72 protein-coding genes (2 of these 72 cut by a window edge) are annotated in these 115,343 nt (G+C 42.2%); 17 read left to right on the forward strand and 55 right to left on the reverse strand.

Annotated features, from left to right (window positions below):
- The 21 genes from AC1D0K_RS24550 to AC1D0K_RS24650 all read right to left on the reverse strand — a co-directional run.
- Positions 1–2,309: the 5' portion of an alpha-L-rhamnosidase-related protein gene (locus AC1D0K_RS24550; RefSeq protein WP_477391394.1), read on the reverse strand. Its footprint begins 49 nt before the window's first position; the window shows 2,309 of its 2,358 coding nt (coding positions 1–2,309); its start codon is at positions 2,307–2,309; its stop codon lies beyond the left edge, outside the window.
- A gap of 224 nt (positions 2,310–2,533) precedes the next feature.
- The gene (locus tag AC1D0K_RS24555; protein ID WP_477391395.1) at positions 2,534–3,559 is read right to left on the reverse strand and encodes a LacI family DNA-binding transcriptional regulator; all 1,026 of its coding nucleotides are present in this window, start codon (positions 3,557–3,559) and stop codon (positions 2,534–2,536) included.
- Positions 3,560–3,701: 142 nt separating this feature from the next.
- Positions 3,702–4,934: an L-fucose:H+ symporter permease gene (fucP, locus tag AC1D0K_RS24560; RefSeq protein ID WP_477391396.1), complete on the reverse strand. Its 1,233-nt coding sequence runs from the start codon at positions 4,932–4,934 to the stop codon at positions 3,702–3,704.
- 123 nt (positions 4,935–5,057) lie between these two features.
- On the reverse strand, positions 5,058–8,021 hold the full coding sequence (locus AC1D0K_RS24565) for a discoidin domain-containing protein (protein ID WP_477441478.1): 2,964 nt from the start codon (positions 8,019–8,021) through the stop codon (positions 5,058–5,060).
- 13 nt (positions 8,022–8,034) lie between these two features.
- Positions 8,035–10,317: a GH92 family glycosyl hydrolase gene (locus tag AC1D0K_RS24570; RefSeq protein WP_477391450.1), complete on the reverse strand. Its 2,283-nt coding sequence runs from the start codon at positions 10,315–10,317 to the stop codon at positions 8,035–8,037.
- Positions 10,318–10,415: 98 nt separating this feature from the next.
- Complete coding sequence (locus AC1D0K_RS24575; protein WP_477391449.1) at positions 10,416–11,078, reverse strand: SGNH/GDSL hydrolase family protein; 663 nt, start codon at positions 11,076–11,078, stop codon at positions 10,416–10,418.
- Positions 11,079–11,329: 251 nt separating this feature from the next.
- Positions 11,330–12,550 carry a DUF4185 domain-containing protein gene (locus tag AC1D0K_RS24580; protein ID WP_477391448.1) on the reverse strand — a complete coding sequence of 407 codons (1,221 nt, stop codon included), beginning with the start codon at positions 12,548–12,550 and terminating at the stop codon, positions 11,330–11,332.
- Between the two features lie 40 nt (positions 12,551–12,590).
- The gene (locus AC1D0K_RS24585) at positions 12,591–13,748 is read right to left on the reverse strand and encodes a prolipoprotein diacylglyceryl transferase (RefSeq protein ID WP_477391447.1); all 1,158 of its coding nucleotides are present in this window, start codon (positions 13,746–13,748) and stop codon (positions 12,591–12,593) included.
- A gap of 142 nt (positions 13,749–13,890) precedes the next feature.
- Complete coding sequence (locus AC1D0K_RS24590; protein ID WP_477441480.1) at positions 13,891–17,013, reverse strand: SusC/RagA family TonB-linked outer membrane protein; 3,123 nt, start codon at positions 17,011–17,013, stop codon at positions 13,891–13,893.
- 36 nt (positions 17,014–17,049) lie between these two features.
- Positions 17,050–18,759 (reverse strand): RagB/SusD family nutrient uptake outer membrane protein, encoded by a 1,710-nt coding sequence (locus AC1D0K_RS24595; protein ID WP_477391445.1) that lies wholly within the window; start codon positions 18,757–18,759, stop codon positions 17,050–17,052.
- A 27-nt stretch (positions 18,760–18,786) separates the two neighbouring features.
- Positions 18,787–21,885, reverse strand: a complete 3,099-nt coding sequence (locus AC1D0K_RS24600) for a SusC/RagA family TonB-linked outer membrane protein (RefSeq protein WP_477391444.1) — start codon at positions 21,883–21,885, stop codon at positions 18,787–18,789.
- Positions 21,886–21,987: 102 nt separating this feature from the next.
- On the reverse strand, positions 21,988–22,992 hold the full coding sequence (locus AC1D0K_RS24605; protein ID WP_477391443.1) for a DUF4961 domain-containing protein: 1,005 nt from the start codon (positions 22,990–22,992) through the stop codon (positions 21,988–21,990).
- A gap of 33 nt (positions 22,993–23,025) precedes the next feature.
- Complete coding sequence (locus tag AC1D0K_RS24610; RefSeq protein WP_477441483.1) at positions 23,026–23,472, reverse strand: DUF5004 domain-containing protein; 447 nt, start codon at positions 23,470–23,472, stop codon at positions 23,026–23,028.
- A gap of 20 nt (positions 23,473–23,492) precedes the next feature.
- Entirely contained in the window at positions 23,493–25,232 is a 1,740-nt protein-coding gene (locus tag AC1D0K_RS24615; RefSeq protein ID WP_477391441.1) for a RagB/SusD family nutrient uptake outer membrane protein, read from the reverse strand.
- A 311-nt stretch (positions 25,233–25,543) separates the two neighbouring features.
- Positions 25,544–26,371, reverse strand: a complete 828-nt coding sequence (locus AC1D0K_RS24620; protein ID WP_477391440.1) for an alpha/beta hydrolase — start codon at positions 26,369–26,371, stop codon at positions 25,544–25,546.
- 17 nt (positions 26,372–26,388) lie between these two features.
- Positions 26,389–27,774, reverse strand: coding sequence for an SGNH/GDSL hydrolase family protein (locus AC1D0K_RS24625; protein ID WP_477391439.1), 1,386 nt, complete (start codon positions 27,772–27,774; stop codon positions 26,389–26,391).
- A gap of 466 nt (positions 27,775–28,240) precedes the next feature.
- On the reverse strand, positions 28,241–30,592 hold the full coding sequence (locus AC1D0K_RS24630) for a GH92 family glycosyl hydrolase (protein WP_477441485.1): 2,352 nt from the start codon (positions 30,590–30,592) through the stop codon (positions 28,241–28,243).
- Between the two features lie 134 nt (positions 30,593–30,726).
- Complete coding sequence (locus AC1D0K_RS24635) at positions 30,727–33,291, reverse strand: glycoside hydrolase family 38 C-terminal domain-containing protein (protein WP_477391437.1); 2,565 nt, start codon at positions 33,289–33,291, stop codon at positions 30,727–30,729.
- Positions 33,292–33,296: 5 nt separating this feature from the next.
- A complete protein-coding gene (locus AC1D0K_RS24640; protein ID WP_477391436.1) occupies positions 33,297–34,688 on the reverse strand; it encodes an SGNH/GDSL hydrolase family protein in 1,392 nt (463 codons plus the stop codon).
- A 205-nt stretch (positions 34,689–34,893) separates the two neighbouring features.
- Positions 34,894–37,038 (reverse strand): glycoside hydrolase family 31 protein, encoded by a 2,145-nt coding sequence (locus AC1D0K_RS24645; RefSeq protein ID WP_477391435.1) that lies wholly within the window; start codon positions 37,036–37,038, stop codon positions 34,894–34,896.
- A gap of 236 nt (positions 37,039–37,274) precedes the next feature.
- Positions 37,275–37,652: a hypothetical protein gene (locus tag AC1D0K_RS24650; RefSeq protein ID WP_477391434.1), complete on the reverse strand. Its 378-nt coding sequence runs from the start codon at positions 37,650–37,652 to the stop codon at positions 37,275–37,277.
- Positions 37,653–37,772: 120 nt separating this feature from the next.
- On the opposite strand from AC1D0K_RS24650, the gene AC1D0K_RS24655 reads away from it, so the two are divergent.
- The 6 genes from AC1D0K_RS24655 (at position 37,773) to AC1D0K_RS24680 (ending at position 45,595) form a co-directional block, all read left to right on the forward strand.
- Complete coding sequence (locus AC1D0K_RS24655) at positions 37,773–38,435, forward strand: RNA polymerase sigma factor (protein WP_477391433.1); 663 nt, start codon at positions 37,773–37,775, stop codon at positions 38,433–38,435.
- A 274-nt stretch (positions 38,436–38,709) separates the two neighbouring features.
- Entirely contained in the window at positions 38,710–39,903 is a 1,194-nt protein-coding gene (locus tag AC1D0K_RS24660) for a winged helix-turn-helix domain-containing protein (RefSeq protein ID WP_477391432.1), read from the forward strand.
- 94 nt (positions 39,904–39,997) lie between these two features.
- Entirely contained in the window at positions 39,998–41,056 is a 1,059-nt protein-coding gene (locus AC1D0K_RS24665) for an acetylxylan esterase (RefSeq protein WP_477391431.1), read from the forward strand.
- An 88-nt stretch (positions 41,057–41,144) separates the two neighbouring features.
- Positions 41,145–41,531, forward strand: a complete 387-nt coding sequence (locus AC1D0K_RS24670) for a hypothetical protein (RefSeq protein ID WP_477391430.1) — start codon at positions 41,145–41,147, stop codon at positions 41,529–41,531.
- Positions 41,532–41,671: 140 nt separating this feature from the next.
- A complete protein-coding gene (locus AC1D0K_RS24675; RefSeq protein WP_477391429.1) occupies positions 41,672–43,993 on the forward strand; it encodes a TonB-dependent receptor in 2,322 nt (773 codons plus the stop codon).
- Positions 43,994–44,002: 9 nt separating this feature from the next.
- Positions 44,003–45,595 carry a PepSY domain-containing protein gene (locus AC1D0K_RS24680; protein WP_477441489.1) on the forward strand — a complete coding sequence of 531 codons (1,593 nt, stop codon included), beginning with the start codon at positions 44,003–44,005 and terminating at the stop codon, positions 45,593–45,595.
- A gap of 58 nt (positions 45,596–45,653) precedes the next feature.
- Here AC1D0K_RS24680 and AC1D0K_RS24685 read toward each other — a convergent pair whose 3' ends face one another.
- The gene (locus AC1D0K_RS24685; protein WP_477391427.1) at positions 45,654–45,851 is read right to left on the reverse strand and encodes a KOW motif-containing protein; all 198 of its coding nucleotides are present in this window, start codon (positions 45,849–45,851) and stop codon (positions 45,654–45,656) included.
- A 147-nt stretch (positions 45,852–45,998) separates the two neighbouring features.
- Positions 45,999–46,682, reverse strand: a complete 684-nt coding sequence (locus AC1D0K_RS24690; protein ID WP_477391426.1) for a DNA alkylation repair protein — start codon at positions 46,680–46,682, stop codon at positions 45,999–46,001.
- Positions 46,683–46,807: 125 nt separating this feature from the next.
- Between AC1D0K_RS24690 and AC1D0K_RS24695 the strand changes: the two genes are divergently transcribed.
- Positions 46,808–47,188, forward strand: coding sequence for a VOC family protein (locus tag AC1D0K_RS24695; protein ID WP_477391425.1), 381 nt, complete (start codon positions 46,808–46,810; stop codon positions 47,186–47,188).
- A gap of 220 nt (positions 47,189–47,408) precedes the next feature.
- Positions 47,409–47,864, forward strand: a complete 456-nt coding sequence (locus tag AC1D0K_RS24700) for a hypothetical protein (protein WP_477441491.1) — start codon at positions 47,409–47,411, stop codon at positions 47,862–47,864.
- A 114-nt stretch (positions 47,865–47,978) separates the two neighbouring features.
- On the opposite strand, the gene AC1D0K_RS24705 is transcribed toward AC1D0K_RS24700, so the two are convergent.
- Positions 47,979–48,560, reverse strand: coding sequence for a TetR/AcrR family transcriptional regulator (locus AC1D0K_RS24705; RefSeq protein WP_295721526.1), 582 nt, complete (start codon positions 48,558–48,560; stop codon positions 47,979–47,981).
- A 71-nt stretch (positions 48,561–48,631) separates the two neighbouring features.
- A complete protein-coding gene (locus AC1D0K_RS24710) occupies positions 48,632–49,381 on the reverse strand; it encodes an SDR family NAD(P)-dependent oxidoreductase (protein WP_477391423.1) in 750 nt (249 codons plus the stop codon).
- Between the two features lie 229 nt (positions 49,382–49,610).
- On the opposite strand from AC1D0K_RS24710, the gene AC1D0K_RS24715 reads away from it, so the two are divergent.
- The 6 genes from AC1D0K_RS24715 to AC1D0K_RS24740 all read left to right on the forward strand — a co-directional run bounded on the left by AC1D0K_RS24715 (position 49,611) and on the right by AC1D0K_RS24740 (position 61,052).
- Positions 49,611–50,210, forward strand: coding sequence for an RNA polymerase sigma factor (locus AC1D0K_RS24715; RefSeq protein ID WP_295721522.1), 600 nt, complete (start codon positions 49,611–49,613; stop codon positions 50,208–50,210).
- 76 nt (positions 50,211–50,286) lie between these two features.
- The gene (locus AC1D0K_RS24720) at positions 50,287–51,450 is read left to right on the forward strand and encodes a FecR family protein (protein WP_477442577.1); all 1,164 of its coding nucleotides are present in this window, start codon (positions 50,287–50,289) and stop codon (positions 51,448–51,450) included.
- A gap of 229 nt (positions 51,451–51,679) precedes the next feature.
- A complete protein-coding gene (locus AC1D0K_RS24725) occupies positions 51,680–54,964 on the forward strand; it encodes a SusC/RagA family TonB-linked outer membrane protein (protein WP_477391421.1) in 3,285 nt (1,094 codons plus the stop codon).
- A gap of 12 nt (positions 54,965–54,976) precedes the next feature.
- Positions 54,977–56,446 carry a RagB/SusD family nutrient uptake outer membrane protein gene (locus AC1D0K_RS24730; RefSeq protein ID WP_477391420.1) on the forward strand — a complete coding sequence of 490 codons (1,470 nt, stop codon included), beginning with the start codon at positions 54,977–54,979 and terminating at the stop codon, positions 56,444–56,446.
- Positions 56,447–56,559: 113 nt separating this feature from the next.
- Entirely contained in the window at positions 56,560–59,094 is a 2,535-nt protein-coding gene (locus tag AC1D0K_RS24735) for a zinc-dependent metalloprotease (protein ID WP_477391419.1), read from the forward strand.
- Positions 59,095–59,462: 368 nt separating this feature from the next.
- The gene (locus AC1D0K_RS24740) at positions 59,463–61,052 is read left to right on the forward strand and encodes a glycoside hydrolase family 172 protein (protein ID WP_477463114.1); all 1,590 of its coding nucleotides are present in this window, start codon (positions 59,463–59,465) and stop codon (positions 61,050–61,052) included.
- 95 nt (positions 61,053–61,147) lie between these two features.
- Here AC1D0K_RS24740 and AC1D0K_RS24745 read toward each other — a convergent pair whose 3' ends face one another.
- From AC1D0K_RS24745 to AC1D0K_RS24810, 14 genes are all read right to left on the reverse strand, one after another.
- Positions 61,148–61,957 carry a PKD domain-containing protein gene (locus tag AC1D0K_RS24745; RefSeq protein ID WP_477391417.1) on the reverse strand — a complete coding sequence of 270 codons (810 nt, stop codon included), beginning with the start codon at positions 61,955–61,957 and terminating at the stop codon, positions 61,148–61,150.
- A 32-nt stretch (positions 61,958–61,989) separates the two neighbouring features.
- The gene (locus AC1D0K_RS24750) at positions 61,990–63,414 is read right to left on the reverse strand and encodes a PA14 domain-containing protein (protein ID WP_477391416.1); all 1,425 of its coding nucleotides are present in this window, start codon (positions 63,412–63,414) and stop codon (positions 61,990–61,992) included.
- 27 nt (positions 63,415–63,441) lie between these two features.
- A complete protein-coding gene (locus tag AC1D0K_RS24755) occupies positions 63,442–65,145 on the reverse strand; it encodes an alkaline phosphatase family protein (protein ID WP_477391415.1) in 1,704 nt (567 codons plus the stop codon).
- A gap of 30 nt (positions 65,146–65,175) precedes the next feature.
- Positions 65,176–66,798 carry a DUF5008 domain-containing protein gene (locus AC1D0K_RS24760; protein ID WP_477391414.1) on the reverse strand — a complete coding sequence of 541 codons (1,623 nt, stop codon included), beginning with the start codon at positions 66,796–66,798 and terminating at the stop codon, positions 65,176–65,178.
- Between the two features lie 41 nt (positions 66,799–66,839).
- Complete coding sequence (locus tag AC1D0K_RS24765; protein ID WP_477391413.1) at positions 66,840–67,562, reverse strand: hypothetical protein; 723 nt, start codon at positions 67,560–67,562, stop codon at positions 66,840–66,842.
- A 29-nt stretch (positions 67,563–67,591) separates the two neighbouring features.
- Positions 67,592–69,115 carry a RagB/SusD family nutrient uptake outer membrane protein gene (locus tag AC1D0K_RS24770; protein ID WP_477391412.1) on the reverse strand — a complete coding sequence of 508 codons (1,524 nt, stop codon included), beginning with the start codon at positions 69,113–69,115 and terminating at the stop codon, positions 67,592–67,594.
- An 11-nt stretch (positions 69,116–69,126) separates the two neighbouring features.
- Positions 69,127–72,276, reverse strand: coding sequence for a SusC/RagA family TonB-linked outer membrane protein (locus AC1D0K_RS24775; RefSeq protein WP_477391411.1), 3,150 nt, complete (start codon positions 72,274–72,276; stop codon positions 69,127–69,129).
- A gap of 21 nt (positions 72,277–72,297) precedes the next feature.
- On the reverse strand, positions 72,298–73,425 hold the full coding sequence (locus tag AC1D0K_RS24780) for a DUF5007 domain-containing protein (RefSeq protein WP_477391410.1): 1,128 nt from the start codon (positions 73,423–73,425) through the stop codon (positions 72,298–72,300).
- 3 nt (positions 73,426–73,428) lie between these two features.
- Positions 73,429–74,541 (reverse strand): discoidin domain-containing protein, encoded by a 1,113-nt coding sequence (locus AC1D0K_RS24785; protein ID WP_477391409.1) that lies wholly within the window; start codon positions 74,539–74,541, stop codon positions 73,429–73,431.
- An 11-nt stretch (positions 74,542–74,552) separates the two neighbouring features.
- Entirely contained in the window at positions 74,553–76,055 is a 1,503-nt protein-coding gene (locus AC1D0K_RS24790; protein ID WP_477442590.1) for a RagB/SusD family nutrient uptake outer membrane protein, read from the reverse strand.
- Between the two features lie 36 nt (positions 76,056–76,091).
- Complete coding sequence (locus AC1D0K_RS24795; protein WP_477391407.1) at positions 76,092–79,085, reverse strand: SusC/RagA family TonB-linked outer membrane protein; 2,994 nt, start codon at positions 79,083–79,085, stop codon at positions 76,092–76,094.
- A gap of 755 nt (positions 79,086–79,840) precedes the next feature.
- Entirely contained in the window at positions 79,841–82,495 is a 2,655-nt protein-coding gene (locus tag AC1D0K_RS24800; RefSeq protein ID WP_477391406.1) for a family 78 glycoside hydrolase catalytic domain, read from the reverse strand.
- Positions 82,496–83,190: 695 nt separating this feature from the next.
- Positions 83,191–85,530 carry a beta-galactosidase gene (locus AC1D0K_RS24805; protein ID WP_477391405.1) on the reverse strand — a complete coding sequence of 780 codons (2,340 nt, stop codon included), beginning with the start codon at positions 85,528–85,530 and terminating at the stop codon, positions 83,191–83,193.
- 46 nt (positions 85,531–85,576) lie between these two features.
- Positions 85,577–86,959, reverse strand: a complete 1,383-nt coding sequence (locus AC1D0K_RS24810) for an alpha-L-fucosidase (protein WP_477391404.1) — start codon at positions 86,957–86,959, stop codon at positions 85,577–85,579.
- A 239-nt stretch (positions 86,960–87,198) separates the two neighbouring features.
- Here AC1D0K_RS24810 and AC1D0K_RS24815 point away from each other — a divergent pair, with 239 nt between their 5' ends.
- The 3 genes from AC1D0K_RS24815 to AC1D0K_RS24825 are packed head-to-tail and all read left to right on the forward strand — an operon-like array spanning position 87,199 to position 92,225.
- Positions 87,199–89,331 carry an alpha-N-acetylglucosaminidase gene (locus AC1D0K_RS24815; protein WP_477391403.1) on the forward strand — a complete coding sequence of 711 codons (2,133 nt, stop codon included), beginning with the start codon at positions 87,199–87,201 and terminating at the stop codon, positions 89,329–89,331.
- Positions 89,332–89,382: 51 nt separating this feature from the next.
- A complete protein-coding gene (locus AC1D0K_RS24820) occupies positions 89,383–90,753 on the forward strand; it encodes an alpha-L-fucosidase (RefSeq protein ID WP_477463115.1) in 1,371 nt (456 codons plus the stop codon).
- 47 nt (positions 90,754–90,800) lie between these two features.
- Positions 90,801–92,225 (forward strand): alpha-L-fucosidase, encoded by a 1,425-nt coding sequence (locus AC1D0K_RS24825; protein WP_477391401.1) that lies wholly within the window; start codon positions 90,801–90,803, stop codon positions 92,223–92,225.
- 7 nt (positions 92,226–92,232) lie between these two features.
- Here the strand turns inward: AC1D0K_RS24825 and AC1D0K_RS24830 are convergent, their stop codons facing one another.
- The 16 genes from AC1D0K_RS24830 to AC1D0K_RS24905 all read right to left on the reverse strand — a co-directional run.
- Positions 92,233–93,255, reverse strand: coding sequence for a LacI family DNA-binding transcriptional regulator (locus AC1D0K_RS24830; protein WP_477391400.1), 1,023 nt, complete (start codon positions 93,253–93,255; stop codon positions 92,233–92,235).
- Positions 93,256–93,406: 151 nt separating this feature from the next.
- Positions 93,407–94,921, reverse strand: coding sequence for a right-handed parallel beta-helix repeat-containing protein (locus AC1D0K_RS24835; RefSeq protein WP_477391399.1), 1,515 nt, complete (start codon positions 94,919–94,921; stop codon positions 93,407–93,409).
- A gap of 27 nt (positions 94,922–94,948) precedes the next feature.
- Positions 94,949–96,499 carry a DUF1565 domain-containing protein gene (locus tag AC1D0K_RS24840; protein ID WP_477391398.1) on the reverse strand — a complete coding sequence of 517 codons (1,551 nt, stop codon included), beginning with the start codon at positions 96,497–96,499 and terminating at the stop codon, positions 94,949–94,951.
- A 231-nt stretch (positions 96,500–96,730) separates the two neighbouring features.
- Entirely contained in the window at positions 96,731–98,044 is a 1,314-nt protein-coding gene (locus tag AC1D0K_RS24845; RefSeq protein ID WP_477443396.1) for an IPT/TIG domain-containing protein, read from the reverse strand.
- Positions 98,045–98,137: 93 nt separating this feature from the next.
- Positions 98,138–99,973, reverse strand: coding sequence for a RagB/SusD family nutrient uptake outer membrane protein (locus AC1D0K_RS24850; RefSeq protein WP_477443394.1), 1,836 nt, complete (start codon positions 99,971–99,973; stop codon positions 98,138–98,140).
- Between the two features lie 48 nt (positions 99,974–100,021).
- Positions 100,022–103,375, reverse strand: coding sequence for a TonB-dependent receptor (locus AC1D0K_RS24855; protein ID WP_477443392.1), 3,354 nt, complete (start codon positions 103,373–103,375; stop codon positions 100,022–100,024).
- A 193-nt stretch (positions 103,376–103,568) separates the two neighbouring features.
- Positions 103,569–104,750 (reverse strand): FecR family protein, encoded by a 1,182-nt coding sequence (locus AC1D0K_RS24860; RefSeq protein ID WP_477396475.1) that lies wholly within the window; start codon positions 104,748–104,750, stop codon positions 103,569–103,571.
- 150 nt (positions 104,751–104,900) lie between these two features.
- Positions 104,901–105,488: an RNA polymerase sigma-70 factor gene (locus AC1D0K_RS24865; RefSeq protein WP_477396477.1), complete on the reverse strand. Its 588-nt coding sequence runs from the start codon at positions 105,486–105,488 to the stop codon at positions 104,901–104,903.
- Between the two features lie 301 nt (positions 105,489–105,789).
- The gene (locus AC1D0K_RS24870) at positions 105,790–107,538 is read right to left on the reverse strand and encodes a DUF4091 domain-containing protein (RefSeq protein WP_477396479.1); all 1,749 of its coding nucleotides are present in this window, start codon (positions 107,536–107,538) and stop codon (positions 105,790–105,792) included.
- Positions 107,501–108,220: a carbohydrate-binding family 9-like protein gene (locus tag AC1D0K_RS24875; RefSeq protein WP_477443288.1), complete on the reverse strand. Its 720-nt coding sequence runs from the start codon at positions 108,218–108,220 to the stop codon at positions 107,501–107,503. Before AC1D0K_RS24875 ends, AC1D0K_RS24870 begins: the two co-directional genes overlap by 38 nt.
- Entirely contained in the window at positions 108,217–109,344 is a 1,128-nt protein-coding gene (locus AC1D0K_RS24880; RefSeq protein WP_477396483.1) for a phosphotransferase enzyme family protein, read from the reverse strand. The genes AC1D0K_RS24875 and AC1D0K_RS24880 overlap by 4 nt, the downstream gene beginning before the upstream one ends.
- Positions 109,345–109,705: 361 nt before the next feature.
- A complete protein-coding gene (locus AC1D0K_RS24885; RefSeq protein WP_477396485.1) occupies positions 109,706–110,326 on the reverse strand; it encodes a dihydrofolate reductase family protein in 621 nt (206 codons plus the stop codon).
- A gap of 196 nt (positions 110,327–110,522) precedes the next feature.
- On the reverse strand, positions 110,523–111,083 hold the full coding sequence (locus AC1D0K_RS24890; RefSeq protein WP_477396487.1) for a dihydrofolate reductase family protein: 561 nt from the start codon (positions 111,081–111,083) through the stop codon (positions 110,523–110,525).
- A 222-nt stretch (positions 111,084–111,305) separates the two neighbouring features.
- The gene (locus tag AC1D0K_RS24895) at positions 111,306–112,391 is read right to left on the reverse strand and encodes a substrate-binding domain-containing protein (RefSeq protein ID WP_477396489.1); all 1,086 of its coding nucleotides are present in this window, start codon (positions 112,389–112,391) and stop codon (positions 111,306–111,308) included.
- A 199-nt stretch (positions 112,392–112,590) separates the two neighbouring features.
- Entirely contained in the window at positions 112,591–114,360 is a 1,770-nt protein-coding gene (locus AC1D0K_RS24900) for an SGNH/GDSL hydrolase family protein (RefSeq protein WP_477396491.1), read from the reverse strand.
- Between the two features lie 119 nt (positions 114,361–114,479).
- Positions 114,480–115,343, reverse strand: partial view of an alpha-amylase family protein gene (locus AC1D0K_RS24905; RefSeq protein ID WP_477396493.1) — the 3' portion only. Its footprint extends 1,152 nt past the window's final position; only the last 864 of its 2,016 coding nucleotides appear in the window; its start codon lies off the right edge, out of view; the stop codon is at positions 114,480–114,482.

A 115,343-nucleotide genomic window follows, 5' to 3' on the forward strand; every position in this document is an offset into this window, starting at 1 on the left:
TTCCACACCAGTATACCGGTGGTTGCCTTAGGTAAATCGATATTTATTAGCCAACGGCCTTTTTCAAATTTATAACCAGCAGTCACCTTGCCATTTGGATGAGGTATTTCGCCGCTAATGGTAGTTAATGTTCCCAAATGGGGTTCTATTTTTATTTTACCAAAGCCAGGCGCATAGCTGTCAATACCTAAAACCGTTCTAAAAAACTCAATGTTAGGGCTGGCTCCCCAGGCATGGCTGTCAGAACGGGAAGTGTTAACGTCAGAATACTCGGCCCAGGTGGTTAAGCCCATTTGTATATTCTCCCGCCATATGCCCAGCCAGTTCATATAATCATTACCCAGACCTGCTTTTACCAGTGCCTGGTTCAGGTAATATTTAAAGTAAACTGAGCATTGGGTTAAACTTTTATCATTAAGCAACTCCCTAGCCACAGCAGGCATGTCAGTATTGCTCACCATACCGGTAAGTATCGCCAAAGAATTAACATGCTGTGAAAACCCATTTTTTTCCTTAGTATCGGCATACATTTTTTTAACCGGATCCCAATACTTGCGCTGAATAGTAGCTTTTAGCTGTGCGGCTTTTTTATTATATAGTGTAGCGTAATCCTTTAAACCTATTTTGGCTTCCATTTCTGCTGCCCATTGGTATGCCCATAGCAGCTGCAGATCATAAATAGCCGCGCTGCCGTCGCTGCCCTTAACCTCGCCCCACATGTTGCCTGCCCAGTCAACAAAGGCCCAGTATGGGGTGTCTTTTAAAGAGCCATCGGCCTGTTGATATTTGCTAAAAAAATCCAGCACGCCTCTTTCGCCAAGCAGTTTATTTTTAATAAAATCGTTATCGCCACGATACATCCAGTAATCATGCAACATACAGATATACCATAACGAGAATGTTGATATAACCTGTGTGCCTTTTGAGGGGTAGCAGCTACTGGTTACGCCTTCGGGTAAGCGCGAATGATCCATCTGGTTGAGCGCATTACGTGCCAACCGGTCATCACTGGTATTGTAGTATGATATCATAGCCTGTATGCGGGTATCGCCAATGTATTGCAACTGCTCATAATAGGGGCAGTCCGTATAAGTTTCCCATGCGTTAAGTCTTATTGTACGCCAGCCTATATCCAACATCTGTTTAATTTCGGTATTATCTGTATTAAATATCGCGGTACGTTTAAAAGGATAACCCGTAAAAGTGCCATAGAGGTCATCGATAACCAGCGGCTCATTTTTGGTTTTTACAATCAGCCTGATATAACGATAAGTGCGGAAGTTGAGCGTTGTAAATGACCGCCCCTGGCTCCCATCTGCTATCACGCTGTCTATCCTCCCTACAAACTCCTTTCCCTCTACCTCATTCCGGTTACCCTTAATAACACCCTTGCTGCCTTTTGCATAAAGCGATTCGGCGTAGCCAAGCGATATTCCCGCATCTTTGCCACCGCTAAAATTTAAAGTTACATAAGCGTTTGTTTCAAAGGTTTGATCAAGCAATAAAGACACTGTAGTATTTGCAGGGATAGTTACCTGGGTCTTCGTTTCAGGGAACGTTGAGGGAACGCTTATACCAACCGCACTTCGCAATTTTAAAAGGCGCTGATAGGACATTTCCCTTGGGGGCAGTGATGAAGGCACCAACGCCCAATCTATACCCCAGGCCGTGCCTTTAAGTTTCCCTTCAGACAATTTATCTGCCCCGAACCAGGCACTATCGTCATAGCCCACAGCTGTCCAATCGCCTTTAACTGCCTGGCGCATATCTACCATTTCGCCTTTGCTGGCAGCAAAAAAGTAGCCCGGTATAGGCTGATGCCCGTTATCGCGAATGCACTTCCAGGTAGTGTTGGTGTTCAATATTTCTTCTGTTGCCGAATTACCCTGTAAAATAAAACCTGTGCGTACACTGATTTGCGCTGCGGGACTGTATTGAGCCTCATTCCAAACAAGGGCAGCTACCGTATTTTTCCCTGCAGATAGATATGGAGCCAGGTCAACCGTTTCGTAATTCCAATAATAGGTATCGCCCCTCGCCGGGCCCAATGATACCAGCTTGCCGTTAACATATAATTTATAACGGTTATCTGCCGATACATGCACCATAAAAGTTGCAGGTTTAATGGCAAGATCAATATCTTTTCTAAAATAAAAAACGCCATAACTAATTCCATTATCGCCGGGTGCAGCTATCCAATGCGCATTCCATTGCCTCGGGGCAACATTAGGAACTGAAGATTGCGCACAGGCATATTTTGCCGGCGACAAAGTCATGACGATTAATAAAGTAAAATAGAAAAGTTTCATTGTGGTTATGTTATTGGTAAGGCAATAATATAACTTTATTAGCTTAAAACCAAAATAAATCGTTTTAGCATGTAATTATTCCTTTTGCAAAAAAAACAAATACCTGATAATGGTTTTAATCATCATCAGGTACAGAAAAAAATTATAAAAAGTTAATTTGGATACAGGATAAAACTTACAATTTTGGTATTATTTTAACCTGATTTGAAGATAATCGTGAAAATTTACGAGACGCCTTTTAATGACGAGTTCCTGATCTTCAAATCGGTTTTCAAAATAATTGATTGCGGCTTGGTGGATGATGAGCTATCGTTCAGTTTCTCTAACAAAACACTGATCACATTATCGGCTATTTCCTCAACCGGCTGCGATATAGCTGTTACCGGGGGCGAATGAAGCTCAAAAACATCGTAATCATCAAAGGAAATAACAGCGATATCAGTCGGTGCTTTTTTACCCAGCTCCTGCATTATCTTTAGCCCGCAGGTACCAATGTGGTTGGTGCCAAAAAGGATGGCATCAAGCTGAGGGTTTGCTTTCATAAAATCACGCAGCGGATTCATGATAAGTGCTTCGTCCTGGTTAAAAACAATCTCTTTAACAGTTGCTTCCAGGCCTCCGCCATTAATAGCATCCTGATAGCCTTTCACCCTATCCACCATTTGGGTTTGGTGCGAGGCAAAGGTTACAAACGCAATATTTTTAAAGCCCTGATCTATGAGGTGCCTGGTGGCATTATAAGTACTAAATAGATTATCTACCTCTATAAAATCGGTACTTACGTTGGGCAGGTGCCTGTCAAACAACACCACGGGCATGCCATCTTTAATCAGCGATTCGATATCTTCCTCAATACCTTCGGGAGGGGCTATAATGTAACCATCCACATGCCTGTCACGAAACATATTGATCAGGTCCTGGGTTTTCTGGGTATCGTTATCAGTACTGCAATAAATAATCTTGTAGCCATTTTTATAAGCACGATCTTCAATTAAGCGTGCTATGCTTGCAAAGAATGGGTTAGAGATATCCTCCACCATCAATCCAATGGTATTTGATTTACCCGTGCGTAAACTTTTGGCCAGCGAGTTTGCCTTATACCCTACTTCGGCCACGTATTTCATTACCTTTTCAACCAGTTCGGCACCGATGCGCTTTTCCTGGGCGCGGCCATTTAAAATAAACGATATCGTAGTCTTTGATACGTTTAACGCATTTGCGATATCAACAATAGATAATTTCTTCTTCACCCGTTTATATTAGTTATTTCAAATATAAGGGCAATATAGTTGATTGTATTTATAACATTAATAGTTAATCGATTTATTTTATTGGTAAATCGATTAACTAAACAATAATTTGATAAAATACTACCATAATAATATTTTGCTGTTATGCCGCCCGCTTGTTCAGCCGTGGGTAGCTAAACCCGAAGGCAAATATAACCAGGTAACAAATAATAGGCAAATAATAAGCTGTTGCCACGTTGTGGTTGGCAATAAGGCCCATCGCCAATGGAAACAAACCACCGCCAACAACACCCATTACAATAAAAGATGATCCCTGCTGTGTTTTAGCGCCCAGATCTTTAAGCCCCAAACTAAATATGGTTGGGAACATAATACTAAAGAAGAAGTTGATAAACAGCAACGCGATGAACGACGGCCAGCCAAAACCCTGCGCCACAATAATACACATGATAACATTGCACGCTGCAAATGTCGCTAATAGCTTGTAGGGCTTAATAAAGCGCATTAAAGCCGTGCCTGCAAAGCGACCAATCATCATCATTACCATACTCCCAGAGAAAAACAATGCCGACTTTGAATCGGAAAAATGCATTACAGCAGCACCATAGTTAATAAAAAAAGCCCAGGTTCCCCCCTGTGCGGCAACGTTGAAAAGTTGCGCTATCACAGCAAAAAGAAAATGCTTTTGCTTAAACAACTTAATATCTGCCTCTTCGGCCCCGGCAACAGCATAAGCATCATCCGCAATGACATGTGGATCTGTTATCGGCGGGACTTTGACAAAAGAAAAAAAGAGCGCTACCGCCCCAACAACACAACCGATAACGACATAAAGATGTTTTACAGACACCAGGTCATTGGAATGCTCCAAACCCTTTTGCAATATAACACTCCCCAAAAGCGGGCCAACTACCCCACCTACACCATTAAAAGCCTGGGCAAAATTAATGCGCTGATCGCTTGTTCGCTGGTCGCCAAGAGCGGCCACAAAAGGATGCGCCACGGTTTCTAAAGTAGCCATACCGCAAGCCAATATAAACAAAGCGACCCTGAAAAAGGTAAATGATTCAGCATCGGCCGCCGGGACAAACAAGAAAGCTCCCGCGGCATAAAGCACTAAACCCATTAAAACGCCATTTTTATAACCAAACTTTTTCATGAATAACCCGGCAGGTATCCCCATAAAAAAATACGCCCCGAATATGGATAATTGCACATATGCCGACCGTAATTTGGATACGTGCAATACATTTTGAAAATGTTTATTCAAGGTGTCGCCAAGCGTCATGGATACACCCCACATTAAAAATAGGGAGGTTACAAATATCAATACCACAAGGTACTTGCGTTCGGTGAATTTTGGCAGGGTGCTCATTATATAGGTTTAATCAGTTTTTCTATTGGTGGCGGTAAATTAATCGAAATCTTTGTAAATACACAGCAGTAAATCGATTTATTTTTGGTCACGGATTTCATGAACGGCTTTGGCTATTTAACTTTACTCTGCTTTTATAGGATCGTTGTAGGGCTGAACCAATAGCATCGGACTATCATTACCCAATGCATCGGCATCAAACTCTATTTTGATGTTCCTGCTTTCGCCCCTCATCAAACTGAAATAATTATCATTCATTAAAGCAGGCAGTATTTGCTCGCCGTTGCTTTTCCTCACCGCCTGTGCCCTTATGGCAAAGGCTACAGCGGGAGATGATGCCGGGTTGGTGATGGTGGCATTGATATAATATTTACCATCTGCCCTGGTCACCTTTGAGTTTACTTTCAAATTCACTTTGGGCAGCTTGTTCAGCGCTGTAAAATCGGTGCGTTTGTTGCCGCGCCAATAAAAGTTATCGGATACCAGTTTGCCTGCTTTATCTGTTAATTTTAGTTTGATGAAATGCACATCGCTTAAACCGTTACTTTTTGGTTCGCCGCCATACACTTCAAAATCCCAAAGCGAGTAGCCCCAACCAGAGCCACGGTGTACACCCTGCATTTTTACATAGCGGGCCCTGGTTTCATCAAAAGTAAACTGCTGTATGCCGCTGTGGCCATCTTCCGTATCATATACATCACGCCATTGTTTGGCATCGTTGGATACCTGGATTTTAAAGGCTTTGCCGTAAGCTTCTTCCCAATTCAATTTCACACCATTTACTACCTGTTCGCTGCCCAGGTCTACATAGATCCATTCATTATCGTTTTGCCTGCTGGCCCAGCGGCTGCCACTGTTGCCGTCGGTTGCCAAAGCAGCCTCCATGTTTTCTGATGATGAGGCAACGGTAGCCTTGTTTAAAGCCAGGTTGGTATGTTCTTCGGTAAATTTGATGGTAAAGCAATTTACTGCTGTGTTGGCAATGGCATCTACCTGTTTGGTTTGATGATAATCGCTTACCGGCCTGCCATCGCTGTTGTATACTTCTACATCGGCCGTTAAATCGCTAACGTTGCTGCCGGTAGTGTTAATTACCTTAACCGAATTATTTACCGGGTTCCATTGAATGTGCAGTGGTTCGCAGGCTTTTTTTGCACCCCAGTAGGCACCAGTCAGGTCGTAATAGTAATCATAGGTTTGCCATACCAGCGATGGGTAGGCCGACTGGCTCATCCAGGTCATGATACCCGATGCATCTTCCCACATATTGTCTTCCCAACCCTCGTACATCGCCTTATTGGTTTCTATATTGAGCAGCTGCGCCTTGCGGCAATAATCCTGGATGCCGGTTGCTGTACCATAGCGTTTGTTAATCCCCTCATCATACCTATCGGGCCCCGCATTTCCTGCCGATGGACCAAAGAAATGCAGGTTCCACATCTCGTTTCGCGGCCATAGCTTATCCTTAGGAATAAACTTTTTAAAGCTATCGTAATTGGTAAATACCGCCGTGCCAATCTCGCTGCGCAAACCCCAGCCCGGCGAACCGCCGAAACCATTAGGGAACCTGCTGAAATACCAGCGCGGGTCGAAATTTGTCCAGGGCCCGCTGCCAGTTAAACTACCCGCGTGCGAATTGGGTTGATAACGCCTGTCGCCCCCGTCATAGTTGCTGATATCTTCGGCCAGCCAGCCGTTAAGCGGTGGCATGGGTGTCCCTTCGTTATCGCCGCACCAAATGGCTATCGACGGATGGTTACGGAAGCGCTTGATCTTTTCTATCGCGTTAGCATTAAAATTGTTCACATCGTTGGGCAGGTTAGGGATAGAGTTTAACCAAAAATCATCCCATATCATCATGCCGTATTTATCGCAGGCATCGTAAAATTCATCATCAGTAGTTGATCCTATCCAGTTGCGCACGATGTTAAAGTTCATTTCCCGGTGTAGCTTCAGTTTGGTATCGTATTCGTTGCCACGGCAGCGCAGCATATACTCGGCCATACCCCAGTTACCACCTTTTAAAAACACGCGGGTACCATTCACCAATACATGCAATACATTGCCCACTGTATCGTAACTGTATTTTTTGATTCCGAATTTGATGGTCTGGCTGTCGGATATCTCATCGCCCAGTTTAAGGCTGAGCTTGCAGGTGTATAAGTTAGGTTCACCATAACCGTTTGGCCACCATAGTTTGGGGCTGTTAATGGCCAGTTGTTCAAAACGCTTTTTATCCAGCTTCACTTCGGCGGTACTGTTGGCGCCTACAAATACTTTTTGGGTAAATGCTATGTTTCCGGGTTGAATAGTACCGCTCAATGTACCCGTTTGAAATTTTGAAGTACTGTTTTTTACCCCTAACGCGATAGATACGTCGGCCCGGGCATTGGTCGGCAAATCCGTTCTGATCCAGGGATCCTGGATAGTGATACCGCCTGTATTACTGAGGTAAACATTATCGGTTATGCCCGAGTTTAATCCCGGTACATATGGCATCCAATCCCAGCTGGCACTTGGAATATAAGTGGGACTGGAGTAGTTAACCAAAGGGTTAGCAGGGCAATATACCAATACTGCTAAAACGTTTAAGCTACTTTTGCTGACTATACCCGTAACATCAAAATTACCTCGCTGCATAAAGCCATCCATAGTCCCAATTTGTTTACCATTAAGGTAGATCTCGGCCTTGCGGTTGATGCCCTTAAAGTTAAGCCAGATCTTTTCTTTGGTATAACCGGCAGGGATGCTGAACTCCGTACGATACCAAAAGTTACGGTCGTATTTGGCCTTATCAACCTTGTAAATATTATCGCCAAAGTTGGGATCTTTTTCCAGGCCGGCCACCACGTAGGCATTAAACACCGTACCGGGCACTACCCCCTTAACCCAGCTGGCTACATTGTAGCCGGGTTTGTAAATATTGGCGCTATCGGCACCAACTTCGGCCTGGGCTTTCACTTTCCAGTTGGTTTGCGGGTTTGAGCTATTGAGGTAACCCAGATTCTGCGCCGATGCGCCGGTGAAGGCAGCAACGCAGATTATTAAAAGGGATTTTTTTAAAACTTTGGGGAAATTTAAAGGCATTGTAGGCTGATGTTTAGTTTGATGTGTTTTTGGAGAGCGAAAAAGGTTTGTCTTCGGCTGCCAGACCTCGGCTCATGTTGGGTTTATCGCCCATTTCAAAGTGCAGGATGCCGCCGGCCGTGATATCGCTGTGCTTAATAAAGTTGTGGGTATAAGGCTTCCCGTTAAGCGTTGCCGACTGGATATACACGTTTTGCTTACTGTTGTTATTGGCCTCTATCACAAACTTTTTACCATCCTCCAGCGTAATGGTCATTTTTTTGAATGCCGGGCTGCCTATCACATACTCATCTGTGCCGGGGCAAACGCTGTAAATGCCTGCCGCACTCAGCACATACCATGACGACATCTGCCCTTCGTCCTCATCGCCGGGATAGCCATTTTCGCCAGCGTTGTACATTTTGTCCATTACCTCACGCAGGTGTTGCTGTGCTTTCCAGGGCTGGCCGGCATAGTTATACATATACAATAGGTGATGAATAGGCTCGTTACCCTGCGCGTACTGGCCCATTTTAAAGGCCGCCATTTCGGTCATCTCATGAATTACCTGTCCATAGCCCCCAACTTTAATAGTACCCGGTTCGGTAAAAACCGAATCAATTTTATCTGTAAAATTTTTGTCGCCACCCATCAGGTTAATCAAGCCCTGCACATCCTGGAAAACCGACCAGGTCCAGTGCCAGGCGTTGCCCTCAGTGTAGGGGCCGCCCCAATCCATCGGGTCAAAAGGTTCAATCCAATTGCCTTTGGCATCTTTGGCACGCATAAAGCGCGTTTTTGGGTCGTACAGGTTTTTGTAATTATACATCTGCCGGCCAAAAACATTTTCGTAGTAGGTATTACCTGTTTGTTTAGCCAGCTGATATCCGCAAAAATCATCATAGGCAAACTCCAAAGTCCAGGCGGTTGCGCCTAAAGTTTGAGGCGTATAGGGCACGTAGCCATCGGCAAAATACTCTTTCCAGCCGGGCCTGCCATTGGCGCTGCCCCAAGGACCTTTATTGGTGGCTTCGTGGTAATATGCCGCCAAAGCCTGTTTAGGGTCGAAGGTATGAATACCCTTAACCCATGCATCGGTTAATAATGATATGGAGTGATTACCCAGCATCCCGCCCGTTTCGGCAGGGAATGACCAGGCCGGGAGCCAGCCGCATTGCTGCTGCGCATCCAGGAGTGCTTGCACATATTGCCCCTGCATTTTAGGGTGAATAATGGTATTAAGCGGAAATTGCGCGCGGAAAGTATCCCAAAAGCCATTATCGGTATACATAAACCCATCGTGCACTTTACCATCATACGGACTATAGTAATAAGGCTTGCCATCTTTACCGTACTCAAAAAATTGGTGCGAGAACAGGTTGGCATGGTACATACAGCTGTAAAAAGTGGCCTTTTCATCTTCGGTAGCGCCTTCAATTTTCATGCGGCCCAACAACGTGTTCCAAACCTGGTCGGCAGCTTTGCGGGTATCATCAAAGCCGCGGTATTTGCCCAGTTCTGTTTGCAAGGTTAGTTCGGCCTGTTCCGGGCTTATATAGCTTGATGCTACTTTGGCCTGCACCGTTTCGCCATCTTTAAATTTAAGGTAAGCGCCAATACCTTCGCCTTCGCCGTTTAGGCTTTTGGGCGATAGCTTGTTTTTTTTATTTTCCCAGGTGCCATAATCGGCAAAAGGTTTATCAAAGGTGATCACAAAATAGTTCTTAAACCCTTGCGGCGCCCATCGGCAATTGTTCACCCAGCCAATGATCTTGCGCTCCTGCGGAATGATCTTCACCACACTCATTTTGGTGTAGCCGTCCAATACCAGGTAAGAGCCCTGCCCCTTGGGGAAAGTGAAGCGTAAATGAGCCCCGCGTTCGGTAGGGGTCATCTCGGTGGTGATATTATTATCCAGTTTTACTTTGTAATAACTGGGCTGGGCGGTTTCGTTCTCATGCTTAAAGGCAGCGGCACGGGCATCTTCATTAACCACCAATTTACCGGTAACCGGCATAAAAGAAAACACCGCATAATCATTTACCCATGAACTGCACTGGTGCGATTGCTGAAAGCCGCGGATGGTATGCTCAAAATACTGATACTTCCAGCCATCGCCATTTTTGCCGGTTTGGGCTGTCCAGGTGTTCATGCCAAAAGGCAATGCCGTGGCAGGATAAGTATTGCCATAGCTAAACTCATACTTGGTATTAGTACCCTGCCGCGTGTTAACATATTTAACCAGGTTGTCATCCTGCGCAAAAAGGCAGTTTATCCATAAAAGCGTGGCAAGGCAAGTAAGTAAGCGTGTTTTCATTGGGCGATATAATTTGGTTTGTGCCAATAAAGGATATCAGCACCTGGTGTACAAATATAAATAATAAATCGATTTAGCAAAATGACAAAACCTTATTTTTATTTAAATAAGGTTTTGTAAAACAGATCGGCCACAAATTTATTACCCTCGTCGTTCAGGTGAACGCCATCTTTGGTTAATATGCCTTCGCTTTTATTGGTTGGGTTATTTTTAACATTATATTCGTGGCATAAGGTCCGGAAATCTACCAGGTCGCAATTGTTTTGTTTAGCCAGATCGCGGATGATGTTGGAGTACTTATTCAGGTCGCCATCCAATTCATTGCTGTAGTCCGTTTTCTCACCTACGCTGGCCGGTGTACAGATAATTACCTTGATATTTTTAGCCTGCATTTTTTTGATCAATGCGGTGTAAAAGCGGCCAAACTTATCCCAATCGGTACCGGTACCAAACATGCGTTTGTGCCATACATCGTTTACCCCTACCCAGATCACCACCACATCCGGATTTTTTGTCAACACATCATCTTCATAGCGCAAATACAGATCGTATATTTTATTACCGCCAATGCCTGCACCGGCAACCTCGTAATCCTTATCCTTTTGTTCGGCTTTAAGGCGCTGCTGGATCAGGGTGATAAAACCGGTTGGCTGCACACCGTACTCGGTAATGGAATCACCAAAAAACACCACCTTAACAGGTTTTTTAGTTTGGAAACTGCACAGCATGATGATGCCGGCAAACAGTAAGAATCTTTTCATTTGAATTGGTTAGCTAAATTGATTTAGCTAAGATATATGTTTTGTTGTCAAATAGCAAGTATCAAGATTTAAAATTCTGAAAAAGCATTGTTGCGGGAGCTATCAGCCAATCTCCCATAATTTCGTAGAGACGCATAATTGCGTCTCCCGCAGGACATTCAGAATTTGCAAGGTCGATTTGCATGTACGATTTGCACGCGGGAGACGCAATTATGCGTCTCTACATTGCAGTAACAACGCGGATGAAAGTCTTAATTCTTGACTCTTGATTCCTGACTCTCTTTCCCTATTTTCATCCTGATAAACCTCGGCCGGTATAAATTAGGATGTTTCATCAAATCGGGAATGAAATCTACAGAGTTAATATTATAGCTGATCAGCAGTTCGCCAGGAGCAGACAAGCTTGGATGGGCTTTAGCGTTGTAAACCACAAAGGTTTTTTCCTCCAGGTCGGGTTTGCAATCCCATATCTTTATTACCGGACCAAACGGACCATAAGGTGTTACTCCTATGCGCATCCCTACGTCGGTACTCATCCCCCCTACCTGGAAAATGAGGGCGTACCTGCCATCTGGCAGGGCGGTAAGGCTTAACTCGTTGGATACATTATCCGTAACATCGGCTACCTTGTTCATATCCTTTACCCAATTGGTACCATCGTAAAAAGTCCATCGGTCAAACTGTTCAAAATCTTTGGGTAACACGCGGGCTATCATCAGTTTTTTGGCCATGCCGCGTACGCCATAAACGTAAATATACCCATCGGGTTTTGGCGCGCCCGCCTTTGTTGTATTTACATAGATACCAGCGCCAAATGAACCTATATCGCCGTTTTTATCGGTGAGGTAAAAGGGCGTATCCATCTGTTTTAAACCATGGTAAGGTGGCTGTGCGCCGGCGGGAATCCTGATGAGTGTATTGCCTACTTCTTTAAACCCAAATGCGCCTGTGCCCACATTGCGCACCCTGTAGCCAAAAATGTAGATGGCATTATTTAGTTCCTGATTTACAAAGCCATCGCCCAGCCAATAGTAATCGCTGGTATGAGTTTGGGTAGTGCGCGGTATAAATACCGATTCGGCTGCTTTGGCTTTATCAGTATCCCAGGTAAATTTCATTTTGAGATTTGCAGGTTGATTGCCCTTAAGCACGGCAACGGAGTTATGGATCATTTTATAACCAGGCGCCATGGTGCCATTTTCTATTTTACCGATCATGCTATCGCTAAAAATAAATAACACCTTGTCGTTGGCTTTGGCCTGCCTGTTTTCGATACCGTTTAATGGGATAGTGTAAATACCGTCGCCTCCAAACCAGCCGGTCTCGCGTTTTAACAGGGCGCTCCACTCGGGAGCTTCTTCTACCGTAAAGTTAAGGTCGGTAAGATTTACAGTTTTAGCACTGGTTTGTGCTTTGGTTTGCGCGTTTACAATAAAACAAAATACAAGGCTGATGATTGCAAACTTTCTCATAGGAATAATTCAAATAATTGGGCACCCAAATTTAAGCCGACTATGGCTGCCTTTGCAAGTTATTTTTATGGTTTATGATTAAAAATCCAAAGCCGGTTAATCCACCCAGCACCATCAGTAAACCGATAAAACCAGCCTGGGTTGACACTATACCCAGGATATGATATTTTGGATTGATACGGATCAGCTCAATTAAAAAGCGTTCGCCGCCGTTAAGGATGAGGTACAAAAAAAACATAAAACCAGGGATAATGATTTTATTCCTAAAAACCCACATCAGCATAAAAAACAACAAACAAATAGTGGCTTCATAAAACGGTGTAGGGTATACGCCCTGCACCAGTTGATTACAGTAATTACCCGTGCAATCGGGCAATGGAATCCCGGCGTTAATGGCATTATGCGGGTAAGTGAACGACCACATCCATTGAGGCAAAAACCCCGGCTTTGCATGGTTGTTAACTATTCCCCAGTCGCCATCGCCAGCAAGCTGACAACCTATACGACCAATGCCATAAGCCAGCATCATCCCGGGCGAACCGATATCGGCCAGGTGTACCAGTTTCATTCCCTTTTTATGACCGATATAGAGATAAGTTAGAGCGCCAAATATAAGACCTCCATAATAAGAAAAACCGCGAACGTTGAATAAGGTTCCCACCGGATCATACCTGAAATTATCCCAATGTTCCACGGTATCAAAAAGCTTTGCCCCTATAAAGCCAAAAAAGCCTACCGAAAACAGGAGCATTCCCATCAGCTGGTAAGGGTGTACTGTTTCCGTTACCAACCGGGGCTCCTCCAGTTCGTTTTCCTTTTTATCAGCATAAACCCAAAAACCAAATATGGCGGCTGTAAGAATACCCATAACCAGGTTACCCTTTAGTGATAAAAGGTACGACTGCGGATTGTCACTGAAGATAGTGTAATTGAACATTGCCCCAAAAGCTTTGAAGCCTAATAAAAAACCAAGGAAGGAATTGATGCTGATTTCGGCGAAGGAAGCTTTTTGCCCCAACATTACTTCGCGGGTAAATGCGGTGATCTTACCTAAGGCCTCGTACCGCTTAAACTCCGAGCTGAATACCATGTACGAGAACAAAAAAGACAAGGCCATAAATAAACCCAGCGTTTGAACCGGGAATGTAAAATTAATCCTGAAAAGGTAGTAAATAAGGTGGCCTATAGTTGGAAACATCGCACTAATTTAATGATAAATGAAATCATACAGAATAGTAAAATTCGGCGAAATTCCTGAGGGAAAACTACATGGTGATTTTAGGTTCAAAGTCATGCCGAAACAAATAATCGGCATGACTTTAGTAATATATTGGGCTTATTTAAAACCCGGCCTGTATACCAATATTAATTACCCGTTGGTTAATATAAGCATCGCCTGCTGTATTGGTAGCCACCTCCGGATCCTGTTGGTACTTTTTGAAATTTGTCCAGGTAAACAGGTTGTAGGCGCTCATGTAAATACGGGCGTTGTTAATTTTAAAAGGTAGCAGTTTGGTTGGCAGTTGGTAACCTATATCAACTGTTTTAAGGCGGATGTAATGCGCGTTGATCAGCCAGTAATCTGAAAAATAAGCCGTTGGACTATTTACTGACGTAGGGTTGGTGCTCAACCTCGGAAAATTGGCATTCGTTATGTTTGTTGGTGTCCAGCGTTCCTCGTGAATGGGTTGAAACTGGCTTTGGAAAGGTTCAATACCTGTACCCAATACCGCAAAGCTGTAATTAAATGACCCCGCAAATAAAGCGCTAACACTAAACCCTTTATAAACAACCTGGAGTGATAAGCCAAGCGAAGTATTTGGCAGGTTGGGGTTACCGATATGTGTTTGATCGAACACGTTAATGATACCATCGCCGGTAAGGTCCTGGTACTTCAAATCACCAGGTTGCAATGGTAAACCATTATCTGGTATTGCAATAGGATCGCCTGCGTTCGATCCGCCATGCGCGGCCTGGAATGCTTTAATATCAGCGATGTCTTTTACGCTATAATATCCAAGGGAGTGATAACCAAATTGCTGACCAATAGGCAGTCCTGTTCTGGCCAGGGTTTTATAAGCCGGCGCGGCCTCATCCATGAAGAGTATTTTGTTTTTAGCATACGAGAATACAAAGCCCACATTGTACTGTATTTTGCCGGCGTTGCTATGATAACTGATCTGTCCGTCGAAGCCCTGGTTACGGGTTCTCCCGATGTTTACGGCAGGCAGGTCGACGCCGATAATCTCGGGCACACTTCCGGGAACGATCAGCTGATCATAACGGATATCATGAAAATAATCGATGGTGGCCGAGATCTTATCGTTAAATAAGTTGAGGTCCAAACCTACGTCCGTTTTTTTGGCACGTTCCCAAACTACGTTAGCGTTGCTTAGGGCATCTTCATATACACTGCCATAGCCTTGCGGTGTTTCGCCAAAATAATATCCGCCGCCTTGCTTATATACCTGGTTGTACACGTAGCGATTACCCGGTGCGGCATCAGAACCTACCAGGCCGTAGCTGGCCCGCAATTTAAACAGGCTGAAAACCGGGAATTTGTCAGCAAAGAATTTCTCCTTTACCAGGTTATAACCAACACTTAATGCAGGGAAATAACCAAAGCGGTGATTGGCGGCAAACCTGTCGGTACCATTGTAGGCGATGTTAAATTCCAACAAATATTTCTGCTTATAATCATATCCAATTTTGCCGGATACTCCCTGGAATTTTTGCGGTACGGCCACTAATGAACCATCCAGGAAAGGTTGCGCGTTGTAAGTTTGTGATGTTTGGTTAAACAACAGTAAGCTGGTTACGTGGTGCGCGTTGCCAAACAAATGATCGTAATTGGCATATAGCTGCGCATCGTAATTATTGGAGTTGATATCTGTATTACCTGTTAATACATAGGTTTGGTACACATAACTTGCCCCCGGCTTTAACGTATACTGGTTAGTTGTTGGGTCGAAATGATAAGATGGGAAACCGCCGCCATTAAATGTTTGCTTGGTAAACTGCTCAATGCTGGAATAGGCTACCCTGCCGGTTAAAGACAGGCCTTCGGTAAGCGCATCCAGCTTTTGAGTGGCGCCAAACAAAAAGTTAAAATCGGTACGGCGCGAATGCTGGTAACCACCTGTGGCCAGCCTGGCATTCAGCGTTGGTAAATGCTCGGGGTTAAAAGACGAGTAGGCATATGAGTACGAGCCGTTAGGATTTAAATATGGCGCGGTAAAAGGCGTTTGCTTGGTAAAGTTATATACCTCGCCTACTGCATTCTGGTTATATGGCTGGTTCAGGTCCGAGAAACGGGTGGTTACATCCAAACGCAGATCCAGGGTTTTATTAGCTTTCAGATCAAGGTTGGAGCGGAAGTTGTAGCGGTTAAAATAGTAATTGGTGTTTACCAAACTTTGCGGATCGGCAAAGTCACGAACAAGGCCGTTTTGTTTCAGGATGCCACCTGAGATGAAATACTTAACCGCGTTACTACCACCAGAAATATCCATATTGGTATTTAACTGGTAGGTATTTTTTTTGAATATTTTATTATACCAATCAACGTTGGGATGCCCATAAGGATCGTCGCCATTTTTAAAATGATCCAGATCCTGCTGCGAAAAGCTTTGGGGGATACCATCATTGGCCTGCGCCTCGTTGATCAATACCGCCGAGTTATAAGAATCAAGGAAAGTTGGCGTTTTGGTGGGGGCCTGTACACCTGTCTCAACCCTTAAGTTAACCTTTGGCGCACCGCTTTTACCCCTGCGGGTGGTTACAACCAATACGCCGTTGGCACCTTTAATCCCGTAAATGGCCGTGGTTGATGCATCCTTCAATATCGAAATACTTTCAATTTCGTTTACGTTGATCTGTTGCAACTGGTCATAGCTATATTGTATATCGTCAACAATTATTAACGGTTGGTTACCAGCCGGATTTAATGAACTAACACCACGGATATAAAAATCTGATGCATCCTTACCCGGCTGGCCAGATGACTGCTGCGAGAAAAAGCCCGGTAATTTACCGGTTAATGCATTTTGCACATTAGCCGTTGGAACGGTGCGGATATCTGCCGCTGATATAGAACTTACAGCACCGGTATTGGTAGGCCGTGAGCGTTTCCCATAGCCAACCACAGCAACTTCATCCAGGCCATTGCTGTTGGTTTGCAGAATAACATCGGCCGTGCTGCCATTTTTAAAGGCATACTCCTGCGGCACGTAGCCTATAAATTTAACAACGATGGCGTTAGACTGCCCTTTTAGTGTGAGGCTGAATTTACCGTTAGCTGTGGTAATTGTACCATTTGATGGTAATCCTTTTTCAACCACGGATGCCCCGGGCAAAACACCGGAAACATCGCGCACGGTCCCGGTTACGGTTTTATTTTGCGCAAATGCAACCACCGGAAGCATGAGTACTATTATTTGAAAGAAAAGTATGAATTTTCTCATAACTGCTTAATTGATTTGGTTAAATTAATTGAAGGACTACCATCCGGGATTTTGTTTCATATTCGGGTTCTTTAACACTTCATCGTACGGGATGGGATACAGGTACATTTGCGGCACGGTAAACTTATTGGCCTGAGCAGTGACGATATTATAAGTCAAGCTCGACCCGATTTTATTGATCGACATACCTTTAAGCGGCTGGTTCATTAGGGTGCCCGATGTTTTCCACCTGCGCAGATCCCAGTAACGGCTTTCTTCAAAAGCAAATTCCAGCCTGCGTTCGTTATGGATAGCATCGCGCATTTCGTCCTTGCTCATGCCGGCTTTTAACCCATACAGGCCATTTCCCCCGGCAGTTAAGCCAGCCCGTTTGCGAATCCTGATCATGGCGTCGTAAACATCGCCGGTAGCACCGTTAACTTCATTCTCAGCCTCGGCATAGCCCAATATCACATCAGCAAAGCGGATGATCAACCAATCGGCATTATGGCTCTGGAAGCTATTGGTATTCTCCTCGTTGCCCATAAACTTGCGCATGTAGTAGCCCGTTTTGGTTTGCTGCAGGCTGGTGTTTGGTTTACTCTGGCCACCTTCATAAAGCTGCAGATCGCTGTTGAGCCAGCGTGCGCCATTATAAAACACGGTATAAGTAAGGCGCGGATCGCGGTTAACGTATGGATTATTACTATCATAACCTGATGATGGATCGGTTATGGGCAAGCCGTTGTTCATAGGATAAGCATCAACCAATTGCTGGCTGGGGCTGGTTTGACCTTTTGATGCTGCCCCGGGAAATCCTATAGGCGCATTAGTCGATTCGACAATATTATCAGACCCGGTTTGCCTGATCAGTATCATTTCAGCATTATTCTGTGTCAGAAAAATATCTTTATAATTAGTCAGCAACGCGTAACCGCCCAGGTTCATTACATCTTTTTCGGCCGCTGCAGCTGCTGCCCATCTTGCTGTACTGTTATCTGCATAGCCGGTTAGCGGGTTGGCCGCATCAATGTTGCCGCCATTAAACAGCGGACTGGCGGCATATAACAAGGCCTTTGCCTTTAAGGCTAACGCCGCGCCTTTGGTTACCCGGTGCGCATCGGCATTGGGGTTATCAAATGGTGTAGTGAGTAACGTATCTTTAATGGCATCACACTCGCTTACTATGTATTTTATACAATCATCAAATGAGTTGCGCGGCAGGGCTACGTTATCGCTTATAGTAAATACTTTGTTGCCTAACAATGGCACACCTCCGTAACGTTTCACCAGCTCAAAGTAAAACATGGCCCTTAAAAAACGGGCTTCGCTTTTCCATACGTACTTTTGCGAGTAGCCTTTGTATTTTGCCATTACCGGCACCAGATCAATGTTATTTACAAAAATGTTGGCCTTGCGGATACCTGTATAATAATATGCCCAAAGGTTCTCATCGGCTGGCATGGTATAGGAATTATAGGCTGCGGTGGATAGTATGGTAACCTGGTTTGTAGGACCCGAGGCCGACGACATGGCATCGTCAGACGCAGCGTCAAGATAATCGCCGCCTACCCGGTTATGACCGCTTTTGAGTATAGGATAAATACCGTATAGAAATTCTTTAGCATTGGTACCCAAAGAATCCTTAGGATCAAACACATATTGAATACCCACCTTATCAACCGGAAATTGCTCATATTTTTTACAGCCCGATAGTATTACAAAAAGGGTAAGGACTGCTATGCTTATATTTTTAATTTTCTTCATGATCATGTTTTTAATGTTGGCCAAAAATTAAAGCTTGATGTTTATACCTGCATTAAACACCCGTTGAATAGGATATGCAAGGCCATAAACCTCTGGATCAACTCCTTTGTAGCCGTAAAAAGTAAGCAGGTTTTCGCCATTGGCAAATACCCTGATGCCCGACAGTCTAAGCTTGCGCGCCCACTCCAGCGGCAGGCTATAACCTACCTCGGCATTTTTTAGCCTCATATAATTGGCAGAGCGGATATACAATGTTGATAGCAGGCCATTATTGGCATTACCCACCGATGATAAGCGTGGCAGGGTAGCTACATCAGCAGTCTCGGGTGTCCATCTGCCTGTTAAAGCATCATACCCCTGGCCCGAATAATTGTTACCAAACGGACCAACACCAGCAAAACCATTTATAAGGTTATTGTTATAAATGATCTGGTGATTAGCCACACCCTGCATTAGCACACTCAGGCTAAACCCTTTATAGTTTACGCCAAATGATAAGCCGTAAAAAATCAAAGCTTTGGTATTGGCTATAGGCGATTGATCAAACTGGTTAATAATATTGTCGCCGTTGAGGTCTTTGTATTTAACATCTCCGGCCTGTGGAGTGTAACCCACGGTTGTAGCACCTGTGGCTGCATCCTGGGCGTTTTTAAAAAAGCCTAAAGCTGTATAACCGAAGATTACATCGTTTGATAGGCCCGTGCGCCTTAACCATGGGTAAGGTGTTGCTTCCTCATCGCTAAACACATTTTTGGATGTTTGGCGGGTAGCGTTGCCGCTGATAAAATAGTTTAAATTACCTACGTGATCCTGGTAGGTTAAGGTAAGCTCGGTGCCTTTATAAAGTTTTACACCAATATTCTCTGCCGAGTAACCGGTACCCAGCAGCGCGATGCTGTTGCCCCGAATCTGTAACAGATCATAATACCTGTCGTGAAAATAGTCGGCGGTAATTTTAAAGTGATCTTTAAACAACGAGATATCGGTACCTATATCCAGCTTTTTTGCGTTTTCCCAGCGGATGTAGGGATTAGCCAGTGTATTTTCGTTATAACTTTGGATCACGCTGCGGCTGGTACCCAATGTATACGGGTAGCCGTTTGATGCGCTGTAGGTTTGCAAAAAGTTGTAGTAGCCAAAATTATCCACATTGGCATTACCGGTTTTACCATAGGTGGCGCGCCATTTCCATGAGCTTATCCAGCTTACGTTGTCTTTAATAAAACGCTCCTGCCCCATTTGCCAGCCTAAACCAACCGCGTAAAATAAACCATACTGGTTACCCGGCGGATACCTGTTGTAACCGCTGCTGTTTACCGATGCTTCAAAAAGATACTTACTATCATAGTTATAGCCAAACTTAACCGCACGGTTGGTAGTAACCCCTGACAGATCATAGTTTAACACTGACGACCGGGTATCATACAATAACATACCACTTACATTGCTTTTACCAAACTGCCTGTCGTAATTTAAAGCAGCCTGTGCAAATGAGTAGCGGGCGCTTGATACCGTGGCAAATCCATTTGATTGCGCTATAGGGTTACCCACTGCCGAGTAACTGCTATCCCTGTTAAAAATGTAAGCGTTGTTTTGCAGCCCCCTGTTTACCAAACCCTGCGATTCAAAAGCAAGGTTGCCTTTTAGTTTTACCGATAGGCCTTGAGTAATACCGCTCAAATCGTAGTTGAGATCAAGGTTGGCCATTACATCATTGCTGTTGGTGCGCTGGTAGCCCGAATATTGTAACTGCGATAACAGGTTATTGGTAAATAAAGTTGTGCCCCCGAATGATCCGTTAGGGTTATAAACCGGGTAGGCGTTATTTGGCGTATTATATAGCGTATTGAGGATCCCATTGTAACCGGTTCCTGGTTGTGTGGCCTGTTGAATGCGACCAAACAACTGCAGATCAACTGTAAACTTCTTAGTTACATTTACGCTCAGGTCCGAATTGATGATGTAGCGGTTTAAATCATTATTGGTATTGTATGTAGCATTAGGCGCTGTTTTAAACATCCCCTGCTGATCCAGATAACTTAAGGATACGCTGTATTGCGCCACGCCGGTACCACCATTTACATTTAATTTGTAGCTCTTTAATGGTGAATGATCGCGCAGTAAGGTGTTAAACCAGTTCACATCAGGATGACGCGCCGGGTCGGTATGATTGCGGTAGGCATTGAAATCGCTGGCGGTATAAACAGTTGGTTTGCCATCGTTTTGCAGTGCCTCGTTATACAGATAAGCGTACTGATAAGCAGGCAAAGGTGTGGGCAATGATAAAGGATGCTGAGACCCTGATTCGGCGGTGAACGAGATGCGGGGCGCGCCTGCCTGGCCACGTTTGGTGGTTATTAATAATACACCACGTGAGCTGTTAATACCCAGCAGAATGTTTGATAAGGCATCTTTCAATACCGATACCGATTCGATGCTTTCAGGATCAATAGATGAAATTTCGCGTTGTACACCGTCAATGATCGTAATGGGCGTTTGTCCGCGCAATGATAAACCGATCTCGGTATTATCATTTGCCGAATAGTTGTTGTGCTGCACCACGTTGCCAACAAAATCGGCCACGGTTTGCGTACTTGTTTGCGGACTTGAAAAACCACTGTACTGCTGCGTGTACAAGCCAGGCAGCTGGCCCGGCAAAGCGTAGGTATACAACGATGCAGGTGTAGAGGTAAGCTGGTTGGTATAAATAGAAGATATAGCCCCCAAATTAGCCGATGCTTTTTTGGTTCCATACAGCACGTTTATCTTTTCGGGCGTTTTTATATAGGCATCAAGTAGCCGTACTGTTATACTAATTTTATCGTGTACGGTAACCTGGCGCGTATAATAGCCGGCAACAGCAAGCACCAGTTTATCGCTGATAGCCGCGTTGATCTCAAACTTTCCGTCGGCACCGGTAACTACGGCATCGGTTTTCCCTTTTATGGTTACCTTAACCCCTTTTAATGGGTTGGCATATTCGTCAAGCACGATGCCGCTTACCCAGTCAGGATGGGTACTACCCCTGCCTGTGGTGTCCTGCATAGCTGCGTACCCGGTTTTTACCAGCATAAGCATCAATATGACGAAACCTGTAAAGCATTTCTTTAAGTAGCAATAAGCCATAGTATAAGATTTAAATTGTTGGCAATAATTGAAATATCGTTTTAGCAGATACGTGTTATTCCTTTTGCAGGACAAGTCAGTATCATATTGTATTATAATTGGTTACGAACACTTAAAGGTGTACACAAAAGGCGCCAGCGTATTACCGTAGCCCACCTTGGTGGTTCCAGCTTTGTTGGTTATGAAATACTCCATTTTGGTTATGGTTTGTGTGCCGCTAACATTAAAGAAGCTTTTAGGCCATATCGTTATCTGGTATTTTTTGCTATTCGGGCCGGTTTGCACCATTTTGGTTTTATCAGTTTGCTCGCACACGCTAACGGTTTTGCCATCGCTGGTATAGGCGGTAGCACATAGGTAAGTTTCGGTAGCATTGCCAAGCGGGGTATTAACTACGGTACCGTCAAACGTTAGGGTAACAATGTCATTATCTAACGATTTTGGCGGGTTAATGGTGGTTAACTGCGGGTTACAAAAATCTATCAGGTCGCCGGTGCCACCGGTAACTTCAAAACAAGGCGTAATCATCGAACTGTAGTAAGTACCGTTACCATCGCTGGTAAAGCCGTTACCACTATCGGTAATTACGTATCCCAATTTTACCAGGGTATTGTTTCCATCTGCACCCACTTTTATTTTAATATGCAGATCGCCGCTAATGGTATTTCCTCCCCCGTGTTTGAAACCTTTATCTGACTGATAAGCTACCCATTCCATATCATCAATAAGGTTCCCCCCTATCTGGAATGTTTTTTTCATGTAGGCCGGCCATGTTAATCCGCCGCCATTTTTAGCTACCGTTCCATCTGGGATCAGGGTCATGTTTCCGTCGCCCAGGGTTGGGCTGGTATAAGTTATTAATGTATTTTGAGCCGCTTTCCAGCCTTTAGGCACCAAAAAGCCAAATATCAGGTTATCCGGTCCGCCATCACCTACAGTAGGGATGCTGATGTGTACGGTAATAGGCACAACGGCACCTGCTGTGGCTGTTGCAGGCTGATCTACACCTGTAATGATCTCGCCGCAGCAGGCTAATATGATGGCCAGGGTTATAAAAGCGCAAAACTTCCACAAACCTTTACCTTTTATATGTAAATATGATCTCATAAAATCTCTCAGTTTATTTTTTGTGGTTGGTGGTTAGTTAACTTTTTGAAGCACGTATACATAGCTGTTATTGGGGCAACCAGGGCTAAACGTAATACTTAGCTGCCGTTTGCCATTTACTACCGGGTAAGTGAAAGGGGTTGATACCGGTGCGGCTGCCCCTGTAGCCGTAAACGTTATTTTAAAGGGATATTCAGGATCATCCAATGCAAATTTGCCATCGGCATTTACCAGGAATGGCAATGGATTTTCAATGGTGTAAGCGCCTTCCTTAAAGTTTACCCTGAATTTGGTAAAATCAATGATGCCGGTAAGATCCGTACCGTTGCGGGTAGCCCTGATAACCTGCCAGCTGCCAGTTATATCTTTAACTGATTCCTTAACAGGAAATGACTTTTCGGCTTTGCATGACGTCATCAGGATAGCAGCTATAGCTATCACCAAAAAGCCGCATTGTTGAAATATGTTATTCTTTTTCATTTGCTTTTATCTTATGATGATCAATACCCAGGGTTCTGTAACATCTCTGGCGATTTGGCGACTTCCGTTTGTGGGAATGGCCACAGGTACATTGCCGTACGGAAGTTGCGCTTGCGCACCGGGAAGGTTTTATAAGTTACTGAAGTATTGTTGCGGTCAACCTCCATACCGTAAGTTTGAATATTCTCGGTCTGGTCGGCAATTTTCCAGCGGCGTACATCCCAAAAACGGTGCTCTTCAAACGCAAGCTCAATACGGCGTTCGTTTTGGATAACTTTACGCATCTCTGCCTGGCCTAAACCAATTGGCAACTGGTACGGGGCCAAACCCGCCCTTTGGCGAATGGCCTCAACAGCCTGGTAAACCTGCGTGGTAGGGCCTTCATATTCATTGGCCGCTTCGGCGTAGTTAAGCAGGATTTCGGCATAGCGCATCAGCGGCCAGCATCTTTTGGTATTGTGCGTAAAATCCTGGGATACCGCATTTGGGTCCAGCATTTTGTTGGTGTAGTAGCCTGTACGCGTGCCTACGTTTACGGCATCGGGACCAGTTGACCTGCCCTGGTAGGTACCGATAAAAATATCTATCGGCGATTTACCCGATGACAGCCGGTTTTGAATAGGTGTTTGGTCGCGGATCACCGTATAATCCAAACGGGGATCGCGGTTGGCGTAGGGATTTTGCGGGTCATACCCCGATGTTGGATCGGTGATAGCCTTGCCGGTAATCATCGGGAAGGCATCAACAAGGCCCTGTAATGGTAAGGCGCCATTTTTACCTGTACGGCTTGGCGGTTGCCACAACTCTTCAAAATCACGGTTATCAGGCCTCATACGTTGAAATATGTATTCGCCATTTACAGGCAGCGTAAAAAGTGTTTGAAAACCTATACCGGCGCTTGAATTATCAGTATAGAGCTTATAAGCACCCGTACCTATAACTGCCACCGCGGCTTCTTCGGCCAATCGCCAGCGTTCTTTATCATAGGCTGGATAGCCTACCAATTCTTTGGTGCTGCCAACTCCTATAGACTGCCCGTTAAACAACGGACTTGCCGCATACAACAACACCCGTGATTTTAGGGCCAGGCAAGCTCCCTTTGATGCACGGCCATAATTTAAACCGCTTTGTACCAGGGGCAGGTCAAGCGCTGCAGTATCGCAATCGGCCAGGATATAATTTACGGTTTCGGCATAAGTATTACGCTTAGCAGGAATCGCATCTGTATAATTGTAAATACTGTCTTTTACAATGTGCACACCACCGTAATGCTTTAACAAAATGGCATAATACCAGGCCCTTAAAAAATGGGCTTCGGCACGCATCTGGGTTTTAGTAAAAGCATTTATGGGAGCTTTGGGCAGGTTGGCCATCAATTGGTTGATAGCCCTGATGTTCACATAGCTTTTTTTATAGGCGTCATCAGTAATTACAGCCGGATTAACAGTGCCCGATTCAAAAGCCAGCGCGGTGGATCCTGCCGATGTGTACACCTCGGCTTCATCTGATGCAGCGTCGATCCCTCCATTTGTAGTAAACCCTGCATATAAAAAGCGACCTGGGTCGGCACTAAAGCCTACATTGCTGTAAATATTGGACAGGAAAGCCACCGTATTGGCGCTATCGGCAAAAACTGTAGGTTTGGTTAAGTTTGATGTAGAAGTTTGCCCCAGGAAACCATCCTTTTTACAGGATGCCATACCAAAAAGCGCCAGCCCGAACATCGAATAAGAAAGAACCTTAAAGTAAATTTTTTTCATATTATAGGGTTTATTTACAATAGCATATTTTCACACTACAAACTTCAATTCAATAAAATTGAAAATCGATTTAGCAACAATTGACAACCTTACGCAGATCGCCCTAAAAAAAGTATGTTTGTATTAAATGGTTTATAACAGATATTTAATCTGAGTGCTAATTTAAATTATAAAAACGATTTAGCAAACTTTTCCAGTACTTTTTTTTTAATTATTTTCTTCGCACTAAATGGCAATAAAAGTTAAAAAAAAGTTTAAAAACCGGGCTTAATATTACAAGCCCGGTAAAGAACACTTCGCAACACTATCCCCTATTTTATTTTGTTAAAGTAACGGCTAAAAAACAAGGCCTGGTAAACGATGGAATTGCCCCAATATTCCCAGGTATGTGCGCCCGGCCTCACTGTAAAATCATGCGGAATCTTGCGCATTAAAAGTTCCTGATGAAAAGCAAGGTTCACCTGGTACAAAAAATCATCATAGCCACAATCAAAAGTAATAGCCAGCGAATTTGGCTTTAACAGGTATATCATATTGATTACACTGTTCTTCTCCCATCTTTCGGGATATTGACTGTATTTTCCTAAAACCTGCTCAATGCCAAAAGCATCCGGGAACGGCCTGATATCCAAGGCGCCGCTCATACTGCCGGCCGCGCCAAAGGTGTCCTGGTGCTTAAAGGCGATATACATGGCCCCATGCCCGCCCATGCTTAAACCGGTGATGGCACGGCCACTCCTATTGGCAATGGTAGCGTAATGCTTATCGACCCAATTCACCAGTTCTGTTCCTACATAAGTTTCATATTGCCAGTCTTTGCTCATTGGGCTATCATAATACCAGCCGGCAAAATTACCATCGGGACAAACAATAACCATTTGGTACTCATCAGCCAGTTTAGTAATGGCTGGCACTTTCAAAATCCAATCGCTATAGTTACCGCTAAAACCATGCAGCAGGTATAATACAGGGAATTTCTTTGATACAGAATAATCGGAGGGTTTTACAACTACCGCTTTAATATCGCGCGCCATGGCGGCGCTGTGTGTAAGAACAGTATCTACCGTGGCCGCGCTAACCTTTAAAAAGGTTAAAAAACTGATGATGAGTATTAAAATTGTTTTTTTGTAGGTATCCATATTGGTATCCAGGTATATTATTTTAAAACGACAATAGTGATGCGGTGATTCCGCGGCTTGTTGATGGCATAGATTTCATCGGTTAATACATCCATTTCTTTTTGCCAGGCATCGCGCAGGCTTTTGTAGCGGGCGCGGGAGTAATTGTCCTTGTTGCCATTTACAAAAATATCCTTCAGCGCATATTTTTTTACGGTATCCATAGCTGCGTTGCTATCGTTATGCAGCAGGCCTTTACCCTTTAAAAAATCATACTGCATCCAAACGTACATCCTTGTGCGGCGCTCAATATCCCAGCGCTCCTCGTTTAATTCCCTTATCTGGATAGCTTGCTGGTATTGTGGCGTTGTGGTAATTTCGGCCATATTCATCCCATCGGCCAGTTGCTGTGCCGACCAATGGCCTATCTGTTCGCCATCAATCAGCACTTTATAATCACCGGCCTTTAAACCTTTAACTGTTAATGTTTCCTGGTTAAACTCTTTGGTGAAGGGAATAACCTTTAAAGCATCAGCCTGCTTTTTGCGGTTGCCCCATGCACGCGGAATGGTATCTAAAGGGTAAGGCAGTGAATTGGCCAGGTAATTAAAACTTACCGAATCGGCATCGGCCGTTACATTAGTGATGCGGCAGTTTACCGCCTTTAATACTTTTTTGCTTTGGGCGTTTACACCAGCTTCGGCAACAACCTGATTATCTAAACCCTGAGCTTTTAAAAACAGGTCAGCCATCACCAGGTGACCATCATTATCGGGGTGTACCCTATCATTAGGCGTTAAGCTAAAAGTTGAATCTTTGGCCTGCTCGCGCAGGTTAATGGCAGTCATCGGATGATAAAAATCAACATAGCCAAAACCATTCTTTTTCGCGGCCTCCTGCTGAAAATCGATGATCTTTGAGAAAGCTATACTTTTTTTGGGGTAGATGTTTTTGGTGGTAAATTTTGAAGTTTCATCATATGGCGAACCCAGGATAAAAATCTTTTTAATATCCGGCCGTTGCTTCAGTTTATCTTCCAGCATGCCATAATATTTATAGCTGCCCTGGATTCTTTTATCCATAAAATCCTGCCCGTCGGCACGGTACCATTCAAAATAGCCGCTATCATTCATTCCCCAGGTAAGGGTTAAAATATTAGGCTTTTTGGTAAACACGTCATCGTCAAACCGGTCATAGATCTGGTTGATAGCATCGCCCCCGATCCCAGCGTTAAAACAGGTAATACGCGCGTTGGGGAAATGGGTCATATAATACAGCCAGATGTAGGAATGATAATGCCCGCCATCGGTAATACTGTTACCTACAAAAGCTACCCTGTCCCCTGCCTTGAAAGGGGCGATTTTTTGGGCGTTGGCCCAGATAGAAAGGCCGAGAGTGATTATTAGTAAAAACGTTTTCTTCATTGTATGGTCAACTTATATATTATCTTATTTATTCTTTATGTTATTGCAATCGCGAACTGTATAAGTTCGCCCTGTATAGTTCGCGATTGCTTCGTGCCTCGCAATGACATGATTACAAAAACCTTTTTGTCATCCTGAACGTAGTGAAGGATCTATTATTCGCTATGTTTCTTCGCCCTGTAAAGTCTGCGAACAGATCCTTCGTTCCTCAGGATGACCAACCTTTATTAAAACCCCCTTTTTTGTCATCCTGAACGATAGTGAAGGATCTATTCTACACCATGCTTCTTCGCCTTGTACAGTCTGCGAACAGATCCTTCGTTCCTCAGGACGACAAACCTTTTAAAACGTCATTTCTCCTTCAGAGCTTCCTGCATTTTGAAAGTTGCAACGACTAAAAAGCATTTATCATAAATCGATTTAGCTTTAACATCAATTATCACTTACCTTTCAAATACATGTCCCATCAAATTCCCCAGTTTTTATTTGGCTTGCTGCCCATCGTTAATTCCAGTGTGCCGCCAGCCGCGATATTCTTAAAATCCAAATAGCATTTGTTATATGGTTTACCATTTAACCTTGCGCTTTGGATATATACATTAGCCGCCGAGTTTTTGAGGGCTACTATAGTAAATGTTTGGCCTTTGGCATATTTAGGATCTAGCTTTAACACCACTTTATCAAATACCGGGCTGGTAATTTCCTGCCGGGTATCGCCGGGGCAAACCGGGTGTAGGCCGCTTGCAGCCAACACATACCAGGCCGACATCTGGCCCACATCCTCGTTACCAACTAAACCCTCAACCGAGTTGTGGTAAGCCCGGCGACAGATCTCCCTCGTCCACTTTTGAGTAAGCCATGGCGCACCCAGGTGATTGTATAAAAAAGGCACGTGGTGCACCGGCTCGTTGGCATGATTGTAATAATCATTCCACATCATGTTATCCGGCGCTTTTTCAAAAAAGTTATTCAGGTCAGCTATGGTTTTTTCGTAGCCGCCCATCATTTTGGCCATACCTTTTACGTCCTGCGGCACAAACCAGCCTTGCTGGTACGGGTTACTTTCAATAGTACCATACCATTGTTTGGTTCTTGCCGAATCGGGCCAGGTTTTCCAGTTACCATTATCATCTTTTGGCCTGTACCAGCCTTTTTCGGCATCAAATACATTTTTGTAGGCTTGTCCGCGCTGTGTGTATTTAGCAGCATCGCCGGTTTTACCCAGCCATTTGGCCAATTGGCCTACACACCAATCGGTATAGGCATATTCCAGGGTTAGTGATAAACTCAAATCGCCACCGCTAAAGCCCTTATCGCCATTACCAAATTTCTCAACCGATCCTACGGATAAGCGATAAGCCTCGGGCACGTTATAATTGCGGATGCCTTTGGCATAGGCATCGGCTATTACAGATACGGCTGGGTTACCAATCATGCAGCCGCTGTAGGCGTTCATAATTTCCCAGCGTTCCAGGTAATTCATTTTCTTTTCCTGTGCCAGGGTTACCAGTGAATTAATCTCGTCATTAACCAATGAGGGATTGATGATAGTTTGCAAAGGCATTTGACTGCGAAACACATCCCAGCCGCTAAATATGGTGCGCTTGCTAAAATTTACGGCATGGTGCACCTGGCCATCGCCACCAGGATATTTACCATCCACATCGCTTATAATTCGCGGGTCTATCATGGTGTGGTAAAGCGCGGTATAAAACACTGTCTTTTGCTCGGGTGTACCGCCTTGAACATTTACCTTGGTTAAAGCTTTGTTCCATAAGGCAACGGCTTTTTGATGTACCCCATCAAAGTTCCAATCCTTGATCTCGGTGTTTAAATTATTTTTTGCTCCGGCGATACTGATAAAAGAAATGCCTGTTTTAAGCAGCACTTGTTCATTGGCATTGGTAGCAAATTGAGTATAAAAACCCAGGTGCTTTCCTTGTTTCTCTTTTGCGCCCTTTAGTATTTCGGCCTGGGCAACCCTGTCCAGGTATTTGGTACTTGTTACATCGTCCAGTTTACGGCTCCAGTCGTCGGGGATATCGGCGCTCCAAACGCCAAAATCTTTCAGTGGCTTGCTAAACTCGGCATAAAAATAAACGGTATAGTCGGCGTGGCCATCTCCGTTGCCCCAGCCGCCACCATCGGGTGTACATTTCATCCAACCCTCAATACTATGATCGTTAACTACCTTTATATACTGTAATGTAGATGTGCCCCCTACCCTACGTGCCAAATCTATCTGAACGCGGGAATCGCTGCCTTGCGGAAAAGTAAAGCGCAGCATGCCGCTATGGGGGGCAGCGGTCATCTCTGCTTTAATATGATGGTCTGTCAGCAATGCGCTGTAATATCCGGCGGATGCTTTTTCGGTCTTTTTATCATAGGCAGATCGGTATCCTTTTACCGATCCATCCATTTTACCAGCTATTGTATATAATTTGCCGGCGGTCGGCATTACCAAAAAGTTACCCAGATCGCCGTACCAGCCTATTCCGCTCATTTGGGTCATCGCAAACCCTTCAATACTGGTTTGTTCGTAACTGTAACCAGGGCCATTGTCGCCGCCGGTTATGGTATTTGGGCTAACCTGCACCATGCCATAGGGCGTAGTAGCGCCCGGAAAAGTTTTGCCAAGACCATGGTAAGTGCCTGCATCTGCCGTGCTGGTACTGGCTCCAATAAAAGGATTTACGTAGGTGGCGGGGTTTTGTGCTTTCAGCGCAGTTGTACCAAAAGACAATGCAGCAGTTAACAGCACAATGAAATGTTTTTTTCCCGGCAAAGCCACAAAAACGGCCCGTTTAGTATTGGTCATCTTTTAATCCCTGAAGTATGTTTTAAGAAGCGGTTATTTATAATTGGTAATTATCGTCCAAATTATTTAATAAAAACGATTTAGCAAAATATTGTACAATAAATTTTACAAATATTTTGTTGGATGCATATCGCTTATATTTTGCGTGCATTGATGAGCCGCAATGTGCGGATTCCAAACTTTGGAATATTGAAAGTCAACGCATTATCGCCGGTAGTTTGTTTAATTAAAGCCAAAACCTGTTTAACCCTGCCATCCAATTCCATCAGTTGGGCTTTATCAGCGCTACAATTAAACATAGCTTTAATAGCTTTGCCTGCACCAGCATTAAAAAAACGCACCAGCATATCATCGCCATCAAATTGTACCGAGGTAATCTCAATGTCCTTATCGTCCGTCCTGATCAATGATGTATTGTTAATCTCACCTGGCTTGCCCGCGCGCACCGCCAAAGGCTCGTTCCATTGGGTGGCACCTGCCCAAATGCCAGCCTGATCCCATTTACCTGGGTGTGGAATCAATGCATAATGAATTTCTGTAGGCCCATCAATGGTATAGTTTTTTCCCCACAAACCCATACCTGAATACTGGATGTCCAAACCCAAAGGATAATCTTTACCATGGGCATAACTGGTGGTATGATCGGTAAGCAGCGCCATTCCGTATTTATCGTTATCGCCGGTAACATCTACCCAGGTATGGATCACATTGTTTTTAATGCTATCCCAGCGGGTATAAAAGGTATTATCCAGTTTGCTTTCCGTAACGTCAAAAGGTGCATCTTTATATACTTTTTGGTGTTTGAAGTTAAGCGGGAACAAAGCCAGTAACTTATTCCTCTCATCATAAAATGGCTTTGCAGGCAATTCCCATTTGTAGGTGCCCGGTTTAATGCCCTCCCCTATACCGGGGTTACCTTTCCAGTTGATGTTCAGGTTTATGTCAATACGTGGCGCACTCTCATTCATGGCGATGACCTGTGTATAATCGCTGCCATTAATAGTTCCCTTGATGGCCAGTTTTATACTGATGGGACCATTTTCTATGATCTCTATTTTAACAGGATTGTCTTTGCTCGATTTAAAACCGCCGTCATTATAAAAATTACTGCGCAACTCGTTAAAACTACGGGCGTTTGCTTTATCTACAAACTCCTGGTTAGCCATAGTTTTGGCCAACAGGCTTTTAATGATGCCACCCTTCGCCGGATCAATAATGATGCGGTATAAATCTGTTTCAAGCTGATAATCACCATTAGCCAGTATGGCAATATGAGCACCTTTTAAAATGGCGCTTTTTAATTCTTTAAACTGATAAACGGCATAGCCCATTGAAGGCACGGTTGCTTTGAAGCTTATTTTTGCTTTTTGCTGACCAGCAGCCGGAATAAACTGAACTGCTACCTGTTTACCATTCCGATCAAAAACACTCGTGTTTTCAGCCGTAAATTTTTCAGGAAGATCAACCTGAACAACTTCTGTACGCCTGATCCCGAGTGTATTATAAACGGTGATATAATCACCTTCATTTTTATTTAACAGTGAAGTAGAAACGTTGCTGATGCTATCGCTCTTATTATTGGTAAACGCCGTCCAGCTTTTCACTTTATCGGCCCAGGTATCGCCGGGCTTGCCGTTGTAGGGCACTATCCAGCAGTCATGGTGCTGCGATAGCAAAAGCGTTCGCCAGGCGGCATCAAAATCGGCCTGGGGATAGCTGCTACCTGCGTAGATCTTTGCCATTGAAGCCAGTTTTTCGCTTTGGATGATCTTGTTTTCGGAAGCACGCACCCGCTGGGCAATTTGCTGCGTAACCTGCGAACCCCAAACCAGGCTCACCAGTATGTCTTCCTGAGATAGTTTCCAATCCGGCCGGGCATCGCCCCGGGCAACATTTGCAAAATAGTTACGCCACGTAGTATAAATGCTGTGTACGCCATTTTTATCGCCATTGCCGATAAATGGACCGCCCTTCCAGCCGGCATCCTGTAAAGTCATCCCAACGGGGTGTTTAACGCCATCTGCGTAAGCTGCGTTGATGTAATAGGCCGCGTTTTCCCAGGCAATGGTTTGCCATGTCGATTTTGGTGCTAACTGTTCAACTGCATACCTGGGCGAAGTTATAATGCCCGTACCATCCGGACCAACCCAATTAACCAGCCCACCGCCATGGGCGCGGGTATAGCCGCCAAAACAGGTATTAGGATTTTTAAGCGAAGCATATTTAAAGCCAAACGAGGTTAATATCTGTGGCAACGCACTGGTAAAGCAAGGCTCTTCGGATGAAGAAGAGGTAAACACCGCTTCTGGGAAATGTGCCTTGATTTTTTTAATGCCATAAGCAAACTGGCGGATAATACTCTCGCCAGAGATATTGTAATTGTAGCTTTGGGCGTACTCGGGGTTTACATACTCTATGCGGCCGGTAAGGGTTTGATCTGTAAACAAAGCTTTAAAATCGGCATAGGCGGCAGGGTCTACAACTTGTGCCCTGTCCCAGGTTTCGGGCTCCAACTCGATGTTGATTTTCCAGTCGGGGTTCTTTTTTAACATATCTGCCATGAACCGGGTGTTCCAGTCGGGATAATGGCCCCAGATACCGCCATGGTATCCATCTATGTACCAGGCCGTTTGCGCAAATGAGCTGGCAGCAACGCCGCTTACCAACATTAAGCTTATCAAAATGGTTTTCAGTTTCATGGGAGTTATTTGGCTGCGGTTATCTCAATAATATGGTTAACTGGCTTGTTAATGCGATACATTTCCTCGGTAAGCAGATCTATCTCTTTTTGCCAGGCATCACGGACTTGCTTAAACCGGGCCTTTTGATAAGTGGGTACGGTAACTGCCACAAAAAAATCTTTCTTAGCATATCGCTGCAATGAATCTAAAGTAGCCTGTCCATCATTAAATAACAGCCCTTTAGGTTTCAGGATGGAGTAATGCATCCAATAATATTCGCGCAGCCGGCGTTCAATCGTCCAGCGTTCTTCGTTCAGGTGCATAATAGCCAGCGACTGCTGGTATTGGGGTGTGCTTGTTATTAAGGCCATGTTGATGCCTTGGGTATAGTCGGCGGCGTTCCAGGTGCCTATGGGTTCACCATCTATTTTAAGTGAATATTTTACTCCCTCCTTTAGCCCTATAACCTGCAAAAGCTCCTGGTTAAATTCATTGGTAAACGGTAACAGTTTTAACACCGCAGACTGGGGTTTTGCGGGCCTGCCAAAACCGCTTGCAATGGTATCCATTGGATAAGGCAATGAGTTGGCCAGGTAATTGAATTTAATATGGTTTGTGTTAATTACCGGGGTGGTAATGATACAATTTTCGGTAAGGGTAACCTTTTTGTTATTTACATTGATCACCATGTTGGCTACTTTTTTTGCTGCCAGCCCCTGGGCTTTTAAAAACAGGTAGGCCATCACCATTTGTCCGTCGTTGGTTGGGTGGATCCGGTCGCTGCCTTCCATGGTGAAGGTAGAATCGATTTGCTGCTGCTGCAAATTAATGGCGGTCATCGGGCGGTTGAGGTCAACAAAATCCCAGTTATTTTTTGAGGCAGTACTTTGCTGATCGGCAGCTATTTTTAGCATGGCGGTATTTTTACCGATTAGCGGTGTTGCCGTGATTTTAGCGGTTTCATCATAAGGTGATGAAGCGATCATAATCTTCCGTACGTTGGGATGTTGCTTTAACTTATCCTCTATCAGCCTGAAACTTTTTAATGATTCCGCTACTTTGACGGCATAGGTTGAGTCGGCTTTGGCCCCTTTCAGGTTTTGGTAACCTGTATCATTCATTCCGAAGGTAAGCGTGATAACGGTTGGCTTTTTTGCAAATACATCACTATCCATGCGCTCCAGCATCTGCCGGGATACATCGCCGCCAATCCCGGCATTAAAAACTGTTATCCTGCGATTGGGAAAATGCGTGATATAATATAACCAGATATAGGAGTGATAATGCCCCCCATCGGTAATGCTATTACCGGTAAACACCACCCTATCGCCCTGGTTAAAAGGCTGTACCGTTTGTGCAGTTACAGGCGCGGCAAAAGCACACAGCAGTAAAAAGCTATAAAAATAGTTTCTCATTTAATTGGACAAATAGATTTGTACTTATTTAAGCTAAATTGATTTAGCAAATCAACATTAAATAAATCGATTTAGCAAATTTTTTAATAGATAAATAGATGACTGTTTGGGAGAATTAGATTAAACGGAATATGGCTTCCCATAAACCGTTTAATCTAATTTGATCATTGCGACGAAAGGCTAATAAGTTTTTTAATGCTTCCTTTTAGTTTATGAGCACCCATTTTTTTATGACATACCTGGTATTTTTAAATGGTCCGCTGCGTTTTATTGCTCCTTTATTTTTGTTCCAGGATAAATTGATCGCATTATAATTTCCTCTTTCATAATTAAAAGTTACTCCATCATCTTCAAATAATGAACCCGCCGTTTTATGATCGCCATACACAAAACAGGTGATCTCAAACCTGGTATCCTCCGCTACATGTTCAACGGGTTTGGCCAATGGCAATATGGTGCCGTCTTTGATAAAAATTGGTAACTGAGTAAGGCTTGGTTTAATAGTATATACTTTTCCGCCTTCGTATTTTTGATTGGTATTAAAATCGTACCAGGTGCCTGCCGGTAAATAAACTTTTCTTTCGTCCATTTTTTCTGTTAACGGTGCAGCCAGTATTCCGCTCCCAATCATATACTCGTCAGATAAATTAAAAGTGTTCTTATCCTCCGGGTAATCCATCACCAGCGCCCTGAATGGCGGTATCCCTTTAAAATGATATTCGGCAAAAGCATTATACAGGTAGGGAATCAGGCTCATTCTAAATTCAAACAGTTTACGGATATCTGCCTCCACCTCTTTTGCATTATCCATCAACTGGTCGGCATTGTTCTTTTGTTTATTGATCTGCAACCAGGGTGGATTTTTCAGGTACCATGAATTAAATAAGGTTTGTGCAGACAGTACTGCAGTTTGACTGCGGCGCATAAAATCCTTTATTGAATTGGATTCCCTTACTTCCGGGGACCAAATCATTCCGGAAAACCCGGAATTCAGGATCAATTTGATGTACTGGTCATGATCATAGGAATCGCTGTACAAAGCGGCCGGATAGGATGATGCGAAAGCATTGGAGGCCCGCACATCCAGGTATGTACGCTGATTTGATTTTTTATAGATATCAAATATTGTTTTTTGATAAAGCAATCCAAAAAGCTGGTGCATCTGTTCTCCGTCAATACCCGACGGGAACCGGCTAAGCTCCGGAAAACTCCAGGCATTGCTTCCAAAAGCGATATTTGAGTTATCGCATTCATCCATTTTAAAACCGGAGATGCCCTGTTTTATAAAGGTTTCGTTATGATAACCGGCGAAAATACGCCTTGCACCAGTATCTACAAAATCCGGCACCAGTCCGTTCCAAACCAGGTAGTTTCCGGCTTTCCTTTTCAAAGGTTCATAAAGCGGAGATACGGGTGATACAAAGGCGTGTTCCCATAAATTTACATGAAAGCCTTTGTTTGTCATAGCAGCGAGGAATGTTTTAGGGTCGGGGAAAAAATCTTTAGCCCAAACATATGAACAGGAATATGCCGCGGTTTGCCATTTGGGTTCGAGGCCCAAAACATCACATGGGATGTGGTTATTGCGAAAATAGTCGGCCATCTTGATCACCTGCTGTTGGTTAAAATCAGCTTTTACCCTGTATTTAACTCCCAGGCCCCAAATTGCCGGCAAAGCACCACCGCCTGCGAACAGATTGTAGCGCTGCAGGACATTTTTCAGCTCAGGACCTTCAAAAATAAAAACCTCCATACCCTTGGCACCGGGGATATCGACGGTTACATTACCCAGCTCCTGGTTATTGTTTTTGTACAACTCTTCTACAGAATTGCCGTCCTTGCGTTCAGTATCCACACTTTTACCATCATTCAATTTGGTCGTGCTTCCGCAGTAAAAAGTGGTATAACGCGATGTATTGATCAAAATTCCGTAACCTTTATTAGATACATAGAAGGTTGTGGGGCCATGGGTATAGCCAAGGTCGTTTAAAGGGTTATCGTTAACGATAGGTTTGATTTTTAATCCACGCTGGTTAAATGAGCCCAGCTGCAAACCAAAACCATAGAGCTGTTCCTTATCGTCAAGGGGAATCTCTACAATCACCCCCCTATCGTTTGTGCTTATTTTAATGTCGCTAACAGCAAACGGCAGTTTCCCGGCAGGCAACTCACCAAGAGCCGACGTCATGGGTAACTCTTCACAAAAACTATATGGCGTAAATTTGTCTGGTTGACCAGCAGATATTTTTTGTACCCCGGGCGCAGGATTGGTTAACTGGGCGTAAGTTTTGGTAAGGGCCAACTGGAAAAATAGTCCCAGAATAATTGTTGCGATGGTCTGTTTGCTCATATCAGCTTGATTATACGATAAAGGTGATCTTTTTTTGTACCAACGGCCAAAATAGCCGGTAAGGTACCGAATTTAAAATCTCCTTTAATATCTAAATAATCATAAAAATGCATTAAAACTGTCACTAATACAGTAAAATAAATAAAAGAATTAAATATTCCATCTCAACAATGCGACTAACAGTAGTTATGTGACTTAATAAAACTTAAAATTATAACCGTATAAATCTCCCTGATTTAATTTTTTAAGCCGGCAGGTGCAGACAATTTAGCAAGAGAAAAAGCACCTATGGCCATTACTAAATCGCGAACAGCTACGTCAAGGTAGTTTCCACCAACTAACAAACTTAATGCGATAAGCACCAACCATGCGCTAACCAGGTATGCCCCCTTTTGAGGATTCAGGAACACCAATATGCCGGCTATAATTTCGATGACGCCAACAATCATCATAAAATCATGATCAGAGAAAGGTAGCACACCTTTTAACGTTGGGCTGAGATAATGCGACCAATCGGTTAACAGGTTGGTGAACTTATCGGCCCCGGCAACAATAGGTACTAAGCCATAAGTAAATTTTAATAATGTTTGAACGTTTTTTGTTTGAGTTTCCATAATCATTTTGAATTTATACCCATTAGAGGTTGGCTATAAAAAAAGGGTTACAAAATATATTTATCGTGATTTTGTAACCCTTTAAAAGCCGGATACTCTATTAATAGTAAATTAGTGCAAATGAATTCAGCCATGCCAATAAGTAAGATTTTAAGTGACGAGGAAATTGTGATACAGATATTAAATGGACAAACGCATTTATATGAGATGTTGATGCGCAAGTTTAATGAACGCTTATACAGGATCAGCATGTCAATTATTAATGATGACCAGGAAGCGGAGGATATTATGCAAACCACCTACCTGAACGCATACAGGCAATTATCAAATTTCAAGCATCATTCCAGCTTCGGCACCTGGCTCACCCGGATATTAATAAATGAAAGCCTGTTGCGTAAAAAAAGAAAGTTGAAACTGGAAAAAACGTTGATGGAAAATAACTACAAAGATTATGAAAGTGAAACCCCTTTAGACAACCTTATGAATAAAGAATTAAGGGTATTATTAGAAAAGGCGGTATCCGCATTACCGGAGAAATACAGAACCGTATTTGTGATGCGCGAAGTACAGGGCATGAGTACCAGTGAAACGATGGAAGCTTTAGAGATTGGCGAATCCAACGTTAAAATAAGGCTGACCCGCGCAAAAGAACTGTTGCGTACGGAGTTAAATGAATATTGGCAACCGCAACAACTCTTTGAGTTTAACCTGGTACGGTGTGACGTGGTTGTAAACTATGTGATGGATAAAATAAGGAATGCCGATAATTCGAGATTGAATTAACCCAGTTGCTAAGGAGCATTGCGCCATCAAAATTATATCAGCAGAGCATTACCTTGTCGAATTAATGTGTTTAGCTTATTATATAACTGATATATACATGCGGAGTGGCCGTGTAGCCATTTTGCGATAAATACCTTTGAAAGCCTATCACCGAAGGTACTCCGCAGCGGTCATGAGTACTTCTGTTTGACACCGTCACCAGGGCACGCCTGATCAACAGGTTGAACAAAATCAAAACTAACTGACTGCCGAAACATTTCGTTATTTTGCTGCCATGGAACCAATACTGCTTTCCGCGTTGCAAGCCCGTAAGATCATCCTGCACGCAGCCGGACTGGCCGAAAAGGCACAGTTTGGAACTGGCATTGATGCAGTTTACCGACTGATTGACCACCTGGGTTTTGTACAGCTTGATACCAATTATGTGGTAGAACGGGCACATCACCACGTGATGGCCGCGCGCATCCCGGACTATGAGCCGGGCTGGCTGGCGGAGCTGGTAGCAGACGGAAGCATCTTTGAATATTTTACCTCCGACGCGGGTTACCTCCCGATGCCTGATTTTCGCTTTTCGCTGCCCGTAAAGGAAAGCTTCCTTCGCAATAGGAAACCCCAGACACCCGCGGAGACCCGGCTCATGCAGCAGGTGCTCGACCGGGTGGAGCGTGAAGGCCCCCTGATGGTAGGCGACTTTGAAAACGACCGGCAGGAAGCCAGCTCCGGCTGGTGGGACTGGCGGCCAGCCAAAGTGGCTCTTGAACACTTATACCTGGAAGGAAAACTAATGATAACCCGTACCAAAGCTTTTCACAAGGTATATGACCAGCCCTTGAACCTGGTACCAGCAGATACAGACTTGGCATTACCCACAGCAGAGGAATACGCGCGTTTCGTTATCCGGCGTACCCTGGGCGCACTCGGTATTGCCTACGCGAAAGAGATGGCATGGCGCGCCCGTTTCGTTAAAGGAAACCTTGTGAAACAGGAACTGGCCAGGATGCTTGAAGAAGGCGAACTACAGACCGTGCTGGTTGAAGGGTTGAAAAGCGCGCCGCTCTATATGCTGCCCGGTCAGCCAACAGCTATCGAATTAGCAGGAGAGGCTTTCATCCTTTCCCCTTTCGATATCCTGAATGTTTTCCGTCACCGGTTAAGGGATTTTTTCGGCTTCGATTACCAGGTTGAATGTTTTGTGCCCGCCGCCAAACGGAAGTACGGGTATTTCTGCCTGCCGGTACTGCTGGGCGATACCTTTGTTGCCCGGATGGACGCCAAGGCCGACCGGAAACAAAAGCTGCTAATCGTCCATAACCTGCACTTCGAGGCTGTGGAACTGAACGAAGCTATGCTCGGGAGAATTACAGAAGCACTCAAAGCATTCGTGCGGTTCAACCAATGCCGGGACATTGACCTTAAAAAATCAAATCACCCGGTTTACCTGGAAGCTATCGCCCGGGCTTTCCGGTAAATCTGGTTCTGCCCGCCCCTCCCCTGTCATATTCATATTGTTACAATGATTAAGCGCTATGTTTTGTACCTTGTATCCATAAATCTATCCCAATATGTTGTTTAAGATCAAGGTATTTTGCACCGCCGCTGTATTATCCCTGTGTGCGTTGACTTCGTTTGCGCAGCAAATAAATTACCCTCCTGCAGATCAGGTAGCCGCTGATTTTAAAAAGCTGTTGGAAAGGCCACGCGTTCCGTTAAACCCCGCTTTCGAAGTAACCAAAACAGATTCTGTTATAATTGAGCATGGTTTTATTTACAGCGAAAAGAACGAACGGGTGCCCATCCTGATTTATAAACCGGTTACAGGAGCTAAATCATACCCCGCGGTTATTTTTTTACACGGCACCGGTGGTAAAAAAGAGGACAACAAAAATATACTGTATCAACTGGTTAAAAGAGGCATCATGGGTGTTTCTATTGATGCCCGCTTTCACGGCGAACGAATTGCAGGAGGTGCGCACGGTTCAAAGGAATACGTGGCTGCTGCTGCCGCAGCCTGGGAAAACAAAGACGAGACTCACCAAACCCATCCCTTTTTATTTGACACCGCTTTTGATTTGTGGCGGGTAACGGATTACCTGGTTAGCAGGCCGGATGTAAACCCAAGCCGTATTGGCATGGGCGGCATTTCCATGGGTGGCATTGAAACATGGCTTGCAGCATCGGTAGACAAGCGAATAAAAGTGATTGTGCTGGATATTTCTGTGCAAAGCTTCAAATGGTCCTTAGATAATGATAAATGGCAAGCACGCGCGGGTACTATCCAGGGCACACATATACAGGCTGCAAAAGACCTCGGTGATTCGATTTTAAATAAACGGAATGTGAAAGCGGTTTGGGATAAATTGCTGCCTAATATTACTGGTGAATTTGACTGTCCATCTTTGCTTAGGCTCATGGCACCTCGGGCACTGTTGGTTGTCGGCACCGAAAATGATCCGAATTGTCCTTTACCTGGCGCAAACATCGCCTATGCATCGGCCATACAGGCTTACACTTCTAAAAAAGCGACCGATAAAATTAGCCGTGATGTAACCCCAAAACTATTCCATACCTCAACGCCTGAACATTTTAAAATGACGCTGGATTGGTTTAGCAAATGGCTATAGCATTGTTTTAGTGCCGCCCGAGAATATATTAAATGAAGATGGAGAACTTAAATAATATGAGTTAGAAAATTATTTTACCTTTGCGGCAATGCTCAAAAGGTTAACCGCAATATGTCTTCTTGCCGCGCTGATCAGTTCCAACTGCTCGCTCTTCTTCGTCTATGCAGGTTTTGAGATGAACAATAAATATATTGCCGAAAACCTTTGTATCAATAAGAATCGGCCCTGGCTGCATTGCGACGGAAAATGCTATTTCATGAAAAAGATCCGGCAGGCCGAAGAAAATGAAAAAAAGCAGGAAACAAAGGATAACCTGACAAAAATGGAAGTTTCCTTTTTCCAGGAGCCTTACCAATTCGCTTTTATAGAACCGGTTATTTTAGAATCCCACAAAAGCACATTTTACCGCTATAATTATCAATACCGCTGCAGCTATCTGTCAGCCATCTTCCGGCCGCCTAAGCAGCTCGTTTAATCTATATATCCATTCCTGGTAATGTAGCTGCATGAACGCTGATACGTGATATTGCGTCGTCACTTTATTTCATTCTTTTTCCCTTTTACATTAAACAAACTGACAGGGTTTTACCCACGCCGTTTGTCCTGATTTTTTCTATGAAAAAAATTATATTTTTTATCTGCGCTTTATTTTTCGCAGGCGATCTCTTTGCCCAAACAATTCACGGTAAAATATTCGATGCCGTTACCAAAGAGCCTATCCCAGCCGCTACGGTTTCCGATACTATACATACCATCGTCAGTTCTGCTACCAACGGCAGTTTTAAGATCACTACAACAGCCAAAACACTTAAGATCACCTCTGTTGGTTACCAAACCCGCCTGGCCGAAGTAAAGGGCAGTATGTTAGCGATTTCTCTACAACCCGTCACCAGCCAGTTGAACCAGGTAGTGGTGAGCGCTAACCGTACCGCCGAAAAGCGCAGCGAGGCACCGATCGCTATCGCCACGGTATCCAGCCAGACCATACAGGACACGAAGGCACAACGGATTGACCAGTTGGTTAACAAAATAAGCGGTGTGAACATGGTGAACCTCGGTAACGAGCAGCACGAAATGAGCATTCGCCAGCCGATGAACACCAACAATTTGTTTTTATACCTGGAAGACGGTATCCCTTTACGCACTTCGGCTGTATTCAACCATAACGCACTGTTGGAAATGAATATGACGGCTGCTAAAAATATCGAGGTCATCAAAGGCCCGTCATCTGCGCTTTATGGTGCTGAGGCCATCGGTGGCGTCATTAACCTGATCACACAGGCACCGCCGGCCTATACCTCGGGTTATTTGAGCACCCAGCTGAATAACCGGGGCTATAAGCGTGTAGACGGACAGATCGGCGCCACTGCAGGTAAACTGGGCTTTATCGTCAGCGGCTATTATGCCAACCAAACCAACGGCCCAATCCAGTACAGCGATTTTCACAAAACTGCAGTGACCGCCAGGCTGGACTACCACATCGACACGAATACCACTTGGACAAACAGCGTTTCTTACATCAATTATTTCAGCGACATGTACGGCAGCCTGGATAGCTCCCACTTCAGCAGCAAGAATTATTCGTCACAGGCCTTTTTCACCTTCCGTAAGGTAACAGCTTTGCGGGCGCGCTCTACCATTAGCCATCAGTGGAGTGCCAATGGCAGTACCAGCGCCACTTTCATGTACCGGGATAACTCGGTTGGCCAGAATCCATCCTATTCTATCGCCACTTACCGTATGGGCGGCAAGCCTACAAACCCAATCTCGCCGGATACCGCCAGCGGCAATATCAACACCAATGCCTTTAAATCCTACGGCTTATTTTTACAGCATGTTCAGCGTTTTAAATTCCTCGATAGTAAGCTGATCGTCGGCACCAGTGCAGAACTCGACCCGCAATCCTATTTCCAGGATTTTATCTGGGTAAAGAAGCAAAGCCAGAACGGCCTGGTCAACTATGTCAGCTATACCAAGCTGAACCCGGATTCGGTTTTGGCCAACTACCATACGGTGATAAGTAATTTCGGTTCGTATGTAGACTATGATTTTACCATAGCGCCCGGACTACGCATATCTGCAGCGTTACGTTATGATGCCTTCCAATATGCGTTTGTTAACTCCCTGCCAGGCTCCAAAGTGGCCGGCGGCCCATCCACCATTACAAACTATGGCAAGGTAGCGCCAAAGGTTGGTTTTACCTACAATAACAAAGGTATTGGCTTTTATGGCACTTATAGTGAAGGCTATGTGCCGCCGCAGATCACCCAGGTATTTGGCAAAACAACCAATAGCGCATACCTGCTGCCGCAAACTTTTAAAAATTATGAACTGGGTGGCTGGCTGTCGCTGGTGCAGAATAAGCTCTATATCGATTATAGTTTCTACCTGATGAACGGCACCAACGAAATTATCAATGTGCGCCTGCCTGATAACACAACAGTGCCGCAAAATGCCGGGGCAACCCGCCATAAAGGGATCGAATACGGTATCAGCTACCGCCCGGTAGAAGACCTTTACCTGCGTTTGAGCGGTACCAATGCCTTACATAAATTCGTGAACTATGTGGTAGGCGGCGTGACCTATAATGGTTACGAAATGGCCAATGCTCCGCATTTCACGGGCAATGCAGAGGTGATTTACAAACCTCATTATATCAGGGGATTCCGTATCGGTGTGGAAGAGCAGCAGGTGGGCAAATACTATATGGACAATCTGCAGCAGTTTACCTATAACGGTTTTAAAGTAACCAATATCCGTGCGGGGTATCAATTCGGCCCGGCCGAAGTATGGGTAAACGCGTTGAACGTATTCAATACCTATTACGCCACACTAGCTACAGCTTCGGTAACCAACAAAAAGGCATCTTATAGTTATAACCTGGGCGATCCCCGAGCGTTCACGCTGGGATTGGCCTATCATTTTGGAAAACATTAAATCAAGCATATGATCCGCAAAAACATTTATAAATGGCACCGTATCTGCTCACTGATTATCGCGGTCCCCGTGCTGCTTTGGGCAACCAGCGGCTTTATGCATCCCATCATGACCAACCTGCGCCCGGCCATGAAAACTCAAAGTATCCCCGTGGAACCAATTGACAGCAGTAAAGTTAAATTGAGCCTGCGAGAGGTGTTAAAGAAAAACAAGATCGACAGCATTTACAGCGTTCGGCTGGTACACATAGATACCAATTGGTTTTACCAGGTTAAAACCAGCCGGAGATATGATCTGCAGTATATCAGCGCGAAGAACGGCAATATCCTCACCAAAGGCGACTGGCTGTATGCACAGTACCTCGCACGCTTATTTTTAGAAGGGGCGCCAAAAAAAACCAAAAGCAAAATGGTTATGGAAATGCCGGCAGGAACGCAGATGAGCGACATGTCGACTATGGCTGATTGCTGCGGTGAGGCCGCCAGTACCGTACTGAGCAACAAAACAGGAGCGCCAATTGAAGGCGCTTCGCTGATTACGAAATTTGACGAGGAGTATAAAAGCATTTATTGCCTGCTGCCGGTATACAAGGTACAGTTCAATCGTGATGACCATATCCGTCTGTATGTGGAAACCGGGCAGGACCGTTTCGGGGTCGCTGTGGATAAGAACCGGGCGGCTTTTACCGCTTTTTTTGACCTGGTGCATACGTGGGGCTGGACCAACTTTTTAGGCAAGGGCCGGATATTCGTGGAAATATTTTTTACAGGGTTAGGCTTTTTAACCGCGCTGATGGGTATTTATATCTTCTTTGCCACTAAAAGTAAAAAGGCACCTGGCAATCCATTGGTAAAGGCAAGGCGCAATCATCGTTATACCGCAATTATCGCATCCCTGTTTACCCTGATGTTTACTTTCAGCGGCTGTTACCACGCATTTTCCAAATTAGGGATTGAAGAAAAAGAAGTAAAATCAGTACAGCATAGTTTTGCAGTTTCTGCTATTGATTTTGATTTAAATAAGCTGCGTGCAATTGTTAAGAAGCCCGTAACCAATATTAGCCTGGTGCAGCTGGATGATAAAACTTACTGGCAGGTATACCTGCAAAGCGCTAAAAAGAATCACAAAAGCAAAGACTTAATGAAAGATATGAGCGCCGAGGCCGCAGCTATTACTTATATCAATGCCGCTGATTATTCTGTTCTATCCCATGGCGATGAATTGTACGCTAAAAGTTTAGCCACAAAGTTAAGCGGCCACAGCGCCGGAGAAATTGTTTCTACCCAACTGATCACCAAATTTACAGACGAGTATAACTTTACCGATAAGCGCCTGCCGGTTTGGAAGATCAATTATCCATTTAATCATAAAGAACGGTTATATGTAGAAACATCCACCGGCGTACTGGCAAAGAAAATCAATGATGTTGAATTGTACGAGGGTTATAGTTTTGCCTTGTTCCATAAACATCATTATATGGATTTCGGTGGGAAAATCACACGTGACATTAGTACGATGACAGGAGCGGCATTGCAGATTATGATGGTGGTTATTGGCTTTATCTTTTACTTTAAATGGCGCAAACGAAAAATAAAAATCTAAATAACGAAAGCCAACACCATTCTTTTCCTGGTTATCTTAGTTACGTTTTCAAACAGGCTTAAATAGGCTCATTAATCTCTACATTTTTTGCAAGTGTTTTAAATCTCACGCCGTTTGCCTGCACCACCGTAATGGATACATGCCCTGTTTTACCTGTTTTGATATCTTTTACAATGCCAGATTTTCCAGCATGTGTACCGCCAATGACTTTACATGTAGCGCCGTCCTTTAGTTTGTTTGAAGGAGTAGTTGTCATTTCAATTATTTTTTGAGCTGATTCACACGGTATCAAATATAAATTTAATAAAATTAAACTCCCAAATCACAGATAATTGCACTCACCAAATATGAAAATCAACAATAAATGAAGTCTGTTGATACAGGCCATTTTAACTAATCGTTATTACTTAACTTTCCTGAGCGCCTTGATCTTATTGATATTTTCGGCATCCAGCTTTTCGATAGCGATAGTAAAGGCAATTGCACTAATCTGCCTGACGTGCGCCTGGAGGTAGGCAATGGCTTGTTCCGGGTAAACATTGCGGAGTTCGCGCAGGGTCCAGCCAAGACCTTTTTGCACATAGTATTCTTTATCGTTTAGGAGATGTGTGATCAATGGCTCAATCTGGTTAAAATCCAGATATTGTTTTTTGGTGCGGCTATAATACAACAGCGAGACGAGAGATTGCCTTCTTTTCCAGGGATTTTCGTCCATGTTCCATTCATTGAGTTGCGTATAAATTGCCGGTTCAATTTCGAGGATCTTGGTATAAATTTTGGCCAGCGCGTCGCAAAGTCCCCAGTCATCTACCTGGTCTTGCCAGCAGACAATAACGGGCCACATGGCTCTGAGTTCGGTTTCTTTTTTAAGGTGGCGTTCCAGGAAAAAGAAAGCATGGAGCCGGGTCCGCCAGTGATCTGCAGTGCGCCAAAGTTCATCCCATATAGCCAGTTGTTCGCCAAACGGCAGTGCGGAAAAGGTATAGGGGCGTTTAGATTCACGGCGGTGGAGGGGAATGTTTCCCTGGAAGCTGTCAAGATGGGCTTTTACTTCTTCGGTGGGGCTGGTAGATTCTGCTGGTTTCATGCTTTGCGAAATTACCGTTTTTAGGCAAGAAGTGTTTTAATGAGGTGTCTATTATGTTAACTTAAAAGTCAAAATTATCGCAGCGATTTTACACAGAACACGGTATCTTAGTTAAAAAAAGCGATATGCTTGCCAACCAAAACTTAAAAGCCTTTGTACCGACCATGATGCCGGAAAAGGCCAGATCATTTTATAGCGAAGTATTGGGCCTGGAATTATTATCGGAGGACCAGTATGCACTGGAATTTGATGCAAACGGAACGTTGTTGCGCGTGGCTATTGTGCCGGAATTCAAGCCCCACCCGTTCACGGCCCTGGGCTGGAACGTGGATGATATTACCGCTACGATCAAGTCATTAAATGACAAAGGCGTCTTTTGTGAGCATTTTGGCTTTTTAGAACAGGATAGCTTAGGTGTTTGGACGGCACCCGGCGGGGCAAAAGTGGCCTGGTTCAAAGACCCGGATGGCAACCTGCTTTCTTTAACCGGGTACCAGGATATTTGAACACTTAAAAAGACAAATCCCCACAGCTAACCGACCTCCTGGGTTCTCCCCAGGGCGATTTCGCTATATCCACAAACAACACAAAAAGTAGATGAGTATAAGAATAAAAAGACTGATGTCTATTATTCTGGTAGTTGCTCTACTATTTTTCTGCCGCGTTTTCTTTTCGGTTAATATTGTTCCATGGACCACTAAATATTTTCATTTAAAATTTAAAGTCATGAAACAGAGCACATTCAAACAAGCGTTTATTAAGATATTTACGCTGATTACATTAAGCTTAACAGCATTTAGTTTCACCACTAAGTTTGGGCTGGACGGTTACGAAATCTATTTGAATAATAAACTCATTCTGAAGCAGTATGTGAACCAGCCACTTAGTTTAAGAGTACTGCAACTTGATAAAGCAAATGAGGGCGACAACCTGCGTATTAAGTATACCCATTGCACCGTTAAGGGGCCCGGCACCGGCCGGAGCATTGTTCTGCAAGATGAGCAAGGAAACACCCTTAAAAAATGGGCCTTTGCCGATGCTGCTTCAGATTATAATATGACGATACCGGTAAAAGAATTATTGCAGCTGGAAAAAAAGAACGCCAATCACGAGCTCAGCCTCCATTATGCCGCCCGGGAACTACCTAAAGGCGAAACACTAGCAATGCTTCATTTTAAATGAGGCAATTGATGAAAATTTAAAAGCCTTGCTCCCGATTAAAAGAAGCAAGGCTATAATTTTTATTCAATTAATTGAAAATCCAGGACGAATGTTGGGCGATGAATATCAGCTACTTTAATCCAGGGCAGATACGGTTAGCTTGATGATGTCAGCAAAAACAGATTTATCTGTAGTTGATTTTGCGGTTACCTGCATGCCTTTTACCGCATTAAATATGAATCTTGCCAATGCACGGGCATCCTGTCCGTTTCTTATCTCGCCACTGGCCTGGCCTTTCCTTATCACCTGGTAAAAGGCTTCATCCATTTGTTGTTCGTTCTTGCATATCAGCTTATTAACTTCGGCATCGTGCGGTGCTACTTCAACTTCGGCGTTCACCATGAAACAGCCTTTTTGCTGTTTATCAACCAGTAAATCGTTTATCGTAAGTTCCAATAGTTTTTGAATAGTTTCTTTGGCAGATCCGGAATGATCGATGATTTCCTGAATTTTAGCTGCGCCGGAATTTTGATAGCTCTCCAGCGCTTTCATAAAAAGGGTGTGTTTATCCTTATAAGTATCATACAGGCTTGACCGGCTAATGCCCAAACCATCCACCAGGTCCTGCATGGATGTGCCATTATACCCCTTGTGCCAAAAAAGTTGTATTGCTTTGGTTAGCACCTCATTCTCATCAAAATCTTTCGTTCTTGCCATAACCGGGAATAGCCTTGCTTATTCAAGCAAAGCTATTCATTTTTAATTATTTTTCTGTAAAGCAGGGGGTATTACCTTACGCCACCGCTTGCCAGTAATATTTCACCTGTTAACCAGCGTGAATCTTCTGATGCAAGGAACACTGCAACATCAGCAATATCATCAGGCTGACCAATGCGGCCAAGCGGTGTGGTACTTACAATTTGTGTTTGAAAGTCACTGCCAATAAATCCGGCTGTGTGTGTACCTTCTGTTTCAACCATACCCGGATTGATGGAGTTTACACGTATTTTTTTACCGCCAAGCTCTTTTGCCAATACATGGGTAATGGCATCAACAGCGCCCTTTGTAGCGGTGTAAATTGAACTTCCCGGAGGCGTGATACTAGTAACGGCAGAACCAATGTTAATAATGCTACCACCATTTTCACTAAAGTTTTTAACCGCACCTTGTGTAGTCAGTAATAAACCAAGCACGTTGGTGTTAAATTGGGTATGAAAATCTTCGGCGTTAATTTCTCCAATAGCGCCAAATTTGTAAACACCTGCATTATTCACCAGGATGTCAACCGCACCGAATGCGTTTTTTGTTTCTTCAAATAAACGAGTGATATCAGCTTCATTAGATACATTACCCTGTACTGCAATAGCTTTACCACCATTTGCTGTGATCTCGGCAACCACCTGGTCTGCCCCGGCTTTTGCCGAAGCATAATTTATTACAACGCTTGCACCTGCTGCTGCAAGGCTTTTAGCGATACCTGCACCAATACCTTTTGATGCTCCTGTTATTACAGCTACTTTGTTTGCTAACTTTTTCATTTTGCGTGTTAATTACTTTTTCTATATTTGGAATAATCGTTCCGCAAATATATATTCAATTCGGAATGAACGTTCCGGTTAATATTTTTTATGAGTCAGAGATGACGAAACTATACCGCAGAAGCTAAGCGCCTCCTGCTTGTTTTTAATTGATTTTCCTGTATATGCGGTATTGTAATTTAGTTTTTTAATAATTTCGTATCTTTAAAAAAACTTGCTGATTCATTAAATGCCCGCTACAATCTCCAATAAACTTGCTATTGTTTGGTCTGAAAAGATCCAGGTATTTGAGATGGCTTTTAACAATTTCTGGGACGAACTTTACCGCCACACTTACCGCAAAACGCAAGCCGAGGACGTATCTAAAGACCTTGTTCAGGAGGCTTTTATAGTATTGTGGGATAGCCTTGATAACCTGAAAGGCCCCGATGAAATATTGCCATTTTTGTATGGCACCCTACGAAATAAAACGTTGCGGGAATTTGAAAAATCCGAGATCCACTTAAGATATAGGCAATCTGCAGCAATAGTGGATAGTCCTTTTGATACTTCATCAGAAAATCTCCTGTTAAACCGGGAGCTGGAAACTGTAATTGCCGGCGAGGTAACAAAAATGCCGGCAAGAATGAAAGAAATCTATATTTTAAAGAAAGAAGAGAACTTTTCTATCCGCGAAATCGCCGAAAAATTGGGTTTATCTGAACAAACAGTAAAAAATCAGCTCCAGAGCGCTTATGGAAGACTGCGTTCCTGCCTAAAAGACTACAATTCGCCTATCGTTACCGTGGGTTTTGTGGTTTGCTACATGCCCTTATTACTCCACTGTTAATTTATTTGAATTAAATTGTAAAATCGTATAGTACTTTTTGCGCCTTAAACGTATATGTATATAAATAGCATATAGCGTGGAAGAGCAAGAGTTAAAAAAACTGATTTCGAAATACAATTCGGGTGTTGCCACGGCCGAAGAAAAAGTACTTGTTGAAAATTGGTACGAAGAATTAAATGGCGAAGAGCTATCCATAAGCCATGACCGCCTTATGGCGATAAAACAGGATACCTATACCAACTTATTGGCCCATATAGGCACCACACAACCTCAAAAATACCCCGCACAAAATAACAAATATGTTTTTCCGCTTTATTTAAAATGGGTAGCGGCAGTTTTGCTGCTATCCATTACTATTACTTTTTATTATTACAACAGGCGGGCATCTACACAAACAACAAACTACATTGCTAAAAATGATATAGCACCGGGTGGCAACAAGGCCATATTAACCCTCGCCAACGGCTCAAAGGTGGTATTGGATGATAAAAAGAACGGCCGGCTGGCTACACAAGGTCAAACCATTATTCAAAAAAAAGGGAGCGGGTTGCTAACTTATTTATCAGCTGCCTTATCAGGCCAAAAAACTACCGAAATAACTTATAACACCGTAAGTACCCCAAGAGGCGGGCAGTATGAGGTAATATTACCCGACGGAACGCAGGTTTGGCTCAACGCGGCATCATCCCTAAAGTTCCCTACCGCGTTTACAGGTAAAGAACGAAACGTGGAACTAACTGGCGAGGCTTATTTTGAAGTGTCCAAAAATAAGGCCATGCCTTTCCATGTATCGGCTGCCGGACAGGTGATTGAGGTTTTAGGTACCCATTTTAATGTTAACGCCTATACCGATGAAATGTTGATTAAAACAACACTGCTGGAAGGTTCTGTAAAGGTTAATAAAGGAATATCATTTGCCATGCTGAAACCCGGGCAGCAATCCACCATCAACAATAACGAAATAGCCCCGGTAATTAAAGTTACAGAGGTTGCTGATGCCGAAGAAGTAATGGCCTGGAAGGATGGCAAATTTTACTTTAACAATGCCGATATTAAAACGGTAATGCGCCAAATTGGGAGATGGTATGATGTGGATGTTGAATATGCCGGCAAAATACCAGGCAACGATGGATTTACCGGAACCTTTTCGAGAAATATGACTGCCTCCAAGGCATTAAAAATACTGGCGTTTTCTGGTGTCGACTTTAAAATAGAAGGGAGAAAGATTATCGTAAAATAAATACACTACATCAATCGGGCGGCGAGGCTGCCTGGCCGTGGTGGCCATAAAAAAACCGGAGAGTGCTACCAACACTGTCCGGCAATAGTATGGGCCAACCTCATTTGACTTACTTGAGATAAACAAACTGTACACTAACCCAAAACCATACAAAAGTATGCAATTTTCTACTTCTTGTTTGCCGCATTGTAATTATAATTATACGCGGTTTAAAAAAATACTATTGGTAATGAAGCTAACCACTTTACTCCTCCTGATAGGCTTTCTACATGTAAATGCAGCAGTTTATGGCCAGCACATAAACTTAAATGCAAGTAACATTACTATGGAAAAACTTTTCAAGCAATTGGAAAAACAAAGTGGTTATTCATTTTTTTACAAAGCCGGCGCTTTAAAAAATCTCCCTAAAATAGATGTGGAGATAACCGATGCCAACATTGATGAGGTACTGCAAAAATGCTTTAAAAACAAGCCGCTTGATTATCTTATTATTGATAAAAGTATAGTCATCAGGCGTAAGGATAAAGAACCCGAACCAATAGTTATATCGGTAAAGCCAACCAATGTACTGGTACATGGCAAGGTGGTTGATGCACAAAATGATCCTTTGCCAGGAGTAAGCATCAAACTTAAAAACACACTGCAGGGCTGGGTTACTGATGCCAAAGGCGAGTTTAACGCCTTAATTCTTGACCCCAACGTCGCCAATGGCATACTGCAAATAAGTTTTGTAGGCTTTACCACTCAGGAGGTGGCTATTAAGGCTATAAAAGCCCCGTTTATTATAAGCCTTAAGCCCGATGTTGGCAAGCTGGATGAAGTGCAGGTAATAGCTTACGGCCAAACTACCAAACGGTTCAATACCGGCAACCAAACTACAATAACGGCTAAAGACATTGCCAAATACCCCGTTACCAATGTTTTAGAAGCCCTGCAAGCCAGCGTACCCGGTATGAACATTGTTAAAACCACAGGCATGCCGGGCGGTGTGTACAGTGTAAAAATACGAGGGCAAAATGGTATTAATAACGGTACCGGCACCGATCCTTTATATATTGTTGATGGTATCCCCTACCAGGGAGGCTACTACGATCTGCAGAATGGTACCCTAGGTAACTTGCCGGGAAAATCTGGCATTGGCGGCGATGCGCTTAACTTTATAAACCCGCAGGATATTGAGAGCATTAACGTGCTTAAAGATGCTGATGCAACAGCCATTTACGGTTCGCGTGCTGCCAATGGCGTTATATTAATAACTACCAAAAGAGGTAAAGCCGGCAATGTTAAAGTTGATGTAAACGTATACTCGGGCGTAAGCAGGGTTACACGTTTGCCTCACTTTTTAAATACCCAGCAATACCTGGAGATGCGCCACGAGGCCTATAAAAACGATGGCCCGTCATTTTCACAGGCTTATGATATTAACGGCACCTGGGATACCACACGCTATACCAATTGGGCAAAAGAGCTGATAGGAGGTTCGTCGCACACCAGCAACGCGCAGGCTACAATTTCTGGCGGTAATGCCACTACACAATTTCTCATCAGCGGTAATTACAACAGGCAATCAAACCTGATGCGGTTAGGTGGCTCTGATCGTAACGCGTCTGTACATTTCAGCATAAATTCGGCTACTGCCGATAATAAATTCTCGGTATCATTTACCGGCGGATATCTGTATAATAACAATACAATAACCAATGTTGATTTTACAAATTCGGTTTCTTTAGCACCCGATGCCCCGGCACTGTACAACCCCGATGGATCATTAAACTTCCAGAACAATACCTTCAACAACCCTTATACATCGGCCAAACTCATTAACAATACGCCGGCCAGCAATTTAACCAGCAGTTCTATTTTAAGCTATAAACCGGTTAAAGGACTGGAAGTAAAAGCAACACTGGGCTATAACAGGCAGGAGATCAACGAATTTTTAGGAACGCCAACCACAGCCTCAGCGCCTTTTCTGAATGCAACAACCGGTCAAAGCAAGTTTACAACCGATGTTAACTCCACATGGAGCGTTGAGCCACAGATTAATTACAACACCAAAATAAGTAAAGGCGATTTTAGTGCTTTAGTAGGCGCCAGCCTGGCGCAGCAAACATCCGAGTCGACCCAATTAGTTGCAACCGGTTACACCAGCGATGCCTTGTTAAAAAGTATTTCGGGCGCTACAAAAATTACGCCTTATGTACCTTATGGATATGATAAAAACAAGATGGCCGCGCTTTTTGGCCGCATTGGTTACATTTGGGATAACGAGTTTCTGCTGCATTTAAGCGGCCGCTACGATGGATCGAGCAAGTTTGGCCAAAACAAGCAATACCATTTTTTTGGAGCGGTAGGCGCAGGCTGGATATTTACCGAGGAAAAATTCATAAAGGATAATCTTCCTTTCATCAGCTTTGGTAAACTGCGTGCAAGCTATGGTGTTACGGGTAACGATCAGATAGGCTCATACCGCTATTTGCAAAGTTATTATGCGGTAACGGTAAACGTGCCTTACCAGGGTATCCCCGGCCTTTCTGCAGGTAGCCCGGCAAACCCCAACTTATCATGGGAAACCACTAAAAAAGCCGAGATAGGCGCCGAACTTCAATTTTTAAAAGGCCGCATAACTCTGGATGCAAGCTATTACCGTAACCGCACATCTGATGTATTGTATGGCTACCCACTATCTATAGTTACCGGGACAACATCAATAACAACAAACCTGCCGGCAGTGGTACAAAACAAGGCCTGGGAGTTTGTCCTGACTGGCGTAAACATTAAAGGTAAAGATTTCACATGGTCAACTACCGGTTTATTAACCATACCACGTACAGCGCTTATTAAATACCCAAGCCTCAATACTACATCCTTCGCCAACGCTTATGTATTGGGTATGCCAACAACCATACAAAAGGTATTTAATTTTGCAGGGGTAAATCCACAAACAGGTGTGTATCAATTTTATGATAAGGATGGCCATATTACGGCCAACCCGGTTTCGGGTATTGACAATACCAGCGTCATCAATACCGATCCTAAATTTTATGGATCATTGATTAACGATATTGCTTACAAAGGCTTTACGCTCAATTTTACCTTCAGGTTTATCAAACAGGTTGGTAAAAGCGCTTTCGGACAATCTTCTTTGTTACCATCGGGCTTTGGCGCCATCAACGTTACTACAGATCAATTGGCCCGCTGGCAAAAACCAGGCGATGTTACCAGCATACAACGTTTTGGTACCAGCTTTGCCTTGCTTACGCCAATTTCATACGCCACCCGGAGTACAGCCGGCTATGCTGATGCATCTTATATCCGTTTCCAAAACCTGTCATTGGGTTACCAGTTTAAGCCGGCGGTGTTAAAAACCCTGGGTATACAAAATTTGCGGGTATACGTACAGGGCGATAACCTTTTAACCATATCTAAATATGGCAACCTCGACCCGGAAAATCAAAGCGCGTACAGCCTGCCGCCCTTAAGAACTATCACAGCAGGTTTACAAGTCACCTTATAAAATAAAAAGATCATGAAATTTAATTATCATATATTTTCAGCTCCTGGTTTTAAAAAGTGCCTTGGCTGTATCCTTATTCTGTTAACCTTAAACAGCTGTAAAAAAGCCATAGATGTTGGCGCGCAGGTAGGCGCTATTGATGCTAAAAACGCGTTTGCATCAAACGGTACGGCACAATCTGTACTGGCGGGTATTTTTGATATTATGGGCGCAGCGGGCTCGTTTTACAATGGCCAAAACAGTGTGAGTTTATTAATGGGCTTATCGGCCGATGAGCTGGTTAATTATAGCAACACGCCCGCGTACGGGCAGTTCTTTAGCAATAATTTAAGCGGACAGGGTAATAGCAGCACCTATTTTTGGGCCACTATATACCAGCAACTTTATAATTGTAACGCTGCAATTGCGGGGCTTACTTCGGCCACTGCTCTTACACCGGCAGTAAAGAACCAGTTGCTGGGCGAAGCCAAATTTGCCAGGGCCTACATCTATTTTTACGCCGTTAACATTTATGGCGATGTGCCCATGCCGCTTACTACAGACTACGTGGTAAACAATACCATTTCCCGTACACCCAAAGCGTTGGTTTATGCCCAGGTAATTCAGGATCTGAAAGACGCACAAGGATTGTTAAGTGATACCAAATACCTTAACGGCACCGGTGGTACTACTACTGATAGATTGCGCCCCAACAAACAGGCTGCATCGGCACTGCTGGCCAGGGCATATTTGTACACGCAAGACTGGCAAAATGCCGAAACGCAGGCCACCGCTGTTATCGGCACCTCAACATACGTGCTGGAACCCAACTTAAACTCCGTATTTTTAAAAGCCAGCCGCGAAACCATCTGGGCTTTGCAGCCGGTAACTACAGGCTATAACAACGCCGATGCTTATACCCTGGTGCTAACGGTTGATCCGCTAAAATCGGCAACTAACCAATTGCCGCTTAATAATATAGTTGTAAATGCATTTGAAACCGGTGATGCCCGGTTAACCAATTGGGTGGGTACATATAATGTGGCTGCAAGTGGTGCTACACCGGCTGCAACTTATTATTATGCCAACAAATACAAGGCCAATACCAGCTCGGGCAGCATCACGCCCATTACCGAATATCCTATTGAGTTGCGACTTGCCGAGCAATACCTCATCCGCGCAGAAGCAAGGGCTCAACTGGGTAACCTTGACGGGGCCGCCGCCGATTTGAACGTGATACGCGCAAGGGCGAGCCTGCCCGCCGCAACTACTGCCTCAAAAGACGCTGCATTGAGCGCCATTGCGCATGAACGCCAGGTTGAGTTGTTTACCGAATGGGGCCACCGCTGGTTCGACCTTAAACGAACCGGTAAAATTGATGCCGTAATGAGTATAGTAACACCACAAAAAGGGGGCACCTGGAATACGAATAAACAACTGGTGCCAATACCCGTATCAGAGATTTTAATCAATCATAATCTTACTCAAAACCCAGGCTACTAAACATTAAAAAAAGTAGCTGTTAATGCCCGCGCAATATTCTTTCATGGGGTATTGTGCAGGCATTTTAGCCACCGTTTTGCCTTAAATTTTCTACAGAAAAAAACTAACCATTAATGTATAACAACAAAAAACAAACCGGCCGCACGCTTATGCTGTCGGCCGCATTGATCATGGTATTTGGCTTTGCCCATGGTCAAAAAAAATCAAAAACAGCTGCTGTGGATACTGCCAAAGCAAAAAGCCTGGCTCTGCTGGCGCTGGCCAAGCCCATATCAAACATTAAGCCTTATAAAGAGGTGGTTCCGGCTACGGCCAAAACACTCAAAAGTTTTTTGACGGTTCACCTGGTGGCCGATAAGTATTTGTTCGAGATCCCGGACTCATTGCTGAAAAAGGACATCCTTATTGTGACCCGTATTGATAAAGCGCCTGCGGGTTTCCGCCTGCCCGGTGGCTATATGAGCTATGCAGGTGACGAGGTAGGTTCATCAGTTATAGAGTTTGAAAAGATCCCGGGCGATAAGATCGTGATGCGCTCGGTGGCTTTCAGGGAGTTTAGTAATGATACCACCGAGAATGGTTTATCGCACGCGCTCATCAACAGTAATTACCAAACTATCCAGGGTGCTTTCCCCATAAAAGCCATTAACAAAGAGGGAAAGAGCACAGTGATTGATTTTACCGATTTTATTAATAACGATAACAACATATTTGCACTGAGCGATCCGTTTGTGAAAAGCCTGATAGGCAACCTCATTATGGATCGGTCTTTTATCGATAATGCCTCGGCTTATCCCGCCAATGTGGAGATCAAATCGGTAAAAACATATAATATGCGGCCCGGTTCGGGCGGATATACAGCGCCACCTGTAACTTTTGAGTTTAACAGCTCTATCGTTTTATTGCCGGCTATCCCCATGAAACCAAGACCTGCAGACCCGCGCATCGGCTTTTTCTCCAACACATATGTAGATTTTGATACCAACCCACGCGGTGTTACCAACACAAGTTATATATGGCGCTGGCGTATAGAACCTAAGGATGAGGATATGGACAAATACAAACGCGGCGAACTGGTTGAGCCCAAAAAGCCCATTGTTATTTACATTGACCCGGCTACCCCCAAAAAGTGGGTACCATACCTAATGCTGGGTATTAATGATTGGCAGGCCGCCTTTGAAAAGGCTGGTTTTAAAAACGCCATTATGGCCAAACTGGCTCCGCTCAATGATTCTACCTGGAACATTGATGATGCACGGCATTCAGTATTGGTTTATAAGCCATCGGCTGTTGCCAACGCCATGGGGCCAAGCATTAAGGACCCACGCAGCGGCGAGATCTTAGAAACCCATATTAACTGGTACCACAGTGTAATGAGTCTGCTGCAAAGCTGGTATATGGTACAGGCGGGCGCTATTGACCCTCGGGCGCAAAAGCCGCAGTTGGATGATGAACTGATGGGACAGCTTATCCGTTTTGTATCATCGCATGAAATTGGCCATACTTTGGGCTTGATGCACAACTTTGGGGCATCATCAACAGTGCCTGTAGAAAACCTGCGCAACAAGGCCTGGGTAGAGGCACATGGGCATACACCATCTATTATGGATTACGCCCGCTTTAATTATGTTGCCCAGCCCGAAGACCATATAGACGAGCAAGGCATCTTTCCGCGTATTGGCGATTATGATAAATGGGCTATTGAATGGGGCTATAAACTGATTCCGGAGGCAAAAACCACTGGTGATGAAAAAGCCATACTAAACAAGTGGATGGTTGATAAGCTAGCATCGGGCAAGCAATATTTTTATGGCAGCCAGGTTGATCCGGCTACCAATGATATCTATATGTCAAACAATTCAGACCCCCGCGATCAAAGTGAAGACCTGGGTGATGATGCTATGCTGGCCAGTACATACGGTATCAAAAACCTTAAAAGGATTGAGCCCAATATTATGAAATGGCTAAAAGAGCCTAATGGAAATTACGATAAGGTTGGCGACATGTACAAAGAAATAGCAAACCAATATCAACGCTATATGGGTCATGTGTTAAAACATGTTGGCGGTACGTATACAACCCCAAAAACGGTTGAACAGGCAGGCCCGATTTATGCGGTAGTGCCTAAAGAAAAGCAAAAAAGAGCAGTAGCTTTCTTGCAGGAGCAGCTTTTTACCACCCCATACTGGCTGATGGATAGCAAATTGTATGACCTTACCACAACAGATTTTAGCCTGATAACTAAAATTCAGAAAGGCATATTGATGGCGCTACTTAGCCCGCAACGCTTAACTACTTTAGTTGACCAGGAAAAAAATTATGGCACCAAAGCCTACACCGTTGTCGAAATGCTGCACGACCTGAAACAAGGTATATTTTCGGAATTGACAACACAAAAGCCCATCGGTATTTACAGGCGCGATTTGCAAAAGACATATGTAGAACTGCTGATATCCATCATCAGCAAACAAAGCACCGGCGTAGATAATGATGGTCTGTCTGTTATAAAAGGGCATGCCAAATTGTTAGCGGCACAAATAAAAACAGCATCGGCGCATACTGCAAACACAGCAAGCCGCGAGCACCTTGTGGATATGAGCGAACGGCTTAACCGTGCGTTAAAGCCAAAAGCAGATATTGATAAATAAATCAATGATTGAACGATAACCGTATTTATTGTCCGTATCCCCCAGTGCGGAAATTTTGTTAAGCGCGACCGCTGTATTGCCATTTTGTTTACAAATGGCAATACAGCGGTTTCGTTTTTGGAACAATTTGGCAACAAGCTTCCCGGCAGAACACCTCCCCTTCCCGCATTTACTTTTCCCTTTTACCAATGTGGTTTATTCATCTAAACAAAATCCGGGTTATTAAAAAAGTGTGAATAAATACTGATTATAGCAGAAACAAATGAAATGTGTATTTTACGTGTGCCGTTCATGATGTGCCTTGATCAATTGGGTCACAAACGATACATGTTGAATATAAACCCGATCCCTTATCTAAAAATAATTTCATGTTAAGAATAATAGTAATCAGTTTCATTTGCCTTTCAAGTCTGTCCTGTTTCGCTCAAAAAGAAGTGACCTTAAAATCATTGTTAGCGGAATTAAAAGATAATACCGCGGTAGCAAAATGGCCAGATCCATTTTACAAGGAATCGCAGGCCAGCAGCTATGATCGCGCGTCAAAATCGCCAGGCACGCCGGGGTGGTTTGCCAATGATGACAGATCACAATATATAAGATCGGAAATTAACCAGGGGCGTAAAGAAGAAGTCATGATGGATGCCGATGGCCCTGGAGCTATTGTCAGGTTTTGGCTTACAACATTTAAACGAAATGGCAAAATCAGAATATATTTTGACGGACATCAAAACCCCGAAATCATTATTCCGTCCTATGATTTAATGAAAATCGGTTTGAATTTGGGTACCGCGTTACTGGAACCACACTCCAGTTACGAGCCTAAAGAAAAAGGCGGTACTACATTATACTTACCCATGCCCTACGCAAAACATTGCAAAATTACCTTTGAAGATAATGATCCCGACAATCAGCCACGTTATTACCAGGTGAATTACCGCACTTATGCAACAGGCACCAAAGTAAAGACTTTCACACTGGAGAATTTTAAAACGCTGGAGAAATTAACCGGGGCCGTTAATGATAAACTGCTGCACCCAGATAGTATTATAACCGGCACGCAAACCAAAATTGAGCAGGACATAGCACCCAAACAACAAATCTCGATGAAACTCCTTAAGGGTGCTGCCGCCGTGCGGTACATGGTTATAAAAATTGCAACTGCAAACCAGCATGATTACGAACAGGCATTGCGCTCTACTATCCTCAAAATAAAATTTGATGGCGAGCAGACAGTATGGTGCCCGTTGGGCGATTTTGCAGGAAGTGGCGTAGGGAGCAAGCCTTTAAAAAGCTGGTACAGAACAGTAAATTTGGATGGCAGCCTCATTAGCAAATGGGTAATGCCCTACCGGGTTTCTGCAGAAGTATCTTTGTTAAATCTAAATGAGATTCCCGTTCATGCATCCCTTTCGGTAGTTACCGAAAAATGGAAATGGAATGGCGGTAGCATGTATTTTCATGCCAACTGGAAGAGTGAAAACAATGTGACTATTAAACAAACGGAACAGTACAAACCGATTGAATGGGACTTCAACAGCATAACAGGAAAAGGAGTTTTTATAGGTGACACTTTTGCGGTTTATAATCACATGCACAAATGGTATGGAGAAGGCGATCAAAAGCTTTGGGTAGATAATGCGGTTTTTCCTGATGAATATGGTACAGGTACAGAAGATTATTATAATACTTCCTGGGCCCCGGTAGTATTGTACCAAACGCCTTTTGCCAATGCTCCGCGTGCAGATAATGAAGATTCATTCGGCTATAATACTTTTACCAGAACAAGAAACCTTGATGCAGTTCCTTTTAAAAAGCAGTTTCGCTATAGCCTGGAAATGCTTGGATGGGAAAATGGCACGGCAGATTGTGCAGCAACTACTTATTGGTACGGTTTCAAAAATGCCAAAAGCAGCTTAACTAAAAATCAAACTAAACCATCATTACTTCCCACAAATTAAAAGCGTTTTAGCATACATAGGCTGTAAAATAGCAGTTTTAAAAAAAATCTGTTTTCCACGTACATGGAAAACAGATTTTAAAGTTTAATTATAGGTTATGGCTGCTTTTTATTTACCGTCCATTCGGCCATCTGAAAATCTCTGCTGCCGTTATTTGCCTTAATGCTTATCCTGTAAAATTTATAGGCAACATTATTATTAAAATGATACAATTTACGCTGTGCACGGCCTGAAAACACCTCATTTGTGCGCGTATGTAAATTTATCCAGCGTATGCCATCTTCAGACCCTTGTAAGATCCAGGTTTTAGGATCACGATCCGGAGAGTCATTTGCGCTTATCATGGTATATGCACCAGCAAGAGCAGCCGTTTTAAGTTCATACTTCATTACCAGGTCTCCGGAAAAGCCCGATTGGAAAAACTTTGAATTCGGATCTCCATCAACTACTTTTAACGAACCCTCGTTTGAATTTGGGCCTCCTCCATTATCGCGCGAAACAGTAAAAGTACCACCTATTGTTGCAAAATAGCTTTCACCAACCTTAGTTCTATCAAAATTTGGATCGGCTACATTCAATATTATTTCTTTACTGGCCGAGTAACCCTGCGAGTTTCTTGATGTTAGCACAACATGATACAGCCCCTCAAAAGCATATTTGTGTTTGGGTGATTTTTCAACAGAAGTGCTGTCATCCCCAAATTGCCATAATAGCTCTTCATAATTACTTGAAGTGCTGGTAAACTGATAACTCAAAAAGTCAACGCTATCAGTTTTGGCAACTGTAAAACCAGCCATAGGTTTAGGTACTTCAACTTCGATCGGTACCGATTTATCTTTTTTACATCCTACTGATATCATTACAACCAGCATAATTGCCGGCATAATGTTGAATAACTTATTCATCTTCATCGTTATATTCATTATATGTAAAATAATTATTGCGCCGGAAACAATTGACTTTTTGGAACAATCCGTCGTCCATTTATACCGGCAGAGGGCACTTCATACTCAAGCCTTGCCTGTTGCCCGCCAACATTTTCGCGATGGTTGGCCTCTATTTTATAGCGCTTTCCACGCTCCAGAAATACTTTGGCAAATCTGCTGGGCTTATCCCATTCTGTTGTAAAATCATCAATGACTGCTTTACCATCAATAAACAGCCTGGCTCCGTCATCCCATCGTGTTTCGTAAAAGATGTATTCGCCACGTACAGGGGCTAAAAACTCACCTGTCCATCTGGATGAATAATTATCAGTACTAATAGAAGACGGTAACCAGTCGCCACCAAAATCAATTGTTTCATCTACCCTTACCAGCGTGGGCTTTCTTCCATCAAAGTCAAGCAGCTGATTGTTTGTAAAGTATTCTGCTTTTAAACCTGTTCCGTTACCGGTTATATAAGAGTTATTGTCGAGATTAACCCCTGGCTCAACCAACACAATCACCTTACTATTTGTGGGGTGTAAAATATGCCTGGTTGGGTTACTTAGGCTCACCGCAAAAGCAAACCTTTTGTTTGCCACAATATTGGCATCAAAAACCGGCCAGCCAATTAATAAACGTATTTGGGCTGTATTTGAATTTGAATTTACCCTTATCAAGGTATCTATGCTAAAATCGCTTTCGCCTAAGCTGATGGTATTTGCCGGTAAAACTTTATTCTTTACCAGTGTAGCAATAGTATCTGTATTTAGCTTTACGTGTATATTAAACGCAGTACCCGCCTGGCCGGATAAATTGACGATAAGCGGTATAGTAATACCAGCCGGAGATGTTGTATAATTCTTTTTGTAATCAACACCCATAATGCCGCCACCATTAACAATAGAAAGATAATGAATATCTTTTTCTGCTATAAGTTGTTTGGTATTCAGCACAACCATAATATTTGATTTTCCACCTGCAACCAGGTTACCTTTTCCGGGGCTGGTGAGTTTAAACGCAAAGGCAACATCTTTACCATAATTAAGCTCAAGCGTGGTAAGCCTCACAGTAGCAACTCCTGTGGCGGTATCTGCACCATAAGCTACATTAATTACACTTGGATAATCAATAGAACCATTGGGTAATACTACGGTGTTTTTTAAAGTGCCGTTTGCTATTAACTTACTCACCGTATCGCTATTGAGCGCAATGCCTACCTGGAACGCTTTAGCAGCAATCCCCGAGAGTGATATTTTAAAAGGAACCTGAATAGTTTCGTTCGTCTTCGTAATACCTGAAACAACAACACCATCGCCAGAAATACTTACCGTTTTGTTTTTAATTAAACCTACATCATCGAGGTTGTTACGCTTACAAGAAACCGTTGACAGGATAATTAACCCCAGCAGTATACTGTATATATAATTTTTCATCATGAAATAATTTATCGTTGTATATTAATTTTACTGATCTAACCAAACTCTGCCGTCAAGATTCCAGCTTTGCCTGTTTGGTATCCTAAACCAGTTTATAATCTGTGCCGGGATATCAGTTGTTTGCGGCACAAATACCGCAAGCGCTTCAGCAGGCGGAGGGCATATGAGGTCATTAAAATCTTCCCACTTATAATCGCCCTTTAATTTAAAATCACGTGCCTGGGGGCCAACATCTTTTAACCTATCGCCCTGTCCGTCAGTACCTGGCCAGTAGGCTGCCAGGAAACTGTAATAAGGGTGCCCTTCTGAAATAGAAGTTTCACAGGCATAATTACCAATTACCGCGTCTGGCACATCTACTTTAAAAAACCTGATATCGCTTACATAAACATCCGGAGTACCATGACCGTTTCCGTTTAAAAATCCTAATTTGAGCGAGTTATTGTTATCAAGGCTTCCCGAAGAAGTTATCTCCATTTCATTATTAAAATTACCATCGGTATAAGTTCTGATAAACCTTTTGCCAGCCCTGATCTCGCATTTTACACTCAGGTTCTCCCATTGGCCTTTCTTCAAATCCCCGCCTCTGCATTGCCTGTAATCACCATCTTTTGTGCCTCGCATTTCAAAATACCAGTATGAATCTTCCAGGTAAATCACCCAACCTACACTCGGGTGCCCGCTTGACCACTCATTCCTTTTGCCCAATATACTTGGCCAAAAAAACTTGTCTTCGTTCTTCTTAACCTTCAGTTCAATTGTAAATTTGGTAGTATCGCCAAGGTTAAAAACATCAGCTGTATCAATTTCGGCCCTTACCGATTCGCCATATAATCTTACTGTTTTACCTAAGTACCGGTTTCCGGTAAATGGTTTTCCTATTACCCGTTGTTTGTATCTTGAGCTATAGTAAATAGTAAAAGTATTGGCCGCTGTGTTGCTAAAAACGGTATTATCATTTTGATTTGCAGGTATGGCGAAGTTGCCACCGCCACTGGACGCTATAACTACCAGCCACTCTTCGTTTTGGTAATTCTTTCTCTTTTTTAGCGCATCCATGATTTGGCCTACATAGCCATCAAATTTTTCAATAGCAGCTTTGTACTGTGATGCAGAATTATCATAACCATATTTGGCGCCCGCCTCATCAACATCATTAAAATGACCTAAGATAAAACTTGCCGTATCGGTATTGATATTGTTTACAACCGCTGTTTTAATCTGTTCATCGGTATCAAATAATTCACTTACGGTAGCTCCGCCGGTTAAATTATTTTTAAATATTGCCGAAGATGAATAAGCAACAATTTTTGCATTGGGTTTTTCCTGCTTTATTCTTTCAAGCACAACCGGGTAGCTTTTAAGGTTAGCCCCCGTTAAATTATCATTTAAAACCAAATGCTTTTCCTTTTTTACCCCGGTTAACATGTTGGCCCAGTTGCTAACATCCCGGGTTGAATCCGGATCGCTTAAGGATACCCAGCTGTAAATTGAACTTGGTAATAAAGCTTTAATATTTGGAACATTTGCACTGTTTACCGATGCCCCTCTTGCGCCGTCAACAATCAAATACAATACTTTACGTTCCCCAAAGGAAACATTGGTTGTATCCTTGTAGTTTTTATCAGGCAATACCCGTAAAAAATCTTTATTACAGGATACTACCGCGATGGCAAGTATGGAACACATGATTCCAAAAACTATTCCCTGATATTTTTTCTTCTGCCCCATCTTTTTATAATTATAATTTCTCTTTTAAATTTATTCGATTGTTACCCGGATGATATTTTTTACCGGCAGGTTATCAAACCGGTCAAATCCCCCTATGAGGTATAATGCTCTTTTTCCATCGGCTGATTTTGTTTCTATGATATCAGATAGGCCGCCCGAAAACGGACCGGTTGTATTATAATTACCTGCAAGCTCCCCTTTTGCATTCAGGATCATAAATCCGTTGCGGGTTACATTGTTGTACTTTCTGAAACCACCGCTTACTACTATTAAGCCATCATCCAATTGCCTTGAAAAGCCCGGGTAACCACCATCAAATATTTTTGGCGCAAATGATTCATCAAGGCTGCCATCTTCATTAAGCAATGCCATACTTATAGCAGGTTTACCGTTATATGATCTGAATATTCCGGTGATTAGATATTTTTTTGTAACCCGGTTGTAGGTTAATGATGATATACCGTTATCGGCGCCTGTACCGGCGTGAAACGTGTTATCAATGCTCCCATCCACATTTAGCCTAACAACACGCCCGGCTGGTTTTTGATCAAATGTTGTAAAGCTTCCAAAAACTACAAGCTTCTCTAACTGCCCCGCATCTGTGTGCATATAGGAATCAATTGGCCCGTTTGCAGCCTGCAAACCTTTATTGGCAGCAACGTTGAAGCGAAATGTTTTATCTAAAGAGCCATCTAAATTAAACCGGAGCACTTGCCTCATCTCTGTACTATCCACAATAACCGTGTCTCTTGTAAAGTCATGATTGGGTTTTTTATAGGTCCGGTGTACATAATACCTGAAATTACCGGTAGCCAGGATTTTATTTTGATGGTTATAAACTCTATTTATAAAATCATTGGTCCCCCCGTTAAATTTTGGAAAATACTTTGTGGTATCTCTCGAAGTGTCTTTTTGTGTGGGGCGCCTGTATACTTTTATGGCTATTGTATCAACACTGCCATCAACTCCTAAACTGGTTATATTACTAATATTATCTGTTCGTTGGTTATATCCGCCAAAGCCGCCTGCAATAATAAATTTTCCGTTTATCTGCATAACTCTTGACAATCCTCCATTTGCAGCTTTACCGGTCCTGAAGGTACGGTCAAACTCACCATCAGATGATGTTCTTACAATTCGGTTGAGTGGTGTTACAATGCCTTTGTTATCATAATTAGTAAACCAGCCTACCACTAAATTCCGTCCATCAGCCAGAGGAAATATCTGGCTCACATAATTATTTGCGCCCAACGTAGCCCTGAAAGATGGATCAATATTGATGAGGCCGTTTACTTTAAACAGCGGCCCAAGCACCAACTGATCATCAATTGCTATAGATGTTATACCGCTGCTGCCAAAGGGAGGAACTTTTACTTTAATGCTTGTTGCTGTAACCTCGGTAATTTGCCCTTCCTCGCCATTAAACATAAATTTCAGTTTATCCTTAAAGGGTATTAATCCGGCTGCTTTAAAAGTAATCTCGGTACCTACAGCGCCCGATGCAGGGCTTGGTATAGCATCACGATTAAGCGTTACGCCTAATGGCGGCTTTCCATCAGCATATGGAGCTTCAAAGCTCTCTTGTGCCTTTTTGCAGCTTTGAATAACTAAGGCTGCTAAAGCAAATATTATTATGTATTTAATTTTTTTCATGTCTCAATTCGTTATTGATCAAACATCATTTTTAATATTTTTTATTCGGATGAATGAAGCCCGGTGTTATAAACCTCAATAAAAAAGTCGTCCGGATTGAAGCCAAAGTATGCCCCGTTATACTGCAACGTGTGTACTACGCCGTTTTTGGGCTTAATGTCTGATGAGGAAATATAAGTTCGGAAAACCGCATTTTGGGCATTATTAATATCATACACATAGCTGATAATTAAACTGCGCGGCCCTATGTACCTTACCTTATTCGCGTCGCCGTAAATGACCCCAATATTTGAAACATCGCCGCTGAATGAATAATATAATGCACCCGGATACTGATTTTGAAGGTCAAGATCTATTTGGGAGTAATCTTTAAGTCGGTTAACTCCCTTGAACATGTAACGCTCCAAATATTTTCTCCAGATCAATGAATCGATATCTGATAATTTTTTAACCGTATCGCGGCCAACACTAAATAAAAACTCGTTTAATGAGCCCCTGATTTTTGCATTGCCAATGGTTCTTTTTATAACATCATCATCGGGTGCAAAAAAGGTAAAATCAACGGTGTGGAAAGTGCTCTCGAGCCCGGCTAACTTTACAATTTGGGCAATGGTATCAAAGGGCACCGGCTTTGCTTCTAAATATTGAAACATATCGCCTGGGAAATCAGGATTTGCCTTCCCCCCATCCCGGTAGTACTCATCCCGTTTACAACCGGTAAGTAACATGAAGAGACCGGCACAAACAATAATTATATTTTTCATAATTGTTATTATTATCTTTTAGCTATGTGTTAATTACCGCCGTTTACCCAATAGGCATTAAGCGACATGAAAGGATTATTGGTTAATGCATTACCGCTGATAGGCCATGTCCAGGCTCCCCTGTTAAACTTATCCAACGTTAACACATTATATGTCCATTGGCTGTTAAGAATCCGCCGGGTACGTACCAGGTCAAAATAATGATGTCCCTCGCCCATCAATTCACGGGATCTTTCTAAAAAGATAAAATCCTTTAAATCCTGACCGCCACCACCAGCATATTGTGAAGCTTCGGCCCTATCCCTGATTTTATTAACAAGCGCTGTTGCTTCGTTGTCCTGCCCTAATTCGGCCATTGCTTCTGCACATAATAAAATCTCACCAGCATACCTGAAAATCATAAAAGTATTATCAGGATTACTGTTTTCTTCGCCCGTTGCAAAAGCATTCTGAGCAAATTTCAACATCATGAATTTCCCGTTATCGGCATATATATCTTCATTAAACCACATAGTTGCCCGCTTATCGGCCGTGCCCGGATACAGCTTTTGCATATATTCTGCCCTGAAATAGGCAAAACTTACCCTGTGTGTATACTCTGGCCGTTTGTAGGGATAATGCAAAAACATATCTCCAACGGGCGCTATGTTTGCGTTTGCATCACCATAGTTAACACTGCGGTAAAATTCAAAAAGGCTTTCATCAGATCGTCCTTTGATAACGGTGGCCCATTCTGAAATTGGCAACAATCGGTAGGCATTACTTTTAATAAGCTCCTGGCCCAGATCAACTGTTTCCTGGTAATACTTAGCGGCATTGGGCTTATCAAAACCAGCATTCCACATGTTCATGTTCATGAGCAGCGCTATAATACTACCCTTGCTTGCCCTCACACCTTTAAGAGCAGGATCGGTATAAGTCCAGGGCATGTTGTCTTTATAGGTTTTAAGGTCGGCTATGCATTTGTTTAAAACCGAAACCATATTTTCACGGGGCAAGGCTGTTGAATGAAAAGCATCGGTATAATACGGCACATCGCCATAAAGCCTTACCATAAAGAAATATGCAAGCGAGCGGATAAAAGCAGCTTCTCCCTTAAATTGATTTTTCTCGGCTGTTGATACTCCCGGTATCCCTTCGTCAAGCTTCGAAATTAGAATGTTAGCGCCCTGTACAACCTGGTAGTAGCCGGTCCAGTCGGTAATGTTATAAAAGTTGTAAAAACTCCATGGCGGGTTGCCATTAATGAGGTTGAGCAAATCATTTCGGCCCAATACTTCTACATATTCACGTGCCGGGCCCAGATCAGACTGTGCCTCATGCATTACCTCGCCAGAACGATATTCGCCCGTAGCACCAATAAATTGTGTTTCATTGATCTTTCCAAAAAACTGCCTCGAAAGATCATATATATTGGCAATAACATCATCCTTTGATTGGTAAAAATTATTACCGGTTAGTTTATCAATAGGTTGAATGTTCAAAAACTTTTTACAGGCAGGTAAACAGAAACTTCCTGCAATTACTAAAATGTATATAATACTTTTTTTCATGATTTTAAGTTTTATTTACTTGTGTTGAGTTCTATATTTAAACCTATGTTATAGGTACGCGGCACCGGGTAACCACTGGAAATATCACGACCCAAAGTGGTTACGTTCTCTGGATTTGGCCCCTTATATCCCGAAAACGTGGTGAGGTTATTGGTTGAGAAATATACCCGCAGACTGTTAAAACCAATCTTTCTGACAAGCTTACGATCAAAGGAATATGAAAACGTAACGTTATTGATTTTGAAGTATGAGCCATCCTCGGCCCATAATGTTTGATCGGGTCTTAGCGGTTGTATCTGATTATACCTTGAAAAAGAATAAGGATTAGGGTAAACCGAATGATCGCCGGGCTGCCTCCAGATATCCATATTATTTAATGGAACTACTGCTAACAGATCATAAGGATTACGCGATATAGCCATACGATCAGCAAGCGCGTTATTTAAAATAGTTCTTTTTGCTGTGAACGTTGAATAAATATTAAGCCCGAAATTTTTGTAGACAATATTTGTGGAAATACCACCTGTAACTAAAGGCTGAGAGTTACCGGTTATCTCATAATCCTTGCCATCTAAGATATAATCGCCGTTAACATCTTTAAAATTAGGATCGCCTCCTTTAAATGGCAAGCCGTTAGCCTGATATTTTTTTCCCGTTACAGGATCTACCGGCACATCAGCATCTGTAGAATATACACCCTGGTTGATGTGCAGATAATTTGACAGCGTATTTTGACCTACCCTAAAAACAATATGCTGCAAATAGTCAGTGTTATTATCAAACTTTATGTACTGGCCATTATACTCGGCCGGAAGTTTCAGCAAAACATCCCGGTTAATGGCTCCATTTAATGAAATGCTCCAGTTAAAATCTTTTGAAATAACAGGCCTTATCGTGAGCGTTAGCTCGTAACCATAATCGGCTATTGCTACCTCATTACTAACCCGCCTGTTAAAACCGGTACTATTAGCCAAATACCTGTCAAATAACAAATTATCAACCTTCTTGAAATAGGTATCGAAATTTACATCCAATCTGTTTTGAAAAAGCCCGACATCAAAACCAAGGTTATATTGCGTAGTGGTTGTTGGTTTTAACGAAGGATTGGGTATAAAATCATAATTAATACCAATAGTTGGATTATTGTTAAAGTTTCCGTTTAGGTTATATACCCCATAAATGCTTTGCAAGTTACCCGTTGGCACAATGTTTTGCCCCCAGGTTAACCTCACGTCGCCATAAGTTAGCCACGGCAAATCTTTAAACCAGTTTTCCTTATTGAAATTCCACTTTAACCCTATGGATGGATTTTTGGAGTATGGATTCTCTAACCCGTTTGATGATGTACCATCTAACCTGTATGAAAGTTCAAGCACATACTTACGCTGGAAATCATAACTGATGGCTCCTGCAAATGAAGCTATGGTAGCATTCTTATAATTTGAAAGCACTCCACCCCCGCGCGAATAATAGGAGTCATAACCAACCGGGCCCTGGAGCTGATCATTAGGTGATCTTTCCTGGCGGATGATGCCGCTTTGGCCTCCTTGTTTATATATTTCATTAAAAGCATTAATAAATATATTATGATTGGTGCCTAAAGTTTTAGCGTAGGTAATAGCATTTCGGTTATACAGCGTATAGTTTCTGCCAACAAAATCATACACCTGGGCAAACTGTGAGTTGGCGGCAGCCGGCGTAAAAGTTGATTCAGCATCAGAGGTATAATCATAGCTAATGCTTGATGATAAAGCAAGGCCCGGTATAAACTCGTAACGGCCATCTACGTTTGCCCTTATGTTTCTTGAGCTGTTACTATTTTGCGTTTTTAATGCCGATGTAACCCCATCTGATGACAGGTAGAACGACGGGGGTGGCAACAATGTTGATGCCTGCCCGTTAGCTGCTACACCCTGCTGTAATAAACCGAGACCATCACCCTTAGCCTGGCTACCTACCGAACCAAATAACGAACTGAAGAACCGGAATTTATCATTGGGCTTAAACTCCATATTCATGTTTAGGTTATACCTGTCAAACCCGGTGTTTTTAATTACCCCTTTTTCTGAATAATAACCAACATTGGCCTTGTAATTAAATTTCTGATCGCCTCCATCTAAAGCAAGGTTATGGCTTTGATTATAGGTAGTAGCATAAAATATAGATTGCCAATTGGTTGAATTATTCCAGTAAGCATTTAAACTATCAGCAAGAAAGCCTGTGAGCCCTATTTTTCTTAACTCATCAACAGTGGTGGCATTTGATAATATCTGTTGAATTTTTGCCCGGCGTTCGTCATTGCCACCCAATGTTTCACGCAGTTTGGGCGGGGCATTAACAAAAAAGTTAGCGGTATAACGTACCCTTGGCACTTTTGAATTTCCACGTTTAGTGGTAATAATAATTACACCGTATGCACCTCTTGAACCATATAATGAAGTTGCCTGCGCATCCTTCATGATCTGGATACTTTGGATATCTTCAACAGGAATAAGTGATAAAGGGCTAACGCCGGGGCCCTGCGTTTGAAAACCAAATTCGGCAGCCTTATCCGCATCTAATGGCACCCCATCAATAATGTATAAAGGAGATGTGGGTTGTAAAAACGACTCATTACCGCTACCGCTAACACTAAGCGTTGATAAACCACGCACCTGCACCGAGCCTCTGAAACCAGGTGCACCGGTATTATTCTGGATATTTAAACCCGCAACTTTACCTTGCAATAATTGCTCAAAGCTTGATACAGGAATATCTGCAATGTCCTTATTGGTAATTACGGTTGTAGCACCGGTTGTGGTTTCCTTACTCCTGTTTTGATAGGCAACAATTACAATTTCATTAAGCCCTTTATGATCTTCACTTAATGTTATTATTAAATCTTTTTGCGCTTCGGTAACCTTAAGCTTTTGGGTAACAAACCCTATAAATGAAAATGTAAGTGTAGAGTTTTCTGGTACGGAAACCGAAAACCTTCCTTTTAAATCTGTTTGGGTTAGTCCCTTTTTGTCAATAGAGATATTTACACCTGAAAGTACTTTATTTTCAGGCTTATCCAATACCACACCGCTAACGGTTATATTTTTTGTTTGCGAATAAATATCTGTATTACAGATCATGCAAACAATTAGCACTACGTAAAATAGTATATATTTTCTCATTACTTTGGCTTTTAAATGCAATTATTCGTCTTTGAATTTTGGGTTATCTTTCAGAAAATGGAACACTACTTCCCAGTCTCCCTTTTTGTATATGGCGAAATCTATCCCAAAGCTTGCCACTACCCTGGCACCCCCAAAACCAATTCTTGAATACCTGAATTCGGCATGGTCACGGGTAGCTCCCGGTGCATATATGGTAGGTATTTCAACTAATGGAATTGGATAGGCAACATCATACTGTACATAGGTTGTTGTTTTTTGGATATTAAAACCGTGTACAATTTTGTCCCAGGCTGTTTCATTAAATAAAGCAGGATTCATTTCTACCGAATCTTTATTTAAAAACTTAAATCGCAGTGAATTGCCGGTGCCCCCGGTAAAGGGCCTGATATAAACTATTACATCCTTTTTATCGTCATTGCTTTCAAGAGGAATATCAGTAGTTGCACCAATAACACCGTTTAAAAAAGGCCTTATATAATTCCGGCTTAAAGGATTATAAGGTGTTTTGGGATGAGGCGCAGGACCGCCCGAATAAATATTAAAATCATCAGAGGGCTCATAAGGACGCTCGCGGAAGGGGCGTATTTGAAAATCCCTGATAACGGTATGACCGCCGCTGTTGCTGATCTTTAAATCAAAAAAACGGGTATCCTGCGGAAAATTGGTGCTGTCTGTCGGCCTGGGTTTGATCAGGTCATTTGTAGAAGAAGCCCACAAAATGAACTCGCCTGATGAGCGCACTTCAAATAGCGGGTGCTCTTCCAGCTTTCTCTTGGCCTCAATTTCGGCAATACTTTTCTCCTGCCCGGTATAAGGGGCTGTCCAAACGTAAGTTGATTTTTTCTGGAAAAGATCGGTTACGGGTTTTCCATCGCCAAGCCTGGCATTAATAATTTCAAACTTTATAGGCTGTGTTGAATTATCGCCATTAAAGCCCCCCATTAGTGTAGTACGACCAATGGTTGGTTCAAATATTTTATTGCTGAAATTTATATTTGAACTTAAATAGTCTTTCTCATCCGGAAGATTGAATATCTTTTTACAACTGCTCAATGCAGCTATAGCAAACAAGAAGAAAATAAACTCTTTTTTGATATATGTTCGCATCTGTTTATGATTAATGGCATTAAATTTTTGAAGTGTCATGGCTTATTTAATTTTGTTTATTGACCACTCAGCCAATTGGAAAAGACCTCCATCCCTGAGTTCGGTAATATCAATCCGGTAAAATTTATAAGCTGCCGTATTAGGGCATCTGAAAACTTTTGTCTGGTATCTTTCCTCAAAAAAGAAATTGCTGCGCCTATCCAGTTCAACCCAGGTTTTTCCATCGTTTGAGCCTTCATAGGTCCAGGCACGCGGGTCTCTTTCGGGCGCGTCATTTGCAGATGTAAGCGTGTACACACCTGATGCAGCCGGTGTATTCAGTTCAAACTGAATCCATAACCTACCCTGAAGCTCGGCCAAAAATTTAGTGTGATCGTCGCCATCTATCACCTTTTTAGATCCTTCGCCATTATCTGCACCTCCATTATTATCTCTTAATACAGATAGCTTACCCCCTATTATTGATATTAAATTTGGTGGCGGCGGAATAAATGTGAGGCGAGGCACAAACTCATCAAAGCCAAAAATATGATCGGCACTTACCACGTGGACTACACCATTTTTGGTTATGATATTATTTGAGCCGGTTGTTGTGGTTGACCAAAACCGAATAAATTTGCTCCGTTTGGTGTTACTGAATTCGATTACTTCCGGGCCACCATCTACCAAACCGGATGACGATGCCCTGGTAACTTTACCATGCATAGGATAGCCAAATCTTACGCTTGATAAATCGAGCCCATCCTGTAATGTTAATGAATCAGTAGTGCGTCTTCCCCTCATGATATAGTATGCTGCCATTGTATCCAGCTGCACACCATCAATATTTGAGAGAAAAAGCGGGTCTTTATCACCTTGCCTTCTTAAAGTATTCAGGTTGTTAATGGCCAGTTGAAAGCTTGGGTTGGTTACCGCAAACAAGGTTACATTGCTATCCATTAATGTTTGCTTCAGGCCCATCCTGTCAATCACGGCAAGTAGCGAGTCATACACACCCGGTTTACTTTTTAAATATTCATAGGTGTTACCGGTAAACTGTGGGTTATTGGTTACGGTACTATGATATCCACCATCTTTTTTTGTGCAGGCAGACAGGAACAGTGCTATAACTATTGATAGTTTTAAAGCACTCATATATCTTTTTAAATTTTTCATATATGGTCTGGTTACTTCCAAAATGGATTTTGAGTTAATAAGTTGTTTTGTGAAATAAGCTTGCGGGATACCGGCCAGTAAATACCCTGGGAGTTGATGAGGGCTAAAAAAGCAGGATTGTTTTGTTTGATCTTATTATATCTTACCAGGTCATACCACCGTTGGCCTTCGCCCAACAATTCGCGGTGCCGCTCTTCAAATATCAGATCAATCAATTCATTGCTATTGATACTAAAACTGGTTATCCCTCTGCGCACCATTACATTAATTACTTCATTTAAAGCGCCGTTTTGATCACCCAAAACAGCTAATGCTTCGGCACGTAATAAAACAACATCTTCAAGCCGCGTAAAAATCAGCGCGCTGGTAAAATATCTGAAGGTAGGGTCGGTAGTGCCACCCATTATAACTTTTATCTTACTGAATATGGGGTACTTACCATTAATATTGGTAAAATATCTTTCGGACCGGGGCCGCCCGAGCGTATCCATACTAAAGCGTTCATCATTGGGTTGATTAAATATCTTTATGATCGAGTCCTTTGGCATGTAGATATCCGGAACCTTTTTGTTTAAAACAGGCTCAGCTAAGGTTAACTCTTCTATATGACCAGTTCCGGAGCCATCAATATGCCCCCAATCAGAGTTAAAGCCAAACATCTGGCTTGTATTTTTATTAAAAAAGAATCCGTTTGATTTGGTAAGGTCTTCGGTGCTTTGGTACCCAATATTGCTTTTACCATAGTTATCCTCAACAAACTTGGTATAGGTAGCAACATCTGTGTAATTACCCTGCCAGGCCGCTAAGTGAGCAAGGACAGCATAAGCCGAATTTTTTGTCACTAATGCTCCTCCCCACCTGGTAATGTCTTCGTTGTAATAATTTCCAGGTTGCTGGATATCTCCACCGCTATAAATAAATGGTAGGTCTGCAGCAGCTTTAAGCATTTCCTGCTGTGCCCAAACTAATACTTTAGCCTGGCTCTCGCGGGGTTTGTTTTCAAACTGGCCATCATGCGAGGTTACAATAAACGGCACATCACCCCAGATCCTAACCATGTAGAAGTATGCAAAAGCTCTTAAAAAACGAGCCTGTGCAACATCAACTATCATGTTGTTTTCTGTGTAACGTTTGTCGGCAGCTTTTACATCGCCAACACGTTCCAGGAAAATATTTGCAGCATTAACTATGGCATAAAAGCGGGTCCAGTCAGACAGGGCTTCTATTGTTGGATACGATGCGTTTAATTTGTTGCCGGCAATAGCTTTAAGATCGGGCCTGTTTGGGCTGATAAATTCACCGGTGCGCACATCGCCATATAGCCAGTGTCCATCATTATCAGACAAAGCGGCACGTGTAAGTGCGTAAACACCCAATAGGCCGGCGCGTGTATCTTCCAGCTTATTCCACATGTTTTTTTCACCAACCACTCTAACAGAATCTATATCCAATGTTTTGTTGCAACCTGTTAGGGCAGCAAAAAACAGCAGTGTGATATATAATGTCTTTTTCATTTTTGTAATAAGGTTTTTGTGATACGTTTTTCCATACTATAATTCCATTTTAACCCCTAATGTGTAGGTTCTGGGTATCGGCAGCCCGTAGCCAGTGTCATAACCATTATAGTTTACCAGTTCAGGATCCTGACCTGTATAAGGAGTTATGGTAAATACATTATTTACTGATGCATACACATAAAACCGGGTTATACTAATATTTCTTTTATGTAGCGCTTTGGTAAGATCGTATCCTATTGAAACCGTTCTTAATTTCAGGAAAGAGGCATTTTCAAGAAACAGATTCTGATCAACACGGTATGGAATTACTGTACTCCATGGGTTATACAATGGATATTTACTATAATCTCCCCGCTTTTCCCAATAAGTGATCTCTTTAACAGAGTTAACATCACTGTTCCCTTCCCTGTTAATAAAATCAAATCTGTTAGCCATTTCCTGGTTAATCAGGTCGCGGCCAAGATTGAAGTATAGATTCAGGTTTAAGTTCCAGTTGCCGTATCTGAAATTATTATCAAAACCACCCGACATTTTGGGCAATGAATGCCCTGTTAATACCTTATCGTTATTATCAATAACATTATCGCCATTCAAATCCCGCCATTTGGGGTCGCCGGCCTGTAAAGGAATCCCGTTATATTTAAGCGGCTGCCCGTTTACAACAGGTATCTGGCTGTTTGATGTATAAATGCCATCATTTACTAAAAGCCAATATTGATCAACAGGATGGCCTACTTTTAAAAGTTTGTCGCCAACTATAATTTCATTTAGCCCTCTTGGCAAGGCTTTTAATTTATTAGTGTTGTGGTTTAAGTTTAAAGATGACGTCCACCCAAAGTTTTTATGATTGATCACATTAGCCGTTATGGAAACATCAATACCACTGTTATTTACAGCCATACCACTTTCAATAGATTGGGTATAACCATATTCGGCATAGGCTGGGATGCCAATAAGCTGGTTCTTTTCTTCTTTTTTATACCAATCAATTGAAAGGTGTAAACGATTTTTGAGTAAACCGGCATCTAAACCCAGGTTAAGCTGATCTGAGTATGACCATGGAATACCGTAGCCTACCCATCCGGTTAAATAAGGCCTTGTTAATACACCAAATGCATTATAACCGGGTACTGTTAAATTACCAGTATACCCTACCGATGCGGTATATTGTGGCCCTTGTGCATAATTATCATACGCATTTAAACGCCCCAACCGCCCAACGCTTGAACGCAACAACAGATCATTAATAGTTGTATTATCTTTCAGTATCTCTTTTTTAACATTCCATGCGGCAGAAATTACCGGCGAATAAAACCATCTGCTGGTTGGCTGAGCGTTTGAAGAACCATCGGCGCGTAATGTGGCTGATATCAGATATTTCTCTTTGAATGTATAATCGGCCTTTGCATAAAACGATACCAAGTTATCCCGGGTTTTATCAAGAAAGCGATAGGTTAACTCGCGCGGAAAAGCAACCGGAGTTAAATAATTAGGATCTTTAGGATCTGAATTTAACAGGTTTATTTTAATGAAATCATTTACGCCTTTATAAGCATACGCGTTACTATATTTATAGGTATTCCATTGGGTTGATTGCCCAACTTCAAAATGAAAATCATTTACTTCGTTTAATTTGAAAGCATACGTTGCTTTATTATCCAACATTAACCTTTGACTGAAGCCAAAGTAGTTTGATGCATAACTATTGCCCTGTAAAAGCGTACGTGCGTAAAAAACATCACGATACCCTTCATTATAATCAACACCAAATGTGGTGCTGAAATTGAATTTGCCAAACTGGATACCAACCCTGGCATAACCATCAATGATGTTGGTTTTGTTATTATCAAACCCTTTATTGTATTGGGTTAGATAATTGGCATAATAATCTTTATTGGGCGGTAAAGGAGCACTCAGATCAGGAAAGTAATTGATCTGCGCAAACCTGTCCCGCAAGTTTTTATTCCGGGTTCTGTCTAACCGGTTAGCATTTACCATTGTTGAAAACATGAGCCATTTTACTGGCTTCATATTGATGTTAAACATGGCGCTGTAACGATTTAGTCCTACGCCATCAGCAACGCCATCATTCTTGATATTGCCCAAAGAAAAGCGAAAATTTGCCCTGTCTGTTCCGCCGGAGATACCGAAGTTAATGCCGTAAACTAAAGCATTACGGTAATAGAGGTCGCTCCAGTCAGCTTTTCCGCTGTAAACATTGTTTAATGAATCACTTAAGTAGATAGGGTAATTTTCATCATCAGAATACCGGCCATTGGTAGTATACAGATCATAAAACCGTTGCCTGAAAGCATTTTCGTACTTACCGTTTATAGTAGTTACATGCGGGCGCTGCGCTAATCCAATATAGGAATCAAAGGTTATACTCCTTGATGCACCCGGCGTTTTTGAGGTTAAAACAATAACGCCATTTACAGCCCGCGGACCATAAACTGCGCTTGCAGCCAAATCCTTCAATACTTCTACCGAAGCAATATTGTTCATATCAATACCCGCAAATATGTTGGTAGCAGGTCCTATCCTGTTAAAATCATATTGCTGTATATCAAATGCAAAAGGATGTTCTGTTACTAACGGAATACCATCCAATACCACAAGAGGCTGCGATTGGTAAACATCCCTGGCAGATAGCAAAGGCATAGGCGCGCCCCTGATAAACATATTTTGCACGGTACCAGGCTCGCCAGATGGCTCCTGTACATATAAACCGGCAAATTGCCCTTTTAAAAGTTGTTGTAATGAAGCTGCAGGGAATAAGGATAGTTCGAAAGGTTTTTTAGTAACGCTATCAGCTAAAGAATTGTAGATAGTGTGCTTTTTTATAAAATTGGCACTATCCCTTAATAAAGAATCTTTTACTGTTGTATCACGACGAACAGTAGTATCTTTATTAAAAACAACATAGTTGATTTTGCCCCTCTCTCCCCTATTACCTTTAGCTAAACAAGTAAGTGCATTTGTAGTAATTGCGGTAAAAACCACAAAGCACAGCCATAAGTATCGCATAATTAATGGATAATTTGATTAATGAAATAAAAATTGAGTTGGAAAGAATTATACTTTCACGAAGACAGCATGCTATTTATTAAGCATGTGAAGCATTTTCCAAAAAGGGTGATGTTGAGTAAAGTTTGTGATCATAGGTTTTAATTTAATTAATAAACAAGCAGGAATTCATTTTTAAGGGTTTGTCATAAACAAACTAAATCAGTGAAACTGTTTTTGGGGGATTGCCGTTCTCCGGGCAAATAATAATGGCGCATAGCAGCATAGGCCATAGCTTTAGGCTTTTTAATTTTCATAGGTGTGGTTATACTTTGGTTATCAAACAAATCACCCTGAATAACAGATGATTTGCATTATTATAATTGTGAAATAAAAGTAGATTAAAAACCAATATAATGCTTATGCTTATGTTAAGTTGATATGTTTTGACGAAAAGTTGATACGATTTGTAGTATTTTTATTATTTTCAGATATAATAATATTAAAATCACTGTATTTATCGATTAATTACAGTGATGCAGGAGCAATCTTATATTTTATAAGACATTATATCCCATTCAGTTCTGCGTACAAAACTGAATGAGAATCGGAAAATCTACTTTTAATAACGGTAAAGATTTAAGGTAGCGTAGATGAGCATTTTGTAATCGCATCATCTTGCTTTTCACTTACAGCACAGGCATAACCAAAACCGGCTATGCTGTGCTATCGTATTTTATTGTGAAAGGAATAATTAATGCTTCTGCCGCAGGTATTTACCTTTGAAAATGGTAGTTGCCGCCTTTAACCGAAAACTTTTTATAAGTTTTACCATGAGCATCTGGCACAAACACATCTGCTGTTGTATTTTGAGGGATTGTAACTACCATATCCAGTTTGTCACCGTCTATCGTCCACTTACTGTGGATAGTGCCATAACTGCAATCGTAGCTGCCTTCGGCCCATTGTAGCCCTCCTCCTATAGTTGGCTTAATAGTTATTTTTTTATACCCCGCTTCGGCAGCCTGGATACCCGCTATATTTTGATACATCCAATCGCCAATGGCGCCATAGGCATAGTGGTTGTAAGAGTTCATGGATGATTCTTCAAAACTGCCATCAGTTTTAATGCCATCCCATCTTTCCCAAATGGTTGTAGCACCTGCCTTTATAGGGTATAGCCATGATGGATAGGTATCCTGCAATAACAGCTTATAAGCCACATCAGTATGGCCAAATCTACTCAAGGCATCACAAAGGTATGGGGTACCCAAAAAGCCTGTTGTGAGGTGATAATTGTATTGCTTTATATTTTTAACCAGCCGTTCGGCAGCCTGTTGCCTTAAGTTTACGGGCAGCATATCAAACTCCAGCGCCAACACGTAGGCCGTTTGCGTATCAGATGATATTAATCCGTTTGGCGTTACATATTCCTTTATAAAAGCGCTCTTGATCTTTTGCAATAATTGAGTGTAATATTGCTCATCCGCTTTTTTGTTGAGAATTTTGGCACAGTTAATCAAAATTTGAGTTGAATGCGCATAGAAACATTGAGCTATGAGATATTTATTGGTGATGGCCGAAGCTCCGTCCCTGTCGTCGTTTACGCTATAAAACAACCAGTCACCAAAATGATTGCCCGATACCCATAGGTTGTTCGTGGTTTGTTTTTGTATAAACCCCACCCATGCCTTCATGCTTGCAAACTGATTTTCTAAAATTTGACTATCACCATAAGCAAGATACATGTTCCATGGTACAATAGTAGATACATCTCCCCAGCCAGAGCTTCCCCCAACTTCGTTATTGCCATTGGTAAAAACATCAGGGATTATATAAGGAATACTCCCGCTGGCATACTGATCAGCAGCTACATCTTTAAGCCATTTACTGAAGAAGTTATGAACATCCATATTAAATGCGGCGGTGTGCGAGAATACCTGCGCATCACCGGTCCAGCCCAGCCGCTCGTCGCGCTGCGGGCAATCTGTAGGCACATCCAGGAAATTTCCTTTCTGTCCCCATTGTATGTTATGTTGCAATTGGTTAAGCAATGGGTTTGAGCAGGAAAAACTGCCCGTGCCCCTCATATTTGAATATATAGTTACAGCAGTAAAATCAGCCGGATTTAGCTCGCCCTTAACACCTTCTACTTTAATATATCTGAAACCCTGCCAGGTAAACTGGGGCTCAAAAACATGTTTGGCAGTATCTTTTAATATATAAATATTCTGTGCCTTTGCCGACCGCAAATTTTCGGTGTAAAAATTACCGGCTTTATCCAGTACTTCGGCATGTGATATTTTAATGGAATCCCCTGCCTTCCCCTTTGCTGATACGCTTACCCAGCCTACCAGGTTTTGCCCAAAGTCGATTATTTTTTCTCCTTTGGGGGTTACTAAAATTTTAACGGGTTTAAAAGTTTCATGTTTAGTTACCGGCTCATTATAAGTTGCTACAAGATTATTTTTAGGCAACGACAGCACTTTTACCGGCTGCCAGCCTGCATCATTAAAACTGCTTGTTAACCAGCCTTGTTGCTCCCGCCTTGTATCAACGATACAGCCATCATAGATCTCAGCAAATCTCAGCGCTCCTGATGACGACTTCCAATTCTCATCAGAAACAATGAGCTTTTCAGAACCATCACTATAAGTTATCTTTATTTGCCGCAAAAGCGCCAAATCTTTACCGTAAAACTCCGGCCTTGGATTATATGGCCCCAGAGGACTTCTGTACCAGCCACTTCCTAATGTAACGCCTATTGTATTTTCCCCACCCTTTAAAAGGTCTGTAACATCAAAAGCCTGGTACTGTAATCTTTTGTTGTAGCTTGTCCAGCCCGGCGTAAGAAAAGCGTTGCCTACTTTATGCCCATTTATTTTTGCTTCATAAAATCCGCGTGATGTGATATAGGCTGTAGCGGAAAGCACGCTCTTATCCAATGAAAAATTTGTTCTGAGTAAAGGCGCCGGACCATTAAACACGTCCCTTTCGCTGGTGCCGATCCATTTTGCCTGCCAGTCTGCCGGCGATAAAAGGGTCATTTTCCAAAAGGATAGCTGGCTCCACGCTGAAGTTTTGCCATAACTATCCCATACCCTAACCTTCCAGAAATATTTTCGTGCTGATTTCAACAAGCCACCCTTGTAAGGCACATATAAGGATTGTGCAGACAGCACCTTGCCACTTGTCCACATACGCAAAACTTTAGCGTCCGTAACATCCGTTGAATCTACCTCAATTTCATAAGCCTGCTGAAGTACAGGCTTGCCACTCTTTTCAGATAATTGCCAGCTAAAACGAGGGCTGGGACTATCAATATTGGTTGGTTCTTTTAAATTTTCTGTCAGAAGGTTTATCACGGTAACCTGTGCTGTAGCAATTTTGCATACAGAGAAAAAGCATAGGATTGAAAGCAGGATCCTCATAAATTTATCAATGTGTTTACTGGTTATACTTGTAATGCCTTTATGGCATCTATAATTTAAAAACAACCTCAATCAGAGGGGAGGGCTTTGAATAAACCCAACCAAAATTTTAAAACGAATATCTATTAAAAATGAATGTCTATCTAACATATATTCATTTAAAACTGATTAAACCAGCAAAACATTTAACTGACCGCTTTATGCCAATGTACAATTAATTGATGTGCTCATATTTATTGGTAATTAGTTAACCAAACATAGGCAATCATCAAATATTATTTTTTAATAAATAAGAATATTATTTACCTTTTTTGATATAAAGGCAAGTCCTAAGAAAATATTCGTCCCCTCAGGGTGTCTTCAATGCTATTAAGTTAGGAGAGTGATGAGGTGCTCCAGAGAAGCAAAAGCTTTGTAGAAAAATATAAATAAATTGTCTTTTGCGTGCCAGAGGTACGCTACCTAAGGTTCCGTACCTCTGGCGCGGAGCTTCATTTTTGCTTTTTTGCTACAAAGCTATTCCCCCGCTGGGGAAGAAACTCATTAACTTAATAGCATTGAGGGTCTCTCCAAAGAAGAACCCTGGGACCATCCAGGTCAAATATGCCTGGTATATACTTAGCAAGCGGCCTCAGAATCCCTTTTAAATGAGGACCCTGAGGCAACAGGACAGTCTTTAACAACTTAAAGCAAAATTACAAACCACTAAAAAGCTCATTAGCCAAATAAACTTTAAAATCTTTAATTCTTCCGGTTTCCATATCCTGGCGTGGCAACATTTTAATACCGCTTATGGTTGTTTTACTTCCCAGGTCAATAACTATTTGGTGAGGATGTTTAGTAGCGTTATCTTTCCATTGGCTATGCCAGATACTGGTATACTGCAAATCGAACACGTTTTCTGATTTACCATCCTCCCCTTTCAATTCTTCGCTATCAGCATACACCACTTTCCATAAACTCCGAGGTATTTGTTTTCCATTCTCATCAAGCAATTCAAGCTCGGCTAATGCAGTAAATTGATCGCCCATAAAGTTATTCATTGCTTCAAGGGCAAGGTATCGTCCGCTTTTTAAAGGGAATGTAAACGTTTGCCATTTAGCGGTGTTTTCCATTATCCCGCTATATAACAAGCTATTCAAATTATTGCCAAATTTTTGCCCGGCTTTGCGATGGTTGCTGCTGATAGCCTCTATTGCTGTAAGGCTATCAAGAATAGGTTTATCCAGGCCTTGCAGGCGGGTGGCGAACGGGCGGTGCATATCCAATATAACTACTTCATTCTTCCCTTTATTTAGCCAGACTCCTGGTACATACATGGTTTGGGTTGGCCCAATGTTCCAGTAACGGCCAAGGCAATGTCCATTTATCCAGGCCACTCCTTTTTTAAACCAGCGCATATCCAGATAAAAATCACTGTTGCTTTTTACATTAAAATATCCTTTATAAAAGGCTGGCTCGTTCAGTTTGGGTACTGCGCCAATAGCCTTGTATTTAAACGCCGGATTGCCTTCACCCAATGGAATTGAATAATGTTTCCAACCCTTTAACATAACCTTTTGCGCTCCCGCTATACTATAAACTTCGCCCTGTAAACCTTTGCGATCGTGCAGGTAATAGCCATAGTTAACCCGCCCCATGGCTTCAACAAAAACCCGAAGCCTGGCGCCCTTAGGTAATGCAGGAATTTCAATAATATGATCATTCTTCATCCTGTTTAATACACCGATGAGTTTATTATCGATAAACACTTCCGCGTAATCATGTACTTCGGTAAAATCCAGCTTGCTTTTTGTACCAGCCGGCAAGGTTGTTTCATAAACCATCATTCCATAGCCCTGGTTCAGGTCTTCCATATACAGCGTGGTATCACTTAGCACAGGCTTTTTCAATTGCTCCATTATCGGGGCTACCATAGTAAGGTTAAAAGGAGCTATTTTTTGTACAGGTATATCGGCAGGTACATCTGTTAATACTTCGCCTGGTTGAAGATATTTTTTAAGCGTATTGCGCAACTCATCATACTTGGCCGTTTCAGAACCATTTTCGCTGATAGGAGCATCATAATCATAACTTGATGTTTCGGGGGCGTATGGCTGGCAATTGGCCCCTGCCCATAAGCCGAACGATGTGCCGCCATGTATCATGTATATGCTAAAAGAAGCTTTATGATCAAGCATCCAGCCAAGTTCTTTTATAAGATGATCATTTGAGCCGGTATGATGCGGCCCGCCCCAACTATCAAACCAGCCCGGATAATATTCACCACACATTAGTGGCCCCGTGGCCTGAACTTCGCGCAGGGCTTTAAAACCAGCTTCGGGATTGTTGCCAAAGTTCACTACCGCAAAAATAGACTTCTGTACATCATTCTTTAGCTGAACGGTGCCATCGCAGGTAAACAGGGGAACGGTAAAGCCTGCTTCTTTTAAACAATCCCGTATTTTTAAAACATATGCTTTATCTGCACCGTAGCTACCATATTCATTTTCAACCTGCACCATTAATATGGGCCCGCCATTAGTTATTTGCAAAGGGCTTAAAACACGACCAACCTCTTTTAAATACTGCCGGCAACGTTCCATATAATAAGGGTCCTGAGTACGTAGTTGAATGTCTTTCTTTTTTAACAACCACCAGGGCAAACCACCAAATTCCCATTCAGCACATGAATATGGGCCTGGTCGCAACAATACATATAAGCCTTCTTCCTGCGCTATTTTACAAAACTCAGCTGCATCGGCCTGCCCTTCCCACGTAAATTTACCAGGGGTTATTTCATGAAAATTCCAAAACAGGTAAGCGCAAACTGTATTTAAACCAACTACTTTCGCCATTTTTAACCGGTGCCTCCAATACGCTTTGGGTATGCGGGCAAAGTGCATTTCCCCGCAACGAATAACATAGGGTTTCCCGTTTAAAATAAATGATTCTGTGCCTATTTTAAATGGTTCGTTTATTTCCTGCTGACTAAAAGCAGGATTGGAACTTAGCACGCATATTAAAAGAAGCAGTTTAATAATACTTTTTTTCATTAAAATTAATTTTGAGCTGTGTTACTAAATAATTATCAAAAACCGGTTAATCCTTTTTTAACTGCAACGTTATCACAAATGGCTGGGTAAACTTTGCATTCCCTAAATGCAGGTAATATTCGTTCCCATACGTTTTCTCGATAGGGAATTTCTGATGATTATCGGTTAAAAGAGAGTTATCTGCAATTGTGGTTTTTTCTGGAAGTTTTAACTTTAAAGCTTTGGAGGTTGGTATATTGAAAACGATCATATAAAACTTGTCATCGCCAGGCTTTTGAGTAAAATAGCCCCAATCCTGTTTTTCGAGGCCCGCATTATCACATCCATATATTGCCTTTCCGTTAGCTTGCATCCATGTGCCAACCTCTTTGGCCAGATTTTGCTCATAGGTACGTATGGTACCATCGGGCTGGGGGCCAAAATTGAGCACGAAATTGCCGCCCATAGAGGTACAGGTTGCAAGCATCTCCTGTATTTCATATGGAGTTTTGGTGTGGCCTTCCCATATTTTATGGTACCCCCATTGATTTTCGGGAACGGTCATGCAAGCCTCCCAATCAAAATCCAGCTTTTTTACGTTGGATGGTAAACGGCGCTCAAAACTGCCGTCAAAATCACCAAAATGCCGACCCTTATAATCATGGTCTACATGCCCCTGCGCGTCTGTACGAATGCGATTATTAAGGATGATACCCGGTTTTAATGCCCTGCAATATTGCTCCAGCTCATAACCCATTTTATAGTTTTTTTTGTAGGATGCTTCCCACTGCCCGTCAAACCAAAAACCTTTAATATCGGGGTAAGTGCTTATCAACTCTTTGAGCTGATTTTTAACGAATGCAAAATATCGTTCAAAAGCTTTTTGGTCGTCTTCAGATTGTATAACCGAACGATAATCGGGATGGTGCCAGTCAAGAATAGAATAATAAAAATAAACATCGATACCCTCCTTTTGGTAGGCCTTTACAAAAGGCATCAACAGATCTTTTTTATAAGGCGTTGATGCGATAGAAAAATTTGTAAAATTACTGGGCCACAAGCAAAATCCTTCGTGGTGCTTGGTAGTAATGATAACATACTTTACCCCCATGCTTTTAGCCATATGCGCCCATTCTGTTGGGTTATATTTTTGAGGATTAAACTGGTGAATAATTTCTGCATACTCGGCAGATGAAATGCCGGCATCCACTTTTAACCATTCGGCGGAAGTAGGATAATCTTTACCTTTCCATTGGCCGCCGGTAACAGCATACAATCCCCAATGAATAAACTGACCGAAACGATTTTCGCGCCATTTTTGCATTGCTGAATCAGGGCGCTTACTTAATATGGTAGCCCCCATTAATGAATCGGCAGGGGAAATTGTTTGCGCAAACGAAAACGTATTTACCGCTATACAAACAATAAGGGTGATTATAATTTTCTTCATTTTTTCAAGACGAAAGCATTGCAATAGGAGCCATATTTATGAAATATCCCCCTTGTGAATTACAATGGTAGCAAAATAATAATCGAAAAAAATAGTGGAAAATTACGCAACCGGTTGCGTAGGATATATCAAACGTTTGCGTAAGTTTTATGCTGCCAGGGCATGGGCAGGCACATTATATTTCCATTAATTTTTAGTTAGTTTCGGAAATATTAACAGAAAAAACCGATACATTTTTTATGCGAAAACTAACTTACCTGCTTATTTTATTACTACCGTTACAGCTTTTTGCCCAACAGTTTGATCCTGTAAAAGCGTTGGTTAAAAGGCGCGCTCCCTGGTTAAGCGATCATGTTATTTTCAAATCTTTAAAAAGCAACAGCCCCGAAACAGTTGAACTGCAAACCATAAAAAACAAACTGGTTATCAGTGCCTCCGGAGCTAACGCAGCCGCCGTTGGAGTAAACTGGTATTTAAAATATTATTGCCATCGTTCCATGTCGCACATGGGCGATAACTTGTCGCCGGTATTCCCAATCCCGGTTGTTAGCAAAAAGGCAACGGTGCAGGCAGAGGCTAAGTATCGTTATGCATTAAATTACTGTACTTATAATTATACGATGAGTTTTTATAGCTGGCCAGACTGGGAACGCGAACTGGACTGGATGGCCCTGAACGGGGTTAACACCATGCTTACCGTTGAAGGTATGGAAGCAGTGTGGCAAAACACCCTGAGGAAGATAGGATACACCGAAAATGAAATTAACAATTTTATAGTAGGCCCGGCTTATACCGCGTGGTGGCTTATGGGTAATATTGAAGGCTGGGGAGGCGCAATGCCTCAAAGCCAGATTGACAACCGGAAACTGATTCAACAAAAAATGATAAAACGAATGAAGGATCTGGGCATAGAACCTGTATTGCAGGGTTTTTATGGGATGGTTCCAAGTTCGTTAAAAAATAAGAGCAAAGCGCATATCATTGACCAGGGTACCTGGGGGGCTTTTAAAAGGCCCGATATACTTGACCCTACTGATCCTGAATTTAGCCGGATAGCGGGCATCTATTACCGTGAAATGCAAGCATTATATGGTAAAAACATTCACTTTTTTGCAGGCGACCCATTTCATGAGGGAGGTAAAACTGATGGTGTTGATTTGAAAAAAGCGGGAACTGCCATACAGGCATCAATGCAAAATTACTATCCGGGCTCTACATGGGTATTGCAGGGCTGGCAGGACAATCCAAAACAGGGCATGCTTGATGGTCTTGATAAATCAAAAATATTGGTACAGGAGCTTTTTGGTGAATTTACAAACAACTGGGAAAAACGTAAAGCCTATGATAACACCCCCTTTATATGGTGCAGCGTTAACAATTTTGGCGAACGCCCTGGTGTTTATGGAAAATTACAACGCTTTGCCGATGAAATAGACAGGGCCCGGAAAAGTACTTACAGCAATTATCTTAAAGGCGTAGGCATCATGCCCGAAGGTATTAACAACAATCCCCCGGATTATGATCTGATGCTTGAGTTGGGTTGGCGTAAAGACCACGTAGATACCCGGGATTGGATCGATAAATATGCCCAATATCGTTATGGTAAAAGTAACGTGCATACCAGTAATGGCTGGCAGGGCTTTTTACAAACAATTTATCAAAGCCTCCCCGGCTACCAGGAAGGAGCAGGCGAATCTATCTTTTGTGCAAGGCCGGCGCTTAAAATTAAATCAACATCAAGCTGGGGCACGCTTACCCGTAATTATGATACTGTAAAGTTTGAAAATGCTGTAAAAGAATTTGCTAAAGCCTCCCCCGCGCTCATTAATTCGGCTACTTATAAAATAGACCTCATCAACATGGTTAGGCAGGTGCTAGCCAATAAAGGAACCATTGTTTTTAATGAACTGGTAACGGCAAACAACAATAAGGATCTGCAGGCTTTCAACAAGGCAAGTGGAAAGTTTTTGAACATGATAAAGTTAACAGATGATCTTTTGAACACCGATCATTACTTCAGGCTCAATACTTATATTAAACAATCCATAGACAACGGAAATACCGCAGAAGAAAAGGCAAATAATTTAAAAAACCTTTTAATGCAGATTACCTATTGGGGAGAAAACGTACGTACGGAAGATAACCTGCATGAGTATGCCTATAAAGAATGGGCCGGCTTGATGGATAGTTATTACCTACCCCGCTGGGAAATTTATTTTGATTACCTGCGCGGCAACCTGCAGGGCAAAAACCCGCGCGAACCCGATTACTTTGCCTGGGAGCGGAACTGGGTGGAGCAAAACCAAAAGCTAAATCCCGAAAAACCACAAAGGCCTTTACAGGAAGTTGTTGCCGAAATTTTATCGATGTAAAGTATCCTTATCCTTTTTAAACCCCTATTAAATTCAAACTAACGGTTCGCTATGCGTCAAATCAAAAAAGCAGTTTTAAGTACTTTATTAATTTTCCTGGCATTTTCTTCTTTATACGCTCAAAAAAAAATAGGCGCAGAAACACCTGAACAAAAAACGAAACGCATGGCCTGGTGGACCAACGACCGCTTTGGTATGTTTATCCACTGGGGGCTTTATTCGCAGGCGGCAAGGCATGAATGGGTAAAAAGATGGGAACGAATGACCAACGAACAATACCAGCCATACTTTGATGAGTTTAACCCCGATTTATTTAACCCAAAAGAATGGGCAAAGAAAGCTAAAGCAGCCGGAATGAAATATGCAGTGCTTACTACCAAACACCATGAAGGGTTTTGCCTATTTGATTCAAAATATACCGACTATAAGGCCACAAATACCGCTGCTAAAAGAGACCTTGTAAGAGAATTTGTAGACGCCTTTAGGGCCGAAGGCATAAAAATTGGTTTCTATTATTCGTTACTGGATTGGCATCATCCGGATTTTACGGTTGATGTTTTACACCCGCTACAACCAGCAAGCGAAAAGGACGAGGATTACGACAAGTTAAATAAGGGCCGTGATATGGCACGGTACCGAACCTACATGCACAACCAGATTAAAGAACTGCTTAGCAATTACGGCAAAATTGACATGCTGTGGCTCGATTTTTCGTACCCGGACAATGGAAAACATGGCAAAGGCAGCAAAGACTGGGGATCTGTTGAATTAGTTAAAGAGGTAAGAAAGCTACAGCCCAATATTATAATTGATAATCGCCTTGATATAAACGAATACCAGGACGGATGGGATTACCTGACACCCGAACAGGTAAACTTAACAGAATGGACCAAGAAAAACGATTACAAAAACTATTGGGAAACCTGCCAAACATTTTCTGGCTCCTGGGGATATTTTCGCGACGAAAACAGTTGGAAAAGCACCAAACAGTTAATTACTATGCTTATAGAGGCTGTAAGTAAACGCGGTAACTTATTGTTGAATGTTGGCCCCACGGCCCGCGGTTTATTTGATAAACGAGCCAACGAAAGATTAGACGGCATAGCAGCCTGGATGAAATACAACAGCCGGTCGGTTTATGGATGTACCGAAGCCCCGGAAACATTTAAAGCCCCGGATCATACCATGCTTACCTATAATGCAAATACCAAACGACTGTATGTTCATTTGTTAGATTATCCGGACAAAACAATCACCTTACCCGGTTATAAGGATAAGGTAAAATACATTCAGTTTTTGCACGATGCATCAGAAATACAACCGGATAGTAAATCAAAAGACTCGGGAAACGACCTTGTATTAAATCTTCCTGAAGCTAAACCTGATACCGAGATCCCGGTAATTGAGTTGATATTGAAATAAATTAACCACCAGCCATTACAACAATAAATTCCAATAAGTATATCATCATGATTCAAAAAATCATATTTGGCCTTTGCTTCCTGTTCTGTAGCCGCGTAGCGTTCGCGCAAAACGAACATGAAATGTCTACCACATACCAGGTACCAAAAGATTCCCTGGTTCGGCAAAAACTTGTTCAATGGCAGGACCAAAAGTTTGGTTTGTTTATGCACTGGGGTACCTACAGCCAATGGGGAGTTGCAGAAAGCTGGACTATTTGCCCCGATGATTGGGTTACCCGCACCGGCCCGTATGGTGATGATTATTTCACCTATAAAAAAGCCTACGAAAACTTACAAACTACCTTTAACCCAGTTAACTTTAACCCCGAAAAATGGGCCAGGGCAGCCAAAGCCGCGGGCATGAATTACGTGGTATTTACCACCAAACACCATGATGGCTTTAGCATGTTTGATACCAAGCAAACGGATTATAAGATTACAGATCCTAAAACGCCTTTCTCAAAAAATCCACGAAGTAATGTCACCAAAGAAATATTTAACGCTTTTCGTAAAGACAATTTTATGATCGGGGCTTATTTCTCCAAACCAGACTGGCACAATCAAAACTATTGGTGGTCTTACTATCCCCCCAAAGATCACAATGTTAATTATGACCCGGCCCGCTACCCCGAACGCTGGCAAAAATTTAAAGATTTTACCTATAATCAAATTGAAGAATTGATGACCGGTTATGGCAAGGTAGATATTTTATGGCTCGACGGCGGCTGGGTAAGGCCATCTCCTGAAAAGGGCAATGATCCGCAACACTATAACCAGGATCTTGATATGGCCAAAATAGCAAAAATGAGCCGCAGTTATCAACCCGGCCTCATAATGGTAGATCGTACAGTTACCGGCGAATTTGAAAACTATACCACGCCAGAACAAGAAGTACCGGATAAGCCCCTATCCTACCCATGGGAAACCTGTATGACCATTGGTAAGTACTGGAGCTATGTGCCGAATGATGAATTTAAACCCAGCCTGCAACTGGTGCAAACACTGATAAAAATAGTTTCACGGGGAGGTAATCTCCTGCTCAATATCGCCCCTGGGCCCGATGGCGACTGGAATCCCGTGGCCTATCAAAGATTACAGGATATTGCCGACTGGATGAAAATTAACAGCAAAGGTATCTATGGTACTGAGCCGGTTGCCCCTTACTCTGCCGGGAATATTTATTTCACTAAGGCAAAAAACCAAAAAGCATTGTATGCCTTTTGGTTATCTGAAAAAGCGGGTGTTAGTCTCCCCGCCAGCGTAAGTTTCCCTGTAAATAACATTAAACAGCTGAAAAAAGTAAGCCTGCTGGGCAGCACTCAAAAATTAAAATGGCAATATAAAAACGGTTTGTTAAGCATTCAAATACCCGATGCTTTACAAAAAAGCACTACCTTAAAGTATAGCGGAACATTTGAATTAGATTATTAATTTAATATCAACTAACATGAGATACCATATTGGAATCAAATACTACCCGGTGAAAAACGGGAGTTAATGGCTTTTCGTCAACGCGATCTTCAAATAGTTTAAAAAGTATCTCTGCTGCTTTTACACCCTGTTTCCGGGGAAACTGTTCAATGGATGCAAGTGGCGAATTATCCATAAAGCTCCAGATAGGTGAATTGGCAAAACTAATAAAGCTGATGTCGCGATTAACAACCAGGTTATTGTTTTTAACCACCGCAATTGCATCACGTGCCACATAATCATTAAAGGTAATGATAGCTGTTGGTCGTTCTTTTAAAGATAATAGTCTTTGCATGGCATAGTGATTTTGAGCCGATGACAGATCTGACGAAACAACAAGTTCGGTATTTATATCTACCTGGTGCTCACTAAGCCCCTTTTTATAGGCATCCAGCCGCTCTTTACTTGCCCCCAGTTGCGAGGGGCCATTAATTAACCCGATACGACTATGCCCCTTTTCTATCAAACAATCAATGGCCTGTAACATTCCCGATTGGAGATTACAGGATGAGTAATGTATATCTTCCATGCCCGGAATACGATCAAAAAAAACAACAGGAATGTTATATTTTTTCAATTGGTTAAACACTTCAAAATCTGTGGTGTTTTTGCTTATGGATATGATAATACCATCTAACCGATGATTTTTCATCGTTTCCAGGATACGCTTTTCCTTATCAGGACTTTCTAATGACTGCCCTATAAAAACGTTATAATTTTTTTTGCTGGCATAATCTTCTATCCCGCTAAGGGCCGCAGAAAAAAACGCGTCAGAAAAATCGGGAAGAATAACACCGATAGTAAATGTTTTTCGCTGCTTAAAAAATATGGCGGTTTGATTTGGCTCATAATTTAGTTCGCTTGCTACCTTATTAACCCGCATGGTAGTTACCAGGCCAATGCTGGGATGACCATGAAGGGCGCGGGATACCGTTGAAGCGCTTACTTTTAAGCGTTTAGCTATCTCTTTAATTGTGGGGATCTTTTCCATTTTGTAATCAAGATTAAAACAATGAGGATTAACTATTTTGTCCAAAACACGTAAGCATTAAGCAAGTAAAGGATTACCATCGCCACTACCGGATTTCAAAACATCCATCCAAAGCAGGAAGCGCATATTCCATTTACAGCGTAATGATTGATCATTGATAAGCACCTTTACTTATTTGCTTACTTACAGTACGTACGTTACCATCAAAATCAGTATTACCGTTAACAATATCAGATATTACCTGTCCGCTGTTTTTTGCTGCAGAAGATGATTGCAAATGAAGATCGGGGCCGGATGTATTTATAAATAAAGGATCTGTGCCTGATGTTGAACTGGCATCGGCACTACTGGCTGTTTTCCATGAATTATAATCGGTATAAGAGCTGCCGTTCCATGTCCACTGTGCTGCGCCCGTTGTGTAGTATAGATTGTAATCTATTACGTTGCCAGATCCCTTGGCAGTGTATTTATGAATAAACATATCTGATGCTCCTCCATAAATAATGTTGTTTTTTATAACATTGTTGGTGCAATCCTCCCTGATACTGATCTCTCCTTCTATTTCACCAAAGGCACCCAGGGCCTGGTTGTTGTTATACAAGGTGTTATTTACAATGGCCGAATTACTGGTTCCGCCACCTGTGTAGTTTAAATACCCGCCCATATAGATACCAGAACACCAGCAGTTATATACCAGGTTATTCCTTATGGTAACATGATCAGTAGGGAATCCATTGGTTTCGCTTACCGCGCCAATCCCCCTGTCTGTAACGGATACTTTGTTTTTTTCCACTACCACATTTCTGCCGCCATCTACATAAATACCTATAGCGCCATGCCCGCCAAGCGGCCCCCTTTTGCTTTCAATATTATAGAGGGTATTACCGCTGATAACACCATTGCGGGCGTAATTAAGCGCAGGATCGGCATTAGCCGAATAGCCACCGGCCGCGTCAATACCAATATTTTGGGCATTGTATATGGTATTATTGGTGATGGTAAACCCATCAACATAGCCGTTAACGGTTAAGTTTTCGCCATAGCCGGTTTTACAATCATGTATGGTATTCCCGGTAACAGTAATATTAGTTACCGGATCGGTAGTATTCCCGATAATCAGAATAGCATTCCCGCCTCCATTAAGCGGAAGCTGGGTATAATCAATACCATATATGGTGTTATTTTTTATGGTAATATAATCAGAGCCGCCCTCAACCATAATGGCTTTGGGATCGCCGGTTGCGGTTTTAAGATTGCGTATTTCAAAACCATCCACTACTATAAATTTTGCCTTATCAATGGTTACCAGGGCCTCGCGGCCATTAACGTTAAATGCACTGCCGTCAATAATGGGTTTCTCGCCATGGTACGCCTTTAATGTAATGTACTTATCCATCACTCCCGACTTCGGGAATACCACTTTTTCACTGTATATGCCGCCCCTTACCATTACGGTATCGCCGGGCACCGTACGGCTTAGCGCGGTATTAATGGTTTGAAAGGGCGCGTCAATTGTTCCCTTGTTAGATTCTAAACCATTTACAGACACATAGTAGATATGAACCCCACCAGAAGGTGCTACAACCTCGTTGACGCTTTTTTTGCTGCAACCAAATACCTGTGCAACAAAACCAAGCATTAAAAAAACATTCAAATTAAGTTTCATAACCTTTCGTTTTTAATTAAATACGCCTTACTGCTGTGCGCCCTTACTTATTTTATTGTTCACTATACGTGTATTCCCATCAATATCTGTTGTACCGTTTATACCCGCAGAAATGATCTGTCCGGAATTTTTTGCAGGCGAAGATGATTGTAAATGAAGATCAGGAAGTGATGTATTCAGTAAACGGGGATCGGTACCATTTGATGAATTAGCATCATTTGCGCTGGCCGTTTTCCAGGCATTTAAATCGGTATACGGAGTGCCGCTGGTGCTATTCCAGATCCACTGTGGCGTGCCTGTGGTGTAGTATAAATTGTTATCAATAATATTGTTGCTTCCTGTTGAGGTGTACTTATGAATAAATACATCAACCGGCCTGGCATATACAATGTTGTTCTTTATCACGTTGCTGTCGCAATGCTCGGTAAGCCTTATCTCCCCTTCTATCTCCCCAAATGCGCCCACAACCCGATCATTCTGATACAACGTATTATTCACCACATAACAGCTTTTAGTTCCGCCTGATGTATAGTTTAAATAATCGCCCATGTATATACCCGTACGATAGCAGTTATACACAAAGTTGTTTCTCACAATAGTGGTTTTGGTTGCATACACATTGCTTTCGCTCACCAGCCCTATCCCACGGTCGCTGTTATAAACTTTGTTTCTTTCGATGATGGTGTTGGCACCGCCGCAAACGTAAATAGAGATAGCCCCATATCTGTCCGGCCCCCAAATTTCGGGGGTTTTGGTCATGGTATTATCGTGAAACTCGTTATCGCTGATTACCCCGTTACGGGCATAATTGGTAGCAACTGCCCCACCTTTGTTAAGATTATCGCCACCGGCAACAATTATCCCTATGTTTTCTGTATCATATACTTTATTGTGGCTAAAAACGAACCCATCTATATTGCCAGCCAGCGTTACATTTTCGCTTGTGCCTGTTTGGGTATCGTGAACGGTGCATCCGGTAATAACCAGGTTGGTAATTGCTGTAGTTCCGTTGCCTATTACCAGTATAGCGTGGCCGCTTCGCCAGTTGGACAGTGAGGCGTTGCTTTTTATGTTATAGATATTGCAATTTTTAATAGTGATATGGTGCGAGTCGCCGTTGATGGCTATACCCTCAGGATCGGTGTTAAAAGTTGCACTTGTAAGATTGCAAATATCAAAACCATCCAACGATATAAACCTTACGTTGCTTAGTGTAACCAACGACATCCAGCCCGAAACTATTATTTTGTTTCCGTCTATTACAGGCTTTTCTCCGGGGTATGCTTTTAGTGTAATCAGCTTATCCATAATTCCCGACTTGGGAAATACCACTTTTTCATAATAGCTACCACCCCTAACCATAACGGTATCACCGGGCAGGGCATGGCTCAACGCCGTATTGATGGTTTGGAAAGGGGAATTAATTGTACCTGTGTTAGCCTCGGATCCATTAACTGCCACATAATAAATATGAGTAGTAGCTACGGGTATCACATTATTACCGGCAGTTTTTTTGCTGCAGGCAAGGGTTTGCACAGCAAACGCACACACTAACAAAATATTGATATAAAATTTCATTACGATTTTTTTATTAAGAAATACTTGCTGCCTTTAGGTTACTATGTTTATTGACACCTAGGGGCGCAAAGTATAGCCCCGCAGCAGAAACATATCTGCTGCGAGGTACCATACAAATCATAAACTATCATTCACATTGGCTCCCGAACAATAAAAGGTATTTGTTGGGATCGACGATCAGGATCTGACAGCATTAATTACCAGAGGCAATTTCAGCATGCCCGATTGCCTTTATTCTGAAACTATTTTTCTTACCCTGTTATTGATTTTATCCAATACATACACTGTTCCGTTTTTATCAACCGCAACACCGGTTGGAGCGCTAAAAAGTGCGGCCCCGCCAATAGCATCGGCGTAACCAGCCGTACCGCTTCCGGCAAAAGTGCTTACATCAAAAGTGTTGGCCGTTATATACCGAATACTTTGATCCGGATTGTAACTACCTCCATCCCACGTGCCGTTACCTGCCACATAAATATTGTTGCTATTATCCACAGCAATACCCCAGGGGTAAGCAAACTTTGCTGCCGTAGCAGCTCCGTTTAAATATCCTACAACACCAACCTGCCCGGCGATGGTGCTTTCCTGCCAGGTGCCTGCTGTGAATTTTTTTATAACCTGGTCGCCGTTAATGGATACGTATAAATTGCCGGTTTTATCAAATTTGATACCCGCAGGATAGTTTAAACCTGATACAACCTGCTTAGCAGTCCATTGAGCCGATACCTGGTAAATATTTCCCGGGCTGGAGCAACTGGAGTAATAAACATAACCGGTAGTTTTATCTACGGCTACGCTCCATGGCGCCTGGTTTCCCCAGGCCCAGGTGGTAGCGGTGCCATCGGGAGATATTTTGCGGATGTCATAATTACCGGGGTCAACAGAATATACGTTGCCCTGGGCATCAACAGCCACATCATAAGGTAACGAAAAATTTGCCGCGCTTCCTTTTCCATCTGCATACCCAGAAACCTGTGGATTACCGGCAAGGGTAGTTACATTCCCGGCTGTATCAATTTTTCTGATGCTATGGTTTCCCGGGTCGGCAACGTAAATATTCAGGTTGTCATCAACGGTTATGCCACAGCTCCGGTACCAGGTTTGACCGCTAAAATTAAACATGGCATCTGTTCCCTGGCCATTGGCAAAGCCGGCCTTGCCAGATCCTGCCAATGTGGTAACAGTCCTGGTATATTGGTAAGTAAAGTTACCTGCGCTTGTTGCAGTGCCTTTTCCGATAGTTACGACGATAGGCCCCGAACCCGCTTTTTTGGGTACCACTACAATCATTTGCTTGGTATTGGCCCCAATAATTTTAAGCTTTAATCCATTCAGGGTAACAGCGATTTGCGATGTATCTGTTGAAAAATTAGTACCTGTAATCAATACTTCTGTACCCCCGCTACCCTGCGCCGGCATTAATGTATTAATGCTGATAGGCGAATCGGCATTATGCGTAGGGAGTTTATCTTTTTTACAACCTATAAAAGCTATTATTATAAAAAGCACACCAGCAAGTAAGTATTGATTTATACTTTTTGCCATTATATTTATGAATGTTTTCATTTGAATAATTACTTGTTAATTATTTATTTATTACAAGTTCTATATTGCTTTTTCGGCAAATAAAAACTTCCATTACCAACCCGGGTTTTGTACCAATGCCCTGTCGCGGTCTAACTGATACTGGGAAATTGGGAACAGGTACATTTTATTGTTCCACACTCTTTTTTGAAAAAGCGTTTTGTTATATAAACCTGTAAAAGAAAATCCCTGGCCCTGATCGTCCGTATTTACATTGAGGCCATAAATGGTTTGATTTTCATCAGCTCCTAATGATAATCTTCTTATCAGGGTATAGTACCTGTCGCTTTCAAAACACAGTTCAACTTGTCTCTCTCTTAAAATGTATTTTCGCATTAAATCTTTGTTGCCAACAGCTTCCGGGTAAACAGTCTCTATACCAGGCAAACCGGCTCTGCTCCTGACCTGATCCAGGTAAAGAACGATGTTTTGATTGGATGGATCATATTCATTCAAAGCCTCTACATAATCCAGCAATATTTCGGCATACCTGATCAGTATAAAAGGCCGGTAATTGGCAGCATCCTGCCTTATATTATCGGCGGGGCTTACATTTTTCAGCACATCATATCCTGTAATATTGTTACTTGCGCCACTTGCTTTGGCGCCGGCCTTGCCATTGTAATAAAACTCAACCCTGCCTGTGCCATCAACATTAGCTGCTGATGAATAATAGTTTTTATCATCAACAGTTGGGGCAGGTAATACCGGCCGGCCGTTGTATTGGATATAGGCATAAAACCGCGGTTCGCGTTTGGCATACATATTCCATTGGCCCTTATTGTGTTCCCAGTACTTATCGCCTTTGCTTTGGGCAAAATTGGTTGCGGTATATCCAGACAGCGGATCATCAATCGTTCTGCCATTATTCATATAAAATGCATCCACAATATTTTGGGTGGCATTGTACATACTATACCCACCCGGCCCTGGCGATACGCATTTGGTATATCCCCAAAAATTCCAGGAGTTTCTTGAAAATATGATCTCGCTGTTCCAGTTGGTTAAGAAAAGATCCCTTACAGACAGGTAAGGATCAAACTGAGTTCCACCGTTATCAAGATTGGTAAATAGCTTATATGAACCCAAGTCAATCAATGCCTTTGCCGCATCTGCAGCCGCCTTCCATTTAGTGGCATCGTATGCTGTTGGCGCCAGCTGCTTGCCATCCTGGTTTTTAAAAGAGGCAAATGCAGGGTTACCGTTCCATAAAGGGCTTGCCGCCAATAAAGCAAGTTGTGTTTTTACAGCAAGGCAGGCACCTTTTGTAGGGCGGCCATAATTGCTGGTTGATGGCCATTGGGCTGGCAAACTTGTCGCCGCCTGATCCATCAACTGGTTAACATAGTCTTTACATTCATCAAAAGATGATCGGGGGTATTTGTTAAAGTCGTCATTTAAACTTAACGCTTCGGTCACTTTCACAACCGGGCCATATTGTTTTATCAGTTGCCAGTAAAACCATCCGCGTAAAAACCGCGCCTCTGCTTTATATTGATTTTTTAACGTTACACTTAACTGTGTGGCCGGAACTTTATCAATATTAGCTTCAAAAATAAATGACGACCGGATTCCGTTGTAGTAGTTGCCCCAATTGTCAAAATAAGCATTTACGGGACTCCAGTTGCCCACAACCATTTGCCTTACATTGGTACCGGGGATAGATACAGAAGATTCGTCACTTGCCCCCATTGCACTAAAATCGCCCCCATCGGTTTCTACAATATAACCATATATACTATACAGGTACGATTCGGCATTAGCCCTGGTACTCCAAATTAAATCAGATGTTAACAGGTTATCCGGTTTCTTATTAAGGTAATTACAAGACGATAAAATGGCACTCAGGAACCATACCCCAACAGCCATAATTAGTATGTTTTTTTTCATTTGGAACACTTTAAAAAATACTTTTAAATTGATTTAAATCCATTATTTCTAAAACGCGGCTCTTACTCCTAAAGCAAATATCCTAACCGGTGGATAACCTGCGCCATTGGATCCGAGTTCGGGATCCCAAAGTTTGAATTTGGAGAATGTTAGCACGTTTTGACCTGTTAGATAAAAGTAAAGTGAATTGACACCTGCCTTTGTAAAGGCCTCTGGATTAAACGTATAACCCAATGTTGCCTGTTTTAAACGAACAAAGCTTGCATCTTTTGACCACCAGGTACTGGGCTGATAATTATTGCTGTTTTGGTTGGAAATACCTAACCGCGGATAGTCAACATTCTGACTGGGGTTTTCAACGGTCCACCTGCTTTCAAGGTTGGCAAGCATACCAGACGGATAGGTACCCATACCTGTAAACGGTACAATACCTGCGCCATCGGCACCAGCACCGCTTATTGATGAACCATTTGCCATAATAATTACATTGCCGGTTCCCTGAAAGAAGAGAGAAAGGTCGAATTTTTTATAACCAACCGTAAATCCTGCGCCGTACAATATGGTGGGTATATCAGATTTACCTGTAAATACCTTATCATAGCTATTTATTACACCGTCGCCATTTACATCTTTGTATTTGATATCGCCGGGCCTTAATACTGCGCCAAACTGCGAAGGGCTTTTATCAACATCGTCCTGAGATGTAAATAAGCCTTGAGCAACATACATCAAATTATCGCCATATTTACGGCCGGTAGACTGCTGGTAGGCGTACAGCTGTTTAGGCTCATCCTTCTGTATAATTTTATTATTATTATAAGTAAAATTACCATAAAGACGCAGGGATACTTTACCTATATTCTCATTATACTCAATATTACCTTCAATACCATGGTTATTCATTTCGCCCAAATTGGCGAATACCAATCCACTCACACCCAATATTCCCGATAACGAACCACGTTGAACTAAAATGCTGGTTCTTCTCTCTTTGTAAGCATCAATGGTGATGTTCAATTTATTGAATAGCCCTATTTCTAACCCAATATTATCTTTGGTTGCTTTTTCCCAGGTAAGGTTCTCTACCCCAATTACGGTTTCTCTAGTCCCACCATATATCGTTCCATTAAGGCCTAAACCTACAGATCCGCCACCGCCATACTGGTTGATATAAGGAAACCTGGTGATACCGTAATGAGACCCAATTTGATCATTGCCCACAAGACCATGAGATCCCCTTATTTTAAGCAGGTTAAACGTTTTTGAAAGCTCCTTAAAAAATGGTTCTCTTGAAACTACCCAGCCCCCGGAAACAGAAGGGAAAAACCCGAATTTTTTACCTGGTTCAAAATTTTCTGAACCTGTGTAACCTGCATCAAACTCCAGTAAATACCTATCGGCGTATGCATAAGTAGCCCTGGCGGCTAAACCCTGGTTATTATAGGGAATAGAGTTAATAACGCTCCCGGCCGAACTCTCCACCCTCGACCTCATGTTATATAAAAGCAGGCCGCTTACATGATGTTTGCCAAAAGACTGATCGTAATTAACGTTTGTTTCCAGGTACATCGTTTTCTCGGCAGAGGATGACTGGGAATAGCCTAAAAACTGGCTCCCGTATCTTGACTGGCCAAGCACCAGGTTACCCTGCGAGTCCCGGGAGGTAGCTAAAAAAAGATCATTGGTACCCGATCGGCGGTTGTCATTTTCGCTATACGAGTCGAATGAAAACCGTGCCATAGTGCTTAGTCCACTGGTAATAGCATCCAATTTTTGGTTAATGGAAAAAACAGACTGTACAGTAGGACGAAACTCACTGCTATAACCAGAATTTTGAATATCATTTACCGGGTTGGAGCCGCCATTATTATATGGACCAGCCCAAATGCCACCGGGATATTGAATTGGAAATGCATTGGGTGGTGTTAAATACGATTCATACCAGATATTACCTGCAGATATGCCGGGGTAACGACTGCTCACCAGCATCGCGTCCAGGTTCATAGACAATAGAGTGGTTTTGCTTAAATCTATATCAAGGTTAGATCGGAAATCATATCTCTTAAAGTTAAGATTAGGATTATAACCATTTTGCTTGGTAACCTTATAACTTCCATCCTGGTCGTAAAAAGAAGCAGAAACATAGTACCTTACCGTTGAAGCGCCACCACTAACATTCAGGTTGGTGTTGTAGCCAGGAGCCCAATCCTTATAAACAGATTTTATCCAGTTAACGTTAGGATACAGGTATGGATCTAAACCACTCGCTGTTTTTTGTATAGTTTCTTCCGAATACGCAGCCGGGCTGTCATCATTCGTAGTTGCTTCGTTATGGAGCGTCATCCATGATACCGCATCCAGCATTTTAGGTGTCCTGGTAAGGCCAGACATCGCGGCTTCGGTTTTGAAAGATATTTTAGGCTTGCCTGCAACACCTCTTTTAGTGGTGATGATTAAAACCCCATTGGCACCCTTGGCACCATATACAGCCGTTGATGAAGCATCTTTTAATAAAGAAATACTTTGAATATCTTCCGGGTCGATGTTATTATAAGCACCTCCGTAAGTACTGTTTACGTCATCCCGCTGCACCCCATCTATAATAACAAGCGGGTTTGAATTACCTGTAAAGGTACCAATGCCCCGAATAGTAAATGAGGCATTATCATAACCAGGTTCCCCGCTTCTCTGCATGGATATAACCCCAGTCACTTTACCCGCTAATGCATTAGACAGGGAACGGTTCGGAGTCATTATATCGCCTACATTTACCGTAGTTACAGCTCCTGTTATCGTTAGCTTTTTTTGTTTACCGTAACCTACTACAACTACTTCATTTATACCCTTGGTATCATCAAGTAACTGAACAGTTATGGACGATAGTGCCCCGGTAACAATAATTTCTTTGGCGATGAAACCGGCAAATGAAACAACAAGAACGTTATTAACATCAGCCTCGATGGTAAATCTACCCTCGCTATCAGTTACAACCCCTTTATTGGTGCCTTTAATACGCACACTTGCGCCGGGCAAAGTAAGCCCTTTTGAATCAGTAACAACCCCCGAAACCTTTATGATAACAGGTGTTAACTGTGGTGATACGTCAAGAGGTTTAGATTTAATTATAATTGTTTTCTCGTTTATACTATAGCTAAACGGCTGGTCTTTAAACGTTAGTTTTAATACTTCCTCTAATTCGGTATTCAGAACACTAATACTTACCGGGTTAGCCTGCTTAATTACCTTTGAATTATAGAAGAAATCATATCCGCATTGTTCCCTTATTTCTTTAAGAACTTTTTCCAGAGGAGCATTTTTTTCTGATAATGTAATTTTTTGTGCGTAACCTGAAGCACTTGCCTGAAGTATGGTTGCTACCAACAAAATGATGGATAGTTTCATAATCAACAAAGCTTTATTTTTTATACAGGGGACCCTGTATAAACTTATTTCATAACATTTCATACATTTGAACTTGTTTGGGTTTAAGGTGTAATTGGACTACGAATTTAGTTTCATGGTAAGCCCTAACTTTTTAGTCGGGAGTGTTCGAGCACTTCCGGCTTATTTTTAGGTTACCTTATGCAAGTAATTATCACGGCATAATGATAACTCTCCTTCCTTCAATTTTAGTTTTAACGTTTCCTGTTTGCTCTATGATCTTCAACGCCTGGGCCAGGTCTTTTGACCGCGACACCATCCCCCCAAATCTTAAATTATCTACATTACCCAAATATTCAACATCAACATTATACCAGCGGGCAAACTTGCTCATGATGCTTTTCATGTCTTCGTCAACAAAAAGGAAATAACCATTTTTCCAGGCAACAGCTTCTTCCGTGTTAACTGCCTGTACAGAAAATGTGTTGTTTAAATAATTAATATTGGATTGCTCGCCGGGTTTCAACAATTTAGATTGGTTGGACCCGATAGACAATACCTTAACAGAACCTTCTAATAAAGTAGTTTTAACCGAAGCCTCATCAATGTAGGAACTGATGTTAAAATGTGTGCCTAAAACCTCCACCACCTGCTTGTTACTTACAACCCTGAATGGTTTATTGGCGTTTTTAGCAACTTCAAAATAAGCCTCTCCGGTTAATTCAACCTTGCGTACATTGCCGTTAAAATTTATTGGGTAACGAAGTAAAGAACCCGCATTTAACCAAACTTTTGACCCATCAGGTAAATCAACCTGGTACTGGCCACCTTTTGGGGTTTCAATAGTATTGTATGCCAGCTGAGTTGATGCGGTTGAATTAGATGACGTATTTTCAATAGTATAAACCAATTGACCATTGGCAGCTTTGGTGATTTTTACGCCTGATTGTTTAGCCAATTCGCCGGTAGCGGCATCATCCAGGGTGATTTTTGAACCATTAGCTAAGGTTAATAAAGCTTTATTACCTCCCGGAGCAATGGTGTGTTTATTTAAAGACCGGGTTTTATTTTTGGTTAGTAAATAGGAGTTATTATGTTTTAAGTAAAAAAACACTGAAGAGGAGGCGACCAGAAACAAAGCTATAGACGCTGCTACGAACCATCGTCTCAGAAAAATAATTCTTTTAGATGCAGATTCGCGCGTTTTTATCTCCGACAATACCTTGCTATAAAGCTCAACCTTAGCTACGTTTTCATCGCCCATTAAAAGCTCATCCCATTTCAACTCGTTTTTTTGGAGCGTGCTATAATAGTTTAACAAAAGCTTTTCCTCTTCTGCCGTAGCCTGGTTTGAAAGGTATTTATTAATTAAGTTTAGCAGTAGTTCTTTTTCCATTGGGTAGTTATTATATGTAAGTACCCCAAAGCAGGGTGTACCCCCAAAGAAATTTTAAATATTTCTAAATCATTAACAAATCATGAAATTTTCTAAAATCAAATAAAAAATAAAAGAGGAGAAATATAATTCAGCGCAGGCAGAAAACCATCAAAACCATCGCCCGCATAACATAATAGCAGCTAAGCAAACAAAATCGCCCAGGGTTTTGCGCAAACGATTCAACGCTACAGTTAATTGATTTTCAACCGTTTTTGGGGCGATACCAAGTCGTTCAGCAATTTCTTTGGTCGATAAATGCTCTTTACGACTCATAACAAATATCTGACGACATTTCTCAGGCAATTCAGCAATGCCCTGCTCCAGCAAACGGTTAATATCTTTCTGAGATAAAATATCCTCGCCGCCGTTATTGCTAAAAAGTTCTTCCAGCCGGTTAAAAAGATCGGCCCTTACTTTACCAGACCGAATAACATTAAACACCTGGTAACGCACGGAGGTATATAAATAGGCATTTAAAGAAGTGAGCTGAAGATTAGCCCGTTTCATCCATAGGTTTACCAATACTTCCTGGGTAACATCTTCAGATACCTGCCTATCCCTAAGAATATTGTATGCTGAAAGATAAAGCTTGGACCAATATTTATTATAGATACGTTCAAACGCCGCAAGGTCATTCTCTTGGATCAATGCTATAAGTCTCTCATCTGACAATAACTGAACTTCCGGGCTATTCATTCCGCATTATAAAATTTCTAATTGGCAACTTCAAAGAAAGTGTTTTTTGTTGTTTTAAAATATTAAAATTCTTAACTATTATGATTTCCGCTTAGTTTTAGCAAGGAAACCTGCATTTTCTTTAAACCCTTACTCATCAATCTTTACAGCCTTTATCGCGTGGCCGATTTGCCCGGCGTTTTGAATAAAGACATCAAATTTGTTGTTTTGAGTAAATCTAATAGTAAATAAAATCAAAAAAACACTAAAATAAAAGTGAATGCCGAATAAAATTCCGGAAAGTGAAAGTTTTTTAAATTGTTTATAAACTGTTTAATCTATCCTGCGAAATATGAAGGATCTCAGCTACATCTTTATTCTTTAAATCCCCGATATCAAAACCATCCAGTATTTTTTCAAGCTGACGTAGTTTATCTTGCTGATTTCTTTTTGTAAAATCCTCCTTCAGCACATTAATTTTTTCATAATCCTGGATACCTTCAATCAATCGTTCAAAGCGGATAGAAGACCGCAAACCCGGATAAACCAAATAAGCATCTCCGGATGACCATTGTCCAAATCGGGTATCATGTAAAGCATCTTTTGTCCAGCAGTTGTAAGCCCATCTCAAATACCCATCATATCCTTTGTAAGCTGCATACCATGCCAGCCAAACAGACTCTGCAGGTGCAGAAAAGGTGAACGTATTGGGATGCCCCTCGGTGCAACAGGTATAATAGGTAGTATTAAATCCGGCTTTTTTACGCGAAAGCATGGTTGCGCTATCTATCACTTGATTTGAGGCTACGCTATAGTCCACCAAATCGTTCTCAATTTCGTGATGATAGTTACCTGCCAATGAAATTTTAAAATCTTTATTAGCGCTTTTAATTAAGGCTATCGCTTTTTGCATATCTGCCATAGGCCTTTCGTCCATGGCAATGGTAGTTTTATCAAACCATCCTTTATCTTTAAGATGTTTGGCAAAATCAGCCAGCATGGGGCGCCAATGAGCATCGTATTCTGGTGTACCGGGTTTAGCTATGATTAGGGTATCCTTTTTCAGAGCCTCGTCATAGTAATAGAATTTCAAATTCCAGGGGATCATGCTATAACAATTGATAAACTTATTGATTCCCAATGACATCATAAAAGTTACCCACTTGTCAAAAACCGTATAATCATAACTCCATGAACCATTTTTATTTTTAGTCCATTTCACCATTGATCCATAAATATCATACGTTTGGCTATTCCACGGATCGTGGATAAGTGTAGTGGTAATGGATTTTTGACCGGCATTTGCGAGCATTTTCATATAAGGGCGCATTACATCAAAATGTTGTTTGGACCAGGCTTTTACACCATATACCCGGGAAACCGAATATGGATTTTGCCACAGATCCAAATGAAATTTCCAGTATTCGGGTTCCGGCAGAGTATGATTAAGCACTTTTATGGTATAATACAAAAGAGCTGGATACTTATTTTTCCCTTCATTAACTTTCACATAACCTTTATAAATACCTTCAACCGCATTAGCAGGAACCTTAATGCTTAACCAAACTGGCCGGGTAGTATTTTTACTTACCGGGAGAGATTTTACCGGATCAATAACATCCTCTACAAGAGAGGAATCATGACCGGCCTGGATACCGCAGCCTCCTCCTTCATTGTTCAGGCCATCGGCCATTATATAACGTACAAAATTTGCACTGATATTTTCTACCGGAATTTTATGCCCTTTACCATCGTCCAGCTTACTCCATTCAAAACTTAATTGTTCCAGGTTACGGGTACTCCATACCAGGAATTGTGTATGCACTTTTTCTCCTTTCCAGGCTTTGGTTTGCCATTGAGTTTGTAATGGAGATATGGCAGGTGCATTGCGTTTATCATAACGAATATCCGCTGAAGCAAAACTTACATAAACACCCGGTTTTAGCGAGTTCCAGCTTTCTTGCTGAACCGGTTTCGGATCAGGAAGCTCCCGGTAAACCCCATCAGTTTTAACCTGCGCCGAAGCAACAGCACTAAATAACAACAGTATTACTGTAAATTTCCTCTTCATATTTTGTTGCTTTATGATGGAACGACTGATATTTATTTTCAAATTTCATTTTCCCAAAAAATTCGGGCAGATGAAAGTCAGGCTCGGTGGATTTAATATTATTCCAGGCCAAAAAGTGAGGGTCAGGCAGGTCATCGCCGCATTTATAAAAATTAACCCGGCACTGCTGATCATTTAACGATGTAACTGAATGATGATAAAACACTTCGAAAGGTATCATCAGGGTAAGTTCCCAGCCTATATTGCCCTGCCCATCATTATCCACCAGCTTTAACAGGCTCTGATGCCTTATCGTCATTATAACAGTTTCTGGCAGTAACTTGCGGTTTGTTCTTTTTGCTCCAAAACCTACCATACAGGTACCTGCACAGTTAAATTCAAAATTGTAATATTCCCGTTCATCGCCAAAAGCAATAAAAAACTCTACACAACTATCTTTATAAACAGGCTCATTAGGTTGCTTATAAATCGCCCTTACCGATTTTTCGCTTACATAGTATTTTATAAAAATACAATCGTCGCCATAAGCTATTGCAAAGCGAACATCAGGCTTATATTCATAACCGGCCCATGGTGCCATTCCGATAATATTCGTTTCATGACTATCCAACAAAAAAGACAGGTGAGCTATAGGGCTTACCCTACTTACCGCCCCTAAAAATGGTACTGTGAGTGCTTTCATTTAATTTCGGATGCTAATTGCCTGGATGTTTTTGCTACGCTTTGAATTATTTGATCTAAAACATCATACGCCTCTTCGAGCTTTTTAAGTAACTGAAATTGTACCTTGGTACGCTGTAAATTATGTTCAGGAAAACGGATCTTGTAGTAACCATCGCCTTCCAGGTAGTCCGTCAGGAAACGTACACCTTGCATATAAGGTATTAATAAAACCCCCATTGAAAGTGATTCAACTTCGGTATCCGACAAAAAGCTACCAGCACTTTTAAGATACCCCTCAGCGTAGGCTTTAAACAATGGGATACTTAAATCTATTTTTGAAAGATCGTCCTCATCTTCCGACGCAGTATTGATAATAGTGCGGATAGCATCGCCAAAATCATATGCTACATAGCCAGGCATAACGGTATCCAAATCTATTACACACTGTTCACGATCATCCATATCAAGCAATATGTTGTTGAATTTAGTATCGTTGTGCGTAATACGCAGCGGTAGTTTTCCTTCCTTTCCTAAATTCAATATAGCAACCATCGAACCGGCCCTTTCAATTACAAACGTTAATTCGGACAAAACATCTTTAACCCGATTTTTCGCATCAGCCGATACCGCTTTATTTAAGCGGTCGAGCCGCATGGCTATGTTATGAAAATCGGGTATAGTTTCGTAAAGTAAATTGGCATCAAGGTCTGATAATAATAATTGGAATTTACCAAATGCCTTACCCCCTTCATAGGCCTGCTGTTCGGTCAAAACCAGGTCGTAACTCTTGGTATCTTTCAAAAAATTATACATCCTCCAGTAGTTGCCTCCTGCATCACAAAAAAAACATTGCCCATCCCTGGCCCAAACCATGGTGAGTACCTCTTTTGCGGGATTGGAACCCGGAATTTGGATCAGCTTTTTTTTAAGATGATCGGTTACAAGTTGAACATTCCTCATCAGGGCCGGAACATTTTCAAACACATGGTGATTGATACGCTGAAGCAGATAGCCGGGCAATTCGGGGTCAGTAGTTTTAACGTGAAATGTATCATTAATATGGCCAGAACCAAACGGGACAATAGTCCCGACATTTCCTTCGATGCAAAAATTTGATACTATTTCAGAGATATTATATGTCATTTTTTCTTCTATGCCTATTTTAAATCAATTCCCGGAGCATGTAATGTATACGCACACATTAAACTATCTATAATCTTCGAAAACAAATATAAAAATATTAATGTGTTCGCACACACTTTTATAAATTTTAGAAAAAATAATTTCACAATTTAAATACCCGTCAATTATTTTAAATTGACTTTATTTTTTTGAGGCAATCAAATACCACATTCGGAAGGTTCAAAATAAAAAATCCATAATGAATTACATGTCAAATGCAATTGATTATGGATAAGGGGTGTGTAAACGCGCAGAAAAGCGCGAGTTGTGTCATGAATTGATAACGCTCTCAATTCCGGTATTGCCGCAGTGAGGGTAGTTCTTATTTTTTCGTCAGTTTGTATCTTAAGTGAGTTGTTAAGTCTGATGGTATTACTTCTACAATTTGAATATCATATTTGTCATTGTCAATGCCGTCAAACAGCCGGATACCACTGCCTAAAAAAACGGGGGCAATATGAATGACAAACTCGTCCACAAGCCCTGCATTCAGGTATTGTTGAATTGTATCTGCACCACCTTGTATCCTGATGTCCTTTCCGTTGGCTGACTGTCTTGCTTTTTCTAATGCGCTTTGTATTCCGTCATTAATGAAATAAAAAGTTGTTGTCCCCTTTTGAACCCAGGGCTCCCGTTTTTCGTGTGTCAAAACGTAAACATCTGTTTTGTATAAATCTTCTTTCCAATGAACTTCGCCTTCTTCAAACATTCGTTTTCCCATAATGTAAGAACCTGCTCTTGCAAACACATCATCAATTAATTTACTGTCTTCACCGTATTCTTCACCACCTTCCATATTGATGTTTTTCCAAAATGCTTTTTGTTTAAACATCCATTGGTGAATTTTTCCTGAAACGCCGCCCATCGGGTTGTCTGGGCTCCTGTTATCGCCTGCGAAAAAGCCGTCAAGTGATATTCCGCTGTCAAAGATAATTTTGCTCATATTTTTATTTATTTTTCGTCAAGTTAATTTTTGCCCGTTGGTTTTGTTGGCACTGCAGCCCTGCACTTACCGCTAAATCAATTACTTACACCCTCTTAATAATACATGTGAATTTTGTTTTTGATGAAAAGTATGTTCTCATTTAGGGAGACTTTGTTTCAAAAAGCATAAGCACAATGTGCAGCAGATTTTCCCGCTACTGTTTTAAATACCGGAGCACAACAATCCCCGACTTAAACACCGTCGACTCAACCAATTTTAATTGTAATTTCTCTTGCAGGTTGATGCCCTCAAACCACCGTCTGCCTTCTCCAATAACTATCGGGTGAACCACAAAATGATATTCATCAATCAGTCCAAGTTCTGCAAGTTGCAAAGGAATGGTTACACCACCGGTTAAAATATTTTTGCCCTGTTCCTGTTTCAGCTTAACTACTTCGTCATGAAGGCTTGTGCGTACAATTTTCGTTTTGGTTCCTTCAGGGCTGCTCAATGACTGTGAGAAAACAACAATTTTGTTGACGGCGTCAAATGCCTGGGCAAATTCAATATCTGCTTTGCTATCCCCGGAAGCATTTTTCGCCACATCTGGCCAATAAGGAACCATCAATTGATAAGTTTTACGCCCGTAAAGAAATGTATCAGCATCCCGCGTGAGCTGAATAAAATACGCCATCGTTTCTTCATCGGGATAGAATTTGGTATGGTCGCAGCAACCATCTAAGGTTGTGTTGATTGCGTAAATTACATTTCTCATTTAATTGATTTTTATAATCTGGTTTCCGTAAAGGCCAAAAATAAAATACTGCCTATATCATGGTGAGGGCAATTCGCGACAAAAAAAGGGCGTTTAAGCCAAAAGTGCCATCGTCCCATCTAAAACGATAAAACAGTATCATCAAAAGAGAAAAATTACAATAGGGTCACCAAATTTAAGATATAGTTGAGAAAAATATCAAATATAGGTGTAAGCGAATGATCAAATATCTAAATAAACTGTATCCTCATCATCTATGTAATAGTTCACATTTTCTTTCGTAACTATATCCAGTGGAAGATATTTGATAATAGGAACTTCTTTTTTAAATACCAGGTGATCGGTTAACTGGTAAATGCCCCAGTAACCCTGCCCCTTCGGATTTTGATTTATCAAAAAGCTAATTGCCCCTTTATTCAGAAAATACAAATTTTGAGGCAGTAAATCATATCCTATTATTTTGATATGCTTTATGTGACGCTGCTCCAGATGCTTTGCAATTTCATGGGCTTTAGATGTGGTTACAAAAACACTGGATATATCAGGTGTGCTATCAATAATGGCGTCCAGCTGCGTTATGAACAAGGCGGCATTTGCCCTGTTTAATTCAATCCGTAAAATATTATACTGGTGCTCCAGGTTGTTTTGCGAAAAATAATTACGAAATCCTTGTTCTTTTTTTAAAAGGTGGGCAGCATTACTTATTTCTTCATCAATATGAGCAATTAAGATTGAACAAGGATCTGGCTGGCCGTAGTGAATAAGTTTGCCAGCCAAAAAACCACTCTGGTAAGAGTCCTGACCAATATAGCTCAATGGCTCACACTCGGCAATTTGGGTATTAAACAATACAAATGGGATTTCGGCCGCTTTCCATTTTTCAAAAAACGGCAGCGTTTCCCGATAAAATATAGGCGATAAAATTATACCATCCGGTTTATCATTGGTTAACTGATTGGCATTTGCTATAAAAGATTCTACATTGTAAGGGTCAAATACATATTGCTGAACTACAATGCCATATTGCTTCAAATCTTTCTCTGCCTTTTCAATTCCTGCTTTGGGAGCGTACCAGTAAGAATCACTTTTATGATCGGGTATTAATGCAGCAATTTGATATATTTTGTTGGATCCCAACGCCCTTGCCATAAGGTTGGGCTCATAATCCATCTCTTCAATAATCTTCAGTATTTTCTCTTCTACTTTTTTTGATACCCGCCCCCGCTTATGCAGTACCCTATCAACTGTACCTGTTGAAACCTTTGCTTTTTCGGCAATATCTTTAATGCGTACAATTTTGTTCTTCATATTAAACCTTCATGTAAAAAAGATAGCAAATGTAATTTAATATAGTTTTATCGCATTACTATTGCTATAATTTAGCTGCGGCTTAGCGTTTTCAGTAATATTTAACCGGAAGTAGAATACCATTTACAATACAGACCAGACTCTTGATTATTGGGAAAAATAATCAACAGTCTGGTCTGTATAAACGAAAGCGGAGCCGCTATTTTTTGAGATAAGGAACCAAAGCAATTGCCAGTTTTTGATAACCGGCCTCATTAGGGTGCAAGCCATCGCCGAAAAGAGATTCATCAATATTTCCGGCACTATCAAGCAATAACTTTCCCGGGTTAATAAAACGAATCCGCATCTGAGTTGCCAATTTAGAAATAGCTTTATTAAGTACTTCTATCCGTTTTTCCTGTGCTCTTCTCGGTAGCAAACCCGACAAAAGAATTTCAGTTTTGGGCTGGCGCACTTTTACTCCCTCTGCCAGTAATTTTAATCCTTCTATTATTTCCTGGTCGCTATTACCAGACAGGTTATTGGTGCCTATCATAACCAGCACCTTATCTGCATTAAAGCCATCTATTTCTTCATGGTATACGCGCCATAACACATTCTCTACCTGGTCCCATCCAAAACCGAAGTTTTTCACCCCTAATGGCTCCAGGTATTTATCCCATGAGTTGGCCCCCCTTGCTAAAGGAGCCTTTGGTATGCCACCCCAATAATTCAGAATAGAGTTACCAAGGAATACAATTTTTGGCGAACCTGTTTTAATAAGCGTTAGTATTTCGTTATGCCTGTTCCGCCAATCATAATAACCATCTCTGCTTTGTACAACCGGCATAGTAGTTGAATACTTGCCTGTTGGTTCGTTGATAATTGCGCGTATAGTTTTCTCGTAAGCGATGGCATATTTTTGCATCCCCACATCATTGGGATGCAAACCATCAACCGTTGAATTAATATCAAATCCAATTTCCTTATTGGTTAATAAATAAACGCTTTTAGTTCCTGCAGCAATCAGCTTTGAATAAGTAAGCCCCAGCACTTTATTAACACGGTTATAACCGGCAGTCCTGCCGGTATCTAACATACCATCAACATTGCCCTCACTATGCTCTACAAGCAGTATAGGCACCAGCGGATGCTTCTCTTTTAAACTTTGTACTGATGCCAGTAAACGTTTTTCTATTTCCTGATCAGAGAAGCTTATTAAGTTGGGCATACAATCAAGCACATATATTTTCGCGTCAATCTCTGCCATCAGGTCAATAACCGATTTTTCAAGCAGCCCTGTACCCGAAAAGCCAAGATTCACCAGCGGGCGGTCAAGCGCGCGTTGTAAAATGGCGGTCCATGCTAAACCGGGTCTTGATGCGCAACCACCCTGTGCAATGGATGTTCCGTACACAAGCACAGGTTTTTCTTTAGATAAAGGCATGAAATTAAATGCGTTACCGCCAGGAACACCTATTTCAAGCCAGGACACTGAGTTATATAATGGCAAAAACAGCCTGTATTCATAGCTTCTCCCCGGAAAAGCGGCACTCACCTGTATGTTTGAAAAACGGTAGGTAATGGTATCCTTAAATGAAAAACTACCGGGAGCCAGGCACCATTTTCCATTAGGATCAAGCGCGTAAAGATCCAAGCCGCTTACTCCCGTTGCAGGCATATGCGACATTGCAAAATCACCCTTTACCTTATAACGGATAACCAGGTTGGGCGCATCTGTTTTAAATTTGATATATAAGCCGGCACTGCTGTGCGAAATATCCCACACATTAGGATTTAACTCCTTTTGGGCACGTACCGGAAACCTATCATAAGCGACTGTAGTTTCGGTTGGCCATGCTTGCCCTTCTATAACCGGGAAGCCTGCTTTGGCAGGGTCAAGCCATTTATACGTTGCCGTTGTTTGCGAAAAGGATGCTGTACAGAAAAAGCAAAAGAATAATAAAATCAGTATTGATATCCGTTTCATTAGTAATTTATTTAAAGGCAATATTGCTATAATACGGGAGCCTGTCAGTATATGTTTTCGCACACACCTGTTTAAAATCTGCCGTTACTTCACAATGTAAATTAGCTCATAAAAAATCATTAATGAGCAGGCCTTGCGTTAAACACCATCACTTCAAACGGCTCAAGCGTAACCGTATAAGCATCCCCTGTAAATAAAGTGGTCGTCAATTCCTTACCGCTAAGTTTAGCATTATAAAAAAGATAAGTGGATTTGCTATTTAAAGGCAAATCAAAAACTTTACGCGTATCAATCCGGAAGGTTTTTGTTTTATTTGACGGGTTTCTTAAAGTAAGAATAGCTTTTTTGGGCGACCATGAAGCAAACCCATAAACATCCCCTTTTGATGGGCTGCCACCCACCCAATGCGTATCGGGCATGATGTCTGCATTTTCACGCGACCATTTTATGGCAGCGGCCAGGCAATTCCAATTGGCCGTGTTTAATTTATGCGGATTGATATACAACTCCTGCAAACTTGTCCCCGATCCAAAAAACGACCATATTTCGTCGGCGATGTCTTTATCATTCATATCAAACTTGGCAGGTGCGCCATTGTCTGCAATACAAACACCATGATACATCAGCGAACTTAAAGGATAAAGGTAGGCACGTTGAACAATATTTTTATATACTTCGCCATCACGGTAATTAAGCCATTGTTGCCTGTTATTTCCTTGTCCTTCTGTATTTGTATCCCAGCCATTTCTCCAGATCACATCGCCATATTTTAGCCAGAAAGGTGATGGCCAGGTGCCTATAGTCATGCTAAAATAAAGATCTGGCTTTACCCCACGCAAGGTTGATACCAGGTTCAACAGCGATTCCATATCTGTCTGATACTCGGGTGTAGCGCCGGTTGATTGATCCCCTGCCCCTACACCATCAAATTTAAACATCGAAATACCGTATTTGGTAACAAAGTTTGCGGCGGCATCTTTAAA

It is taken from the genome of Mucilaginibacter sp. P1_A3 (assembly GCF_056406855.1).

Excerpts from the sequence above, each read along its gene's own strand:
- AC1D0K_RS24715 (WP_295721522.1), top strand. The coding sequence starts at position 49,611 with ATGCCCGCTACAATCTCCAATAAACTTGCTATTGTTTGGTCTGAAAAG.
- AC1D0K_RS24665 (WP_477391431.1), top strand. The coding sequence starts at position 39,998 with ATGTTGTTTAAGATCAAGGTATTTTGCACCGCCGCTGTATTATCCCTG.
- AC1D0K_RS24885 (WP_477396485.1), bottom strand. The coding sequence starts at position 110,326 with ATGAGCAAAATTATCTTTGACAGCGGAATATCACTTGACGGCTTTTTC.
- AC1D0K_RS24760 (WP_477391414.1), bottom strand. The coding sequence starts at position 66,798 with ATGAAAAAAATTAAATACATAATAATATTTGCTTTAGCAGCCTTAGTT.
- AC1D0K_RS24630 (WP_477441485.1), bottom strand. The coding sequence starts at position 30,592 with ATGACCAATACTAAACGGGCCGTTTTTGTGGCTTTGCCGGGAAAAAAA.
- AC1D0K_RS24675 (WP_477391429.1), top strand. The coding sequence starts at position 41,672 with ATGAAAAAAATTATATTTTTTATCTGCGCTTTATTTTTCGCAGGCGAT.
- AC1D0K_RS24900 (WP_477396491.1), bottom strand. The coding sequence starts at position 114,360 with ATGAAACGGATATCAATACTGATTTTATTATTCTTTTGCTTTTTCTGT.
- AC1D0K_RS24600 (WP_477391444.1), bottom strand. The coding sequence starts at position 21,885 with ATGGCTTATTGCTACTTAAAGAAATGCTTTACAGGTTTCGTCATATTG.
- AC1D0K_RS24845 (WP_477443396.1), bottom strand. The coding sequence starts at position 98,044 with ATGGCAAAAAGTATAAATCAATACTTACTTGCTGGTGTGCTTTTTATA.
- AC1D0K_RS24590 (WP_477441480.1), bottom strand. The coding sequence starts at position 17,013 with ATGAGAAAATTCATACTTTTCTTTCAAATAATAGTACTCATGCTTCCG.
- AC1D0K_RS24635 (WP_477391437.1), bottom strand. The coding sequence starts at position 33,291 with ATGAAACTGAAAACCATTTTGATAAGCTTAATGTTGGTAAGCGGCGTT.
- fucP (WP_477391396.1), bottom strand. The coding sequence starts at position 4,934 with ATGAGCACCCTGCCAAAATTCACCGAACGCAAGTACCTTGTGGTATTG.
- AC1D0K_RS24745 (WP_477391417.1), bottom strand. The coding sequence starts at position 61,957 with ATGAATAAGTTATTCAACATTATGCCGGCAATTATGCTGGTTGTAATG.
- AC1D0K_RS24795 (WP_477391407.1), bottom strand. The coding sequence starts at position 79,085 with ATGCGATACTTATGGCTGTGCTTTGTGGTTTTTACCGCAATTACTACA.
- AC1D0K_RS24810 (WP_477391404.1), bottom strand. The coding sequence starts at position 86,959 with ATGAAGAAAATTATAATCACCCTTATTGTTTGTATAGCGGTAAATACG.
- AC1D0K_RS24650 (WP_477391434.1), bottom strand. The coding sequence starts at position 37,652 with ATGGAAACTCAAACAAAAAACGTTCAAACATTATTAAAATTTACTTAT.
- AC1D0K_RS24775 (WP_477391411.1), bottom strand. The coding sequence starts at position 72,276 with ATGAGAAAATATATACTATTTTACGTAGTGCTAATTGTTTGCATGATC.
- AC1D0K_RS24830 (WP_477391400.1), bottom strand. The coding sequence starts at position 93,255 with ATGGAAAAGATCCCCACAATTAAAGAGATAGCTAAACGCTTAAAAGTA.
- AC1D0K_RS24625 (WP_477391439.1), bottom strand. The coding sequence starts at position 27,774 with ATGAAGAAAACGTTTTTACTAATAATCACTCTCGGCCTTTCTATCTGG.
- AC1D0K_RS24850 (WP_477443394.1), bottom strand. The coding sequence starts at position 99,973 with ATGAAAAAAAACATACTAATTATGGCTGTTGGGGTATGGTTCCTGAGT.
- AC1D0K_RS24770 (WP_477391412.1), bottom strand. The coding sequence starts at position 69,115 with ATGAAAAAAAGTATTATATACATTTTAGTAATTGCAGGAAGTTTCTGT.
- AC1D0K_RS24730 (WP_477391420.1), top strand. The coding sequence starts at position 54,977 with ATGAAATTTAATTATCATATATTTTCAGCTCCTGGTTTTAAAAAGTGC.
- AC1D0K_RS24820 (WP_477463115.1), top strand. The coding sequence starts at position 89,383 with ATGCGTCAAATCAAAAAAGCAGTTTTAAGTACTTTATTAATTTTCCTG.
- AC1D0K_RS24565 (WP_477441478.1), bottom strand. The coding sequence starts at position 8,021 with ATGCCTTTAAATTTCCCCAAAGTTTTAAAAAAATCCCTTTTAATAATC.
- AC1D0K_RS24620 (WP_477391440.1), bottom strand. The coding sequence starts at position 26,371 with ATGGATACCTACAAAAAAACAATTTTAATACTCATCATCAGTTTTTTA.
- AC1D0K_RS24765 (WP_477391413.1), bottom strand. The coding sequence starts at position 67,562 with ATGAAAAATATAATTATTGTTTGTGCCGGTCTCTTCATGTTACTTACC.
- AC1D0K_RS24680 (WP_477441489.1), top strand. The coding sequence starts at position 44,003 with ATGATCCGCAAAAACATTTATAAATGGCACCGTATCTGCTCACTGATT.
- AC1D0K_RS24640 (WP_477391436.1), bottom strand. The coding sequence starts at position 34,688 with ATGAGAAACTATTTTTATAGCTTTTTACTGCTGTGTGCTTTTGCCGCG.
- AC1D0K_RS24755 (WP_477391415.1), bottom strand. The coding sequence starts at position 65,145 with ATGGGGCAGAAGAAAAAATATCAGGGAATAGTTTTTGGAATCATGTGT.
- AC1D0K_RS24690 (WP_477391426.1), bottom strand. The coding sequence starts at position 46,682 with ATGAAACCAGCAGAATCTACCAGCCCCACCGAAGAAGTAAAAGCCCAT.
- AC1D0K_RS24580 (WP_477391448.1), bottom strand. The coding sequence starts at position 12,550 with ATGAGAAAGTTTGCAATCATCAGCCTTGTATTTTGTTTTATTGTAAAC.
- AC1D0K_RS24895 (WP_477396489.1), bottom strand. The coding sequence starts at position 112,391 with ATGAAGAACAAAATTGTACGCATTAAAGATATTGCCGAAAAAGCAAAG.
- AC1D0K_RS24855 (WP_477443392.1), bottom strand. The coding sequence starts at position 103,375 with ATGAAACTATCCATCATTTTGTTGGTAGCAACCATACTTCAGGCAAGT.
- AC1D0K_RS24610 (WP_477441483.1), bottom strand. The coding sequence starts at position 23,472 with ATGAAAAAGAATAACATATTTCAACAATGCGGCTTTTTGGTGATAGCT.
- AC1D0K_RS24645 (WP_477391435.1), bottom strand. The coding sequence starts at position 37,038 with ATGAGCAAACAGACCATCGCAACAATTATTCTGGGACTATTTTTCCAG.
- AC1D0K_RS24780 (WP_477391410.1), bottom strand. The coding sequence starts at position 73,425 with ATGACACTTCAAAAATTTAATGCCATTAATCATAAACAGATGCGAACA.
- AC1D0K_RS24800 (WP_477391406.1), bottom strand. The coding sequence starts at position 82,495 with ATGAGGATCCTGCTTTCAATCCTATGCTTTTTCTCTGTATGCAAAATT.
- AC1D0K_RS24705 (WP_295721526.1), bottom strand. The coding sequence starts at position 48,560 with ATGGCAAGAACGAAAGATTTTGATGAGAATGAGGTGCTAACCAAAGCA.
- AC1D0K_RS24615 (WP_477391441.1), bottom strand. The coding sequence starts at position 25,232 with ATGAAAAAAATTTACTTTAAGGTTCTTTCTTATTCGATGTTCGGGCTG.
- AC1D0K_RS24735 (WP_477391419.1), top strand. The coding sequence starts at position 56,560 with ATGTATAACAACAAAAAACAAACCGGCCGCACGCTTATGCTGTCGGCC.
- AC1D0K_RS24865 (WP_477396477.1), bottom strand. The coding sequence starts at position 105,488 with ATGAATAGCCCGGAAGTTCAGTTATTGTCAGATGAGAGACTTATAGCA.
- AC1D0K_RS24740 (WP_477463114.1), top strand. The coding sequence starts at position 59,463 with ATGTTAAGAATAATAGTAATCAGTTTCATTTGCCTTTCAAGTCTGTCC.
- AC1D0K_RS24840 (WP_477391398.1), bottom strand. The coding sequence starts at position 96,499 with ATGAAATTTTATATCAATATTTTGTTAGTGTGTGCGTTTGCTGTGCAA.
- AC1D0K_RS24585 (WP_477391447.1), bottom strand. The coding sequence starts at position 13,748 with ATGTTTCCAACTATAGGCCACCTTATTTACTACCTTTTCAGGATTAAT.
- AC1D0K_RS24655 (WP_477391433.1), top strand. The coding sequence starts at position 37,773 with ATGAATTCAGCCATGCCAATAAGTAAGATTTTAAGTGACGAGGAAATT.
- AC1D0K_RS24575 (WP_477391449.1), bottom strand. The coding sequence starts at position 11,078 with ATGAAAAGATTCTTACTGTTTGCCGGCATCATCATGCTGTGCAGTTTC.
- AC1D0K_RS24685 (WP_477391427.1), bottom strand. The coding sequence starts at position 45,851 with ATGACAACTACTCCTTCAAACAAACTAAAGGACGGCGCTACATGTAAA.
- AC1D0K_RS24890 (WP_477396487.1), bottom strand. The coding sequence starts at position 111,083 with ATGAGAAATGTAATTTACGCAATCAACACAACCTTAGATGGTTGCTGC.
- AC1D0K_RS24870 (WP_477396479.1), bottom strand. The coding sequence starts at position 107,538 with ATGAAGAGGAAATTTACAGTAATACTGTTGTTATTTAGTGCTGTTGCT.
- AC1D0K_RS24670 (WP_477391430.1), top strand. The coding sequence starts at position 41,145 with ATGCTCAAAAGGTTAACCGCAATATGTCTTCTTGCCGCGCTGATCAGT.
- AC1D0K_RS24825 (WP_477391401.1), top strand. The coding sequence starts at position 90,801 with ATGATTCAAAAAATCATATTTGGCCTTTGCTTCCTGTTCTGTAGCCGC.
- AC1D0K_RS24660 (WP_477391432.1), top strand. The coding sequence starts at position 38,710 with ATGGAACCAATACTGCTTTCCGCGTTGCAAGCCCGTAAGATCATCCTG.
- AC1D0K_RS24815 (WP_477391403.1), top strand. The coding sequence starts at position 87,199 with ATGCGAAAACTAACTTACCTGCTTATTTTATTACTACCGTTACAGCTT.
- AC1D0K_RS24750 (WP_477391416.1), bottom strand. The coding sequence starts at position 63,414 with ATGATGAAAAATTATATATACAGTATACTGCTGGGGTTAATTATCCTG.
- AC1D0K_RS24570 (WP_477391450.1), bottom strand. The coding sequence starts at position 10,317 with ATGAAAACACGCTTACTTACTTGCCTTGCCACGCTTTTATGGATAAAC.
- AC1D0K_RS24785 (WP_477391409.1), bottom strand. The coding sequence starts at position 74,541 with ATGAAAAATTTAAAAAGATATATGAGTGCTTTAAAACTATCAATAGTT.
- AC1D0K_RS24880 (WP_477396483.1), bottom strand. The coding sequence starts at position 109,344 with ATGACATATAATATCTCTGAAATAGTATCAAATTTTTGCATCGAAGGA.
- AC1D0K_RS24790 (WP_477442590.1), bottom strand. The coding sequence starts at position 76,055 with ATGAAAAAGACATTATATATCACACTGCTGTTTTTTGCTGCCCTAACA.
- AC1D0K_RS24605 (WP_477391443.1), bottom strand. The coding sequence starts at position 22,992 with ATGAGATCATATTTACATATAAAAGGTAAAGGTTTGTGGAAGTTTTGC.
- AC1D0K_RS24595 (WP_477391445.1), bottom strand. The coding sequence starts at position 18,759 with ATGAAGAAAATTAAAAATATAAGCATAGCAGTCCTTACCCTTTTTGTA.
- AC1D0K_RS24695 (WP_477391425.1), top strand. The coding sequence starts at position 46,808 with ATGCTTGCCAACCAAAACTTAAAAGCCTTTGTACCGACCATGATGCCG.
- AC1D0K_RS24875 (WP_477443288.1), bottom strand. The coding sequence starts at position 108,220 with ATGAAAGCACTCACAGTACCATTTTTAGGGGCGGTAAGTAGGGTAAGC.
- AC1D0K_RS24860 (WP_477396475.1), bottom strand. The coding sequence starts at position 104,750 with ATGGAAAAAGAACTACTGCTAAACTTAATTAATAAATACCTTTCAAAC.
- AC1D0K_RS24700 (WP_477441491.1), top strand. The coding sequence starts at position 47,409 with ATGAAACAGAGCACATTCAAACAAGCGTTTATTAAGATATTTACGCTG.
- AC1D0K_RS24725 (WP_477391421.1), top strand. The coding sequence starts at position 51,680 with ATGAAGCTAACCACTTTACTCCTCCTGATAGGCTTTCTACATGTAAAT.
- AC1D0K_RS24835 (WP_477391399.1), bottom strand. The coding sequence starts at position 94,921 with ATGAAACTTAATTTGAATGTTTTTTTAATGCTTGGTTTTGTTGCACAG.
- AC1D0K_RS24710 (WP_477391423.1), bottom strand. The coding sequence starts at position 49,381 with ATGAAAAAGTTAGCAAACAAAGTAGCTGTAATAACAGGAGCATCAAAA.
- AC1D0K_RS24805 (WP_477391405.1), bottom strand. The coding sequence starts at position 85,530 with ATGAAAAAAAGTATTATTAAACTGCTTCTTTTAATATGCGTGCTAAGT.